Origin of the sequence: Thioalkalicoccus limnaeus, from assembly GCF_041197575.1 — a bacterium.
Taxonomy (GTDB): Bacteria; Pseudomonadota; Gammaproteobacteria; order Chromatiales; family Chromatiaceae; genus Thioalkalicoccus; species Thioalkalicoccus limnaeus.
This window is the reverse complement of the sequence record NZ_JBDKXB010000012.1, coordinates 1-100964: the sequence shown is the minus strand read 5'-3', so window position 1 is coordinate 100964 and position 100964 is coordinate 1. Positions and strand designations below refer to the sequence as shown.

The window sequence follows — 100964 nt, the reverse complement described above, 5'->3', positions numbered from 1 at the left end:
TCGTGTGGCGATTCCGCGGAAATTTGGCTCTGTTAAAGAAGTTTGCCTCTGTTACGTTTGGTGTGGGTCAGGGGCGCGCTAAGCCAGCGCCGTATCTCAATCTTGTTGCTGTGGCGCCGCGGGCGTCCGCTCGCTGGTGCGCGGTTGACGCGGCGCAGTGTGGACAAAGGGTGAATGAGCGGAGGCAAGCTGTGAGCAACTCGCTGCACCAGGATTATAAAGCTTCTCAACGCCTTAGCGAGTTGTTCACGGCTTGTCCCGCGGTCGCTCGCGACATTCACGCTTTGCCCACACGGAGTCCGCACTCCCACGATGCGCGGACGTTCAGGCCGACCACGTCGCGGCACGTCTGTCACAACGCGGCTCAGGCCCTGACGCCGAACCCACACCAAACGTAACAGAGCCTTAAGTTTACTGTGGGCACCCTCTAGTATGGCGTTGACAAAAAGCACTTAAATGATTGTCTTATGGGTTATAATCTTCGAACCCTTCGTTGACTTCGCTTGCGCGATTCTGGCTTTTACGTCAGAGGGTTGCGTGCATACCGCAGTCGGTTTTGTAAACACCCTCTCAAACCGGTGATCACCACCACCAGAAGTCTTCATCTTCCAGTAGCCTGCCGATACCCATAAGCTTTTCAGATTTTATGGTCGCTCTCAGGGCTTGATGTTCTGCGCTCGGAAACCTGATCGCCATCCCGTTGGTGATTCTGAGTGCTTCGTCTCCATAGTCGCCTTCTCGCAACAAGCCAAGGATCTGAAGGATGTCGTGCCCGTTCTTCAAAGGAAATCGCACGGCACCCGCACCGTCGCCAAATTCGAAAAGCTCCGTCTCCCCTTCCAGGAATGCCTCGGCGCTTGCGGGAAAGCCCTCTAGAAGGCTCTTTGCCATCTTCGCGGTTTTGCAGCCAAGAATCAGCTGCGGCCGCAGGAGTGGACCCGACAAGTCCTTTTCGCTGAGAGCGGTCAGAAGTTGCCCGAATTCCCAGAACGATGCGTCGATCTTCACCTTGTCGAGCCGGGGCGGCTGTTCGCCGCCGGTCGACGCGGCAGCGGCCTGCTCCGCCGGCCATTCGATGAAGGCGAAGATCCAGATCGCGATCACGTTGGCGAAGGGGACGATCAGGATCAGCGACCACCAGCGAGAGAACCCGGCCTTCATCGCGATCGGACCAAAAACGACGATCGGGATCAGCAGGACCGCTAGAATGACCAACGCGAGAAAAAGCGTCTCGCCCATTTAGCGGCCTCCATCGGTGCGGGCACCGAGTTTCCACGTCGACAACGACAAGATGACGCCGGTCGCCAGGATGCCGACGAAGGGGACAAAAATCGTCAGGCTGATCAAAGGATTGACGCCGGCGCGCCGACAGATCCGGTACACCGGATAGAGAAACAGGATCGCCAGGATCACGGCCTGGCCGAAGTATTCTTCGAGCGTCATCGATCACCTCCCCGGACACCATCGCCGGCATCGCGACAGCTTTGGTCACCATCGACCGCTCGCTCTGGGATCGACGGATCTACGTAAAGACTAGGCATCGAGTCTCCGACACATGAACACGGAATAACGCCAGCCAGATCGGCCAGCCGTCACTCTCAATGCTACTACAGAGACCCGAAGCGCGACACCGCGCGGCCAATCCGGCGTCCGATGCCACGGCGACGGCCTGCCGCCGAGCCCCTGTCGCTTTTGCCGGCCACGACGGGCTGGTAACCTTGCCTTGCAGCTCGCGCCCGCGCGCAATGAAACCCCTTCTCTCGGCGCCGTCAACGGATCCCAGATGTACGAACAAATCTCTCACGCCCTGCTGAACGATATCCTCGACGAATTCCACCCGGAGGTCAGCCGCGAGGATCTGCGCCATTTCTACACGCGGCTCGGCGCGAACTTCTACGCGATACACTCGCTGTTCAGCCAGCTCTACGGCCACCGCGACGATTTCAAGCAGCGGATGATCGAGCTCACCGAACGCCTGGCCCGGGCCTACATCCAGCGACCGGACGAACTCAAGCGGCTCGACATGGCCCGCGAGGAGGACCACAACTGGTTCCTGAGCCAGGAATGGGTCGGCATGGCCCTGTACTCGGACGGCTTCGCCGGCCATCTGCCGGGCCTGACCGAGCGGTTGCCGTATCTGACCGAGCTCGGCATCAATCTCGTGCACGTGATGCCGATCCTCAAATGCCCGCGCGGTGCCAGCGACGGCGGCTATGCGGTCAGCGATTTTCGCGACATCGACCCGCGCGCCGGGACCCTCGATGACCTGAACCAGTTGGCCGAGGCGATGCGCAAGCGCGGCATGTTGTTGACGCTCGATGTGGTCGTGAACCACACCTCGAACGAGCATCCCTGGGCCCAACAGGCACGGGATGGCGACAAGGTCTACCAGGACTACTACTACCTGTTCCCGAATCGCGACGTCCCTGACATGTTCGAGGAAACGATGCCGGAGATCTTCCCGGAGACCGCGCCCGGCAACTTCACCTGGGACGATGCGATGGAACGCTGGGTGATGACGGTCTTCAACAACTACCAGTGGGATCTCAACTACAGCAATCCGGCGGTGTTCATCGAGATGGTGGACATCATCCTGTTCTGGGCCAACCAAGGGGCCGACATCGTCCGCCTCGACGCGGTGGCCTTCCTGTGGAAGAAGATCGGGACCACCTGCCAGAACAACCGCGAGGCGCACCTGATCCTCCAGCTGATGAAGGACTGCTGCCAGGTCACGGCCCCTGGCGTCCTCTTCATCGCCGAGGCGATCGTCGCGCCGCTGGAGATCATCAAGTACTTCGGCGAGGACGCGGTGATCGCGAAGGAGTGCGAGATCGCCTACAACGCGACCTTCATGGCGCTACTGTGGGACGCCGTCGCGACCAAGAATGCCCGCCTGCTGACCCAGGGGCTCAAGAGCCTGCCGGCCAAGCTCGACCGGGCCACCTGGCTCAACTACGTGCGCTGCCATGACGACATCGGGCTGGGCTTCGACGACGCCGACATCCGCGCCTGCGATTACGAGCCCTATGCCCATCGGCGCTTCCTGGTCGACTGGTTCACCGGTGTCTTCGAGGGCTCACCGGCGCGCGGACGGCCTTTCGGGGTCAACCTGAAGAACGGCGACGCCCGGATCGCCGGGGCGCTGGCCTCGCTGGTCGGACTCGAGGTCGCAATGGCCAACGACGACGCCGAGGCAATCAGTGATGCGATCGAGACGATCCTGACATTGCACGGCATGATCCTCGCCTTCGGCGGCATCCCGCTGATCTGGTATGGCGACGAACTGGCGACGCTGAACGATCACACCTTCCTCGACGACAGCGACAAGGCCAGCGATACGCGCTGGATCCATCGTCCGCGGATCAACTGGGAGCGCGCCGAGCGGCGCCATCAGCGCGGCAGCATCGAGCAACGTGTGTTCGACGGACTCAAACGCCTGATCGCGGTGCGTAAAACCACGCCGGCCTTCGCTGACTTCAACAACCGCGACCTGATCGACGTCGATAATCCGCACCTGTTCGTGTTCCTGCGCACGCACCCGACCCTGGTCGGCGACTGGGTGCTCGTGGTCGCGAATTTCAACGACAACCCGCAGTACCTGGATCTCGAGAACATCGGCAACCGCGGGCTCTTCCGCCATGGGCAGGCCAAGGATCTGGTGACCGGCGAGTCACCGGCGCTGTTCAACGGCCGACTGGTCGTGCCCCCGTTTCGCTTCTATTGGCTGACCGACCAGCGGCCGGGAACCCACCTCTGACCCATAGGACCGATTCAGAAACAAGCGGCGCCACTCGGCCTCCGATGGCGGGATGCGCTGTGCTTTCCCGCCCTACGTCGCCTCGACCGAGGTCGGTCAGAACTGCCGCACCTTGATGTTCAGGGTCTGGATTCGATAGGCGATCTGGCGCGGTGTCATGTTCAACAACCGTGCGGCCTTCGCCTGCACCCAGCCGGCTTCCTCGAGGGCTGCGATGACCCGCTCGCGCTCATCGAGATCCGGATCGTCGAGCGCCGGCTTCGCGATCGTCGACGGTGGCACCGGTTGTTCCGGGAATCGACCCTCGTCGAGGCCGCTGACATGGATCACGTCACTGTCGATGACGCCGGTTTCGCTCATCACGGCGGCCCGTTCGAGACAGTTCTCGAGTTCCCGGACGTTGCCAGGCCAGTGATAGCGCATCAAGCCGCGCAGCGCATTGTCGGTGATCTCGAGATCCCGACGCTGCATCCGCGCGATCTTCGCGACCAGAAAACGGGCCAGATCGGGGATGTCTTCGAGCCGATCGCGCAAGGCCGGCATCCGGATCGGCATCACGTTAAGTCGATAGTAGAGATCCTCGCGAAAATCCCCGCGCCGGACCTCGGCTTCGAGATCGCGATTGGTCGCCGCGATCACCCGCACGTCGACCTTGAGCGTGCGATTACCGCCAACCCGCTCGAGCTCACCCTCCTGCAGCACCCGCAGCAGCTTGACCTGGAAGGCCGGCGAGATCTCGCCGATCTCGTCGAGGAACAGGGTGCCACCGTCGGCCTGCTCGAAACGCCCCTTGCGCTGCGCCACCGCACCGGTGAAGGCGCCCTTCTCGTGACCGAACAGCTCGGACTCCAGCAGGTTGTCCGGCAAGGCGGCGCAGTTGAGCTTGACGAACACCCCCCCGGCGCGCGGCGAGTTGTAGTGGATCGCGTTGGCGATCAACTCTTTGCCGGTGCCGGACTCGCCTCGTATCAACACGGTCGTGTTCCACTTCGCAACCTGACGGACCTGTTCGAAAACGGTGCGCATCGCCCCGGCGCGGCCGATGATGTTGTCGAACCCATGATCGCCCTTGACCTGCCGGCGCAGCTTGTCGCGCTCCTCGCGCAGGGCCTGCTGCTCGGCCGCGACCCGGTGCGCTAAACGCACCACCTGGCCGATCAGGTTGGCGACCATCTCGAGGAAGCGCGTGCGCTCATCGAGCAGGCCATCGACGCGCGGCGGCTGAGCCGCGCAAACGCCGACCGGCCCCTCGTCGCCAACGCGGATCGGAACGCCGATGAACGGCAGATCCGGATCGTAGAGGTTCAGTCGATCGAGGAACCGGGGTTCATCGCCGACCCGCGGCAGGACCCAGGGTTCGTTGCGCTCGAGGATCTGCCCGATCACGCCCTCGCCGGGTCGATACCGAACGGTCGTGAAGCTGTCGTCGTCGTCATCGTGCAACGCGCTGACCAGCAGATCACCGGATTCGGTGTCGACCAGCGTCACCATGCCGTGGCGCAGACAGCCGTGGTCATGCAGCACCTTCAAGACCTCGCGCAGGGTCTCGCGCGGATTGAGCGAGCGACTCAGCACGCTGCTGACCTCGAACAGGGCGGCCAACTGCGACTCCAGCAACGCTAGACGCGGCCGGCTGTCCGACATATCGAGTTGATTCGTCTCCGGAGTCATTGCCAAAGCCGTGTTGCGGTCAATCCTCGGCCACCGCCGTCAGATACAGCCGGATGCGGCAGCCCTCGTGATACTCGGGATCGATCTCGATCGACCCACCGTGTTGATTGACGATCTCCTGCGTCAGAGGTAGCCCCATGCCGGCCCGCCCCCGGCGGTGCCGCCAGCCGATGTAGAAGGGCTCGAAGACCGCGTAACGCTGCGCGGACGGGATCCCCGGGCCGTTGTCCTGGATCACGACCTCGACCGATCGGTCGACGACGCGCGTCGCGATCCGCAGCTCGCGGTGCGTCCGCCCGCTTTCATTCAGGGCCTGGATCGCATTGTCGATCAAATGCTTGAACATCGCGCGCAACTGGTCCTTGTGACCGCTGATCTCGGGCAGCACGTGCGCCGGCTGCCAATCGACGACGATCCCGGCCGCGAGCAGTTGATCGGTCTCGAGTTCCAAGACTTGCCGCAGCAAAGCATTGATATTGACCATCAGACCGGCCTCGCGCGGCTGCTCTGGCAAGGCCGCCTGCAGGGTCGCGAGGGCCTTGTGACCCGAGGCGCTGATCTGCTGAAACAAGCCGCTCAGGACCTGTGGATCCCCGCCGCCACCCTTGAGCATCTCGGCCGCCGCCTGGATCAGGTTCAACGGACCCTGCATTTGGTAGATGGCGGCGGCCAGGGCCTCGCGCATCGTGTGGCCGAGTTGCTGCTCGGCGAGCCGCGCCCGCAGGTTCTCCAAGTACGCACGTTCGATCTCCCGGCGCCGCGCCGTGATGTCGTTCGCGAGCAGCAGCAAGCGCCGCTCGCCCGCTGGTTCCTTGCCGAAGAAGGTGCGGCAACTGGGTTCGAGCTCGTGGGCCGGCTTGCCCGAGCACGCGAACCAGCGCGGCCCGCCGGAGCCGGCGACCTCCAAGCTGATCTCGACGTCTTTGAAGCCCCGTTCGGCGAGCGCCGCCTCGAGCGGATCGAAACCGGCCTGCTTGCGCAGCGCCGCGCGCAGGAGATCGATCGGCTCACGGTCGCCGAGCTCGCCGCGGAGCTTGCGATACTCCTGATTGTCGAGCAGCAACCGTCCCGCATCATCCAGCAGCACGACGACGACCGGCGCGGCATCGAGCACCGCCTCGACCCGCGCTTTCTGCTGACGCAGTGCCGCTTCGAGTTCGTGCACCCGGGTGACATCGCGGTGGATGCCGAGGAAATAGCAGATCGCCCCATCCTGATCGAGGACCGGCGAGATCGCGAGCTCCGCCAGATAGTCCCCACCGGCCTTGGTCCGGTTCACCAGGGTCCCGGTCCAGGTCTGTTTCTGCTTGATCGTCCGCCACAGCGCCTGGTAGACGCTTGCCGGTGTCGCGTTGCTCGACAGGATCGACTCGTTTTCGCCGATGACCTCGGCCCTGGCATAACCAGTCAACGCCTCGAAAGCCGCATTCGCATAGAGAATGATCGCCTGGGCGTTGGTGATCGAGATCGCCACCGGTGACTGCTCGACCGCCTCGAAGAACAGCCGCGGTGGCAACGGATCGGCCACCCCGTCCCCGGCCAGCGTCAAGGCCTCGATGACCTCCGGCGGCGTCCCAGGCGGCGGCGCGGCCAAGAAGCCAGCCAACGCGTTAGCAACCATCTGTTGCACAGGGTCCGACGAGCCTTTCGCGGTCATGATCCAGCTCCTGGTGATACGGGGGTAATCGGGGATCCGTAAATATATGCAATTTGTGCGCCTTTTGCAGGCAGCGCCTCGCCATCGTCGACGGCCAGGGCCCTCCGGTCGCGACGCGCGGATTCTTTCGAGATGATCGGTGCCGACACGCTGACTCATCGGTCCACGCTCGAGCACTACAAAGGTGCGCACCCCCGCGGCGACGGAGCCTAGCATGCCTCATCGAGAGGCACACCGCAGCCGCCCCGGTTGGCGAAAACCTTGAATGCCAACCGGACGCACCCAAACGCAATGGGCTGAGCCCACCGCATTCGGGCGGTGGGCCAGTCGCCACATTCGTCGAGGAGAGAGCAGATGACCGAACTGACCCAGGAACGATGCGATGCCTGCCGTGCCGACGCGCCGCGGGTGACCGGCGAGCAGCTCGAATCCCTGCGCCGGCAGATCCCGGCGTGGTCCGTCGAGACGCGTGACGGCATCGCGCAGCTGGAACGGCGTTTCGAGTTCCCGGACTTCGCCCAGGCCCTGGCCTTCACCAACAAGGTCGGCGCGCTGGCCGAAGCCGAAGGCCATCACCCCAAGCTCACCACCGAGTGGGGCGTCGTCGTCGTCACATGGTGGTCGCATAAGATCAGGGGGCTGCACCGCAACGATTTCGTGATGGCGGCCAAGACAGACGCCCTCTAGCCGACGAGGATCCGAGCGGATGGCCGGTGACTGGGCGCTCGACGTCGCGCCCCTCGCCGGTTGTCCTCAGGCGAGCCGCGCGATCAAACCGCGGCGCGTCGAACCTGGTCCCGCGACGAGCCGGTCACGAAGATGCGCGCCATGCCCGGCTCGAGGTCGAAGGAAAAAGGCATCGGCACCTGCGCTTGCGGGCACTCGGGCGAGACATCGCGCAGTGGCGACGGACCCTGGACATAGCGGGAAAGATCATCGTTGTAGAACCGCTGGCGATGGTGCGGATCCTTGTTGAGCACGATCAACGCTTGGCGATCGCCGCGCTGACAGGTCTTCCGCAGGAGCAGGATCGCGGGGTTCGCGTGCGCCAACGGCTGGGTCAGGCTCTCCTCTTGAAACACCTGGTATCGCGACTTGAGCTGGTTGACCCCGGTGATGAACCCGGTCAGATCGACGGCCGGCGCCTCCCAATGTGCCGGTGTCGTCTCGACCACATGCAGGCGGCGACGAAACCCGTACTCGAAACCGATCGGCATCAGGACGCCGCTGGAGAAGAGCGCGGCGAACAGGTAACGCTGCTTCATCGCAGCGACATTGCCGTTGGTCTCGTTGAACAGCCGCTCGGTATCGTGGCTCTCCGGAAACCCGATAGATGGGGCAACCTGACGCGTCAGCTCGTATTGCTCGAGCAGCCACGGGCTTTCGAAATCCCACCATTTGCCGCTGTTGAACACGGCATCGAAACCGGCCGCTGCGGTCTCGCGCGTCTGGTCCGGCGAACAGCCGAGGGTCTCGGCGACGAACACCAGGTCCGGATCGCGGTCTTTGAAGCGGCCGATCAGCTTGCGCCAGAACGGTGCCGGAATCTGATAGGCGGCATCGCAGCGAAAGCCAGTGAAGCCCAACCCGATCAGGTAATCGACGATCTCCGCCGTGTAGTGCCAGAGTCCATCGGCGTCGGCGCTGTTGTGATGGTCGAAGCGCGCCAGATCGGACCAGACCACCCGGCTACCATCGGCCTCGACACAATAGGGATGCGCGACGGCGCCGCCTTCGTACGCGAACCACGCGGGCCGCTGTTGCACCAAGGCCGAGTCATAGGCACAGTGATTGACGACGAGATCAACCATCAGCCGCAGGCCGAGCTGCCGGGCTTCGTCGGTCATCGCGCGCACCTGCGCTTCCGGCGATAGGCCCGAGGCGGGATCGATCAGCGCCTCATTGATCGCGAAATAATCGGCAATCGAATACAGGCTCCCGGAGCGTCCAGTGGTCTGGATCGGATTGACGAAGATCCAATCGAAGCCCATCGCGGCAGCGCGTTCGAGGTGTGGCGTCCACTGGACCACCGGGCCCGCGAGCAACGGAAACAGATTGTATATTTTCATTGTCATCTGTCGCGGATGAAGTCATAGATGTTCAAATAGTCCTGGCCTGGACGATTCCACGAATAATCCGAACGCATCGCGTTCTTCATCAGATCGCGAAAATGTTCCGGGTACTCGTAATAGCAGGCCAGCGCACGACCGAGGGCCGACTCCAAACCCGTGTAGTCGTAGTCTTGAAAGACATAGCCATTGCGTTCGTGCAAAGGGCGTGACGAATGGTCCTTGTCGAACACCGTATCGGCCAGGCCGCCCACCGCGCGCACGACCGGGATGGTGCCATAGCGAAGCGCGACCAGTTGCGTCAGTCCGCAGGGCTCGAAGCGGCTCGGCACCAACATCATGTCGGCACCGGCGTAGATCAGATGCGAGAGGTCCTCGTCGAAACCGATCTCGAGATGGCAGTCCGGGCTATCATTGAGCATCCGTTTCAAACCCCAGAAGTCGGCGTTGATGCGCGGGTCGGGACTGGAGCCGAGCAGCACGAACTGGCCACGGTTTTCGAGGGTATAGAAGATCGCATGACGGACCAATTCGAGGCCCTTTTGCGGGTCGAGGCGACCGATGAAGGCCACGATCGGCTTCTCGTTATCGGCCAACATCAATCGGTGGCGAAGCGCCCGCTTGTTGTCGTACTTTCCGTCGATTCGATCGACGCCGTATTGCACCGGTATCTGGCGATCGATCTCGGGATTCCACATGTCGTAATCGACACCATTGACCACGCCGCCATACTTCACATGATGCGTATGCAGCGTCGGTTCGAGACCGAAACCGTGCCCCTGATCCTTGACCTCGACAGCATAACGGGGCGAGACGGTGGTCACGAAGTTGGCATAGACGACACCGCCCTTGAGCAGGTTCAACGCGTTCGCATAGCGATTGTCACGCAGCCGATGGTAATCGAAGAAGTAGTCGGGGCGATGCAGCCCGCTGGCGCGCAACAGCTCCGCCCCGATCAGCCCCTGGTGGGCGAAATTATGGATGGTCAGACAGACGCGCGGATGCGTCATTCCTAGTGGCTGATAGAATTCGTAGAGGTAGACCGGCACCAAGGCGGTCTGCCAATCGTGACAATGGATGATGTCCGGATGTTTTCCGGCACGCCACAGGAACTCGATGGCCGCGCGCGAGAAGAAGGCATAGCGCAGCACATCGTCGGGGAACCCGTAGATGCTACCGCGACCGAAGAAATTGTCTTTTGAATGCGGCTCGATGAAGAAGCACTTGCGGTTATGAACGAAGCCGAAGAACACCGTGCAATGGATCGCCGCCTCATACCAGGGAACCCAAAGATCCCGATAGACCTCGTGGAGTTCGAAAATGTGGTCGTAGCGGAGATTGTCGTATTTCGGCAAGATGATCTCGACATGATTGCCACGAATCGCCAGTTCGCGACTCAAGCCGAACACGACGTCGGCCAGCCCGCCGACCTTGGCGATAGGCGCCATCTCCGGCGTGATCTGGACGATGAAGAGGCTCGGGCGTGCCGGATGATCTGGAACGGCCGGCATCGCCACCGCGAGATCGGGTTCGGCGGCCGGTTCCGGCGTCGCCGACGCCGTGAGGAGGCGCGCCGGCAAGCGGCCCGTTTCGGCCGCCTCGACCCAATCGGCGGGTGTTTCTGTCGGCTCCGCCCGCCGACCTGCCGGTCGCCGGTCCAGGCGCGCGCCTTCTGGGGCGACGAGTGCAGCGCCCGACAGGGGTCGCTCCGGGTCGCCGTTCGCGACATCGATGGCGACCGAGACGGGGCGCCGCGGAGCCTGGGTCGCGTCGCTCGGGACCGGTGCTGGGGCGAGACTCGGCCGGGCTGGACCAGTCTCCATTCGCGGATCCGCGGCCGGCTCTGGCGAGCGGCGCCCTTCGGGCTCGCTCGGCGTCACGGCGCGCTGGGCCGCCGCGGTATCGCGACTCGGCCGTGCCCGATCGGTCGCCACTTGCGGGGCCGAGGCCGGGTCTGTCCCGGATCGACCTGCGGATTCGATTGGCGACGCGCCAGATTGCGCAGCCAGGGCCTCGCGACCCGGTGCGGATCCCGAAGCAGCGGACGGTGTCACCGTGGTTCGTGGAGTCGGCGACCGATCATGCGCCGATGAAGCCCCGGGCTCGATCTCCTCGCGCGGGGACCGAGCCGACTGATCGACGACTTGCTTTTCGCTGGGCTTCTTGGCCATGAGTACTGTCCTGGACCGGGGTCATGATTCCGCCTGCCCTGGTCGGTTCTGCGTCCCGGACCCGGGTGGATCGAACACCTTCGGGCTGCCATGGTAAAGCAGTTCCGCGACGGGCGGGAGGGCACCGCCCAACATCGGCCACCCCATCGCCCGCTCGCAACCACCCGACACAGGAGCCCACACCGATGACCGACCCGACCAACCTCGTCCGACGCGATCAGGCCCATGCCTGGCATCCCTACACCGGAACCGCCGCCCCGGATCCCGTCTTTCCGGTCCGACGGGCCTCGGGGACCCTGATCGAGTTGGCCGACGGCCGCTTCCTGATCGATGGCATGGCCTCCTGGTGGTGCGCGATTCACGGTTACAACCATCCGGTGCTGAACCGAGCCATCGAAGATCAACTCGGTCGGATGGCCCATGTGATGTTCGGCGGCTTGACCCACGCCCCGGCCGTCGAACTCATCGAACACCTCGTGGCCCTGACGCCATCCCCGCTTCAGCGCGTCTTTCTCTGCGACTCCGGTTCCGTCTCGGTCGAGGTCGCTATCAAGATGGCGATCCAGTACTGGCGGGCGCGCGGGCGTCCCGAAAAGCACCGGCTGCTGGCGGTCCGCAACGGCTACCATGGCGACACCCTGGGTGCCATGTCGGTCTGCGACCCGGTCACCGGGATGCACGGGCTGTTTCGCGGGATCTTGCCGCAGCAGGTGTTCGCCCCGGCCCCCACCGCCCGCTTCGGCGAACCCGCGAGCGGCTCGGACATCGCGGCGCTCGCCGCGGTGTTGGACCAGCATCATCGGGAGCTGGCCGCGCTGATCCTCGAGCCGATCGTCCAGGGCGCCGGCGGAATGCGTTTCTACGCCGCGGATTACCTGCGCCAGGCGCGGGAACTCTGCGACCGACATGGAGTGCTGCTGATCGCCGATGAGATCGCAACCGGCTTCGGCCGCACCGGCCGACTATTCGCGTGCGAGCACGCCGGCATCGCGCCGGACATCATGACCCTGGGCAAGGCGCTGACCGGCGGTTACCTGACTCTTGCCGCCACGCTCGCGACGGCGGAGGTGGCCCAGGTCATCTCCGAGGGCGAGCCCGGCGTCTTGATGCACGGGCCGACCTTCATGGGCAACCCGCTCGCGTGCGCGGTCGCCAACGCCAGCATCGCGCTGCTCCTCGGCCAGGATTGGGCCGCCGAGGTTCGCCGCATCGAACGCGGGCTGGCCCATGGCCTCGCCCCGTGCCGAGAGCTGCCGGGCGTCGTCGATGTCCGCGTGCTCGGTGCGATCGGCGTCGTCGAGTTGGCGCATCCCGTCGTGCTGGGCCGAATCCAGCCCCGTTTCGTCGATCGCGGTGTCTGGGTGCGTCCCTTCGGTCGATTGGTCTATCTGATGCCGCCCTACGTCATCACCGATGAACAACTGGCGACCCTGTGCTCGGCCCTGGTCACTGTGGTCCGCGACGAGGTTGCCGGCGGGCGGGACGTCTCGAATCCGACCTGAACCGACAGCTCGGCGCCGTGGCATCGACACCAGCTCGATGTTACAGTTTGATGAATGCAAGGCGCGCGACCCGCGCGCGGACCAACACGGTCAGCCCAGCCTTTGCGGACCCGTTCGCTCGATCGAGCCTGCCCATGATGGGTCGCGCGGGCGGGCGCGCCTGCTCGTCAGCCAACCCCGGGGGTTCCACGCCAGGATTCGAGTACATGGCCAAGCTCCGTTACCTGCCGCTGCCAACGGCCCTCGTGATCCTGGCTTGGGCCCTGTGGCTCGACCCGAACCTGACGCAGATCGCCGCCGGTGTCGCGATCTTCCTGTTCGGCATGATGGCGCTCGAAAACGGCTTTCGCGCCTTCACCGGGGGAGCCCTCGAACGCTTCCTGCAATGGGCCACGAGCCGCCTGTGGAAGAGCCTGACCTTCGGCGTCTTGGCCACGACGCTGATGCAATCGAGCTCGCTGGTCACGGTGATCACGATCTCGTTCTTGAGCGCCGGACTGATCGGGCTGGCGCAGGGGATCGGCATCCTATTCGGGGCCAACCTCGGCACCACGACCGGGGCCTGGCTGATCGCCGGCGTCGGCGTCAAGGTCGACATCGCGGCCTATGCGATGCCGCTGTTGATCTTCGGGGTCCTGCTGGTCTTCCAGCGCTCCACGACGCTGAAGGGACTGGGCTACATCCTGGCCGGGGTCGGTTTTCTGTTCCTCGGCATCCACTACATGAAGATCGGCTTCGAGGCCTTTCGCGACACCATCGACCTCGCCGCCTATGCCGTTCCGGGCCTGCGCGGACTCCTGATCTTCACCGCGCTCGGCATCTTCGCGACCGTCGTCATGCAGTCGAGCCACGCGACGCTGGTCTTGACGATCACGGCGCTCGCGGCCGGCCAGATCACCTACGAAAACGCGCTCGCCCTGTCGATCGGGGCCAATGTCGGCACGACCATCACGGCCATCATCGGTGCCCTCGGGGCCAATATCGAAGGCCGGCGCCTGGCCGCGGCGCACCTGATCTTCAACCTCTTGACCGGTGTTGTCGCCCTGGTGTTCATCCACCAGTTCGTGATGATCGTCGAGGCCCTCGGCGATTGGCTCGGGATCGGTGCCGACGACTTCACGTTGAAGCTGGCCCTGTTCCACACGCTGTTCAACCTGACCGGCATCCTGCTGTTGCTGCCGTTCATCGGGAATCTCGTGACCCTGCTAGAGCAACGCCTGAAACCGCGCCCGCGCACGGTCAGCACCCCGCGCTTCATCAACGAGGGCCTGCTCCAGACACCCGAGGCCGGGCTCGAGGCGGTCCGCAAGGAGCTCGATCACCTGTTCCAGAACGTCTTCGACATCATGGCGTTGGTCCTCCACATCGAGCCGGCACGGCTGCGTCGCGGCCAGGGGCTCGAACAGGCCCAAGTCCCTCCCGAACGAACCCGCGTGATCGATGTCGACGACTACTACCAGCGTCGTGTCAAACCCCTGCATGGCGCCATCGTCGACTTCATTGCCCAGATCGAGACCCACGACAGCCAAACGGCGCAGGCGTTCCGGCTCCGCGCCGCGAGCCAGGACCTGATCGAAGCCCTCAAAGACATCAAGCACCTGCAAAAGAACCTGGTGCGCTTCATGGTGTCTACGAACCCACATCTGCAACGCGAATACCTCGCGTTGCGTGCGCGACTGATCCGGCTCTTGCACGAACTGCAACGGATCGCGCAGGGCGTCGAGGAGAATCCTGCTCTATCCTTCGATATACTGCGTGTCGAGACCGAGGAACAGGATATCGTCGCCAATGGCCAACTCGACCGCTTGATCCGTGAACGGCGGATCAACTCCGGGGTTGCCACCTCGTTGATGAACGACAGCGGCTACACCTACGATATCGCCAAGAATCTGATCAACATGGCCCGAGTCGTTTTTGCCCCCGCGGAACCGATCATGCGCGAGATCGACCACGACATTCACCTCGATGAACAAGAAATCCACGACGTCGTCGGCCAGCGCGAACAGGCTCGAACGCCTCCGGAAACAGCTCGGCAAACAGGCGAAACGCCTCGTTGAGGCGCTGCGGCTCCTGTCGGCGACGGATCGTCGCCATAAGGCGCGACGGGCACGACTGAAGGCCCTGCTCGCCGATATGAAGGACCAGGAAAAGACGATCCGCGAGCGCTTGGGCGAGATCCCCGACGAGACGGAGCGCACTCAGCTCGAGCGTCGCCTCCAGATACTGCGCCAGCAACGGAAGAAGGCCGTCACCATGTTCAAGGAGCGGCAAGACTCCGATCGATAGAAGACAAGGCTACCGCCGGAGCGGGGACGATCATACGCGCAGGATGCTGATACTGCGGGCAGCCGCCTTCATGCCCCTGTTTCGCGATCGACTCGACGGCGGGATCCCTCCCGCCGGGGATCGCGGCGACCCGCCTCCGATTACTTTCGGGACGATTGATACCGTCAGGAAAAACCAGGCCGCGTATGCCACCTTCAGGGCCGTGAACACGGAACCGCCTGCACGCGCATCGCATTGCTCTGCCCGCCCGGCTCAGGGGGAAGGGAAAAGGCTGGCCCTCCGATTCATTTTCCCTCGGCAGATTCCTGCCTCGAGTCGTTCGACCATTCCTCATGCGCGTAGCCGTACCTGGCCTTCGGGCTAAGCCCCTTGTACTTCCACATAGTCCATAGCTGGTCGGGCAGGCCGACACTCGGAGACTGAAATCCCAGGCCTTCGAGCAATCGCCGGCACCTCGAATTGGTTGTGAGACACTCCGAGATCAACTGGCTGAATCGCTGGTCCTCGAATCCATCATCGATATACCGGCGAAGCGCCGATTTCATAATGCCACGGCCCCAAAAATCAGGATGGATGTCGAAACCGACATAACACACCCTGCCAGGTGGCGCGTTGCCATGGCGGACTTCGCGGTCATAGAGGTACTCAGCGACATGGCCGACCGCTAACCCGTTGCACGTGACCAGAAAGTGTGTATGGCATAGGCCATCATGACGGTTGTCGCCGGTCATGTACCTGTCCAGCCAGTGGCAGAACAGTCTTGTGTCTGGATTGTTCCGGCGAACCAACGAGTGTCCGGCAACCTCCTTTATGAAGACCGAATCCTCGGGGGTCGCACGACGGTAGTCCACTATCATAGGTAGTTCCCCAATGCAGGGCCATTTGGTCGGCGCGGCGCGCAGACGCTTGTCGTCGCGCGGCGTCGAAACAGGAAGGCCGGGCACGGACCACGGTTTCTCGCTACCACGGGCCATCCTTGCCTACGAGCCGAGGCGACCTCCCCGGGGAGCCAGACGCCTAGCGGATCCATAAGGTCTCGGCGTTGACGGACTCATGGATACCCATCGCGCCGAACTTGCGCCCGTAGCCAGACCCTTTTCGATTCCGCAAAAAGGCGGCCGAGGATCGCTCCTGACGAGCCCGTTGACGATCGATGGATCGAACCCGGGGACCCCGTGGCCTACCCTGTTGCCGGCCCGTACTGTTTTGACGCCTGCCGTATCGAGGTCCCGTTCTGCAACGCCATGTCGACGTCGAACCGCTGATACCGGGCGCTCCGCGCGGACCAGTCCACGAGGCCGCGCATCCAGCGCTTGAGCACATCCGCATAGGATAGGTAAGCGGCTTCATGTCCAGCGAACTCGTCTCCGAGCAGGAGGGGAAGCTGCCGCTCGACGTCCAGAAAAGCATCCAGTTCGCCGTTGCACCGGCGCGCGACGGTGCGGACGGCGTCAGCCATGCTGAGCGAGTCGTCCTGCTGGAGTGTGAAGACGACGTTGCCGAGCCCTTGCCTGACATCGCGACAGAGACCCGCAAGGTCGTTGATCCATATGCTGTAGTTGACCGCCAACCGCTCCATCCGGCGGACGAAAGGATCGGCGAGAACGGGCGTCGGCGGTATCTGTTTGGCAACCGCCATCAAATCGAGGCAAGGGGCAACCCCTACAGTCATGTGCCGCACCTGTAGATAGAACGCCGTGTTGCTGTTGGCCGCCGTCGTCGGGCCGATCAGGCTCTCCCAATGCGTGCCCATCACATACTCGCGAAGGTGGTGCGCCATGCGCTCATACCAGGGCTGGAGAGATGGCTCGCAAAGCTGACGGACCTGCTGAAGAAAATCGTCGAAGGCCACGATGACGGGCGGGTCGCTCTCCGACGCCTCGCCTCCGGCCAACAGATCGAGGTGCCGCTCGCAGAGCCGTTTCCGATACGAGCGAATGTCCTGCTCCGGGGACAGGCTGATATCCATGACGTCGTCGAACACGAAGAACCAGGTCATGAGATGGGCAGCGGTGACCGCGGCCTCGACCGGCAAATCGTAATATTGATACGCCGAGATCAGGTCGAACCGCGTGTCACAGTACCTGTCGTAGGTGTCGCCGTTCGGCAGAATACCGAAGCCCCGCGCCCAAGCGCGGTGCTGTTCCAGGATCGCTTCGTGGTCCCGATGCAACCCGGCGACCAGGGGACAGCCTATCTCCGCGTCGAACGGCGGTTCGTCGTGCAGGCATCCGTATCGAAAGACGACCCTGGAACCGTCCAGTTGGATGAAATCATCCTTCGCCATCGCCCTATCGCACCTCGGTTCCAACTGCCCCGCTTCGGCGGGAGTGACGAACATGAGACGGCTCTCCCGCGCCGGACCCGTCGCAAGGCAGCCGACGGTCGATCGTCGGAAACGAAATCAGCGGTGTCATCCCACGCTTAGGTCTGGTCGAACTAACGGCCTGCCAGCACACGATCGAGCGCTGCACGCGCCCGGTTGCTCGGTACCGAGAAGCCGATGCCGACATTGCCTCCCGTCGGACCAATCAGCGCCGTGTTGATTCCGACGACCTCGCCGGCCAGATTGATCAGTGGTCCGCCCGAGTTCCCGGGATTGATCGATGCGTCGGTTTGAATCAATTCCCCCAGGCGATGGCCGCCGACCCCGGTGCGGCCGACGGCGCTGACGATGCCCGACGTGACGGTCTGCCCGAGTCCGAACGGATTCCCGATCGCGATGACGAAATCGCCAACCTCCAAATCATCGGAATCACCGAACCGCAATGTCACGCTCCTCACCGGCTCGATCTGCAGGACGGCGACGTCGGCTCCGGCATCGCCGCCGAGAAGGCGGGCTCGGTAGCTGCGCTGGTCGTTGAAGGTCACCGTGATCTCCTTTGCATCCTCGACCAGATGATGATTGGTCAAGACGAATCCGCGCGCGGAATCGACGACGACACCAGAGCCCACACTCTGTCGCCGTTCGGTGCGACGCCCATCTGGGACCGGAAGATCGAACTTTTCGATGAATCGACGGAAGTCCGGGTCGCGCAAGAATGGATGCTCGCGCATCGCGACCTCGGAAACCACGGAAATGTTGACGACCGCGGGCGTCACCTGGCGCAGCAAGGGTGCCAGGGATGGGTAACCGCCGCGCGCCTTGCGATACGGAAAGGCCGCTGCCTCGTTGCCGCCGACCAGACGCGCCGCCGGGAGGGCGGCCGGCGGCTCCCCGGTTGTTTCAGCGACCGGCATCGCACACCCCAATAGCGCCCATGGCAATAACCAGATCAAGAACATGGACCTTCGCCAATGGGTCGTTTGCATGGGGGCACCTCCAGGCGGTCAATCGCATCGTCGAGCAAGACAGAACCGCTCGAGGGTTTCGATCCGCGCCAAATCGTCGGCAACCTGGCGCCGCAAGCCATGATCGACCGGCTGATTGACGAGCAGCACAAAGGATGACCAAGCGTTCTCGCGCCGTATAACGCCAGCATAGGTGCTGACCCCCGTCAGGGTCCCGGTCTTCGCGCGGACGGCGCTGTTCCCGGGCTGGACCGGCATCAGGTCGACATAAGGCAGAAAGGCCGTGACGACATCTGCCAATTGGTGTGCGCTGAGCCGGTTGCCCCGCGACAGACCGGCACCATCCTCGATCGTGAAGTCGCGCCAGCCAAAACGGTTTCGTGCCCACTCGGTCATAGCCGCCTGCGAACGCGCCATGCCCAGGGATCCGCCCCGCGGGTCAGCGCCCAGCAGCAAGAACAACTGGTTCGCGATGAAGTTGTTCGAATACTCGAGCATCGGCACCAACACCCCCCGGAGGTCTCGGGAGTTATGGTGCGTCGCCACCGATCGCGCGCCGGACGGAACCGGACCGACACGCTGACCAGCCCCAACCAGGATGCCCTCGGCCGCTAGTTTGGCCGCCAGCAACTCGCCCGCGTAACGCAGGGCTCGATCAGGCTCCTGCAGATTGATGCGATGCGACCCGTCGCCGAGGCGTGCGCCGAGTTCGCGACCTAACGCCGTCAGGGGTGTCTGTGTTTCAGCGCTCTGGACCTGAGCCCCGGTCACCTGGAGGTGGATGGTGTTGAAATTGACAGCGAAGGCGCTGACCGGCGCATCGTATGGATTGGCGCTCCTCGAACGGCCGGGGATGCGGAGGTTGCGGTCGAACAGCGCGTCATCGATGCCGATGCCCGTGACCGACCGAACGCCGGCTCGCTTCAAAGCCGCCACGATCAGGTCGAGTTCCTCGGAGACCAGATACGGATCCCCCGAACCTTCGACCCACAGCCAGTCATCGGAACTGAGGTAGAAGCGGGTGGCGAAACGATGGTCCAATCCCCAGCGGTCGATGGCGGCGAGCGCCGTCAGCAGCTTCATCGTCGAGGCCGGGATCATGGGCCGATCGGCCCCGCGGGCGATCACCGGCGCCCCGGATTCGACGACCAGGAGGCTCGCGTGGGGCAGCCCCAAGACACGGTCGAGCGCCTGCCCAGCCGCGCAGGCGACATTGCCGATGAAGGATGCCACAAGGGACACCAACAGGATCCAGGCGCAAAACAAACGGTATCGTGCAGTCATAAACTTCTATCGCTATCGAACGACAGCTGTCCGGGCTCCACCCCCAGCGCCGATGGCGGCGACTGGCGGCAAGCCGAACGAGGGATCAGAGCAAGCACCGTTGGCACGGCCTGTGGCGCGAATCCCGGCAGGAGATCGCCTCGGACCACGGCCGCACCGCTATGCTCGCACGGTGCCTCCCGGTCGGCCGCTCGGCGGCCAATGAACGAAGCATAACCGAATGGGCGCGCCCACGGCACACCAGGCGCGACGATCCAACGGAACACCGCCGGGCCACCGCGGATACCCACCCCAGCGGATCGCGGCGCTCAGCGGCAACCGAGCTGGTCGCGGCGACCGGCACCCGGAAATCCCGGAGCGCAGGACAGCCAGTCGCTTGGTCGGCATCTGGCGCCCGGCGTCAAACCCAGGTCGCCAACAATGGCACCAGCACGGCCGTCAGCAGCGCATTCAGCCCCATCCCAATGCCCGCGAAGGCCCCCGCGATCTGGTTCACCTGAAAGGCACGAGCGGCGCCCAATCCGTGCGACGCGACACCGGCCGCGAATCCCCAGGCCGCCCAGTCGGTCACCTTGAGCCAGGCCAGCAACGGAGCCACGACGATGGCCCCGATGATACCGGTCGCGATCACCAAGGTTGCGGTCAAGGATGGCAAGCCACCGATCTCTTCGGCGATCCCCATCGCGATCGGGGTCGTCGCCGACTTGGGCGCCAACGACAACAGCGTCTCGTGGCTGGCCCCGAGGAGTTGGGCCACCACAACCGCCGACAGGATGGCCGTGATGGATCCAGCGAATAGCGCGATCGCCATCGGTATCAGTAACCGTCGGATCCGATGGCGGTTGCGATAGAGCGGCACGGCGAGCAGCACGGTCGCTGGACCCAACAGGAAATGCACGAATTGCGCGCCGTCGAAATAGGTCGCATAACTGGTGCCGGTCAGCGTGAGAAGACAGACCAGCAGCAGGATCGCGATGACGACCGAGTTGACCAGCGGCGTCCCCCCGCTGACCCTTTGCAACCCGTGTCCGATCGCGTAGGCCGCCAATGTCGCCGTCAGCCAGAAGAGCGGCTCCTGTTGCAGATAGACCCACAACAGATCCAGTTGCTCCCCATCGCTTGCCGCGTCGATCACGTTCCGGACTCCGTATCATGGAGCCGGAGCCATCGCATCGCACCGAGGAACACCAAGGCCGTCACGGCCAACGTCAGCGTCGTGGATACGACCAGGCTGATCAGGAGCGGCAGCCATTCGGTCTGAATGCGCGCGAGGTGCAGCATGACGCCAACCCCGGCCGGGACGAAGAGCAGCGACAGGTGGGACAGGATCCCGTCGGCGAGTCGCTCGAGCCGCGCCGGGATATCTCGCCTCAGCACGAGCAGGAGGAGCAACAGCATGGTTCCGAGGACCGGTCCGGGAAATGGGATCCCGGCGGCTCGCACGACAACCTCGCCAACGAGTTGACAGACGAGCAAGAGGAGCAAGATATGTAGCATCGGATCCGTTCCGACAGGAGGGACGGAGAGGTGCGACGGCCTGTCGAGTGACCCACGCGATTCGATCAGGCGCCACACCAGTGTGCCCTGGCATGACGTGCACCGGGTGAGCGCATGGTCTCACGGTTCTCCGCCAACAGGCACCCGTCCTGTCGGACGGTGCGCCGGCGTTGGATCAGGGCGCTGCCGCCACGGCCAGCCAGGGACGACGAATCACCAGCAAAGCCGCCACGATGACGCGACTCGAAGGCGACGAGCGGAAGCGCCGGGGACAGGAGTGCCCGGGAACGGCCAATCAGGCGGCCATGTCGGTCTTGGACGGCTCACGCAACAGGGGTTGCGACACCTGGTAGAGCCAGGCCAGCCCTGGATGGGGCTGCGCGGCCTTGTCCGCACCAGGCCCCGGGGACGAAACGGAAACCTGCTCGTACCACAAGGCACGAAACGAGGTTCTGAGCATCCACCGGGTGACCCGCAGATTGACCCGACACAACCATGACGGCCGTTCTGGCGGAACAACCGCGGGTCTCAGACCGAGCCGTTCGATCAACGCAGACCAAGAGGTCTGGCGAGCGGACCGCACGGGTTTGACCGAAGACGAGGCGACGACCGGCACTGATGCTCGGCCGCCCGGTCCCGCTTTTGGCACCAGGGATCGACCACCATCCCGTTGCAGCGGTGCCTCGACGATCCGCACAACCTGATCGTCCGTCAATCGGGACGTATCGAACAGGATCACAAGGGCATCGCAGGCCGGGTTGGCGCGCACGCGTTCGATGCCGTCTCGCGTTCGCAGATCGGCCAGCAGCGGCTCGTAACGACACCAATCCCGGCCCAAGTTGGCCACATGGAGCCGCAACCGGCCAGGTATTCGATGGCGAATCTCGATCATCCTCAAGAAGCGGCCTCGCCGACTGATGGCTTGCAGTGACCCAGATCATATTGCGAGACGTTATCGTTTTCAATACCCCGCGCGCCGCGGAACGATCGGAACGCATCGCACTGGCCGATACCGACCAATCCGAGTTGTGGCCACTCCGCCTGCACGTTCCGCCCTTTCGGGCGACGGGAAACGACATCGGCGTCGATTTGCGGTCGCTCAATCGTCCCCCTGTGAACGAAAGAGCTCCGGTTCGAGACAGTGGCGACGCAGCAGTTTGTAGAATTCCGTCCGGTTTCGACCAGCGAGGCGCGCGGCTTGACTGACGTTTCCTTCCGTGATCTGCAAGACATCCGTCAGGTATTCCCGCTCGAACTTGTCACGGGCATCGGCCAACGGCAAGATGCGGCTGAGATCCTGCCGCAACGCCCGTTGTACCAAACCCGCCGGGATGATCGGAGTCGTACACAAGGCGGCCGCCTGCTCGACGACGTTCTGCAGTTGCCGAACATTCCCCGGCCATGGGGCCGACACGAGCAGCTCCATCGCCTCGGGCGCGAACCCCTCGACCTGCCGTCCGTTGCGGGCATTGGCCTCGCCCAGAAACCGATTGGCCAACAGCGACACATCTTCGCGACGCTCGCGCAACGGCGGCAACTCCAGACGCACCACGTTGAGCCGGTAGTAGAGGTCCGGGCGAAATGTCTCGTCGACCATGGCCTGATCGAGATCTCGGTGGGTCGCGGAGATGATCCGGACATCGACCGACTGTGGTCGATTCGCCCCGACCGGGCGGACTTCCCTCTCCTGCAACACGCGCAGCAATTTGGCCTGAAATGGCAGGGGCATGTCGCCGATCTCGTCGAGAAACAGCGTACCGCCGTTGGCCTCTTCGAAGAGCCCCTTGCGGTTCTGTGCAGCGCCGGTGAAGGCACCCTTGCTGTGACCGAAGAGTTCCGATTCCAGCAGCGCTTCGGGAATCGCGCTGCAGTTGACAGCGATGAACAGGTTGCCGGCCCGGCGGCTCGCACGATGGACCGCCCGGGCCAACAATTCCTTACCCGTACCGCTCTCGCCGTGGATCAGGATGTTCGCATCGGTGCCCGCGGCCAGATAGGCTTGGCGAAGGGCCTCCTCCATTGCTGCACTGCGTGTCGTGATGGGCGCCCGCCAATCCTCGAGCTGGTCGGCAGCCGTGTCCCATCCGCCCCCGAGCCGACGCGCCCGTTCGATTGCGGACAACAGCTCCTGACCGTCGAATGGTTTGGTCAGGTAACCGAAGACACCCCGCTGGGTCGCCTCGACAGCATCGGGAATGGTCCCGTGAGCGGTCAAGATGATCACTGGAAGTCCAGGGAATTGCTGTTGAATCGAATCGAACAACGCCAGCCCATCGAGGCCATCCATCCGGAGATCCGTGATCACCAGACGTGGCTGAAACTGGGGTACAACAGCCAAGGCTTGTTCCCCGCTGCCAGCCGACTTGACCTGATACCCGGCGGCGCTCAAACGGATCGAGAGCAGCCGCAGGAGCGACGGGTCATCATCGACCAACAGGATTCGTGCACCGTCGTTCATAGGTCACTCACGTTCCGGAACCGGCATATCGAGGATCCGGTTTCGATCACGCAATTCCTGATCAATCGCCTTCAGTTCCTCCAGTTGCCGCGCGAGCTCGATACGCTGTTGCTCGAGTTCGCGCACGAGCTCGATACGCTGTTGCTCGAGTTCGCGCACGAGCTCGATACGCTGTTGCTCGGCCTCGCTCAGCTGTGTCTGAAGCCGCGCGATGGCCTGCAGTTGGTCCTCGACCAGGGCTGCCAGCAAGCGGTTGGCGGGTGAGACATCCGATCCCGTCAGGTACTGCCGCAATGCTCGCCGGGCCTGGTTGCGGTCGGCCTCCTGGCCGAGTAGAGCGAGAATCAGGCTCACCGGCAGCAGTGGAATCGGTTCCCGCTGCATCAAGCCCTTCGCCTCCTGGCGCAACGCATCCGGGCCCGCCTCATTGAGCACCGCCAGCTCGGAGAACAGGTGATCGAGAGACTCGGCCTCATGGATCCAGGCCGCGCCCCTCGGCGCCTTGGTCTGCACACATGACAACAAGCCGAGGCTAACTACCACGAGGGCAACGGCAACTGATCGCATCACGACTGAACTTTTCATGTTCAACGAGGCAAGCCCCTTTCAACACCGCCGGGACAGCGCTTGCGCTCCCGTCCTTTCGGCAGACGGAGCCGCAGACAGGCACCTTCGTCCGAATCGGCTACGTCCAAATGACCCCCGAGGGCATCGGCATAGCGGTAGGCGATATAAAGGCCGAGACCGGTGCCACCGTTTGGGCCCGAGGCCCGGTTCTTCCCCTGGAAAAAAGGTTCGAAAATGCGCTCGCGATCCTCGGGAGCTATGCCTGGCCCCTGATCTCGAACCTCTATGATGACCTGGTCTCCGTCGACCCTCGTCTCGATCCGAACCCAGCCACGCGGAATCGTGAACGAGACGGCATTTGACAGCAGGTTGTCCAACAAAGTTCTCAACTTATCCCGATCCGAACACAAGGTCACCTCGGCCCGGGTCACATCCAGCTTAACATCCTTGACCCGGGCCGCCAGTTCGTGCTGTTTCGCCAGGTCGGTGATCAGGTCATCGAGCGCCAGTGGTTCCATGGCAACGACCAGGCCGCCGTTATCGACCTGCCCTCCACGCAGCAAGCTCTCGATCATCTCCTGCAAGGATAGGCTATTGGCCTTGATGATTTCGGCGATCTCCTGTTGTTGCACGTCCAGTCGGCCGACGACGCCCGCGGTCAAGATTTCCGCCCCCTCGCGGATGCTCGTCAGCGGCGTCTTGAGCTCATGGGAGACATGCTGCAGAAAAAAAGTCCGTTGTTCATCGAGCTCGGCCAGGCGCATGCGCAACCTATCGAGATGACGACCGAGAACGGCCAGATCGTTCGGCCCCTTGACATCAATCGGCCGGTCGAAGCGACCGACACCGAGCGACTCGATCGCGTCCTTGAGTTGGCGCATTGGCTTGGCGATCAGGACACCAAGAAAGGCCGCCAAGATCAACGCCGCCGGGATCAGGGCTGCCGTCTGCCATAGAAGCTGCTCACGCACCTGTTCCCCATTCTCGCGCATCACCTCGATCTCGCGGGGTACGGCACGAACGCTGTCCATGAATAGGTTGCGCACTTGACGCGCGATCGACAGAAACCCCTGCAGGGCCTCATCAGGCGCCAGATCGCCCGAATGGACCCCTTCCCACGCGTTGAACACATGATGCGCATCGGATTCGAGGTGCGCGAGGGTCTCACCGCCAAGCCAGTTCCGGTCCAACCGGTCCATACGCCTCAAGATATCGAAAAACCGTTCTTTCTCGACCCGGTAAGATTCGAGCAACTCCGCATCACCCAAGACTTGGTACTGGCGCGCGTAACGTTCCAGGTTGGTCGCGTTTTCGGCTAGTTCGCGACTGAGCTGGATCGCCTGCGCCGCTTCCCGCACCGCGTGCTGCCCCTGAAAGGTCAACCGATCGACCGAGATCAGCGCCGTCATCAGCGCCAACAACAAAGGCATACTGGCGACGGCGAACCCGAACAGACTCAGCTGGGCCAACGACAGAAGGCGGTAAAACGAGAAACGGTTGGGCATGAGCGATCCTCGACTTGGAACAATGTGCGGCCGGCGCTCACGGCAAGGCCGATGGCCATTGCTGCCCGCCCCCGCCGCCGCGTCCCGGTTGACTTTCGGGCTTGCGACCCCGACCCTTGCGTCCTGATTGTCACTCGATCAGGGAGTGGCCCTATCCCGGAGGGGGAAGCATGACTGATTTCGCGGGCGCAACGAATGAAGACGTCCGGTTGATGATGCGTTCCATTATCCAACGCATCGCGACCGGCCCCGAACTGAGCAAGGATGTGTCGCTCGACGAGGCGCGGATCGGCATGGCGGCGATCCTGGCGAATGAGGTGGACCCGGTGCAGGCGGGCATCTTCCTGATCGCGCTGCGGATGAAGCGCGAGACCGACGATGAACTGAAGGGCATCCTCGATGCGGTGCGCGAGACCACATGCACTGTGGTCGCGGATGTCGACGAGGTGGTCGATATCGCCGACCCCTACGACGGCTACAATCGCTGTCTACCCGCCGCGCCCTTCCTGCCAGCGGTGCTGGCCGCTTGCGGCATCCCGACCTTGACCCATGGGTTGGACCGCGTCGGCCCCAAGTTCGGCATCACGCACCGGCACGTGCTCGCTGCGGCCGGCGTCGATGTCGACCTGTCCCCCGAAGAAGGGGCCGCCCGCCTCGCCAACCCCGAGCTCGGCTGGGCCTACCTGGATCAGCGCGCCGTCAATCCATCCCTCCATGCGCTGGTCGGCCTGCGCGCGACCATCGTCAAACGCCAGGCCGTCACGACGACCGAGGTGTTGGCCAAACCGATCCAAGGTCGGCACCGAACCCACCTGATCACCGGGTACGTGCACAAACCCTACCCGCGTATCTACGCCCTGCTCGCCCGCCACGCCGGGTTCGACTCCGCGCTGCTGGTCCGCGGCGTCGAGGGCGGCATCATCCCGTCGCTGCGCCAACCGGGCGTCTGTTTTGCGTACCAACAGAAGGGCGAAGAGCAAGCCTTCGACATCGACCCGGTCACGGTTGGCATCGACCAGTCGGTGCGCTCCGTGCCTTTGCCTGAGGATCTGCCGAAGGCCCCGCGCCCGGGTGATGAGATCGCGGTGGCGGTCGACGTGCCGGCCACCGCACGGGCCGCAGCCGCGGTCGGCTTGGCCGCGCTCGAGGGGCAACCGGGACCAACCTATGACAGCCTGGTCTTCGCCGGGTCTCTCGCCTTGTGGCACCTGGGTCGCGCCGACTCGCCGAGCGCTGGGGCCGGACAGATTCGCACCGTCCTCGACTCGGGCGCCGCAGCGCGCCGGATCCGTTAGGAGGCCCGAGATGGAAAAGCCCTTCGTTCCGGTCGCCTTCGTCGAAGAGATCCCGATCGGGCAGTTCCGCAAAGTCGACGTGGACGGGCGATCGGTCATCGTCGCCCGGACCGCCAACGGGGTCTTCGCGGTCGAGGATCTGTGCAGCCACGAGGATTACCCGCTCTCTTACGGTTGTCTCGATGGGGACCGAATCAAGTGTTCCCTGCATGGTAGTCGCTTCAATCTAGCGACCGGCGAGCCGCTCGAAGAACCGGCGACGGCGCCGATCGCGACCTACCGCATCGAGATCGCCGACGGGCGGATCTGGCTCGATCCGACCGTCCCCGACAAGCGGTCATGAGCCAATTTCGGCGAGGATGACGCGGCGATGGCGACGATGATCGACAGTGACCTGGGCGCGCTGACAGCCCCGATCCAGATCGAATGCCCCGACTGGTTCTCGTCCTTTCTGGCCGGCCGCTCGCACAGGTGCGTCGATGACAGCGATCGGATGCGCTTGGTACTGGACCTGACCGCCGAGCACCTGCGGGCGAGGACCGGCGGCCCGTTCGGGGCGGCCGTCTTTGCGGCCGTCGACGGGAGCCTGATCTCGGTCGGCGTCAACCTCGTCGAGGGATCTCGCTGCTCGATCGCGCACGCGGAGATGGTGGCGATCGGCAAGGCCCAACAGCGAGTCGGTCACCACGATCTCCGCGCGGCCGTGCCCGGCGGCTGCGTGCTGGTCAGCAGCGCCGAACCCTGCGCGATGTGCCTGGGCGCCCTGCCCTGGTCAGGCATCAACCGATTGGTCTGCGCTGCCCGCGATGCCGACGTGCGCGCGATCGGCTTCGACGAGGGTCACAAGCCGCCGGATTGGGTCGCCGGCTACGCGCGACGCGGCATCGCCGTGACGCGCGACCTGATGCGCACCGAGGCCGTCGCGCTGCTGCGCGCCTATGCCGCCGAAGGCGGCACCATCTACGGCCCCGCGTCCCCGACCCGACCGGCATAGGCTTCGGCCAGCCCCGTGCGCCAGGACGGTTCGGCATCGGCCTGTTTGAGTAGGCCCTTGTAATGCGCGATCGCTTCGCGATAACGGCCGCTTTCGAGGTCCTGCCGAGCAAGATCGGCCAGCGCCGTCGGCAAGAGCGTCGATCCAGCGCCCTTTCGCGGCACCGAACGCGGCTTGCGCTTTTTCTTCATTCGGATCTCTTTCGCGTTTCTTACGCAAAATCCAAGAGCAACACCCATCTAACGGTAGCTGCGCAGGTACCACCATTCGAACAGGTGTTTCAGCCAATGAAACAGGCGTAGCGAGGGCAGGACCAAATTGTGCTTCTCGGTGCGCCCGACCAGCATACCGCGATCGTACGCATCGACGATGCACAGAAGCTCGACCTTGAAGGTGTGGGTCGGCGCCCCGCCGCGGAGCTCGGCCATCAGGTTCAGGGCCGCCGCCTCGGCTTGGAGGTCGGCCATGTGCGCCTGTTTGGGCATCCATTCGGGGCCCGGGAAGCTACCGGAATCACCGGCGACATAGACACGCTCGAAGCCCGTTACGCGGCAATGGGCATCCGCCTGCACGAGCCCGCCCGGTGACCGCGGCAACGCCGTATTGTCGAACCACTGATTGCCGGTCAGACCAGGCATGAACAGGATCAGATCGGCCGGAAACTCACCGCCTTCGGTCATCACCTTGTCGGCGGTAAAACCCTTGAGCTTATGCCCCAGGTGCGTGGCGATGTCACGTCGGCGCATCTCGGCGAGCAGCTTGTCGACCGCCTTCGGCCCGAGTCGGTTGCCAGGGCGTTCGGCGGGCGTGAAGAAGACGAGCTCGAAGCGCTCGCGCCGGCCCTCGGCGCGGAGCTGACTATCGATGCCGAACAGGAATTCGAAGATGGGTCCGCCACGCATCGAGTTGGGTTCGTGCGGATTCCCGGCGAAACCCATCGCGATGGTGCCACCCTCCATCGCGCGCAGCCGATCGCGGATCTGTTCGGCGGCCGCGATATCGGCACAGGGGATGATCGCGTGCTCGATCCCGGGCAGCTTCCGGATGAAGCGCCCGCCCGTTCCAAGGATCAGGCCGTTGTTCGGCACATCGCCAGCGGTCGTTTCCAGGACGCGGCCACCGTCGCGCAGACCGATGGCCTCGGCCGCGATGTGTTCGACCCCCATCTTCTCGAAGAATGGCGTCAGATCCAACTTCAGGTCCTCGGCCGTGCGGCGCCCGGACGGCACCCAGATAAGCCCGGGGTAGTAGACGAATTCGGGCCGCGGACTGACGAGCTTCAGCGCCAGCCGACTGCCGACGATCCGGTGACTTGTCGAACGTAGCGTCTTGATAGCGGTCAATCCGGCAAAACCGGACCCGACGATCGTGATCGATGGCATAAGCGACTCCGAGGTCTGAAGCAGCCGGGTCAATCGGCCGCGTTGATCAGCGGGGCGAGTCCCGACCAAACATTGTCGAGGATTTGCGATTGGGCCTCGGCGGTCGGGTGCAAACCGTCCGGCTGCATCAGCTCCCAGCGTTCGGCGACCCCGGCCAACAGGAAAGGCACCAGCGGAACTTGCTCACGCTCGGCGACCTCGACGAACACGTCTTGAAAGCCCTGCGTATAGGCCGCACCGTAGTTGGGCGGAAGCCGGACGCCGACGAGCAGGACCTTGGCACCCGCCTCCCGTGAGCGCCGAACCAGTTCGCTCAGATTCGCCCGGATCACGTCGAACTGGAAGCCCCGCAGACCGTCGTTCGCGCCGAGCTGGATGATGACCAGGGCGGGACCTTCCCGCTCGAGCAACGATGGTAACCGGGTGACACCGCCGGCGGTCGTCTCGCCCGACACGCTGGCATTGACGACGCGGTATCGAGCATCCGTGTCCGCGAGCCGCTCGGCCAGACGCGCCACCCAACCCCGTTCCAGCGTCAGCCCGTAGCCGGCACTCAGGCTGTCGCCAAGTACGAGCAGAACCGGCGCCTCGTCGGCATGGGAGATCGCGGGCGTCGCAAGCAAAACAGTGACCAGGAGTAAACGGAGCATGTCAGAAGCACTCGGCCCGGTCGTATCGCGGGCCATTGGATTGGGCAAGGATGTTAACGGTCCGGGCGGACGCTTGACCATACTTGACGGCTGCGATCTGGCCGTACAAGCCGGTGAGGCGATCGCGATCCTCGGCGCGTCGGGTTCGGGCAAATCGACCCTGCTCGGGCTGCTCGCCGGCCTCGACACGGCCAGCGCCGGCCAGGTCTGGCTGTGTGGCCAGCGAATCGATGACCTCGATGAAGACGAGCGCGCCGCGCTGCGCAGCGGACGTGTCGGCTTCGTCTTCCAGAATTTTCAACTCTTGCCGACGCTCACGGCGCTCGAAAATGTGCTCCTGCCACTCGAACTCGGTGGCACGCAAGATGCGGACCGGGTCGCCGCCGAGGCGCTCGACCGCGTTGGACTCTCCGAACGCGCCCAACATTTCCCGCGTCAATTGTCCGGCGGCGAACAGCAGCGGGTCGCCATCGCACGGGCCTTCGCACCGCGGCCGGCGATCCTGTTCGCCGACGAACCCACCGGCAATCTCGACCTCGGGACCGGGGAGCACATCATCGATCTGCTGCTGGCCCTTCGTCACGATGCCGGCGCGGCACTGGTGCTGGTCACCCATGATAGCCTCCTGGCCGAGCGCTGTGATAGGCGTTTGATCATGCACGCCGGCCGCCTGGAGGCAGGATCATGAAGCTCTGGCGCATCGCGTTGCGGTTGTTGCGGCAGGATTGGCGCAGCGGCGAACTCCATCTGCTCGCCGCGGCGGTTGTACTGACGGTCGGGGCCATCACGGCCGTCGGGTTCTTCACGGACCGGGTCGCAGGGGCTATGGCCGGTCAAGGCGGCGAGCTGATCGCCGCCGATCTGGTCATCGAGACCCGCAGCCCAATCGAGCAAGGGCTGTTCGACAAGGCGCACGAGCTCGGGCTGACCGCAGCGAAGACCCTGGAGTTCTCGACGGTCATCATCGGCGACGAAGGTCCGCAGCTGATCCAACTGAAGGCCGTCGAATCGGCCTATCCGTTACGCGGCCAACTACGTGTCCGCGCGTCACTCGCGGCGCCGGAGCAGATCGCGTCGGCCGGACCACCGCCCGGCGAGGCCTGGGTCGAACCGCGGCTGCTGTATCTGCTGCGCGCGTCACCCGGCGACCTCGTCCAGTTGGGTGAGCTCGAGGTCCGCATCGGCAAGGTCCTCGCCCATGAGCCCGACCGCGGCGGGGGCATCTTCCAGCTGGCCCCGCGCGTCCTGATTTCCCTCGCCGACATCCCCGCGACCGGCCTCGTGACGCCGTTGAGTCGCGTCGAACATCGCCTGCTGATCGCCGGCGAACCCGATCGGGTCGACCGCTTCCGCGCCTGGGCAGTGGCTCACGGGCCGAACGGTGCCCGCTTCGTCGACGCACGCGACGCCCGGCCCGAGCTCGAGGGCGCGGTCGAGCGCGCCTCGAGCTTCCTGCACCTAGCGACGCTCGCGACGCTGCTCGTGGCCGGTGCCGCGATCGCACTGGCCAGCCGCCGGATGGTCGAGCGCCAAACCGATGCCGTTGCCGTCATGCGCTGCCTCGGCGCCCCACGCCACCTGCTGACGCGGCTGTTCGTGCTGCGGCTGGTCCTGTTCGGCTTGGCCGCGAGCCTCGTCGGCAGCCTGCTCGGCTACCTCGCCCAGTTTGGATTGGCGCAGGTACTCGCGGAGCTCTTCGCGACCGAATTGCCGCCGCCATCGCTCCGCCCGCTGGTCCTCGGGATCGGCACCGGCCTCATCGCCTTGCTCGGTTTCGGGCTGCCGCCGTTGCTCCAGCTCGCCCGCGTGCCGCCATTGCGCGTCCTGCGTCGCGACCTGGGTCCACCGCGATTATCCGCGGGCATCGCGGTAGCCGCCGCGGCGGCAGCGATGGTGTCGCTGATCTTCTGGCAGGCCGGCGACCCTCGTCTCGCCTGGCAGGTACTCGGCGGGGTCATCCTTACCCTCACGAGTCTGGCCCTGGCCGTCTGGGCGTTGGTCCGCGTCGCGCGCGCCCTGTCGTATCGCGCGACCGGGATATGGCGCTTGGGGCTCGCCGGGTTATCCCGCCGCCCGGTCGGCGCCTTGTTTCAAATCACCGGTTTCGGCCTCGGCATCCTGGCCCTGCTGTTGCTTGCGGTCGTACGCGTCGATCTGCTGAACACCTGGCAACAAGGCCTGCCAGATGATGCCCCGAACCGGTTCCTGGTCAATATCCAACCCGACCAGGTAGCGGCCATCGAGACCTTCTTCGCCGAGCGCGGCATCCGCGACTCGGGGCTCTTCCCGATGATCCGCGGACGCCTCGTCGCGATCGATGGCCAGCCGGTGGTGCCCGAGGAGTTCGCCGACCCGCGGGCCGAGCGACTGGCGACACGCGAGTTCAACCTGAGCCATGCCGAACGGTTGCAAGCCGACAACCGGATCCTGGCCGGCCAGTGGTGGACGGGGCCGGAGGCACCGCCGCAGTTTTCGCTCGAGCAGGGTCTCGCCGAGACCCTCGGGATTCGGCTCGGCGACGAACTGACCTTTGCCGTCGCGGGCCGCGAGCTCCGCGCGCCGGTAACGAGCCTGCGGGAGGTGCAATGGGATAGCTTCAACGTCAATTTCTTCGTGATCGCGCCACCGTCCTTGCTCGGCGACGAGCCCGGCACCTATGTCACCAGTTTCCACCTGTCCAGCGAGCGCGAGGGGTTGGTGCCGGAACTGGTGAGGCAGTTCCCGAGCGTGACCCTGATCGACGTCGATGCGCTGCTGAATCAGGTCCGTCAGATCATCGATCGAGGCGTTTTAGCGGTCGAGTACGTGTTTCTCTTCACGCTCGCCGCCGGCCTCCTGGTAATGTACGCGGGGATCCAGGCGAGCCTCGCGGATCGGCGCATCGAACATGGCATCCTGCGCACACTGGGCAGCGGCCGGCGCCAACTGCTGGGCAGCCTGGCCGTCGAATTCACGCTCGCCGGTCTCGTGGCCGGCTTGCTGGCCTCGATCGCCGCGGAACTGACCGGCTATCTGTTGGCGACCCGCGTGTTCGGCCTCGAGTTCGCGTTCAACCCCTGGCTGTGGACCGGTGGCGTGCTCGGCAGTGGTCTGCTGATCGGGCTGGCCGGCGTGTTGGCCACCTATCCGCTGCTGATCCGTCCACCCTTGCACACGCTGCGGCGCGCCGACTGAGGCGCAACCCGGGGGATCGATGGCTGTGCGGCTTCGACCGTCCGCGGGCTTCCTGATACCATTGGACGACAACGCACGGTCGAGCGGGGTGGGCACCGACCGACCCACGGCGGCAGCCAAGGGCCGCGGAATCCAGGTCGGCCGACCTGCCAAGATGCCCCGACACCGAACCCACGGAAAACAAGGACCATGTCTCTGATCAAGCCCTTTGCCGGCCTGCGCCCGGCACCGGGGCGGGCCACCGAGGTGGTCGCCCCACCCTACGATGTGATGAGCGCCGCCGAGGCCCGTGCGATGGTCGAAGGCCGTCCATGGAGTTTTCTGCACATCTCGCGTGCCGAGGTCGACCTGCCCGCGGATACCGACCCCTACGACGCTGCCGTCTACGACCAGGCCCGTGCGAATCTGGCCGCGATGCTCGAGGCCGGGGTCCTGGTCCGCGACCCGAGTCCCCGCTATTACGTCTACCGGTTGACGCTCGGTGGTCACCGGCAGACCGGACTCGTCGTGACGGCCTCGGTCGAGGCCTATCGAACCCATCGCATTCAACGCCATGAACTGACGAGACCCGTCAAGGAAGACGACCGGGTCCGTCAGATCGAGGCCCTGAACGCGCAGACGGGGCCGGTGTTCCTGGTCCATCCCGATGTGCCGGCGATCGATCGAGCGATCGAGGAAGCGAGCCGCGGCGCACCCGAGGTCGTGACCAAGGCCGGCGACGGCGTCGATCATGAACTCTGGTCCGTGACCGACCCCGACGCGATCGCGCGGCTGACCGCGGCCTTCGAGGCGCTGCCGGCCCTGTACATCGCGGACGGCCACCATCGGTGCGCGGCCGCCGCGCGGGTCTCGGCGGCCCGCCGCGGTCACGCCGTTTCGGCCAGCACGGGGGCATCGGCCGACTATTTCCTCGCGGTGACCTTCCCGGCCGCCGAGGTCCAGATCCTCGCCTACAACCGGGTCATCCGCGATTTGAACGGCCTCGAGCCCAACGCATTCCTCGATCGCCTCGCGGCGGCGTTCAGGGTCGCACGAAGCGCGGACCCCGTCGTCCCCGCGGGCCACGGGGAATTCGGCCTTTACCTGGATGGCCGCTGGTATCGGCTGACCATCGACCCGGCGGCCATCCCTCGCGAGGATCCGGTCGGCCGACTCGATGTCAGCCTGTTGCAGGAGCGGCTGATCGGCCCGATTCTCGGCATCACGGACCCGCGTCGGGACGAGCGCATCGACTTCGTTGGCGGCGTGCGGGGCCTCGACGGCCTGACCGAGCGGGTCGACAGCGGCGAGATGCGTCTCGCCTTGACGCTCTACCCCACCGCGATCGAGGACCTGATCGCGGTGGCCGAGGCCGGTGCCCTGATGCCGCCGAAGTCGACCTGGTTCGAGCCCAAGCTCGCCGACGGGCTGGTCAGCCATGTGTTGGATTGAAGGCACCGGATCGTAACGCGATCAGCCCGAACCCGAGGCCGCCTCGGTCGATCGTCGCCGAGCGATGGGTTTTCTCCAAGCGGATTGGAACCGATGGTGACGCATAGCAACCAACGCCCGCGGCACAACCCCGATGAGGAGTTGGCGATCCGGCACTGGCTCGACCAGCTCGGTCCTCATTATTCAGCGGAGGACCTGAAGACGATCGCCGGTGCCTGTGCGCTGCTCGTTCGCCACCGCGGCGACCAGATCCTGGACACCGGCGAGGGTCTGATCCACCACCTGCTCGCGACCGCCGACATCCTGGTCGAGCTGCGCCTCGATCACGAAACCCTCATCGGCGCGCTCCTGAACGGCTGCCTGACCCCACCCGAGCTGACCGAAGCCCAGATCAGCGAGCGCTTCGGGCCGACGATCGGCCGCATGGTCGGCGACCTGGCCCGGATCGATCAGATCGCCAACGCCGACGTGATGATCGCGGCGAAGGATCAGGCGCAGCACGAAGAGAACCTGCGGCGCCTGTTACTCGGTATCGCAAAGGATGTCCGAGTCGTCTTGATCGTGCTGGCCGAGCGCGTCCACCTGATGCGCAGCGTCAAGGCGCTGGACGAGCAACGGCGGCGCAAGATCGCACTGGATACCCAACGCATCTATGCCCCGCTCGCGAATCGGCTCGGTATCTGGCAGATCAAGTGGGAGCTCGAGGATCTGTCGTTCCGCTACCTGGAGCCGGTCGAATACCAACGGATCGCGAAGCTGCTCGGTGGCCGCCGTGCCGAACGCGAGGCCTATATCGCCAGCGTCATCGAAACCTTGCGCGCCAAGTTCGAGGAGGCGGGCCTGCGCGCCGAGATCACCGGGCGCCCCAAGCACATCTACAGCATCTGGCGCAAGATGAAGCGCAAGAACCTCGGCATCGAGCAGATCTTCGATCTGCGCGCGGTGCGGGTGCTGGTCGAGGATGTCGCCGCCTGCTATGCGGCGCTCGGCATCGTCCACGGTCTCTGGCGACACATCCCGAAGGAGTTCGACGACTACATCGCAACCCCGAAGGGCAATCTGTACCAATCGCTGCACACGGCCGTGATCGGTCCCGAGGACAAGCCGCTCGAGGTTCAGATCCGCTCGTTCGACATGCACCGGCATGCCGAGCTCGGTGTCGCCGCGCATTGGGCCTACAAGGAGAATCGCGGGCCGGATGCCGTCGTCCAGCGCCGCGTCGTTTGGATGCGCCAATGGCTGGAGCTGATGCACGAAGGCGAGGACGGTGGCGACTTCGTCGAGCGTTTCAAGGCCGAATTCGAACCGGTCCACGTCTATGTGCTCACGCCCCAGGCCAAGGTCATCGAGCTACCGAAGGGCGCAACCCCACTGGATTTCGCGTATGCGATCCACTCCGAGATCGGCCATCGTTGCCGCGGCGCACGTGTCAACGGACGCATCGTCCCCTTGACGCAGGCGTTGCAAAGCGGCGACACGGTCGAGATCCTGACCCACAAGCAGGCCGCGCCAAGCCGCGATTGGTTGAGCCCGCACCATGGCTACCTGAAGACCGCCAAGGCCCGCAACCGGGTGCGGCAATGGTTCAAGCAACTGGATTTCGACCAACACCTAGGCCAGGGACGCGCCGCCCTCGACAAGGAGCTGAGCCGGCTCGGCATCACCGAAAAGGCGCACCTCGATCAACTCGCTACGCGATTCAACCTGCAGACGGGCAATGACCTGCTGGCCGCGATCGGTCGAGGCGACCTGGCAGTCGGTCCGGTCGCCCGTCAGGTCGGCGAGCCGCGGACCGAGGAGCGGCGCGACACCGATAACCGGCCGGCCGTCGCGCCAAAGGCGCGCCCCCGATCGGCCGAAAGCCGGGCCGAGGTCATCGTCGAAGACGTCGATGATCTGTTGACGCAGATGGCGCATTGCTGCAAGCCGGTGCCGCACGACCCGATCGTCGGCTACGTGACCCGCGGCCGTGGCGTGACGATCCACCGACGCGATTGCCCGAACGTCCGCAACCTGCCCGCCGCCGAGGCCGAGCGCCTGATCCGCGTCCGCTGGGCCGACCAACCGGCCGGCGCCAGCTATCCGGTCGATATCCAGGTCCTGGCCGCCGATCGCAAGGGGCTCTTGCGCGATGTGTCCTCGGTCCTCTCGGACACCGATACCGATGTCTTGAGCGTCACGACCAGCACCGATCGCCGCCGCGACACGGCCAGCATGCGTTTCACGGTCGAGGTTCACGACAACGAACAGCTCGATGGGCTGCTCTTGAAACTTCGGCAGATCCCGGACATCCTCGATGTACGCCGGACCTACTGACCGACGCGCCGGGTCCGACCACGGACCGGCCCTGGCGCCCGCCGGGCCCCACCGGCCGGTCGCGCGACGGAACAGGCCGTCGGCCATCATGGCCGCCGGCGGATTCGTTCAATGCGGCAGCGGTGCGTAGCGAGTCCAGTCCTCGGGGTGCCAGCCCGCCTCGTCGCCATCGGCCGTCAGGATGCCGCACTTGTGGGCGAAGTAGCGGTGAAAGGCGAGACTCGGCGTCAATTCGGGGTGAAAGACGGTCGCCAGGATGACGTCGTCTTCGACTGCGGCATGATAGTCGTCGACCGCGAGCAGGGAGCGCACACCGGCGCCCAGATCGCTGATCTTCGGTGCGCGGATGTAGGTCAGTGGAATGGGGGTCGAGGCGACGGCCGGCACCATGGCCAGGGTATTGAAGCTATCCATCTGGCTGCCGAACGCGTTGCGCTGGATCGCGACATCGAGCAAGGCCAGGCAGGGTTCCCCGCCGACCACCCGTTGCGCGAGCAGGATGGCCCCGGCGCAGGTACCCCAGAGCTTCAAGCCGGCGTGATGGCGCGCGACGATGGTCCGGTCGAGGCCGGTGATCCGCAGCAAGCGGCCGAGGCAGGTGCTCTCGCCGCCGGGGATGATCAGACCGGACAGGCCATCGAGATCCGCCGCCTTCTTCACGCGACGGGCGGCGATCCCGAGCCGGTCCAGATGGTCGAGGTGCTCGACGACCCCGCCTTGCAAATCGAGAAGCCCGATCACGCTCACGGCCAGGCGGAGACTACCAGCCGCGCTGGGCCAAGCGCTCGGCCTCGGGGATCGTTGGGATCTCGATCCCGACCATGGGTTCGCCGATGTTCATCGAGACCTCGAGAAGCCTCTGCGGATCGTTGAAATAGGTCGTCGCCTGCACGATGGCGCGCGCGCGCCGCGCCGGGTCGCCGGACTTGAAGATACCGGATCCGACGAAGACGCCATCGCAGCCGAGCTGCATCATCAGCGCCGCATCGGCCGGGGTCGCGAGGCCGCCAGCGGCGAAGTTCACGACCGGCAGGCGCCCAGCCTCGCGCACGGCGAGCGCGACCTCGTAGGGGATGCCCTGATCACGACAGAACCCGGTCAGCTCCTCGAGGGCCATGTCGCGCACCTGGCGGATCTCGCGGTTCATGGTCCGCATGTGCCGCACCGCCTCGACGACATTGCCGGTACCGGCCTCGCCCTTGGTGCGGATCATCGCCGCCCCTTCGGCGATGCGCCGGCAAGCCTCGCCGAGATTGCGCGCGCCGCAGACGAACGGGATCGAGAAACGGCTCTTGTCGATATGACACTCCTCGTCGGCCGGCGTCAGGACCTCGCTTTCGTCGATGTAATCGATCTTCAGCGCCTCGAGCAGCTGGGCCTCGACGAAGTGACCGATCCGGGCCTTGGCCATGACCGGGATCGAGACCGCCTCCTTGATCTCCTTGATCATCGCAGGGTCCGACATCCGGGCCACCCCGCCCTCGCGCCGGATATCGGCCGGCACCCGTTCCAAAGCCATCACGGCGACGGCCCCGGCCTCCTCGGCGATACGGGCTTGCTCGGGCGTGGTGACGTCCATGATGACGCCGCCCTTCAGCATCTGGGCCAACTGGGCGTTGAGGGTGTAGCGTTCACTGGTCAAGGTGACTCTCCTGATCAAGACAATGCAATAGGTCGGCCAGCGCCCAGATCGGTAGCGAGAGGGATCTGGCGCGTTGCCGTTCGGCGATCGTGTTGTAGCCCCAGCCAGCCAACCGGTACTCGACCGCGCTCGGCAGCCTGGCGTTCAGGCAACGTTCGAGCGTCGCGAACCGGTCCTCGATGAAACAGACCCGTCGCCCCGGGTGACGTTCCACGAGCTCGGCCAGCACGGCCTCCTTCGGACGGCCGGCCTCGAGGCCATGGATGCATTCGGCGTGGAAAGGAACGGCACGCGCGCTCAACAAGACCTCGACGAAGCGCCGTTGCTTCGTCGTCACGATATAGCAGGTCGGCCCGCTCGCCCGCGACAGCCGCGCCACGAGTCGGCCGGCAAGACCGGGATAGAAGGGATTGGCGGCCACCCAACGATCCGGCGCCGCCGCCAACCAGCGATCACGGGTCGCCCCGAAGAGCTCCGTCAGACCTGCCGCGTCCATGCCAGCACGCGCGACGACCTCGGGGATCCGTTCGCTGAAGGTCGCCAACAGGTGCCGTGGATCCTCGCCATCACGCAACAGCCGCATCATCAGGATGGCTTCATAGCCGACCTCGACGATCGGTCGGGCGCGACGGAAGCCGGCCAGCAGGTCGGCCGGGGGCATGGTGCCGCGGATATCGCGCCAAATCGCCCCGGCGGCACGCCACCCCGTGATCGCCGTCTCCTCGACGCTGTCACAGATGACACCGTCGAAATCCAACGCCAGGATCGGCTCGGTCAAGGGCTTTGCGACACCTGAAAAAAGGCGCAAGCGTAGCGCGCCCACGGCCGGCCTTCAACCCCAAAGAGCCTCGCGCGGCTGGAGGCCGACTGCCCTCATCGCGAAACAGGGTCAGCGCCGCGCGACCGGCCGGGCACTCGCGCCCGGTCGTCAATCGACCCGCGGATCACCCCCGACGTCGAGGTCCACCCACAGCGGATCGTGATCGGACGAGCGCCACGGGCCGTGCGCCGGCCGGCGGCCCTGGTAACCGAGAAACGCCGGCTCGTCGGCATTGATGTGCCAGATCCCACCACGCAACACCTGCGCGGCCGTCTGATGGTCACCGAGCAGGTAATCCAGCTGGCCGGCCTCGCCGCGGAAGACGTAGGTGTAGCGCTGAGACGCTGGCCAATGGTCGGCGATCAAGTGTCGCAAATCCGCGGTTTCGAGGAACCTGATTGGAGCCTCGCCCGGATAGGCGTTCAGGTCGCCGGCGACCGTGATTGCATCCCCCGGCTTGCGTATGCTGGCGAGCCAAGCGACCAGGCGCTCAGCTTGCGCGGTCCGCAACCGATTCCAACAGCCCTGGCCCTGATCCAGGTCATCGCGCTCGGGACAGCCGGTCTTGGATTTGAAATGGACCGTCACGATGCCAAGCAACGGACCCTCGTCGGCCGCGCGGAACCATCCGAGCAGTGGTGGCCGACGGTGCACGGGATCCGCATCGGCCGCCGACCCGACCCAGGTCAACCGATCCGGGCGATACAGGAGGGCGACCTTGATCGCGTCGTCACCGGGATAGGGGTGCTCGAGCGCGCGGTACTGACGGCTCGACGGAAGCCCGGCGTTGAGTTGTGTCACCAGGTCCAGGAGCGCCGCGCGGCGGTTCTCGACCTCGCTGACGGCGATCAAATCCGCGTCGAGGCCATCGAACACAGCGGCCAACTTGCGCCGCTGACGAGCCAGTTCGGTGCGACTAGACGCCCCGCGCTGGCCGAGCGTGACGAAATAGTTCTCCAGGTTGACCGCCGCGAGACGGCGTGCCTGATCAGGCGGAGGCGGTGGCGGCGGACGCGGGTTCGCGGCGATGAAGCGCGGCGCTTCGGTCGGGTGAACACGATAGGCACCGAAGGCGTGGGTCAGGATACCGGTCAACCCGACGACCTGATCGCCGGTGCGGCGGGTCCCCTGGCCATCGAGGTAGGGAATCGGATCCGGATGCATCCGGTAACGGCCGTCATCGAGCCAGATGCGATGAGCCGAGCGATCCTCGGCGGGCTCGACGGCTCCCAGCCACGGACGGAACAGGCGTCCATGGGCGGACAGGGCAAGGGTGCCGTAGCGCGCGAGATCCTGGTTCCCGGTCACGGTCAACACCTGTGGAAACCGAACCTCGACATCCAGATGATCCACGAACCGCTTCGCATCGGCCGGCACAAATAGGTCGACCGGGTCGGGCAGCCCTACCCTGCCGCAATCACGGATGTCGGTGACCTGGCTGATCTGCCCTCGGCCGCGGAAACGCACGAAGCGCCCATCCACCTGGATTCGGTGACCGCGCCGCGGCACCGGTCCCGACCAGGACGGCGCATAAACGAACGAACCGACGGGCGGCGTCCCCTGCTGAATGAAGAAACCGCCGAGCCGCTCGCGACCGGCGAAGGCACCGGTGACGACAGCCTCGACGACGACGGCCTGGCCTTCGGCGATCAGGCCGGCCCGCAGATCGGCCAACGGGACCGTCCGCACCAGCGGACAGTCGGCCCGGGCCGGGACCGACAGCAGGACGCACACGAAGGCCGCGCCGATCACGCGCATGGCAGCGGTGGTCTGCATCGCTCGCCGGGTACCACGCATGGGTCCGCGTCTCCGATACGCTGAGAGTGGAGCGACCTATTGTGGACGACCCCAGCCCCTTGACCGGCTTCGCCCGTCACCGATCGCGAACCGGCTGCGCCCCGTTGGTCTCCGGACCTCTCTACCCTGGGCGAATCGGTACCACAGTGGCCAGGATCCGCGCCACCATGGCCCTAAGGGCCTCGTCGTCCGGTGCCGATTTCTGCATCAGCCAATCGTGCAGCATCTGATCGGGCTCGCGGAGCAAGCGTTCGAAGTCCGCCCGCGCCGCCGCATCGAGCCCCGCGTAACCCAGATCGAGAAAACGCTCGAACAGCAGATCGAGTTCCAGCATGCCGCGCCGGCATTGCCAGCGCAGGCGCTGGAGATCGCGATCGACGGCTCGGGTCGTATCCGTCACAGGCCCTTCTCGAGCATCAGTTCCTTGATGCGTCCGATCGCCCGGGTTGGATTCAGCCCCTTCGGGCACACATCGACGCAATTCATGATCGTGTGGCAGCGAAACAGCTTGTAGGGACCCTCTAGGGCATCGAGCCGCGCGTCGGTCGCTTGGTCGCGGCTGTCGGCAAGGAACCGCCAGGCTTGCAGCAGCGCGGCCGGTCCGTGGAACTTCTCCGGGTTCCACCAGAAGGACGGGCAGGCGGTCGAGCAGCAGGCGCACAGGATGCACTCGTAGAGTCCATCGAGGCGATCGCGCTCGGCCGGCGATTGCCGGATCTCGGCCTCCGGCAGCGGATCCTCGCGCACCAGGTAGGGCTTGACGTTCCGGTATTGCTCGTAGAACTGGCTCATGTCGACGACAAGATCACGGATCACCGGCCGCCCGGGCAGCGGCCGCACCTCGATCGGCTCCTTCAGATCGGCGACCGGCGTGATGCAGGCGAGCTGGTTTCGCCCGTTGACGTTCAGGCCGTCGGAGCCACAGACGCCCTCGCCGCACGAGTGGCGGAATGCGAAGCTCTCATCCTGCTTCTTGATCTCGAGCAAGGCCTCGCGCAGCATCATGCCCTGGGTCGCCTTGACCTCGAACGCCTGCATGTAAGGCCGCTGATCCTTGTCCGGGTTGTAGCGATAGACGCGCAGTTTCATAACCGATACCTGGGAAACCGACCCCGATCGCCCCGGCTCTGAGCGGCGGCCGACGAACCGGGAGCGGGGCCAAATGACGAACGCGACGAAGCGGAAGCCCGCTAATAGACCCGCTCCTTCGGCGGGAAACTGTCGACGGACAGCGGCTTGGTGCGCACGGGTTTCGAGTCCATGCGGTCGCCATCGCGGAAATACAGACTGTGCCGTAACCAGTTCTGGTCATCGCGCTCCGGATAATCCACACGCGAGTGGGCGCCGCGGCTCTCCTGGCGATACAAGGCCGAACGCAGCGTAGCCATGCCGACGTCGACCAGGTTGTCGAGCTCGAGCGCCTCGATGCGTGCCGTGTTGAAGGTCCGACTATGGTCGTGCAGGCGTGCCTGCTCGATGCGCTCGCGCAGCGCGGCGAGCTTCTCGACCCCCTCGGCCATGACCTCCTCGGTTCGGAAGACGCCGCAATGGTCCTCCATCAGCTTGCGCAGATCGGCCTTGACGACGTGAACCGGTTCGCCATCGCCTTGTCGCTGCCAGCGTTCGAGCCGAGCCATCGCCGGAGCGAGGATGCTGTCGGTGATCGGCCGGTGGTTCGGATTCTCCTTCAGATAGCGCAGGATATCGTGACCCGCGGCGCGCCCGAAGACCAGGATGTCGAGCAGTGAATTGCCACCGAGCCGGTTGGCGCCATGCACCGAGACGCACGCGCACTCGCCGGCGGCGTAGAGACCCGGGACCGGCTCCTCGGGGCCGTGCCGCACCGGCGCGACGACGCGAGCATGGCGATCGGTCGGGATCCCCCCCATCGCATAGTGGGCAGTCGGAAACACGGGTATCGGCTCGGCGGCCGGATCGATACCGACGAAGGTTCGACAAATGTCGCGGATCCCTGGCAGACGCCGAGCGACGATGTCCTGACCGAGATGATCGAGTTTCAGCAGCACATGGTCGCCCTGCTCGCCACAACCGCGGCCCTCGCGGACCTCGGTCGCGATGGCACGACTGACGACATCGCGGCTCGCGAGGTCCAGCGCCCGGGGCGCATAGCGCTCCATGAATCGCTCGCCGCGCGCATTGACCAGATAGCCGCCTTCGCCGCGCGCGCCCTCGGTGATCAACATGCCCTTGCCGGCGACCCCGGTCGGGTGGAATTGGAAGAACTCCATGTCCATCAGCGGCACGCCGACGCGCAGCGCCATCGCCATGCCGTCGCCGGTGTTGATGTAGGCATTGGTCGTCGTGCGATAGACCTGGCCGTAACCGCCAGTCGCGATCAGCGTCGTCTTCGACGCGATGATCAAGGGCTCGCCAGTCTCGATCTCCAGGACCAGGGCGCCGAGCACGCAGCCCTCGTCGTCGCGCAGCAGGTCGATCGCGAAGAACTCGTCGAAGAAGTGGGTGCGTGCCCGAAGGTTCTGCTGGTACAGCGCGTGCAGGATCGCGTGGCCGGTCCGGTCGGCCGCGGCGCAGGTGCGCGCCGCCTGGGCGCCGCCGAAATCCTGGCTCTGACCGCCGAAGGCGCGCTGGTAGATGCGCCCGTCGTCGAGCCGCGAGAAGGGCACGCCGGCGTGTTCGAGCTCGTAGACGGTCGGGATCGCCTCCCGACACATGTACTCGATCGCATCCTGGTCGCCGAGATAGTCGGACCCCTTGACGGTATCGAACATGTGCCAGTGCCAGTTGTCCGGCAGCACATTGGCGAGCGCGGCGTTGACGCCGCCCTGCGCGGCCACTGTGTGTGACCGGGTCGGGAACACCTTGGAGACGACGGCCACGCGCGCGTCGGCGCCGGCGAGGCGCAGCGCCGCATTGAGGCCGGCCCCGCCGGCACCGAGGATCAAGGCGTCGAAATGTCGTGTTGCGATTGGCATCGCCTCGTTACCCCTCCAGACCGGCCAGGATGATCGCCCTGACCGCCCACAACCCGGATGCAAGAAAAACCAGCGCGGTGAGCGACAGCAGCGCGACGCGCAGGCCGATTGGTTTCACGTAGTCCATCAGCACGTCGCGCAGGCCCACCCAGGCGTGGGCGAGAAGCACCGGGATGAACAGCAGCCAGCCGAGACTGACCAGCGGCTGGGCGACCCAGGCCCGCCAGGCCGCGTAATCGGCCGGTGCGGCGATCGCGAAGTGCAGGACCAGATAGGAACAGAAGAGACCCAGGTAGATGGCCGTGATCCGCTGCACGAGCCAAGCCTTGAGCCCCGAGGCCTGTCGGCTCATAGCGCAATCCCTCCGATGACGACCAGCGCCAGTGCCGCGGCGATGACGGTCCAGGCGCTCTGGCGGGCCGCAGCCCGTTCGAGACCTAACCCGAGATCGAGCACCAGGTGCCGGATGCCGGCGAGCAGATGATGGAACAGTGACCAGGCGAGCACGAACAGCACAAGGGTCGCGAACCAGTGGCCGAGCCAGTCAGCCACCAACGCGAAACCCTCCGGGCCGGACAGTGACAGGCCGAGCAGGCTGGCCGCGACGGGGATGGTCACGACCAGCAACAGGCCGCTGATCCGGTGCAGGATCGACGCGATACCGGTCGCCGGCAGCTTGATCCGGGTTAGTTCCAAGAAGACGGGTCGATTGGCACTCATCGCTGACTCGCTCGGTGGTCGTCCTGGCCGCTCGGCCCGGTTACCCCGCTGTTGCGACAGGGTCGGGTACGGGAGCAGGACCGGCTAGCGAAACGGTACAGGATAACAGCGGGCACTGCGGATTGATCCATTGGTTCTGTCAACTCTTTATCACGACACTTTGCCGTGAGCACAGGGCCGCGAGTCGTCAAGTAGACTGGGCGTTCTACGCCGCCTCACGGCGCTGGACGACGAGCCGAACGCCTCCTCGCGCGAACTGAAAGGCGGGCGCGGCACCATCAATCGACGGCCTCGGCGAGGATTTCGCGCAGAAAACGGAACAGTTTTCGGGGAGCATCCGGCCGCTCACGCTCGGTATCGCGCTGTGCGGCCCGCACCAGTTGCCGCAACCGCTGACGATCGGTCTGGGGGTGCAGGGTCAAGAATTCGCTGAGCGCCATGTCGCCCTCGCCGATCAGGCGCGCCCGCCAGTGCTCGACCTGATGATGTCGGGCCGCCGCCGCGCGCTCGTGCTCGGCCTTCTGTTCGACCAATGCCCGGACGGCCTCCTGCTCATCCCGCTCGAGCAGGTTCGCGATGCGTTTCCAGTGACGCCTGCGCGCGCGCAGATCCTTGATCCGGGCTGTCTCATCAAGCGCCTCCCAGGTCGCCTCGCTCAGTCCCAGACGCTCGAGTTCAGCGCGCGGCATCGCAGCCAGCCGCTCCGCCAACTGCTGCAATGCCAGGTGTTCTCGCTTGATCTGGCTCTTGCTCGGACCCTCTGGAATCGGATCCATATCCACTGTTCTTTCTCGGGTATCGATCGTATGTCCTCCGCGTGAGTAGGAAGCGCTCGGATGTCGCCGGGCGCCGCCCCGGAATCAGGACATCGACCTCGGCCGCCACGGCTCCGGCAACGGCCCAGATCTGCCCGAGCAGTGGCGTGACGAGTCAGGCGACTGATTCGGGCGGCGACGACCTGGTCAAGGACTCAGGGTATATCAGGCGCAGGGCGGTCTGGTAAAGGAGGAGCCGACGAACTACTCGGCTCCGGGGGGCGACGGCAGGTGCTCGACGACCAGTTGTGGCGTCCTTTGTCCCTGGTAGTCGTTGACGTCGAGACGGTAGGCGAGATGCGCTTCCGGGCCGATGTCGGCGATCCGATCGGCGAGCTGAAAGCCGATCGCGTCGATCGGCGAGCCACCGGGCGCGCGGACCCGCAGGCGCAGATGCTTCTCGCCGACGACGCGGCGCGCCAAAACCTCGAACGGACCGTCGAACAAGGGCTCGGGAAAACCCTTGCCCCATGGACCGGCGAAGCGCAGGCGTTCGGCGGTCGCGAGCGTCAGGCCTGCCCCGGGCAGCTCGCCGTCCGACAGCAGTTCGCGCACCGGCGCGGTCTCGCCGAGTTCGTGTCGGACCACATCGACGAAGGCCTCGCGGAAGCTCTCGAATCCGGCCCGCGGCAGACTCAAGCCCGCGGCCATCGCATGGCCACCGAAGCGTTCGATCAGGCCCGGGTGCGCGCGATCGACGGCGGCGATCAGATCACGGATGTGCAAGCCCTCGATCGACCGCGCCGAACCGCGCAGCGATCCGTCGCTGGCCTCGCCGAACGCGATGGCCGGTCGGTGATACCGCTCGCGCAGCCGCGCCGCGAGCAGGCCGGTGATGCCCTGGTGCCACCCGGGAGCGAACAGACACAGCGCTGGGGGCGGTTCGGTGCCATCCAGCGACAGGGTCGCGAGCAGATCCTCGGCCTGGTCCTTCATCTCGCCTTCGATCAGACGGCGCTCGCCATTGAGCCGATCCAGTTCGCGCGCCATCGCAAGCGCCTGGGCCGGATCCTCGGTCAGCAGGCACTCGACGCCGAGACTCATGTCCGTGAGCCGGCCCGCAGCATTGAGCCGCGGCGCCACGGCAAAGGCCAGGTCGCGCGCCGTGATCCGCGCCGCGTCGCGACCGGCCACCGCGAACAGCGCCCGCAATCCCGGCCGACCGCGGCCGGCGCGGATCCGCCGCAGGCCCTGTTCGACCAGGATCCGGTTGTTGCGATCGAGCGTCACGACATCGGCGACGGTGCCGAGCGCGACCAGGTCCAACCACTCGGCGAGATTCGGCTCCGGGCGAGCCGCGCCAAACCAGTTCGAGCCGCGCAGTCGTGCCCGCGTCGCCGCGAGGACATAAAAGACGACGCCGACCCCGGCGAGATGCTTGCTCGGGAAGGGGCAATCCGATCGGTTCGGGTTGACGACGGCCACCGCCTCCGGCATCGCCGGGCCGGGCAAGTGGTGATCGGTGATCAGCACGGCGATGCCGAGCGCGTTCGCGCGAGCGACGCCGGCATGGCTGGCCATCCCGTTGTCGACGGTCAGGATCAGATCGGGGCGCTCTCGCGCGGCAACCTCGACGACCGCCGGGCTCAGGCCGTAGCCGAAGGCGAACCGACTCGGGATCAGGTAACCGACCCGAGCCGCGCCGAGCGCACGCAGACCGAGCACCGCGAGCGCGCTCCCGGTGGCCCCATCGGCATCGTAATCGCCGACGACGAGGATCGACCCACCGCGCTGGATCAGGTCGGCGAGTCGCTCGGCCGCCGCGTCGATGCCGGCCAGGTCCGTGAACGGATGCAGCCCGGCCAGCGACAGGTCGGCCTCGGTTCCGCCCCGGACCCGATACAGCCGCTCACATAAGGCCTCGACCTCGCCAGGCAGTAGGCCACCCGGCGCGGCCCGACGCACGAGCCGTACTGGCGCACGCCCGCGCGTCGGATCGGGAGGGGACGGTAGGCCGTGATCCATGGGGCGCGCAGCATACCACCGCGGACCGCGCCGCGCGACGCGCCGGCGCCGGTCGGTCCGCGGTCCGCGGTCCGCGATCAGGCGGCCGCGGCCAGGGCTTGATCGAGGTCGAGCAGGATATCGTCGATGTGCTCCAAGCCGATCGACAGCCGCACCAGATCCTCGGAGACACCGGCCATTGCCAGCTCCTCGGGCGACAGCTGGCGGTGGGTCGTGGTGGCCGGGTGACAGGCCAGCGTCTTCGCATCGCCGATGTTGACCAGGCGAACCGCGAGTTCGAGCGCATCGATGAAGCGCGCGCCGGCCGCGCGACCACCCTGGATCCCGAAGCACAGGATCGCGCTGGCCCGCGCCCCGTCCATGTACTTCTGCACCAGTGGGTAGTCGGGGCTGTTTGGCAGCCCGGCGTACCGTACCCAGGCGACCCGCGGATGGCCCTTCAGGAACTCGGCGACCGCCAGCGCGTTGTCGCAGTGGCGATCCATGCGGACCGGCAGCGTCTCGATCCCCTGCAGGACCAGGAAGCTGTTGAAGGGCGAGATCGCGGCACCCATGTTGCGCAAGGGCACGACGCGGGCGCGGCCGATGTAGGCCGCCGGCCCGAGCGCCTCCGTATAGACGACCCCATGGTAAGACACGTCCGGTTCATTCAACATCGGGAACCGCTCGGCGTGCTGCGCCCACGGAAACCGGCCGGAATCGACCAGCGCCCCGCCGATCGTCGTACCATGACCGCCCATGTATTTGGTCAGCGCATGGACCACGATGTCGCCGCCGTGTTCGAATGGCCGGCACAGGTAGGGCGTCGGGACCGTGTTGTCGACGATCAGCGGCACCCCGTGGCTGTGGGCCATCTCGGCGATCGCCGCGAGGTCCGCGACATTGCCGGCCGGGTTGCCGATCGATTCGCAGAAGACCGCCTTGGTCTTCGCATCGATCTGGGCGGCCATGCCGGCGATGTCGTTCGGTGCCACGAACCGCACCTGGATCCCGAGCCGCGGCAAGGTGTGCGCGAACAGGTTGTAGGTGCCACCATAGAGCGTCGAGGTCGCGACGATGTTGTCGCCGGCCTGCGCGATCGTGAAGATCGCATAGGTGACCGCCGCCATGCCCGAGGCCAGGGCCAGACCCGCGACGCCGCCCTCCATCGCGGCGACGCGCTTCTCGAGCACATCGCTGGTCGGGTTCATGATCCGGGTGTAGATGTTGCCCGGGACCTTGAGGTCGAACAGGTCGGCCCCGTGCTGCGTGTCGTCGAACGCGTATGAGGTCGTCTGGTAGATGGGGGTCGCCACGGCCTTGGTCGTCGGGTCAGGCGCGTAGCCGGCATGGATGGCCAGGGTCTCGATCTTCATGTCGGTGGTATCCCGTCGTTATTGGTTTTCTCGAACGTCTTCGTGAGGGTTCCGCGCGACGGTCGGCGAGCGGGGCTTCGTCGCCGAACCGACGAAACGCCATCCAAGACGAAGCTCCGTTGAACACGCGTCGCGAGGAAGCCACCCGCGCACCGAGGAGGCAACCTTCGTCATCATTGTTCTGTTGCGGGCGCGATGGAGTTCAGGGACCGTGTGAGCCGGAGAGGCCTGAACGGTGCCTCATCTTAGCCCCAGCCGCGCACCACTGTCGATCGGCCGTGCGCGCGGCTCGCGTGCGGCCGGTCCCCCGCCTGCCTCATGCTTCGACGATGGCAATCCTCGCTAACCGTTCTGATAAGATCGCCGCACATCATCTTCACCCGGATCATGGCCGTCGCCATGCAGCTCTCCAATCCACTCGTCCAGTCCGCCTTGCTCGCCCTTGGCCTATTCCTTTCCCTGATCGTCGCCCAGTTCGCGGGCCGCGCCATCGGACGGTGGCGCGCCGGTGTGCGTGCTGGCGAGAAGAAGAGCGGTTCCTCCACAGCCGTCGATGGCGCCGTGTTCGCGCTCCTCGGATTGTTGCTGGCCTTCACCTTTACCGGCGCCGACGCACGCTTTCAGCATCGCCGCGACCTGGTGATCGAGCAGGTCAACGCCCTCGGAACGGCCTGGTTGCGGATAGACCTGCTCACTGCAGCGGACCAGCCACCGATCCGCGACCTGTTTCGGCGCTATGTCGATCAACTCCGCCGGGTCGCGGTACAAAGCTGGGATCCGCAAGCCTTGGCGCGAACCATCGAGGACACGGTCGAGTTGCAGGACGAGATCTGGGCCTTGGCCGTCGCCGCCGTGGAACGCGACGGGCGACCGCAAGTCGCGACCTTGTTGCTGCCGGCCTTGAACCAGAGCTTCGACCTGAGCAACAGCCGTCTTGCGGCGGCCCGGATCCATGTCCACCCGCAGGTCCTCTGGTTCCTGTTCGGTATCGCAATCCTCAGCGGTATCGTGGCCGGCCGCGCGCAGTCTGCGACCCCGCGACCGGATCTTTTCCACACGCTGATCTTCGCCGGTCTGATCTCGGCCACCCTCTATTTCATCCTGGATCTGGACTATCCGCGTCTGGGCTTCATCAGGCTCGACTCGGTCGATATCATGATGGATGAACTGCGAGCGAGCCTCGGCGAGGTGCCCGCGCCATCGGACCTGGGATCCTCGGCGAGCCCCTAACGCTTCTGGTTGGGGCCACCCGTAGCATGAAACCTCTCGACCAGGCACCGGTTAACTGGTTTGCGGCCGTGGATGACGCGTCAAACGAGCACCGGCGCTTCACGGGAGCCATGCGGATCTTCGCGCTACTGCTGCTGACCGGTGTGTCCGTCGTCCAGGCCCAGGATGATGGGCACACGCACACTCGCTCATCGGGGCGCGTCAAGGCACGACGCCGCCGATCGCAACGCAGCCGAACGATGCAGACAGCCTTCCTCCCTTGCTGCTCACGCCCCATCCTTCGTCCACTCGTCGGCCACCCTGGCGATCAGGCGGCAGATCGGCGCGCATCAGGGCCCCGGGGGCTGCTCTCGGTCGGTCGGTCCAGTCGGGACGGCATGCTCGCCCGCCATCGCGAGATAGGCCCGGTGCGCCTGGCGCAGTGTCGAAAAGCGCCGCGTGATCTTGATCCGGTCGAGCAGGCCCCGAGCGCGTAGCCATTCGTTGATCTCGGTGAAGCGCCCGGCGAAGACCAACTCGACACCGCGATCGGCCAATTCGGCCCGAAGGTCGGCGAGCGCGTCGACGCCGCTGATATCGAACTGCGTCAGCGGGATCATGTCGAGGACGAACCAACGCAGTCCGGCCCCCTCGCGGTCGACGGCGGCGAGGGCCTCGCGCTTGAAGTAGGCGGCGTTGAAGAACACCAAGGGGCCGTTGAAACGAAACAGGATCAGGCCCGGCGCGGTGCTGGCATCGGCATGGCGGCCGAGGGCATGAAACCCGGCACCGGAGACACTGCCAAGCACCTCGGCCGGCGGGCGGGCGGCCAAATGGATGAAACGCAGCAGCGCGAGCAGCACGGCGAACAGGATCGCCTGGATCGCACCGACCCAAACCACCCCGAGCGTCGCGACGATCGACAGCAGGAACTCCGACTTATCCATGATCCAGAAGCGTTTGAGCGAGCCGAGATCGAGCAGCGACAGGGCCGCCATGATCAGCACCGCCCCTAATGCCGCGACCGGCACGAATTGCAGCGGCCCAGTCAGGAACAGCAGCACCAACGCGACGCTCGCGGCCGCGAACAGCCCGGCGACGCGGGTTCGCCCACCGGCCGCATCGCTCATCGCGGTGCGCGAGTCGGCACCCGAGATCGCGAAGCCCTGCGAAAAGGCCGATGCGATGTTGGCCGCACCGAGCGCGGCGAATTCCCGGTCGACGTCCACGTCGTAGCGGTTCTTGGCGGCGAAGCTGCGCGCGGTCAGCATCGCGCTCGAGAAGCTGATCAGGGCGATACCGGCCGCCGCGGCCAGCAGCTCATCGAGGTGCGCGACGGCCAACTCGAGCGTTGACGCCGGAAGCCCCAGCGACGGCAAACCGGGCGGGACCGCGCCGAGCGTCGCGACACCGGCCTCGCCGAGCCCGAGCGCCGCGACGACGGCCCCGGCGACGACCATCGCCACCAGCGCCGCCGGCAGCTTGCGCGTGAATCGAGGCATCAAGAACAGGACCACGAAGGCCAGCGCCGCCACCGCCAGTGTCGGCCAGTGGGTCTGCGCGATCTTGGTCGCGACCTCGATCGCGACGGGCACGATGCCTTTGTCCTCGACATCGAAGCCGAACAGCTTACCGGCCTGGCCGAGCGCGATGCTGATCGCGATCCCGTTCAGGAAACCGACCAGGATCGGCCGCGACAGAAAATCCGCCAGTGCCCCGAGCCGCAAGAAGCTGGCCGCGATGCAGAGCAAGCCGGCGAACAGCGCAAGCAGCGCCGAAAGGGCGACATAGGCCCCAGCGTCGCCGGCGGCGATCGGCGCAACGGCCGCGGCGATCAGCGCGCAGGTCGCCGCATCCGGGCCGACGATCAACTGGCGGGAGGTCCCGAACAGCGCATAGGCGATCAGCGGCAGGATGCTCGAGTAGAGCCCGACGACCGGATCGAAACCAGCCAGTTGCGCATAGGCAACGCCGACCGGCAGGGCCACCGCGGCGACCGCCAGACCGGCGGTCAGATCGTGAGGCAGGTCGGCCCGGCGATAGCGGATCAGATCCGGCACCCCGGGGGCGAAGCGTCCGAGGCGATCGACGAATGACGAGGGATGAGGAGGCGGCATGGTGCGTACCCTTCGGCCGGTATCGAGGGTTGCAAAAGTCATCGCAGACGGCTCGCTGCGACACGCTGCAAGGACGTCCCTGTCAGCTCGACGGCGGGATCCCTCCCGCCGACGGTCGCCGCGACCCGCCTCCGATGACTTTCGGGACGATTGATATCAAGGCAACGGGGAGCTGTCATTCATCGACGCGATCATCCGCAGCAGAAGTCCGAAACGCGCCCCGTCGCGCACCGCCGGCCGATCCGCGACGCGGGCCTGTTCCGAGACGCAGTCTCGGTCGACGCACCGCGACCAACGAACCCCATGATCCCGACGCGGACCGCGGTCGGCACGGTCCAGGGGCTCGCGTGGGCGGTCATGGACCCTGTTCGTTCTCGAGCGCCTTGCTCGTGATCTCCCGATAAAGCCCGATCGCACGCATGTAGAGCGGTTGTAGGTCGGGGCGTTGATCGACGAAGCGTTTGATGTCCTCGGCGTCCCGCATCACGTTTTCGAGGTGCTCGATGTCGGCGCCGTCGAGCTTTTCGCCGCGGTCGACCTTCGCCTTGATGTCGAGCGCCCGTGGCAGACGGAACTTCTCGAACCGGTCGATGATGGCGGCGATGATGCCATCCTGATGCGAGGCTTGCGTCATGTCGTCCTCCAGCTGATGGGTCGAATGGATCTTGATCGAATGTCTCGGCCGCGCATCGCCCGTGGCCAAAAGCTCGCCGAGCCCGTGCCGGCCGCGGTCGGGCAGCAGCTCACGCGATGTGCGCCGACACGGCGACCGGTTGCAGGCCCCAGATCTCGTCGGCGTACTCGCGGATCGCGCGATCCGACGAGAAGCGGCCGCAGCGGGCCGTGTTCAGGATCGCCATGCGCGTCCAACGTTCCGGATCGCTCCAGGCGCTTGCGACCCGTTCCTGACACGCGACATAGGCGGCGTAATCGGCGAGGACCAGGAACGGATCCGAGTCGGTGAGGTTCTCGACCAGTGGCCGGAAGACTTCGCTGTCGCCGCTCGCGAAGTGACCGCTGCCGATCATGTCGAGGACCGCCCGGAGCTCGGCATGGCTGTCGAGCCAATCGGCCGATCGGTATCCTTGCCGCTGGAGCCGCGCCACCTCGTCGGCCGTGAGACCGAAGAGAAAGAAGTTCTCGTCGCCGACCTGCTCACGGATCTCGACATTGGCGCCATCGAGCGTTCCGATCGTCAGCGCGCCATTGAGCATGAACTTCATATTGCCGGTACCCGAGGCCTCCTTGCCGGCCGTCGAGATCTGTTCCGACAGGTCCGCGGCCGGATAGATCAGCTCGGCATTGCGGACGTTGAAATTGGGTACGAACGCGACCTTGAGTCGCTCATTGACCTCCGGGTCGGCATTGATCGTCCCGGCGACCGCGTTGATCAGCTTGATGATGCGCTTGGCCAGGAAATAACCGGGCGCGGCCTTGCCGCCGAAGATGAAGGCGCGCGGCGGGATCCCAAGGCCGGGGTCGGCCTTCAGCCGCCGGTAGAGGGTCAGGATGTGCAGCAGATTCAGGTGCTGGCGCTTGTACTCGTGGATACGCTTGACCTGGATGTCGAACAGCCAGTTCGGATCGAGCTCGACGCCCGTCTGGGTCGCAATATAGTCGGCCAAACGCCGCTTGTTGGCGTGCTTGATCGCGCGCCATTCACTCCGGAAGGCCGGGTCCTCGATATGGGCCTCGAGGCGACGCAACGCGGTGAGGTCGACCAGCCAATCTGTGCCGAGGGTCCGGTCGAGCAGCGCTCGCAGCCCGGGATTCGCGAGGGCCAGGAAGCGGCGTGGCGTGACGCCGTTGGTCTTGTTGCTGAAGCGTTCCGGCCAGAGTTCGTGGAAGTCTGCGAGCACGCTGTTCTCGAGCAGGTCGGTATGCAGGGCCGCGACCCCGTTGATGGCGTGGCTCCCGACACTGGCCAGGTGGGCCATGCGCACCTGTTTGTCGCCGACTTCGCCGATCAACGACATCCGTGCCACCCGCGCCTCGTCACCGGGAAACCGGGCACGCACCTGATCGAGGAAGCGGCGGTTGATCTCGAAGATGATCTCCAAGTGCCGCGGCAGACACTCGCGAAACAACGGCAGCGACCAAGTCTCGAGCGCCTCGGGGAGCAGGGTGTGATTCGTGTAGCCGAAGGCCGCGACCGTGATGGCCCAGGCCTGGTCCCAGTCGAGGTGGCGCTCGTCGATCAGCAGGCGCATCAGTTCCGCGACGCCGATCGATGGGTGGGTGTCGTTGAGCTGCACGGCATAGCGCTCGGCGAACCGCTCGACCGGCACCCCGGCCAGATCCAGTATCCTGAGCATGTCTTGCAGCGAACAGGAGACGAAGAAGTACTGCTGGGCCAGGCGCAGGCGTTTACCGATCGCCGGCTCGTCGTTCGGATAGAGCACCTTGGTGACTGTCTCGGAGCGGAGCTTCGCCTCCACGGCCTCGAAGTAATCGCCGGTGTTGAAGGCCTGGAAGTCGAACGACTCGACCGCCTCCGCGCTCCATAGCCGCAGGGTGTTGCAGGTGTCGACGCCGAACCCCTGGATCGGTGTGTCGTAAGCCAACCCCTTGACGACCCGGAACGGGACCCAGCGGACACGTTGAAGGCCGGCCTCGTCGGCATAGGTCTCGGTGTGGCCGCCCCAGTTGACCTCGTAACAAATGTCGGGCTTCGCGATCTCCCAGGGGTTGCCCGCGTGCAGCCATTTGTCGGTCCGCTCGATCTGCCAGCCGTCGCGGATCTGTTGCGCGAAGATGCCGAACTCGTAGCGGATGCCATAACCGACCGCAGGATAGGCCAGGGTCGCGAGCGAATCGAGATAACAGGCGGCCAGCCGGCCGAGGCCACCATTGCCCAGGCCCGGCTCCGGTTCGCAGTCGATGATGGTGTCCAGATCCTGTCCGAGAGCGGCGAGGGCGCCGCGCGCGGCCTCCTCCAGGCCGAGGTTCAGCAGGTTGTTGGCCAGGTGCGGCCCCAGCAGAAATTCGGCCGACAGATAGCAGGCGAGCTTGCGCTCCTGTTCGAAGTAGGTCTCCGTCGTGCGGATCCAGCGGTCCTGTAGTCGATCGCGCACGGCCAGCGCCAGTGCCCGATAATAGTGGGCCGGCGTCGCCAGGGCCGGCAGCTGCCCGATCGAATAGCGCAGGTGATCGACGATTCCTTGTTGCAGCGCTGCGGGGTCCAGTCCGACACGCACGGTGGCGCCGACCGCCGCAGCCCCTTGCGACGTCGTGGGTGTATTGGTCTTCATGATGGCCGGTCCTCTTGGCACGATGGGGAATCACCGATTCGCTGCTGGGTTTGGCTCTGAAGCCACCGGGCATGATGTTCGCGCACGATCGCGATCGCCTCGTCCGCACCCGTCACGCACCGGGGGATCGCCATATCCTCCGGGTTGGCCAGTTCGAAGCCTGGGCGCAGCATGTAGCGCGCGGCCCAGTCGACCAGCTCGCTCCACATCTTGCCGGTCAGGATCAGCGGCGTGTCCCGCAGATGCCGCACCTGCAGGAGTTGCCAGACCAGCATGGTTTCGAGCACGGTGCCGATCCCACCGGGCACCACGATATAGGCATCGGACAGCAACACGAAATGGTGCAGCCGCGTGAAGAAGGTCTGATGCTCGTAAGCCTCCTGCACGAAGGGGTTCACCTCCTGCTCGAACGGCAGATCGACCCGGATGCCGACGCTCTGGGCCCGTTCGCCGGCGGCGCTCGACCGGGCGCCCTCGTTGGCCGCCTGCATCAGGCCGGGGCCGCCGCCGGTCACGATATCGCAATCCAGGGCGGCCAACTCGGCCGCCAAGCGCTTCACCTCGTCGTAGACCCAATGACCCGGCTGGGTGCGCGCCGAGCCGAAGATGGTGACCCGGTAGCGCTCGCGCTTCGACGGGCGCAGTCGGGTCAGGTTGTTGACCAGGCTCCAGAGGCCGAAGAGGGTGTCGATCAGTATCCGCTTGACGCCCTCCTCATCGGCCAGGCTGACGGTTCGTGGATCGCGTGGCTCCGACATTGGGTGCCCTCGGGTTGATGTGGCTCACAGGGGCCAGGTCCAGTCGTCGACGTCGGGCTTGTCGATGCCGTGCTCGTAGGCGTACTGGCGGCACTCGATCTGCATGTCGCGTAGCCGCTCCTTGACGTGCGCGCCGGCCACCTGGAGCCGCGGTACCCGGTTGATGACGTCGATCGCGAGGCTGAAGCGGTCGATCTCGTTGCTGATCGCGAGCTCAAGCGGCGTGTTGATGTTGCCCTTTTCCTTGTAGCCGCGCACATGCAGGTTGTTGTGGTTGGTGCGGCGGTAGGCGAGCCGATGGATCAGCCAGGGATAGCCGTGGAAGTTGAAGATGATGGGCCTGTCCTTCGTGAAGAGGCTGTCGAAGTCCTGGTCGGAGAGGCCGTGCGGGTGCTCGCCGGCCGGCTGGAGCTTGAAGAGGTCGACGACATTGATGAAGCGGATTTTGATGTCCGGGAAGTGCTCGCGCAGCAGCGCGGTGGCGGCCAGGGCCTCCTTGGTCGGGATGTCGCCGCAGCCGGCCAGCACGGCATCGGGCTCCGCCCCCTGGTCGTTGCTCGCCCAGTCCCAGATGCCGATGCCCTTGGTGCAGTGCTTGATCGCCGCGTCCATGTCGAGATACTGGAGGTGGCTCTGCTTGTCGCAGACGATCACGTTGATGTCGTCGCGGCTCTGCAGGCAGTGGCTCACGGTCGAGAGGAGGCAGTTGACGTCCGGCGGCAGGTAGATGCGCGTGACCTCCGGGTTCTTGTTGACGACCACGTCGAGGAAGCCCGGGTCCTGGTGCGTGAAGCCGTTGTGGTCCTGGCGCCAGACCGTTGAGGTGATCAAGAGGTTGAGCGAGGAGATCCGCGCCCGCCAGGGGATCTCCTCGCAGATGGCGAGCCACTTGGCGTGCTGGTTGTACATCGAGTCGATGACGTGGACGAAGGCCTCGTAGGTCGCGAAGAACCCGTGCCGGCCGGTCAGCACATAGCCCTCGTACCAGCCTTCCAGCGTGTGCTCCGAGAGCATCTCCAGCACCCGGCCGTCCGGTGAGAGCTCGCCGCCGTCGGCATCCTCGGGCAGGTAGTCGCAGAGCCAGAGCTTCTTGCTGACCTCATAGACGGAATCCAGCTTGTTGGAGCTGTTCTCATCCGGGCCAAAGACGCGGAAGTTGTCCATGTTCTTGGCCATGACGTCGCGCAGCAGCGCGCCGGTCGGCTTGGTGTTGAACGCACGGAGCTTGCCGGGCTCGGGGACGGCCAGGGCATAGTCGCGGAAGTCGGGCATCCGCAGGTCGCGACGCAAGAGCCCGCCGTTGGCGTGGGGGCTTGCGCTCATCCGCAGCGGCCCCTGGGGGGCCAGGGCCTTGAGCTCGGGAATCAGCCGGCCGGTCGCATCGAACAGCTCCTCGGGTCGGTAGCTGCGCATCCAGTCCTCGAGCTGTTTCAAGTGCGCCGGGTTATTGTGCATCCCGGACAGAGGCACCTGATGGGCGCGCCAGAAGCCCTCGACCTTGTGGCCGTCGACCTCGGCCGGGCCGGTCCAGCCCTTGGGCGTGCGCAGCACGATCATCGGCCAATGGCAGCGGGTCGCCTGGCCGCTGGCGCGGGCCGCTTGCTGGAAGGCGCGGATCTCGGCAAGGCAGGCGTCGAGCGTCGCGGCCATGGCCTGGTGCATGGTTTCGGGGTCGTCGCCCTCGACTAAGTGCGGGGTCCAGCCATAGCCACGGAACAGGCTCGCCAGCTCCTCGTTGGGGATGCGCGAGAGGAGCGTGGGGTTGTTGATCTTGTAGCCGTTCAAATGCAGGATCGGCAGCACCGCGCCGTCGCGGATCGGATTCAAGAATTTGTTCGAGTGCCAGGAGGTCGCCAGCGGGCCGGTCTCGGCCTCGCCGTCGCCGACCGCCACCGCGACCAGCAGGTCCGGGTTATCGAAGGCCGCCCCGAAGGCATGCGAGATCGAGTAGCCCAACTCGCCGCCCTCGTGGATGGAGCCTGGGGTCTCCGGGGTGCAGTGCGAGCCGATCCCGCCGGGGAAGGAGAACTGCTTGAAGAAGCGGCGCAGCCCTTCCTCGTCTTCGCCCTTGTCCGGGTAAACCTCGGAGTAGGTCCCCTCCAGATAGACGGGCGCCAGCACGCCCGGTGCGCCATGCCCTGGCCCAGCCAGGAAGATCGCCTCCTGCTGATGTGCGGTGATGATCCGGTTCAGATGCACGTACATGAAGGAGAGCCCCGGGCTCGCCCCCCAGTGTCCAAGCAGGCGATGCTTCAAGTGCTCCTCGCGCAGGGGCTCCTCGAGCAGCGGGTTGTCGCGCAGATAGATCATGCCGACGGCGAGATAGCAGCAGGCACGCCAGTAGGCGTCGATCTTCGCGAGCTGTTCCGACGACAGGGGCGACGAGTGGACTGCATCCATCGGGTTTCTCCTCGGTAACGATTCAGTTTCGAGTTCTAGACGGCCACTGACCATGAAGCACAAGGCGTTGTAGCTGGCGATTGATTATTCCAATGCGGTTTCGCGGCATTTCCTGTCTGGCTGGCTTGCGTCGAGATGCAACGAGTCTTTAGGCCGATGGTCGAGGCTGAATCGGCCGGCGGATGGTCCCGGTGCCGCGCATCCGCGGGCTTGGGCGTGACGGCCAGCCAGGTCGGTGCGCGGCGAGAGGTGGCGCATCGGTGCACGCGTGGCGATCGCAATGCCAATCCTGGAGGCAAGAAGCCCGCCACGGGTGAAAAGGTCGAGCCGCTCGGCGCATTACGGTTGCCGTACGGTCTTCGAGGCGCCTGCGCGGGACCGGGAGGCCCTGTCATGCTCGGCGCGTAAGGTCTTGAGCAGGAAGTCTGCCGCACGGCGCCGTCGATGACTAGCGTCGCCCGAAACCCCATGGAGAGGATGTGTCGCGGCCTCCTTCGCCGACGGCCTTGCCGAGGGGCCGCGTCTGGCCGAACCGGCGGGCGTGCTCCGAAGCTTTAGAGTTTCTACGACGCCTCGGAGGCGACTCCGAGCCCCGATGTCGGTTAGGCTGCGCTAACCCGAAGAGCTTGGCTCCGAATGGGCGCGCTTGATGCCCAAGCGTTTCATGCGCGACTCCAGCGTCGTTGGCTTGATCGCCAGGCGCTCGGCCGCCCCGCCGGCACCACGGATCCGCCAGTGCGTCTGCTCCAGGACTCGAAGGATGTGAGCACGCTCGGTCGCCTCGAGACCGTCGGCGGGCACCTTGACGGCGGCGGACGCCACCGCGAGCGAGACCTTCAGGATCGGACCGCGCGCGAGGATCATCGCCCGTTCGATCACATTTCGCAGCTCGCGCACGTTCCCCGGCCACGAATAGGCCAGCAGCGCGGCCATCGAATCCTCAGCGATGCGCTCGATCGGCTTGCCCATCGCCTCGCTGAGCTCTTTGACGAATTCCCAGGCCAGCAGCGGAATGTCCTCGGACCGCTCGCGCAACGCCGGTACGGCCACCGGGAAGACATTCAACCGATAGTAGAGGTCTTTGCGGAAACTACCCGCCTCGACGGCGCGCTCCAGATCGCGATTGGTCGCCGAGATCAGCCGCACCTTGACGCGAATCGTGTGCGTGCCACCCACCCGCTCGAACGACCCGTCCTGCAGCACGCGCAGGAGCTTCGTCTGCAGATCCAGCGGCAATTCCCCGATCTCGTCGAGAAACAGCGTCGAGCCATCCGCGAGCTCGAACCGGCCCATCTGGCGTGCCAGCGCGCCGGTGTAGGCGCCCTTCTCCCGCCCGAACAACTCGGCCTCGATCAGCGACGCGGGCAGAGCAGCGCAATTGACCTTGATCATGGCCCGATGGCGGCAGTCGCTGAGGTCGTGGATCGCGTCGGCCAGTACCTCCTTGCCGGTGCCGGTCTCGCCGAGCAGCAGCACCGTCGAACGGGTCGGCGCGACCTGGGCGATCTCGCCCAGGATCTGGTTGAAGCGCGGCGAACGGCTCGTCAGCGCCGGAGCCGACCGCTTGTGGCAGGAATGGCGCAAATAGGCGTTCTCGGCCTCGAGCCGCTCCTTCAACTGCCGGATCTCGGTTAGCGCGGCGGTCAGCTCCCGATCGCGACGGCTGCGCACGAGGGTCTGGGCAAAGACCTCACCGACGATCTTGAGGCGCGTGACCAGCTCGCCCGGCAAGGGTCGCGTGTGATGGAACGCGGCAAAGGTGATCGCAGCGGCAACCCGGCCGCCAACGCGCAGCGGGATGCCGAGATTCGAGCGCAACCCCACCCGCTGGCAGTATTCGGCCTCGACCCTGGCCTGCGGCGGCAAGTCTTCCGGGATCCGTGGCAGCACGACGAGGCGGCCCGCGGCCAGCTCGCCAAGGTACCAGGGGAGATCCGGGGCCGGCCCGGTCGGCATGGCTTGACACCCGGCACGCACCGCGGAGCAGATGACCTCGATGGGCTCGCCCTGGCCGCGGATCTCGGCAAACGAGGCCCGGTGGAAGCCAAGATGCTCGATCAGTTGCGCCAGCGCACGTCCGATCTCGTCGACGACGCGCTCAGCGGGCAGATCGGCGAACAGCGCTGACAGGTTGCCGAGCAGTTGCTCGAAGGCCAGTCGTTCGGCAAACGCGGCGGCCAACTCATCCTGGCCGGAGGATACTGTTTTAGCCTCGCACCAGGCTCGGGCCATCGCGATGCTCTCCATGGGCATTCGGGAGTCCGTTGCGGAGGAACCGACCCGGAGGTTCGGACCCTGCTCCCGCTCGGTCCCCCGCTGGTCGGGTGGGCGATGGGAGGCTGCGGCGTCTGTTACCGGGATCAGGGTATCGACCTGGTCGAATGGTCGTCTGTCGCAACACCACGCAGATTGTCGATCAGGATGTGGACGCTGACCGAGAAGACCCAGAGGGGGAAGACCAATAGGATCCCCTCGAGGTGCCGTCCGCTGAACAGCAGCAACGCGGCCAGACCGTAACCGGCGAACGCCAGCCAGCGGGCGATGAACCCGGTCCGCAGGACCACGGTGCTGGTCACGATCATGAAGACGCCGGCCATCTTGATCGCGTAGACGTTCATGATCTCGTAGGTCATGGCGCGGGCGACCGTGAAGGACTCGGATCCGAGGAGCCGTTCCGGCTCCGCCGCATGGGCGATGATCAGTCCTCCGGCGACCGCCGCCGACAGGAAAAGCATAGCAAGGAACAGCACCGCGCTGCCGAGAAAAACCGTCGCCAGCAAGCGGTCCTCCCGCTCCCCGAGCCGGTCGCGCAGCACGCCGACGAACCAGAGGAAGGCGATGCCGGAGAATGGCACCAGGTTCAGCGCCAGCTTCACCAGATCCGCGCGCGTCTCGAGCCAAGCCCCGGCCTCCAACGGATCGGCCGGGACCGCATGGCGCAGCAGCACCAGGCTCGTGACCAACAGGACCGAGAAGAGGATCCCGGCGATCGCGGCGGCGCGCGGCGCGCGCCACCGCTCGCGGGTGCTGAGCGACAGCAGACCGGCCGAGCCCTGACCATCCAGACTCATCGCAGGTACCGCTCGGCGGCCACGACGAAATCCTCGCGTGCCGGCAGTTCGCCGGGGCGGATGATCAGCGGCAGCATCACGGCCCGCCGACCACGGGCATTGTGCAGTTCGGCGAGATCGATCGGACGGGCCGCCGGGTTCTGGTCATCGCGCTGGATATTCATCGCATCGAGCCACAGGCGCAGCGGCTCGGCCCAGAGCTGGCGAGCGGCCGTGTCGAGCAGATGAGCAACGATCTCGAGATGGTTCTGCAAGACATCCTGATCCGCACCCAGCGCGTCGAGCTGCGCGCTGATGCGATCCAGTTCGGCCATCAAGGCGACTGGATCCGCGGCCTGATCCTGACGTGGCTCGAGGGTCCAGCCCGACCGTTCCAGCGTCCGCTGTTTTTGCTTCAATAGGTCGCGCTGCCGCGCCAGGTCCGCCCTCTCGACGCGGGCCTCGGCGATCCGCGCCAAGGCCAAGGTCAGCAAATGGTCGAAGGCACGGCGTTTCAGGTAGCGGCGCGTCTGCGCCTCGTCGACCTGAGGTTCGAGCAACCGGTGCCCGGTGAAGCTGACGGCCACTTGCGGGACGTCGCGGCGCACCTGATCGCCGACCAGGTCGAGGCCGAGGATGTTGCGCTCGATGCGCTCGGCAAGCAACAGCGTCGTGACGGCCTCGCTGCCGCGGCCCTCGGGGCTCGCCAAGTAGCGTGCCAGTGTCGGGTCCTGCCCGAAGGCCTCGAGCATCGCGTCAGCGGACGCAAAGAGCGCGGCGAGCCGCGGCTCACGACTCACATCGGCCCGCGCGGCCGGGATCGCGGCTGGGATCGCGTCAACCAAGGCCACCACATGGTCGATGGCGTGAATCACCGGTTGGCGCAAGCGCCGGCGAAAACCGGGGAGGTGCCGCAGGCGCGCGTCGGTCCCATCGACAGCCCGCTCGATCGCCGTCTCGATCAGCGATTCCGGATAATGCCCCCGCGTTTCACCACGGCCGAAGATCGACTGGAAGAGCTTCACGGGGCACCTCGCACGAACCTGGACGTTCGCCAGGATTGACGACGAAAAGGGCCGCAACCTGCCTTGACCCCGTCTGTCTTGGGGCTGGGTGGCTCGATCGCAAGTCAGGGTATCGGAGGCACCCGCCGCCTGACGAGGTTCGAGTTCACCACCTCAAATAATCTGCGCCTTTTCCGTCGGGTTCGCAATAGCCCCGGCACGCCATCGTTCGGTCCGTGTCGAGCGTCCTCGGCCCGGATCTCGCCGCACCCTAACCTCGACGCCCAGCGACCATACCCGCACCGCCGGCGACTGGCACGACCCGCGGGCCAATGATCGGTGAACGCAGCCACATGACCGGCGGAGGTTCACGGCAACGCACGCGTGGGGTATGGAGGAACTCCGACATGTCGGAGGACGACTCGCAGCGCCAGTCGATCGAGACCGGCCCCCGTGGCCACACGGACGACGGGCGATTGGCCGGGGACACTGTCGCTTGCGACGCAAACAACCACCACAGCCCCCTGAATCCCTTCGCTTATGTCGGGGACCGACGCCACGCGATGAGATGTGTCGAAACCCGCGTCGGCGGAACCGCGACCCCGCTCGCGTTTCCTTCACTGACGGAGCGCACGAGCCACCAAGCCCAGCGGGTCCTTGGTCAGCTTATTGCATTTCCGTTTCTCGTGAAGGGCCTCGATGGATGATGCCGCGTGTCCCCCCTTGCACCAAGAAGGCCCCTCGGAGGTCCCATGCGACAACCTGTTGGTCGACTGAGGTTCGATCTCGCCCGAATGACCCTGCTGCTCTGCGGTCTGCTCATGCTTGTGCCGACCGCATCCGCCGACGTGCTCAAGGGCATACGTGCCCGCGGCATGCTGCACTGCGGCGTCAGCGAGGGGATTGCCGGCTTTTCCATGCCGGACGCCGCCGGGCGCTGGCAGGGCCTGGACGCGGATTTCTGCCGGGCGCTCGCGGCCGCGGTGTTGGAGGATCCGGAGAAGGTTCGCTTCGTACCGCTGCGCGCCGCCGCGCGCTTTCCGGCGTTGCAAGCCGGCAAGGTCGATGTGGTCGCACGCAATACCACCTGGACGCTGCACCGCGAGGCCATCATCGGGGTGCGGTTTCCGGCGGTGCTCTTCTATGACAGTCAGGGCTTCATGGTACCGGCCGCGTTGCCGGTGGCCAGCGCGGCGGAGCTCGCCGGTGCATCCATCTGTGTGGTGAAGGGCACTACCAGCGGCCGCAACCTGTCGCGCTGGGCCACGCGTCTCGGGATCGAGATCGAGCCGCTCGTGCTCGACTCGGTCAGCGCGGCCCGGGAGGCCTTCTTCGCCGGCCGCTGCGCGGCCTGGTCGTCCGATCGGGCCCAGCTCGCCAGCGTGCGCAGCAGCGCCCCCGGCGGGGCGAGCAACTGGCGCATCCTGCCTGACCAGATCTCCAAGGAGCCGGTGGGACCCGCGATCTGGGGCGGCGACGAGCGGTGGGCGATGATCGTGCGCTGGGTCCTGTTCGCGCTGATCCGCGCCGAGGAGGACGGGGTCACGCAGGCCAACCTGGATGAGCGGATCGCCGCCGGTGATACGGTGCAATTCTTTGCCACCGGCCAGGAGCATCAAAAGCTCCTCGGTGAGGCGATGGCCATGGTACCGGGCTGGTCGGTGCGCGCAGTCCGGGCCGTGGGCAATTACGGCGAGCTGTTCGAGCGACACCTCGCGCCGCACGGGATCGAGCGCGGCCTCAATCATCTGTGGACGCAGGGTGGACTCATGTATGCACCGCCCGTTGATTGAGAGCCCTTGTTCCGGGGATGGCCGGATCGATCCCCGGCCGCCGATGCACTGACCGACAGAGGTCGAAACCCCATGAGCGACATCGATATCCTTGTCACCATCGGCATCTTTGCCGCCGTGATCCTCTTGATCGCCTTCGACCGGCTCGACATGGCCGTGGCAGCCTTGCTCGGGGTCAGCGTGCTGATCGCGCTCGGCCTCCTCGATGGCGACGACCTGGATAGCATCATCGCTACGGCGGGCGGCCCCCTGTCGCTGTTGTTCGGCGGCATGGTGGTCGCGCGCGTGCTGGCGCGCACCGGGGTGTTCGATTGGGTGGGCGAGCGCTATCTGCACGCCACGGGCGGCAGTGGACGGCGCTTTCTGCTGCTGCTCGTGGTCCTGGTGGCGCCTTTGTGCGCCTTTCTGCCGAACGCGACGACGGTGATCCTGGTCGCGCCGATCATCGTCGCCGTCGCCCGGGCGCTGAAGGTGGACTTCGTCGGACCGCTGATCGTCACCGCGATCATCAGCAACTCGGCCGGGATGTTGACGCTGGTCGGGGACCCGGCGACCTTCCTGGTCGGCAGTGCCATCGGACTCAGCTTCGGCGACTATCTGCGGACGGTGAGCCTCGGCGGTTTGCTCGCCGTGCTCGTCGTGGTGCCGCTATTGCCGCGGCTGCTACCCGACGTGTGGGCCTCGCGGGTGCCGCTCGGTGCCGAAGCCCCGCACCCATCGACGATCACGCGGCCCGCGTTCGTCTACCTGTCCCTCGCGGTGCTGCTGATCATGATCACCTTGTTCTTGATCGGAGAGACCCTGCCGACGCGCATCGTTCCACCGGCGGTGGCCATCATCGGCGCGACGCTGGCGCTGCTGGTCGTCTACGGCGTTCGCGTGGAGCCCGTCGACAACGTGCTGCGCGACATCGACTGGAAGACCCTGATCTTCCTGGCCGCGATCTTTGCGCTGGTGCAGGCGTTCACCAAGACCGGTCTGTTGCAGGGCTTCTCGCTGCAACTCTACGACTGGTTCGGCACCGAACTGACGCTGGTGGCGCTGCTCTTGCTCGCCGGCATCGGCATGCTCTCGGCGCTGCTCGCGAACATCCCCGTCGTCGCGGCGGCACTGATCATGACCCAAGGTTATCTGGTTGCGGCCGAGGTGGTGCCGGAAGTGGCGATGGCGAGCGGCTTCACCGACTGGCCGGCGGCCACGCTGCCGGTCTTCGTCGCGATGATGTTCGGCGCGACACTGGGGGGCAACGCGACCGTGATCGGCGCCTCGGCCAACATCGTCGCCGCCGGGATCTGCGAGAAGGAGGGTCAGCGTGTGACCTTCATCCGCTTCGCCCGCTACGGCGTGCCGCTGATGCTGGTGCAACTGGCGGTCGGGGCGCTCTATGTGCTGGCCTTGTCGCTGGTGTTGGACTGAGAGGTTGCGAACGAAACCCGACCGACTCCAAACGCGCCCAGATGCTCACCGAAATCGCGTCATCGGCGGTTTCGCCTCGCAGCTCGTGATCCTGTTCGAGGATAGCGCCGCGTTCGCTCGCTTCGTCTCGCAGGGCCTGGATGCGACGGCGTCGGTCGACGCGATGGCCGGTGACGAGAAGGAGCAGCTAGCAATGCGTTTCGATGACGGCAAGGCCGTGTTCGTGCTGACCGGCAAAGGCTGGAAAATCGCGGCGAAGCTGACCGGCTCTCGCTACTGGCCGGATGACACGCTCAATTGACCGTAACCCTGGGTTCGCTCACGGCGCGGCGCCGGCCAGCGGGGTCAATCTCTTGCGCGGCGCGCGCCGGCCGCGTGTCCGTTGAGTCGAGCAAGCGACTGGCCGAACCGCGCCCTGCGACCCTTCTACCGACGGAGGTTTCGATGATGACCATGGCCACCGAACGCGAGAAAGAACGGATCAGGACCGTCGCCCGACTCCTGCATCAGGCCTGCCGGCCGATGCGCATCCTGAGCGCCATCGCCTGGGCGCCGGAGGTCAAGGAGACCTTTCTGGCCAAAGGGGGCCGGGAACTGCCGCAACCCAGCTACCCGATGTTCGATCCCGGCCCGACGGTCGAGGCCGTGCGCGAGGCGCGGCGGTACATCGTGCCGGTGACGACGATCGATACCTGGCTCGATCGCCAAGCGCAGGCGATCGAGCTCGGGGCGCGAATGCTGGCCGCGGTCGGCACCAATGCCTTCTTCGAATACGGCCGGCAGCTCTACGGCGAGCCAACCGCCCCATTGCGCTACATCCCGGTCACGCCGCAGGGTTTGGCGCAAACCGTGTTGGATACGATCGCGCAGCTCACCCACATCGAGATCCGAACGGAACCCTCGACCTACCACTCGGCCGAGAGCGTCGCCGAACGGCTCGCGGACGCGGTCCGCATCCACTTCGGCGACCAGGCCCCGACGATCGAGCTAGTCGACCGGCTGTCGGCGAATGCCCTGGCGACCTCGAAGAGTATCCGCGTTCGGCGCGGCGCGCGTTTCACGGATCGGGATTTCGTCCAACTGCTGCACCACGAAGCCTACATCCATGTCGCGACCTCGCTGAACGGCCGTGAGCAAAGCGAGTTGCCGATCCTCGCCGCCGGGCATCCTGGCACGACCCGGACCCAGGAGGGGCTGGCCGTCTTCGCCGAACTGATCAGCGGGACCATCGAGCTCGATCGACTCCGGCGCTTGGCCGATCGCGTCGTGGCCATCCAGATGGCCATCGACGGCGCCGACTTCATCGCGGTCTATCAATACTTTCTCGAGCGGACCTGGGATCCGGACCAATCCTTCGAGAGTGCCCGCCGCGTCTTTCGCGGTGGCGTCGTCACGGGTGGTGCGCCCTTCACGAAGGACGTCGTCTATCTGATGGGACTGATGCAAATCAACTACTTCGTGCGCGCCTGCTTCGCCGCTGGCCGCGCCGACTGTCTGAGCCTGCTGTTCTGCGGCAAGCTCGATCTGTTCGATATGCCGGCCTTGTGCGAGCTCTACGCCATGGAGCTCTGTCGTCCGCCCCGCTTCCTGCCGCCCTGGGTCAGCGATCCGCGTTATCTGCTCGGGGTGCTGACCTTCGCGACCTTCGCCAACAGCCACGATCTGTCACCGCTCGTCGCGGTCGCGAGCAAGCTACTCGACAGCGCGCCGCTGGTGCGGATGCCGACCCCGGAGCCGCCACCGACATGACCGCAAACCAGCCGGCGCCGTGGCGCCGGCCAGCCTTCCAGATCCCGGCCCGAGGCCCTGCCATTCGATGGACGCGGCATCGATGGCGGCCCGGGTCCGGGCCTCGCCCATCGTCCCGCGCTCGTGAACGACGAGGCGGCTCGGGCTCGAGTGGCTTCACAGGGGACGGCCTTTCAGCGAGAGCGTAGGGGCCACCTTCACTCCGTTCGTCGTGGGAGGGGTTCCACCCCACCGTCAAGAAGGTCATGGACGGGGGCCGTCTGGCCGAACCGCCCTTGCCGATAGGCGCGCCGCCCAACCCGCGATATGCTGGAACAAGGCCGCGTAGAGCTCGCAATAGGGATCCTTCTCGAACAGGCGGCCGCGGAGGCTGTAGGTGCGCACCGGGCAGCCGCCATGGCACAACGCGAGATACTCGCACTCGAGGCACTCCCCTTGCATGAGCCTCGCCGGTCGTTCGAGGAAACGCTCCCGCGCCCGGCTCCCGCGCAACAGATCGGACAGGCTGTCGCCGTCGAAAATGTTGCCGAAATGCTGCTCGGGATAGCTGGTCACCCAGCAGTCGCATTGACTGACGGTGCCGCGGGCGTCGACGCAGATGAGTTCGTCGGCGCAGTTCGGTCCCCAGATGCAGGGCAGCCTCGCCTCGCGGTGCAGGAAGTAATCGAGGAGCTGGTCGAAGGGTCCGATGCGCACCCGGTCGGCACTCTCGCCGCCGAGCCAGACATCGGCCAGTTCACAGTGAAAGCGCGTGAGCTCGGCCAGGTCGAGGCACAGATCCCGTTTGACGGCATTCGGCGCGCCGCCTGGAAAGGGCGTATTGATCTGGAAGTCGGTGATACCGAGCACCTCGACCAAGTGCCCGCAGAAGCGCGCGGCGCCGATCGCCAGCGTCGCCTGATTGGGCACCGCGATCGCCTTCACGTCGATGCCGGCCGCGCGAGCCATCTCGAGCTTGCGCGCGAAGAGCGCGTCATAGTGTTCGGGACCGCGGCCAGGGACCTTACGGTGTCGGTTCGGGTAGTCCACCGAGGTGCTGACGGTGCCGCCGAACATCTCGAAGATGATCGGATCCCACGTCGGACCGTAAGCCAGCAAGTTGGTCTGTAAACCATGGGCGACGCGCTTGCCACGCGCCGCGGCGGCGTCCTCGATGAACGCGAAGGCCCGTCGGTACCAGTCCGGTGGCAGCAGTAGCGCCTCCCCGCCCTGCCAATGAATCGTCAGTTCCTCGATCGAGTGGCCGTCCATATGATCGAGCAACTTACCGATGATGACCTGTAGCCCTTCTTGGCTGAGCTGGTCATGGGTGCGGTCCTCGAAGCAATAATCGCATGCCGCGTTACAGCGGCTCGTTGGGAGCAAGACCAGCGAGATGTGGCGGCCCTTCACAGCGGGGTGCCCCGTGGGACGGAAGGCGCGGCGGCAAGATCGCGGCGCAGTTCATCGGCCGCCCCATGGATCCCAGCGAGTACGGCCTTGACGCCGGCGCAGTCGTAATCGCGCCGTGGCCACTTGAAATAGCCCCGACAGGGAGCGAAGAATGGGCACCGCGCGCACTCCGTTCCGCCACGCCGCAGGCCGTCTCCCCAGCGTGCGACGAACTCGGCGGGCTCCGTATCGAACTCGGCCGCGGCCAGCCGACCGGGCCACCGCTCCCGACCCTGAGCGTCGATATGGCGCAGCCGCGCCGGGTCTTCCTCGTTCAGCGCCCACAGTGTCGCCGTGTCACCCTGGCACAACCCGAGCAGCAGGCTGTGGAACCATTCGACCGGCTGGGCGACGGTACTCTGGTGCAGATACGCCTCGAGCAGCGCGATCAAGGGATCGATCAACGAGGGTGGCGGCTGGCCGACGTGCAGTCTGACCGCGAACTGCAGCGACAGCGCCAGCTTCGCGGCCTTCTCGAAACCGGGTACGACCGGCAACGAGACCCGGACCGGATGCGTGTCGAGCAGCTTGACGCACCGATAGAGACGGGTGAAATCCCGCGCCGGTGCATCCAAGTGCAACTCGATCGGCAAGCCCTCGGCCCAATGGAGCAGGCCATCGATATCGTCCGGTAGGGCACAGAACTGCACATAGGCCAGGTTCCGGAGATCCTGCGGCCCGAGCTGGGCGATCAGGTCGTGCGGCTGCGCTGCGCGCACGATGACGCGATGACCGCGGTAGGTCGCCAGCTGCGTCAAGGGGAGATGGTAGACGAGGTCGCTCATCAAGCTACACAGACCCGTGATCGCGGTGACGGGAGCACAACCGAGCAAGCGGAGCCGATAGCCAGCCGCCGTGCTCGGCGACTGGTTCGGGGTCACACCGGGGCATCGAAGCCGGCTTCACCGCGGCAAACAAGGCCGGCATCGATTCAGCCGGCCGCCTGCGAACCGTCAGCGGGCGCCCTCGGGCGTGGGCCTGGCGTACCAGGCCCACTCGCTGCTCAGCGCGCGTTGATCCAACTGCCGCCCCAACCACCACCCGCGCGGTTGATCCAGCCGCCGCCACCGTTGATCCAACCGCCGCCGCCGCGCCGGTTGATCCACCCGGCCTGGGCCGTTGGGCCACCCAGCAGAGCGCCGCCGGTGACGGCACCGACAACGACCACCTGCGACCATTTGCCAAGACCGATTAGGAATCGCCGGCGGCTCTGCCGGGTCTGCTCGTCGGTCGCGCCCATCGTGTCCTCGCGCGGGGAATCGCGTCCGATCGGATTGTGCTCGTCACTCATCTCTCGACCCTCCGTCACTCTGATGCCGGCGGTGGCGCCAAGTCATCGCCTCCGGTCAACTGGGAGAAATGCATGGTGTGGAAGCGCCACGCGTCGCTTTGCTTGACCAGCACGGCGGACACGTTCGTCACGTATTCGCGCGTCTGTTCCTGGTGCCGATCGCGGAACTGGCAGACGGCCGTCAACCAGAGGACGCCATCGTGCGAGGCGCCTTCGCCCTCTCCACAGGTCACCTCCATCGTGTTGGGCTCGAAGTCATCCATGAACCGGGCATAGGCCCCTCTGACATCGGATTTGCCGACCCAGTGCTCGCCCGGGCCGGTGCCCATCAGCATGATGTCATCGGTGTCGACGTAGGTGCCGAGCACCCCGTCGAGATCGTGGGCGTCGAGCGCCTTGTATTGGGTCTGCCACAGGGCCCGGACCGCGTCCCGCAACGCCTGATCCGGCGGCTGGCCGAGCTCCGCCTGCACACCCAATGCGACCGTGCCGGCGGCCAATGCCACCGCAGCGATTCTCTTCATGGTTCCATCTCCTCTGCGACGAAAAACCCCGGACCCGCGAGCATTCGAGCAAGGCATCCGCCCGATGCGCGCGCGGTTGCCAAGACACTTGGGTCTCGCCAGCGCGGCCTGCTCCGATCCCTGCGCACCCAACCGCGTCGTTACTCGAGCCCAAGACCTGATGACAGCGGGCTTGGGGATCTCGGGGCGACGGACGTCGTGGAAACCCCGATATGTCGGAGCCGCCAACTGGGACCGGCGGCGCTTCCAATCGGACACGCTGTTGGTAGGTGACTGATCTGAAGCGATCTGATCGCAGGCAGCGGCGGAAAAGTCAGCCCAGCGCCGATTCCTTTACCCTTGCTCGTAACGCTGATCACGCATGCAGCGTGCCAGCGCTCTGGTCTCGAGTGGGCTATCGAGGCCCGGTCGGCTGACATCCCGTCGCCGCCCCCTGGATGCCCCGAAATATCGGAGTGGATCTTGGTGCCCAGGGTAATCTCGCGATCAGAAGAAACATAACTACTGGATTTTAAGATGATTGTTTGCGCCCCACCGCGTTGTCACGAAAACGTCATCATTGGCCTTGTATTTGCGTGTCACCAGGGTAGCGGGCAATGGATGCGCAAGCGTCTCGTTGCTGACCCTAACGGCCATTCCCGCAGGCCCGGCACCCTGAAGGATAAGAGGGGCTACGGAAGAGCATCGAAACTAACGGATCGAATCAGTCGTGTGTCGACTCACCCGCCACCTGGGCCTTTTCCGTGTGCATCCGTGTCCATCCGTGTGGATCCGTGGCTTGATTTTCACGCTAACAGAGGAGGCCTGATGATGAGCAAGAAATCCAAGAAGAACCTCGATGCCCAGAGGGATGAGGCCGATGCGATAGCCGACGCCACGGTCAAGATGAAGACCAAGGCCTACGAGAAGAAACTGCGCGCGCTGCATGTCGAGCTGGTCAAGCTACAACAATGGGTGCGACACAAAGGGCCCAAGGCATGCATCGTCTTCGAGGGCCGGGATGGGGCCGGCAAAGGAGGCACGATCAAGGCCATCACCGAACGGGTGAGCCCGCGTGTCTTCCGGGTGGTCGCATTGCCGGCACCGACGGAACGCGAGCGGTCCCAGATGTACGTGCAACGTTACATGCGGCATTTCCCGGCGGCCGGCGAGGTCGTCATCTTCGATCGCAGTTGGTACAACCGGGCCGGGGTCGAGCGGGTCATGGGTTTCTGCACCGAGCCGGAGGCCGAGCGCTTTCTGAGCCTGGCCCCGTTCGTCGAGAGGGCCATGGTCGACTCCGGGATCATCCTGATCAAGTATTGGCTCGAGGTCAGTCCGGAAGAGCAGACGCGGCGTCTGGAGGCACGCATCGAGGACGGGCGCAAGATCTGGAAACTCTCGCCGATGGACCTGGAATCCTATCGCCGTTGGTACGATTACTCGCGGGCACGCGACGCGATGTTCGCCGCGACCGATACCGACTTTGCGCCCTGGTTCGTCGTCCGATCCGACGACAAGAAGCGCGCAAGGCTCAATATCATCCAACACCTGCTGAGCCGCATTCCCTACGAGGACCTGCCACGGGAAAAGGTCGTGTTGCCGAAACGGCAGAAGGCCAGCGACTACCGTGATCCCGAGTATCCGTTCAGGTGGATTCCCGAGTCCTATTGATCTGGGTGCCGCGACCAAGCGCCCGGCCCCCGGGCCGAAGAACAGGCGTTCCCGCCGGATAGTCGATCCAGCCGGTGGGGCCCGCTGGCGGCAGGGTCGTCGGCTGGTCGGTCAAAGGCCGTGCCAATCGGGACCTGTCTGCGCTGGACCCTGGTGCGGCGGGCCGCTCGCCGTCTGCGGGCCGCGCGTCGAACCCGGGAACGCCCAGGTGACGGGGCCGGTCCGGACCAGGTCGCGCCCCGGCTTGCCGAGTGGTTTGCCGAAGCGCAGCATCTGTACCAGGTCCGAGCTGACCCGCGGGTTGGACGTGAAATAGGAATGCCCGAACAGATCGGTCCGTTCGCCCTCGTACGAGATCAGATCGACGCGATCCAATTTCGCGAAATAGTCCTGTGCCTTGGCCGAGATGTCCTCCGGTCTGAGTTGTCCCACTCGGCCGCGGCTGCGGAACAAGACCCTCGACACGAGCAGCGCGCGGTCCTCGGGCGAGGCGTAGATGGTCAAACGGCCGCCGAGGATTCGCGGCAGGCGCGCCTCCGGCCAGACCGTGACCAGATCCGGATCGGACAGCATGCCGGTGATTTGCTGGGCGGCGATGTCGACATCGATGTCGGGCGAGAACAGCACCAGGTGATCGATCTTGTACAGATGGACCGGCTCCTGTCCGGCCGCGATGGCCTCCAACGCCAGCTCGCGGACAGCACGAAGCATGACGGCGGTCCCACGGCTGTGGGCTAGCAACTGCAGCCGTTCCACTCCAGGCGTGGCCGCAACCATGCGCAGGCTCTTTTTCAGATGCTCGACGGCGTAGTCGGCGGATTCGGTCGTCGACGTGTAGGAGATCAGGAAATTGCCGGTCGACGAGGCCGGCCAGGTGAAGAAGGCGCACACCGGCTCACGACCGAGGAAATGGCAGAGCTCCGCGGCCGTGAAGGCGGCGCTGGCGAAGGTCTCGTTGAATCCATGCACATAGACCAGGACCTCCTTCTTCGGGGCCTTGGCCAGGCGGCGTTGGATCTCCGTTTGCAGCCGCTCGCGCGCCGCCGCATGCAGCACGAGTTCGTCGCGGTCGCGCAACAGTGCGCCATCGGCACGCCGCGTGATGCGGTAGGGCTCCTCGGGGAAGGCGCCGAGTTCCTGAACCGGTCCCAGGTCCAGATGGATCGGTTGCGTGCGCTGTGCCAGTTGACTCTGCTCGATCAGGGCGTCCCAGCCCAATCCCTGACCCATCCGCACCTTGGCCGAGCCAAAGGCGATGCGCCGGGCTCGTTCCTGACCGTATGGGAGCGGGCTCTCGGCGTCCGTCTCCACGGCTCGGTTCGTGATGAAGAGAAGATCGAGATCCGGCGTCGTCGCGATCGAATCGGCCCGCGCGATCAGAGGCTGGCCGTTCGGTGCCTGGTAGACGACGGGCGTCGGCATCAGCTCGCGGGGCTTGGTGGCGCAGCCAGCGATCAGCAGCACCGACAGCAGCAGGGCGGTCGTCAACGCGGGGCGAGGCATTGCAGAAAGTCCCTCGAACCGAATCGGCGGAACAATGTCCGCCGTTTGACCTGACCCAGATCGACCCCAGTGGGTCCGACCTACTCGATCCGGGCCGCGATGGCGCTGACGTAGGTGACGGTGACACTGTCGCCGACTGCTACGTCAACAAGTAGGTTACGGTCCTCGACGGTGACCGTGACCGCCTCCTCGGCGCCGCGGATACGAACCTCCGCCGTGCTCCGGTCGATGGCCTCGATGATGCCGGTGAGCTGGACGATCTCTTCGATGCGTCCCGCCGGACGCCGGGTCGCCTCGCGCTCGATGTCGCGGGTCACGACGGCGGACGGCCCGCCCGCGGCGTCCGTGCCCTTGCGCAGATCGATCGCAACGGCCTTCAGGTAGCTGATCGTCAGGGTGTCATTGATCCGGATCTCATCGAGGCGGCGCACCTCCTCGGGGACCTGAATGACCTCGAAGGCACCATCCGGCGTGCGGATCGCGAGTTGGCGCCGCTCCTGATTGACCACGACCACGCGCCCGGTGATCTGCCCGACCGCGGCGGTGGCGGTTGCCGGGGCCGTTCCTTCGGCTTGCGTGCCCGCGGGCAGCAGGAACGGGGCCAGCGCAAGGGTGCCAGCAAGGGTCAGGATGGCCATCTTCGACATGTCGTTCTCCAGGTTTGTCAGGTCACGAAAACCGGCAGCCACCGCGCGGCGCGCGGTTCAGATCAATAGCCGTAAGGCGCCTCGACGACGATGTAGGTGGTCGAGCCACCCGAGTATACCGGCTGGTACCAGATGCCGTCGCATTCGGAATAGCTGAAATCGTCAACAACGATGGTCGTCGGGGTGCAAGGCAGCCCGTAGTAGGCCGACGCCGAGATCACGGTCCCGATGGCGTAGGCACCAGCCACGACCGCGGCACCCGCCGCCACATAGCCCCAATTGTCCCAGTCATCGTCACCCCAGTCCTGCCAGTCGTCGCGCGCCTCATCACGAAAGTCCTGGCGATCATCCCGCGCCTCGTCGCGATGATCCTGCCGATCCTCGCGCTGATCGTAGCGATCGTCACCGCGCTCGGTGCGCTGGTCCTGGCGATCGCCACGGACATCCTGGCGGTCGTCGAAGCGATCCGTGCGCGTATCCTGGCGCATCGCGGTGCGGTCGGACATGCCGGCCTGTCGATCAGCGGCGCGAGCACCCCCATCGAAGCCACCGCCGCGGGCCGAAAAACTGCCGCCCGCGGCTGGACCCGCGCGCGAGAAACCCCCACCGCCCATGCCTCCACCGCCGAAGCCCCCACCGCCCCGGCCGCCGCCGCGCGCGTAGGCCTCGGCGGTCAGCGACACGATGAACAGGGCAGCGACACCAAGACTGACTGCCCGAAGCCAAAGCGAATGGGTCATGGCGTCTCTCCTTGCTCCGGCGCGCCCGACTGGGCCGCTCGGACCTGGGTCAGAAAGGCGATACGGGTCGCGTCCGCCGGGATCTCCAGCGAGAACGCCGACGCCGGCGGTTCCGGCGACGAGTCCCAGCATAGGAAATTGGCCCAGAATTGGGGCTGCCCCGCCTCTTGCTTGTAGGTCAGGATGATCCGTTGCGGAAAGGGATCGCCGGTCTCCGGCAACCAAACCTGGACGTCGACGGTGGCGCCGCGCGCGGCGATGTGCCGATGCGAAACGCCACCGATAAGGGTCGTCTCTACGATCTGCGCCTCGGTCAGGCGCCGTTCGAGCTCGGTCGGGAGCCCGGTCACGAACAGCATCGCGAGCGGCAATCGCATCCGCTGATCGCGGACGAAATGCGTGATCGCCGCATCGACGGTCCCCGGGATCGCGGAGGAGGCGTAGGTCTTGTCCGTCGCGTTCATCAGGGTCAAGGTGCCGTCGTCGAAGACCAGCACCGACCGCTCGCCGTCGCTCGTCTCCGCGTCGACCCGCAATTGGTCGGGGCGCATCAGCAGGATCGCGCGGCGCTCGGTGAACTCGATCTTCTGCCCCGATTCTTGGACCACGTCGTAGCCGGCGCGCAAGACGACGCTGACCCGTTCGAGCTCAGATAGGTGTCGGGCCATCCGCATCAGGTGATCCATCGCCTCGTCGTTCTGCGGCTGGTCCGCCGCCCATGGGGCGGCAACCGGCAAGGTGGCCAGGGTCAGGGCCGCGAGCCACAGGGCACCCACCCGACTCATTCCGAGGAAAGACATCATCAAGCACCTCTAAGAGATCCCGGTCACCGCTTGTCGTTCGACTCGCGATGGGCCGAGTAATGGCCAGGTCAGTCCGCGCATGACACCTTCAGGGCAGCGACGAGCCCCGGTCCAGGCGCGCCGCTTCGATCACCTCGATGCCGGCCCGTTCAGCGACCCGATCGAAGCGGATCGGCGGGGCCCGCACGGACAGCTCCATCGCGGCGACGAGCGTCTTGCACGCATCGGAGGCCAGGTGCCGGTCCAGTGCCGATTGCGACGCCCACTCTTCGATCAGCGTGATCGCGTTGGGGTCCTCGCTGTCGATATAGAGATGACAAGCGACACAACCCACCTCGACGCGGGTGGGTTCGAGCAGGGCGGCAAAGCTATCGAGGATATCGGCACGGCGATCGTCGGGGGCGAAGATGCTGAGCGAGAAGACGATCATCGAAAGTCGCCACAGATCAATTGGAACTTGCGCGGGGACAATGCAAGACGGCGGCCAATACGAGCACGTGAATGAATCCACAACGAGGGACATGAACCATCAAGGGGTTACTGCGAACCTTCAGCCTTGTGACCGGTAATGGTCAGGGCTCGCACTCCGACATGTTGGAGCTTCTACGATGACGCGGACGCGTGTTCGTGGCTCGTTGAACGAGCGTCGCGAAACGCGAGGGGATCGAGAAGCCGTCGGTGTGTGACCTGATCAGCGCGCCCGCGGCCGAACAAAGTGCGGCTGTCGCCATGGGTCATGCCTGGCCGCTGAGACAGCGGAGCATGACGGGGCCTCCCTGCCTCGCAGGGTCTTCTCGAGTTTCTCAAGGTATCCTAGGACTGGGCGTCGAGATACCGCCGAGCCCGCGGCGGGCCGGCACCGGCCGGAGGGTGCGGATCCCTTTTGACGCCGCGGGGACCGCCCCATCTCAGGGGCAGGGCACGGCAGTCGTGTCCGGTTCGGCACCCGGAAACCCTATGAGCTTTGGAGAGCACCCATGAATGTCAGCCTTATCGGCGGAACCGGTTTCGTTGGCAGCCACCTGATCGATCGCCTGGTCGAGGACGGCCATGTCCCGCACCTGCTCGTGCGACCCGGCAGTGAATCGAAGGTCACGCAGCCCGAGGCCTGCCGTCTGCACCCGGGCGACGTCACCGACCATCGCGCGCTCGACGCCTGCCTGGCCGAAGCGGACGCGGTCATCTACCTGATCGGTATCCTGCGTGAATTCCCGGCCCGGGGCATCAGCTTCGACGGGCTGCAATGGCGCGGTGTCGAACGTACGATCGCCGCGGCCCAACGGGCGGGCGTGACGCGCCTTCTGTTGATGAGTGCAAACGGTATCAAGGAAGGCGGGACGCCCTATCAGCATACCAAGTACCAAGCCGAGGAGGCCGTAAAGGCCTCCGGTCTCGACTGGACCATCTTCCGCCCGTCGGTGATCTTCGGCGACCCGCGCGGCCGGATGGAATTCTGCAGCCAGCTCAAGAAAGACATCATCGACAGCCCACTGCCGGCGCCCCTCTTCTTCGACGGCTGGCTGCCGACCGAGGCCGGTCGCTTCCGTCTGGCACCGATCAGCGTGCGGGATGTCGCCGCGGCCTTCTCGCGCGCGCTCGGCGATCCGGCCAGCCTCGGCGCAACCTATCCGCTCTGCGGTCCGCGGGCGGTCACCTGGCGGGAGATCCTGGCCACGATCGCCGAGGCCTCCGGCAAACGCAAGATGATGCTGCCGGCACCGGCAGCCGTGATCAAGGCCGTCGCGGGGCTCTTGGATCGCTGGCCCTGGTTCCCGATCACCCGCGACCAAATCACGATGTTGATGGAAGGCAACGTCTGCGACTCGACCGAGGCCTTCAAGCGCCTCGGCATCGTGCCGACGGCATTCGATGCCGCGGCACTCGACTACCTGCGCTGACCCAGGATGACCCGAATGAGTGACCAGACGGATCTTGCCCTTGGACATCCGGGCGCCGAGGTCGGCCGCTGCTGGTCGTGCGGCCGCGGCCTGACCAGCGCCGACTACGGGCGCGAGAACCGCTGTCTCGGCTGCGACCGAGACACCCGGGTATGCCGTAACTGCCGCCATTACGCACCCGGCCGCGCCAACGAGTGCTACGAACCGCGATCGGAGCGGATCCTTATCAAGGACCGCGCCAACTTCTGCGACTTCTTCGAACCGAATGCCGCCCCGGCCGGGATCAAGACCCCTGCCCAGGCGGCCCCGGACGCGCTGCGTCAGGCGGCCGAAGCCTTGTTCAAATCCTGATGGGCGACCTGCCTAGCCGTCTTTCCTGGCCTTCTTGTCATCGCCGGCTTGGGATCGTGTCGTGGCCTGGGTCGCACCGAGCAGGACCTTCTGAAACAGATCCCAAGAGGCCAAGCTGCTGTTGATGTAAGGTTGCAGCAGCTTGGCGGGGTCATAACCCTCGGCGCCACTGGCGATCCGTTCGCGCATGTCCTCGAGCAACTGGCGCTGAAAACCCTCGACATCCGGCAGACCGAAGAGCTTGCGCACCTCCTCGGGGGTGATATCCACATCGACCGTGACCTTCATGATGGCGCCTCCTCACCTCGTCTGTGGCCGTCACTGTCGCCGATGCCCACTGCCAACGCAAGCCCAAAACACCCGACGTAGCATCGCCGGTCAGTGGCGCGTCGAGCGAGCGGGTCCGTTCGCCGATTGCGGCTCGACCACGACCAAGCCGCGACTGACACGCCGACCGACGAGAACACAGGCCCGCTCGAAGGCCTGTTCGGCTTCCCGGGCCTGCCATTCCCACTCCCAAGGAGGCCCGCCGACTGGGGACTGCCAATGGCCCGTGATCAGCACACCGCCAAGGCGTATCTCGAGCGTCCAGTCATGCCACAGGTTTTCCTGGTCGGCCTCCTCGAAATACTCCTGCTCGACCAGGCGCACATAGTGCCCGGCGGCATCGTCCAGCGCGAGCTGGTTCGCCAGCACCAGGGTCTCGTCGATGCATGACTCCCATCCGGTATGCACCGCCGTCGCGGTTGCCATCAGGCTGTGGAAAAGTAACGCCGGCGTCAAGGTGAGCTGGAGCGGCCCATCCCAATCCGGTTCCGGCGGCGTCGAGTCATGGTTCATGCAGTGCCCTCGCTGAGACCTCATCGCGATGAGCCGCCAATCATGCGCGAGCCCGCGATCGGAGACAACCTGGATCCCGGTATACTCACCGACCATAGATCGCCGGACCAAGCCGCCGCGTCGGCATCGCGGAGCCAACGACCACCGGCGACGATCCGACCAGCGAAGGGGAATATCCGATGAAGGTTGCCGTCCTATCCGATGTCCAGGCCAACCAGCCGGCACTGGACGCCGCTGCCGACGAGATCCTGGCGTGGGGGCCGGATCTGGTCGTGATGGCCGGGGATCTGATCAACCGCGGCCCTAGCAGCCGCGCCTGCCTCGAGCGATTCGACGCGCTGCGCCAGACCTCTGGATGGCTACCGGTCAACGGCAACCACGAGGTCTGGGTGCTGCGCTGCGCGGAGCGACCGCCGACGTCGCCGATCGACGGTCAGATGCGACGCTTCGCGGACTGGACCTGCACGCAGATCACGCCGGTCCAGCATCTCCTCGCCAACTGGCCAGACCACCTATGCTTCGCCGGACCCGGACATCGGGCCTGGGTCCATGTGGCGCACGGGACGCTGCTTGGGAACCGCGACGGGATCTCAGCGAGCCTGCCGGACGCCGCGCTCGCCGAGCGCGTGCCGAGCGAATTGGCGGTCTTCGTCACGGCGCACACGCACAAACCGCTGATACGCCAGTTCGGCGGCACCCTGATCCTCAACGTCGGCTCGGTCGGGTCCCCGTTCGACGGCGATCCGCGGGGCAGTTATGGGCGACTCGAGTGGCGAGGCGGACGTTGGCACGCCGAGATTTGTCGCTTCGCCTACGATCGCGACCAGACCGATCGGGATTTCCACGAATCCGGGTTCTTGAGCGAAGGTGGCCCCCTGGTCCGGATCCTGTACGAGGAATGGCGGCGCGCGCAACTGCTGATGCCGACATGGGTCGAAGCCTATCGCGACGCCGTCCTGGCCGAGAAGATCGGCCTCGACGAAGCGGTCGACGCCTTTCTGGCACGGCTCGATTGAGGCCGCACTCGACGGTGCCGTGGCGACTCGCATCGGATCGCGGACGACGCGCCGTTCAACGCCAGCCGATCACATCATAGCCACGCTCACGGAGACACCGCTGGACGAAGTTGCGGTAAAGCGGCGGCGGTTCGGATGCGCGCACGACGCCGCGGGCCAGTCCACCGGCTCCACCCGCCGCGGCGCCGGCCACCGCGCGCTCCGCGGCGTCACCGCGCACGGCTCCCCAGGCACCGGCCGCGGCGCCACCGATAAGCGCCCCGCTGGCGGTCCCGCGGGCGATCTCGCCGCCTTGACCACCGGCCGTACCAAAGGCCCGGGCTTGACGCCGGCAATCGTGGATGTCGCGGCGCGCGGCCGCGTCACCGACCGACTGGTAATGCGCATTGGGATAGAGGACCGGTCGCGGCTCACTGGTCGCGCAACCGAACAGAGCGAGGACAACGAGCAGCGGAGCGGCCCGACGCACCGGCACCCGGCAGGTCGGACCGGAACCAGCCGGCCGCGCGAGCGGACACGGCCGGATCATCACCGATCGCTCAGTCCTTCTTGCCGCCATCCTTGCGCGGCCGCGTCTTGCCATAGCTGCCGCGGTTGATCTTGCCCCGACGCGTGCGACGATCGCCTTTCGCCATCAGACGTTCTCCAGATAGGTTGTGTTGTTGTCGAAACCCCGACGCCGCGACGGGCTCGCGGTGCTGGCGGGACCGGAGGAGACGCCGCAGATTGCGATGACGCCCACGGTGAAGGGTCCGCCGGCACGCTCGCCGAACGCGCCTTCGTGGACCTGGCCCATTATAGCCGCTCGAGTGCCGCGATCAGCGCCGCGACGAAGGCCCGATTCTCCTCCGGCTGGCCCACGGTCACCCGCAGACAATCGGCCAACTGCCGATGGCCGCCATCGAGATTCTTGACCAGGATCCCGGCCCCCTTCAATGCGGTGAACACCCGCGATGCCCGTCCAACCGGCAGCCGCAGCAGGATGAAGTTCGCATCGCTCGGGTACGGGTGCACGCCATCGATCGCCGCCAGCGCGCGGTACAGCACGGCCCGCTCTTCGCGGATCAGGCGGCTTTGATGGTCGAACAGGGCCCGATGATGCAGCGCGAAGGTGACGCTCGCTTGGGTCAGGACATTGATGTTGTAGGGCAACCGGGTCTTATCGATCTCGTCCAACAAGGCCGGCGGCCCGACGAGGTAACCAAGGCGCAGGCCAGCCAGCCCCATCTTGGATAGGGTCCGCATCACGAGCAGGTTCGGCCATTCGCCAAGACGCGACAGAAAGCTCGCATCGGTAAAGGGGGCATAGGCCTCGTCGATGACGACCAGGCCCGGTGCCGCGGCGATGATCCGCTCGATCGCGGCCACGTCGAAGAGATTGCCGGTCGGGTTGTTTGGATAGGCGATGAAGACCAGCGCCGGCTGCGTCTGCTCGAGCGCCGCGAGCACCGCCGGCAGATCGAGCGTGAAACCGGGCTCCCGGAGCGGCACCCCGACATAGTCTAGCCCGGCATAGAGACCGATCATCCGATACATGACGAAGCCGGGCTCGACGGACAGGATCGCCCGCCCGGGGGCAGCCACCGTCAGCGCCAGCATCTGGATCAGTTCGTCGGAACCGTTGCCGAGCAACAGGCCCTGCCCGGGCGGGACCCCCATGGCCTCGCGCAGCGCCTGCTGCAAGGCCGCCCCGCGCGGGTCCGGGTAACGGTTGACCGGGAGATCGCAGAGCACATCGAGCCACTCGCGGCGCAGCGCATCCGGCCACGGATAGGGGTTCTCCATCGCATCGAGCTTGATCAAGCCGGCCGCCGCCGGGACCTGATAGGCGCTCAGGCCGCGGATCTCCGGGCGCACCCAACGTTCGATCAGGTCAGACATCGGCTGGCCGCTCCACATCGGCCCCGGCCACCCCGCGGTACTCGGCGGACCGCGCATGGGCCGTCAGGCCTTCGCCACGGGCCAACACCGCGGCCGTCTGCCCGAGGGTCGCCGCTCCCTGCGGTGAGGCCATGATCAGGCTCGAACGTTTCTGAAAATCATAGACCCCGAGCGGCGACGAGAAGCGCGCGGTGCGCGAGGTCGGCAGCACATGGTTCGGGCCGGCACAGTAATCGCCGACCGCCTCCGCGGTATGGCGCCCCAGGAAGATGGCCCCGGCATGACGGATCCGCGCGGCCAGCGGCTGCGGATCGGCGACCGACAATTCCAGGTGTTCCGGCGCGACGCGGTTGGCCAAGGCCACGGCCTCGTCGAGATCGCGGACCAGGATCAAGGCCCCGCGCGCCTTCAGGGCCTTCGCGATGATCGCGTGACGCTCCATCGTCGGCAACAGGCGCTCGATGCTGGCCGCGACCCGATCCAGGTAATCCGGATCCCAGGCCACCAGGATCGCTTGCGCATCCTCATCGTGCTCAGCCTGCGAAAAGAGGTCCATTGCGATCCAGTCGGGATCCGTCTGCCCATCGCACAGGATCAGGATCTCGGATGGTCCGGCGATCATGTCGATACCGACACGGCCGAACACGGCCCGCTTTGCCGTCGCGACGAAGATGTTGCCGGGACCGACGATCTTGTCGACCGGTGGCACCAGCGCCGTACCATAGGCCAGCGCCGCGACGGCCTGGGCACCGCCGATCGCAAAGGCGCGGGTCACCCCAGCGATATGGGCCGCGGCCAGGACCAGCTCGTTGACATCGCCGCCTGGCGTCGGGACCACCATGATCAATTCCGGCACCCCGGCGACCTTGGCCGGGATCGCGTTCATCAGAACCGATGACGGATAGGCCGCCTTGCCGCCGGGCACATAGAGCCCGACCCGATCCAGCGGCGTCACCTGCTGGCCGAGCAGGGTGCCGTCCGGTTCCCGATAGCTCCAGCCGGCGAGCTTCTGATGCTCGGCGTAATCGCGGATCCGCCCGGCGGCCAGCGTCAAGGCCTGCCGCTGGCTCGCCGGAAGCCCCTGCCAAGCCTGCTCCAAGCGGGCCGACGGGATCTCGAGATCGGTCGCTTGCTCCGGTTCCCAACCATCGAAGCGGATGGTGTAGTCGAGCAGCGCCTGATCACCGCGATCGCGGACCGCGGCCAAAATCGTATCGACCGTATCCTGCACCTGCCGATCGGAGATCGACTCCCAGGACATCAGGGCCTCGAGCTGCCGGTCGAACCCCTCATCGCTGGCGGACAAACGCGAGATCTCTGCCATGATCGCTACTCCCCCGCCCCGGACCCGCGAGTCCCAGGCGCTCTGATAAACTGGATTGGTTTACGAAGGCCCGTCAGGTCGGTACCGGCTGCACCCGCTCGACAACGCGGCGCAGGGCCTCGAGCAACGCGGTGACGGACCGATGCTTGGTCTTCCAGGATGCCTTGTTGATGACCAGACGAGCACTGATGTTAGCGATCTGCTCGAGGGGCACCAACCCATTGGCCTTCAACGTGTTGCCGCTCTCGACCAGGTCGACGATCAGATCCGCGAGACCGACCAGCGGCGCCAGCTCCATCGAGCCGTAAAGCTTGATGATCTCGACCTGGCGCCCCTGGGCCGCGAAATGGCGCTCGGCGCTGCGCACGAACTTGGTCGCGATCCGCAGCCGCCCCGGCCCGTGGTCGGCGTTCGGAATCCCGGCCACCATCATCCGGCACCGGGCGATACCGAGATCCAGCGGCTCGTACAGGCCATCTCCGCCATGCTCCATCAGCACATCCTTGCCAACGACCCCCAGATCGGCCGCCCCATACTCGACATAAGTCGGCACATCGCTGGCCCGGATCAGCACCAGCTTGATACCCGGCCGATTCGTCGCGAGGATCAACTTGCGGCTGTGATGAGGGTCATCCAGCGCGTGAATTCCAATCTCGGCCAGCCGCGGCAGGACTTCGTCGAAGATGCGCCCTTTGGGCAACGCGATCGTCAAGGGTGCGTCGTTGAACATGGCGATCGGATCCCTCAGGCAGACACACGGTGAATGACGGCACCGAGCGCGGAGAGTTTCTCCTCGATGTTGTCGTAGCCACGATCGATATGATAAATGCGATCGACGAGGGTCTCGCCCTCGGCCACCAACCCAGCGAGCACCAGGCTCGCCGACGCGCGCAAGTCGGTCGCCATGACCGGTGCCGCAGTCAAGCGCTCCACGCCGCGACAGATCGCGACGCTGCCCTCGATCCGGATATCGGCACCCATCCGCTGCATCTCCAGCACATGCATGAAACGGTTCTCGAAGATGGTTTCGGTGATGGTCCCCACGCCTTCGGCGACGCTGTTCAAGGCGCAAAACTGCGCCTGCATGTCGGTCGGAAAGGCCGGATAGGGCGCGGTGTGCACATCGACGGCTTGCGGTCGGCACCCGCCCATGTCGAGCGTGATCCAGTCGTCTCCAGTCTGAATCAGAGCACCGGCCTCGCGCAACTTGGTCAAGACCGCATCGAGCAGATGCGGATTCGTGTCGCGGATCCGCACCCGGCCACCGGTGATCGCGGCGGCCACCAGATAGGTACCGGTCTCGATCCGGTCGGGCATCACGCGATAGTCGGCCCCGCCCAGTCGATCGACACCCTGGATCTGGATCGCGTCGGTACCAGCGCCCTCGATCCGTGCCCCCATCGCGACCAGGAAGCGAGCCAGATCCACGACCTCCGGTTCGCGAGCGGCATTTTCGATCAGGGTCTCGCCGTCGGCGAGGGCCGCCGCCATCATCAGATTCTCGGTACCGGTGACCGACACCAGATCCATGACGATGCGCGCCCCGCGTAACCGCTTGGCGCGGGCGCGGACATAGCCACCCTCGACGAGGATCTCGGCGCCCATCGCCCGCAGCCCCCGAATGTGCAGATTGACCGGGCGCGCGCCGATGGCACAGCCGCCAGGCAGCGACACATCGGCCTGACCGTGACGGGCCAGCAAGGGGCCCAGCACCAGGATCGACGCACGCATCGTCCGGACGAGCTCATAGGGTGCCGCGAAGACCTTGACCGGCCGCGCATCCACCCGAATCCGCATCCGGTCATCGACGGTCAACTCCACGCCCATGCGACCGAGCAGCTCCATCGTCGTCGTCACATCCTTGAGATGCGGCACATTGGCCAGCGTCACGGGGCCGTCGGCCAGCAGGGTCGCGGCCAGAATCGGCAAGGCCGCGTTCTTGGCCCCGGCCACGCGGACCTCGCCATCCAGGGTCCGACCACCGGTAATCAGCAGTTTATCCATCGCGCGTCGTCTAACCTAACTCTCGTGGTTTTCATGGCTCTCATGGCTGGGGCCACCCCACAGCATGAAACCGCTCGATCGGGGGCCGGTCATTCGGCTGGGTATTCGATGGGAAAAACTCATCGCCGGCTATCATCCTCGATCCCGAGCAAGGCCTCGAGGTGACTCAGGGCCGCAAGCCGCCGCAGCGAATCCGGAAGGTTGACGAACCTCAGGCGGCGGCCATCGCGCCGCGCATCCGCCATCCATTCCAACAACAAGGCCACCCCGGCACTGTTCGCGTGCTCGACACCGGCCAGATCGATCACCGGGTCTTTGGTCTCGGTGAACAGCCAATCGGGCAGTTTCACCAATGGCACGACACTGACGAAGTCGAGATCCCCTTCGACCCGCGCGACACCCGAGTCATCGCGCTTCACACAAGCCTGCCCCATCTCGTCACCTCGTTTCGGATCAGCGTCGTCGCCTATAAACCCGTTCGATCACCGTTTCGCGAGCCTGGCCGCGCCCTCGGCTCGTCGGCGGGTCACCGCCACGCCGCGAGGGGCATGAGTCAGTCGGCACCCTTGCCGCGCGATTGATTGGCCCAGATTGCCGGGCGCTGGCGACGCGCTAGTCGGATCGGTTGAACAAGAACTGACTGACCATCCTTTCCAACACCAACGCGGACTGCGTGTGCAGGATCTGATCGCCGTCGCGCAGCGGATCGGGACTGCCACCGGGATCCAGGCCGATATACTGTTCTCCCAGCAAGCCCGAGGTCAGGATGCTGGCAAAGGTGTCGTCGGGCAGGAAATCGAAACGGCGATCGATGGCCAGGGTGACGACGGCTTCGAACGTCGTCCGGTCGATCGCGATGGCCTCGACCCGCCCGACACGGACCCCGGCGACGCTGACCGGCGCACGCACCTTCAGGCTGCCGACGTTGTCGAATCGGGCCGTGACCCGATAGCCTTCGGTCGGCAGTGCCGCACCGAGATTGCTGACCTGCATCGCCAGGAAGAAGACCGCCAGCAACCCGGCGGCCATGAAGGCCCCGACCAGGATCTCGATCGTGCGCGTCGACGGCATCGGCTCACCCCCCGAACATCAGTGCGGTCAAAACGAAGTCGAGCCCGAGGACGGCGAGGGCCGAGTGCACGACGGTCCGGGTCGTCGCCCGGCTGACGCCCTCGGCCGTCGGTGTCGCGGCATAACCCTGGAACAGTGCGATCCAGGTCACGACGACACCGAAGACCAGGCTCTTGATCAGGCCGTTGACGATATCCTCGTGCAGGTCGATACGCGCCTGCATCTGGCTCCAGTAGGCCCCGCCATCGATCCCGAGTAAACCGACGCCGACCAGATACCCGCCGAGGACACCCACCGCACTGAACATCGCCGCCAACAAAGGCATCGACAGCAGACCACCGACGAAGCGCGGCGTCAGGATCCGCTTGATCGGATCGACGGCCATCATCTGCAGTGCCGACAGCTGATCGGTGGCCTTCATCAAGCCGATCTCCGCCGTCAGCGCGGACCCCGCGCGCCCCGCCACCAGCAAGGCCGTCACGACCGGGCCGAGTTCACGAACCAGCGAGGCAGCGACCATGATCCCAAGACTCTCGGCCGCACCGAATTGCGACAGCACGTAATAGCCCTGGAGCGCCAGCACCATGCCGACGAAGAGCCCCGAGACCACGACGATCAGGACCGATAGAACGCCAATCCGGTGGACCTCGACCACCAGCCGCCGCGGCCGCATCGCGAGATCCCGCATCCCGGACAGGATTCCAAAGAGCAGCCAATGCGCCTGGCCGAGACGCGCGAAGACCTCCAGACCCAGACGCCCCAACCGCGCCAGGTGATCGAGCACCCTGCTCATTCAGGCCAGGATATCATGCGCCAAATCCGGCGCTGGTACGTGGAAACGCGCCGGGCCATCCGGCAGGCCTTGCAAGAATTGGCGGGGCCACGCGGCGCGGCTCGCGCGCACCTGGTCGGCGGTCCCGGCCTCCATGACCCGGCCATTGGCGATCAGGTAGGCATAATCGGCGATGCGCAAGGTCTCCGCTACGTCATGAGACACGACGACACTGGTCATGCGGCTGGCATCATTCAGTTGACGAATCAGCGACATCAGTACCCCGAGGGAGATCGGATCCTGTCCCGAAAAAGGCTCGTCGTACAGGATCATCATCGGGTCGAGCGCCACGGCCCGAGCCAGGGCGACCCGCCGCGCCATGCCGCCCGATAGGGTCGCCGGCATCTGATCACAGGCACCGCGCAACCCTACGGCTTCGAGCTTCATCAGGACCAGCCTGCGAATCATCGACTCCGGCAGCCGAGTGTGCTCCCGCAACGGATAGGCGACGTTGTCGAAGACGCTGAGGTCCGTCAACAGTGCACCGGTCTGAAACAGCATGCCCATCCGCATCCGCAAACGGAACAGATCGCGACGTGTCAGTCGGTGGACCGGTTCGCCGTCGACCTCGATGGTTCCGGATTGCGGGCGTAGCTGACCCGTGATCAGGTTCAACAAGGTCGTTTTGCCGGTCCCACTGGGGCCCATCACGGCCGTTACCCGACCACGCGGGATATCGAGATCGACGCCGTCGAAGATCAGGTGCGATCCACGCGCGAACGTCAGGCCGCGAACCCGAACGAGCGGAGGCGGGGCATCCGGCCCGAGGATCCCGCCGTCGACCCCGCCACGTGCCGGGGCCGGAGCAGGGGCAATTACCGAGGGGCCGCCGCCATGCCGATTCCGTTGGCCCATGATCTCTCGATTGGACAGTCATTGACGCAAAAGACTTTCGAGTATCCCTTCCCCCCGGCAACTGGTCAAGTCGTTGAGGCCGGGGAGAGGTCGTCACCAAATCACCGATCCCCATTCATCCGCGCGGCTCAGCGGCTCCGATTCAGGCCCCGACCGAGGCGCGGTGGCCGCTGTCGCGATCAGCGCCGCGACGCACACGCAAGAGCCGAGTTCGGGCTCCGCGTCACCCGGTCGAGTTCTGGCATCGCGGCTTGCGTCGACCGCGGCCCTCTGAAAGAATCGCCGAGGCCAAGACTCGGTCTGTGGCGACTCGGTACGCAACCACGGACCGCGAACTCGTAATAGATGGCGACGCGACACCTCGACGAACCACGAGCCGACTTGACCGGAAACCTCCCTGACCCGGCCCGCCTTCGCGCGCTGGGACAAGCCGTGCTGCAGACGGAGGCAGACGCTGTGGGGGCGCTGGTCTCCCGGATCGACGCACGCTTCGAACGGGCGTGCGAACACATGCTCGCTTGCGCCGGCCGGATCGTCGTCCTCGGCATGGGCAAATCCGGCCACATTGCCGGCAAGATCGCTGCGACCCTGGCCAGCACCGGGACGCCGGCTTTCTTCGTGCACCCCGGCGAGGCCAGCCACGGCGACCTCGGCATGATCACCGGCAAGGATGTGGTGCTGGCCCTCTCGAACTCCGGCGAAACACCGGAGCTCTTGATGCTGGTCCCGATGATAAAACGGCTCGGGGTCCCCTTGATCAGCCTGACCGGCCACCCGCATTCGACGTTGGCGCGCGCCGCCGACGTCAACCTCGACGTCGCCGTGACGCGCGAAGCCTGCCCGCTCGGCCTCGCGCCGACCGCAAGCACGACCTGCGCGCTGGCGATGGGTGACGCGTTGGCCGTGGCCCTGCTCGAGACCCGCGGCTTCACGGCCGAAGATTTCGCCCGCTCGCATCCGGCCGGCGCATTGGGGCGCCGGCTGCTGCTGCGGGTGGCCGACATCATGCGTGAGGGTCCAGCCATCCCGCGCGTGACGCTCGGGACACTGCTCAAGGATACGCTGATCGAGATGACGCGAAAGGGCCTAGGCCTGAGCGCCATCACAGATACGGCTGGCCGGGTCGTCGGCATCTATACGGATGGGGATCTGCGCAGAACACTCGACCGTCCGATCGATATTCACATCACCCCGATCGAGGCGGTCATGACACCGGGCTGCGTGACCGCCCATCGCGACATGCTGGCCGCCGAGGCACTGCGTCTGATGGAAGACAGGAGGATCAACGGACTCCTGATCGTCGACCGGGATCAACTCCTGATCGGCGCCCTGAACATGCATGATATGCTCCGCGCCGGGGTGGTTTAGTCTGCCACGACCCGGTTTACCCCGCCCCCACTGTTTTCTTCCGCCGAATCCAACCGCCATGCGAGATATCCTCGAGCGCGCCCGACCGATCCGCTTAGCCCTGTTCGATGTGGATGGGGTTTTGACCGATGGCCGCCTCTATTTCAGTGACGACGGGTCGGAACTCAAGGCCTTTTTCTGTCGCGACGGCCATGGACTCGTGATGCTGCAACAGACGGGCGTCGCGGTCGGCGTCATCACCGGTCGCCGCTCCAAAGCCGTCGAGCGCCGCATGGCGGAACTCGGTATCGATCGCCTCTATCAAGGATGCCGTGACAAGCTGCCAACCTACGAACAGCTGCGAAAGGAACTGCAACTCGACGACCGTTGCATCGCCTACGTCGGCGATGACCTCGTCGATCTGCCGGTGATGCAACGGGTCGGGCTGGCCGTTGCGCCGGCCGACGCGGATAGGCGGGTCGTTGCGCAGGCCCATTGGCAGACACCATCCGCGGGGGGCCGGGGAGCGGCGCGCGAGGTCTGCGAGCTCATCATGGAAGCCCAGGGCACTCTCCCGCACTGATGGCCATGCCATGACGGGGAGCCGCCCGGCACCAGCGATGTTCGTCAACCGCCAACAGCTCACACTCGCATTGATCCTGGCGGGGCTCGGTACCGCCGCCTGGTGGTGGGGCCGGCCCGAGCGGGTCGAGGCGCCGCCGTCGGCGTCGGCCGAGCGCCGTCCGGATTACGTCGTCGAGGGCTTCCGGGCCACGCAGATGGACGATCTCGGACGGACCCAGCGTCATCTGCAGGCGCGCATCTTGCGGCATTTTCCCGGGGACGACAGCACGGAGCTCGACGCCCCCGAACTGACCTGGCTAGTCGATCAGGCCCCTCCGTGGCACGCCCAAGCCGCGGCCGGCCGGGTCGCGGCCGAGGGCAACGAGATCCAGCTCCACGGCAACGTCGTGCTGCATCGCGCGGCCAGCGCTACGACCCGCGCGATACGGATCGAGACCGATTCGTTACGCGTCGAACCCCAAAACGACTACGCCGAGACCGATGACCCGGTTCGACTCTACAGCGACCGTGATCAACTGACGTCGACCGGCGTCCGCCTCTGGTTCGGCGAGACACTCCGGATCGAATTTCCGAAGCGCACACAGGCCATCTTTCACATGGCCGATGAGGGGCGACCATGATTCAGCCCGGTCACGACCGCCGACACCTCGCTTGCGCGCTCTCGCTGCTGCTGGCGTCGTGGGTCGGATCCGCTGTGCCAAGCCCCGCTGGCGCCGACGACCCGATCCAGATCGAGGCCGACAGCGTGCAGTTCGACGACCAGCTCGCCCTCAGCCTCTACCAAGGCCAGGTCCTGGTCGAACAGGGTCGGCTGCGCATCGAGGCCGACCGAGTCGAAGTTCAGCATCGACCCGATCGCCGGCCGGAACGGATCACCGCTTGGGGGGACCCGGCGATCCTCGTCCAACGCGCCGAAGGCGACGCCCCGGAGCAGCGGGCCGAGGCGCGACAAATGACCTATGACGTCACCCGGGACGAGATCAGTTTGATCGACCGAGCCGTCCTCTACCAGGGTCAGGATCGCTTCAGCAGTGATCGGATCCTGTTCAATCGAGCAACCTCCCAGATCAAGGCCGGGACCAGCGCGAACGGGACGGAGCGCGTTCGCATCGAGATCACCCCCACACCATGACGACACTGCGGGCAACGAATCTCACCAAGCACTATCGCCATCGCCCGGTACTCCGAGGCGTCGATCTCGATGTCAACGACAGCGAAGTCGTGGGCCTCCTGGGGCCGAATGGCGCGGGCAAGACCACCTGTTTCTACCTGATCGTCGGCCTGATTGCGGCCAATACGGGCCGGATCACGCTCGACGGGCGGGATCTGACGCGGCTGCCGATGCACGCCCGCGCCCGCTGCGGCTTGAGTTACCTCGCGCAGGAACCCTCGGTCTTTCGCAAACTGAGCGTCGAGGAGAACCTGTTGGCGATCCTCGAGACACGCCGCGAGCTCGACCGCGCCGGACGGCGCACCCTCGGGACAGCCTTGCTCGAGGAACTCGGCATCGCCCATGTCGCTGGATCGCTGGCCCTGAGCCTGTCCGGCGGCGAACGCCGCCGCCTCGAGATCGCGCGTGCGCTGGCCGTCGAGCCACGGGTCATGTTACTCGACGAACCCTTCGCGGGGGTCGACCCGATCGCAGTCGGCGACATCAAGCAGATCGTGACCCATCTGCGCGAGCGCGGCATCGGCATCCTGATCACGGACCATAACGTGCGTGAGACGCTCGACATCTGCGACCGCGCTTACATCATCAACGACGGCCGGGTCATCGCCGAAGGGACACCCCAGGCCTTGCTCGAAAACGCCGAGGTCCGGGCCGTCTACCTCGGCGAGCACTTCACGCTATGACCCCGGGGCACTCGACACGAGCCGGGGCCGGCACCTCGAGTCATGCTACGATCAGGGTTGCATCGGCTAGAATGATCCAGATCGCATTGAATTGCGAACCATGTTACGGCAATCCGAGCAATGAAGCAGTCGATCCAACTTCGTCTCGGCCAGCATCTGGCCATGACCCCGCAGCTGCAGCATGCGATCAAGTTGCTGCAGTTGTCGACGTTGGATCTGCAGCGCGAGATCCAGGAGGTCCTGGAATCGAACCTGATGATCGAGGAGGGCGACGAGACCGAGGGTTCCCATGGCGCCGAGGAACAAGCAGGCGAACGCCCGGCGGAAGAGCGTGATGCCCTTCTCGAAACCCCGCCGCGGGATCTCGACCGCGAGGTCGATGGGCAACGCACCGACATCCCTGAGGACTTACCGGTCGACACCGAGTGGAGCGACCTTTACGACACCAGCTACCTGCCCGGCGCGACCCGCGACGAAGAGGGGCCGGATTGGCTCGCACAGCGCAGTCGCCCGCAAAGCCTGCACGACCACCTGATGTGGCAACTGAACCTGTCCCGCCTCGACCCGCTCGAGCAGGCGATCGCGACCGCCGTCATCGATGCGATCAATGACGACGGGTACTTGACGACCGATACCGCGGAGCTGAAGGCGACCCTCGGTGACCCCGACCTCGGGTTGGATGAGATCGAGGCCGTGATCCATCGCGTCCAGTCATTCGACCCTCCAGGCGTGGCCGCGCGCGACCTGCGCGAATGCCTCCTTCTGCAATTGCGACAACATCCGCAAGGGGATCCCGTGCGCGATGTCGCGCTCGCCATCTGCCGCGACCACTTCGCCACGCTGTCGCGACGCGATCTCGCCGGGATCCGCACCGCACTTGGCCTCGACGCCGACGAACTGGCACAGGCCATCACGATGATTCGTGCTCTGCAACCCCGCCCCGGGGCCTTGATCGCGGAAATCCAAACAGAGTACGTTATACCCGACGTCTTGGTGCGCAAACGCGACGGCGCCTGGTTGGTCGAGCTGAACCCGGACATCACGCCGCGGCTCAGGGTTAATGCGGACTATGCGAAGCTGATCCGCCGTGCCGATCAAAGTGCCGACAACCTGTGCTTGAAGAGCCACCTCCAAGAGGCACGCTGGTTCATCAAGAGCCTGGCGAGCCGCAATGAGACGGTGCTGCGCGTTGCCGCCAAGATCGTGGAGTTGCAAAGGGATTTTCTGGAACACGGAGAGGAGGCGATGAAGCCCATGGTCCTGCGCGACATCGCTGAGACCCTCGATCTGCACGAGTCGACGATTTCGCGCGTGACGACCCAGAAGTACATGCATACTCCACGAGGCACCTTCGAATTGAAGTTCTTCTTTTCCAGCCATGTGGGCACGGCTTCGGGAGGCGAATGTTCGTCGACCGCGATCCGCGCCCTGATCCGCAAGCTGGTCGCCGGTGAGCCGGCCAGCAAGCCCCTCAGCGACAGCCGGATCGCGACCGTGCTTGGGGATCAGGGCATCAATGTGGCCAGACGCACCGTGGCAAAGTACCGCGAGGCCTTGGGCATACCACCTTCGAACGAACGTAAACGTCTCACTTGAGAGGCGTTCAGAACACTAGGAGTACATCATGCAGATCAACCTGACGGGGCACCATGTCGACATCACCGAGGCACTCCGGGGCTATGTCGAGAACAAGTTCGAGCGTCTCGGGCGGCATTTCGACCACGTCATCAACATGCACGTCATCCTCAGCGTCGAGAAGCTCCGCCAACGCGCGGAGGCCACGATCTACGTCAATGGGGCCAACCTGTTCGCGGAGTCGGTCCATGAAGACATGTATGCCGCGATCGACGGGTTGATCGACAAGCTCGATCGCCAGGTCATTCGCCACAAGGAGAAGAAGAACAATCACCGCGGCGGCAACAGCCTCAAAGGATTAGACGAAGCCCCACCGACCGACGAGTAGGAAGCACCCCGGTCCGAGCGATAGGCAGACCAAACGCCCCGGACCGGGCGCCACTTCGTCCCGAGTGATTGGTCTCATGCGACTCGGTGCGATCGTCGCGACCGACGCGATGCTCACAGCGGCTGACGCCGTTGTGATGCAATACCCCACAATCACCGCGCTGGATGTGCGAAAATCTCCGCCCATTATCCTTGTCCAGTGCATTGGGATTCATGTGATCGATGTCTCCGTCTGAACTCATCGCCGAGCGCCGGATCGGCTGCCGTGTAGAGGTCACCAGCAAGAAGCGCTTGCTCGAGACCTTGAGCGAACTGTTGGCCAGCGCGAACCTGATCCTCACGCCGGAGATCGTCTTCGAACGCTTGATCGAACGAGAACGGCTCGGAAGCACCGGTCTCGGTCACGGTATCGCGCTGCCGCACGCACGCGTACCGGAGATCCGGGAACCGATCGGGGCCTTCGCCCAACTGGCGACGGGGATCGGATACGACGCCATCGACGAAACGCCAGTCGACCTGGCCTTCGCGCTACTGGTACCCGAGGCGGCCAATGAGATGCATCTGCAGCTTCTATCCCAGTTGGCCACGATGCTCAGCAATCCAGCTTTGCGGGTGAGCCTGCGCAACGCCGAGACAGCGGCCGAGGTACTCGGCCTCTTCAAGGACTGGGAACAGCGTACGACATAGTAGCTCACGGGACTCGGCCGGCGCCGCCGGAAGGGCCTGTCAAGGTACCATGAAACTGATCATCGTCAGCGGTCTGTCGGGCTCGGGCAAGAGCGTTGCGCTCCACACGCTGGAGGACCTCGGCTACTACTGCATCGACAACCTTCCGCTATTCCTGCTGACCGAGTTAGCCACCGTCATCGCGCAACTCGAGGACCCGGTCTACGATCAGACGGCCGTCGGCATCGACGCCCGCAACAAGCCCGAAAACCTCGCCACCCTCACACGTATCATCGACGAGGCGCGCGCGCTTGGGCTGGAGTGCCGTGTCGCCTTCCTCGACGCTCAGACGGACACCCTGATCACTCGCTTCAGCGAGACGCGACGCAAGCATCCACTGACCAACGCCGATCGCTCGCTGCGCGAGGCGATCGTGCTCGAACGGCAGTATCTGGAACCGATCCTCAGGGGCGCGACCTGGCATATCGACACCACGCACACGAATGTACACGAGCTGCGGGATCTGATTCGCGAGCAGGTGGCCGGAGAATCATCGCCCCGGACATCGATCCTCTTACAATCATTCGGTTACAAATACGGGGCACCTCACGACGTGGACTTCGTCTTCGACGTCCGCTGCCTGCCGAACCCCCATTGGGAGCCCGAACTGCGCCGCCTGACGGGGCTGAACCCGGCGGTCGCGGCCTTCCTTGACGGACACCCGGAGGTGACACGGATGCGCGACGACATCCTCGCCTTCTTCGACCGCTGGATCCCGGAATTCGAAACGGATGGGCGCAGCTATTTGACCATAGCGATCGGCTGCACCGGCGGGCAGCATCGGTCCGTCTACCTGGCCGAGGCCCTCCGTAATCACTTCGAGGCGGGCGGTCACAAGGTCATGGTCCGCCACCGGGAGCTGCCCTGATGAGCGCCGGCCTCTTGCTGGTCACCCACAATGGCATCGGTGCCGAGTTGCTCCGGGTGGCGACCGGGATGCTGGGTGGCTGTCCACTCCGCGCCGAAGCCCTGGCCGTCGGTCACGATGACGAGCGCGACGACATGCTTGCCACCGCACGGGCCATGGCGGCTCTTCTCGACGAGGGCGACGGCCTACTCGTCTTGACCGATCTCTACGGCTCGACGCCATCGAACATCGCCCATTCGCTCGGCGGTCAGCATCGGGTCCGCGTACTGAGCGGGGTCAATCTACCGATGCTGGTGCGGGCGCTGAACTACGCCCCTTTACCGTTGGATGAACTGGCTGCCAAGGCCTTGAGCGGCGCCCACGACGGGGTCATGCTGTGCCCGAACACGAACGACCGACACGACTCGCGCCGATGATCGAAACAGAGCTGGAGATCGTAAACAAGCTCGGTCTGCACGCGCGCGCAGCCGCCAGGTTCGTCACCTGCGCCAGCGCCTACACCAGCCAGATTCAGGTCAGCAAGGATGGACGCCGCGTCAACGGCAAGAGCATCATGGGGGTCATGATGTTGGCGGCCAGTCAAGGCAGCCGCGTGCGACTCGAGATCGACGGCGACGACGAGGCGGCGGCGTGCAAGGCGCTGACGCAACTGATTGCGGATCGCTTCGGAGAGGGCGAATGACGCTGGCTTGCCTCGGCATCGGCATCACGACGACGCGTGCCATCGCGATCGGCGAGGCCTTGGTCCTTGACCGCGAGCAGCGGCCCATCCTCTCCCGGCGGACGGTGTCCGAGGCCCATGTCGACGCGGAACTGGCGCGGCTGTCCAAAGCGGTCGCCGCCGCCCACCGAGCCATGAAGGACATTCGCCACCGGATTCCGCGGGGCATGGCGAGCGGGATCGCCGAGTTCATCGACACCCACCTGCTGATGCTCGAAGACGCGGCCCTTGTCGACGCCTGCCGGCAATCGATTCGCGAGCATTTCTACACCGCCGAATGGGCCTTGCAGTGCCAGCGGGACCGTCTCGTCGAGACCTTCGACTTGATGGACGACCCTTACCTGAAGACTCGCCGCGACGACATCGAACACGTCGTCCAGCAGATCCAGGGGTTCCTGCTCGATCCATCACCGCCCGAGTTTCCGGCGACCGGCGACCTCCGGGGCCGGGTCATCGTCGCGCGCGACCTGACGCCAGCCGAGGCGATCGACTTCCATTATCGCGGTGTCGCGGCCTTCGTCAGCGAATCAGGCGGACCCATGTCGCACATGGCGATCCTCGCTCGGAGCCTGAACATCCCCGCGGTCATCGGCGTGCCCTCTGCGACACGCTACCTGGTCTCCGGCGAGCTCCTGATCGTAGACGGGCAGACAGGCATGGTCCTCGCGGACATCGACGAAAGCACTTTGCGGCATTACCGCCACCACCAGCAGCTCCTCGCAACGCGCCATATCGAACGGCGCCGCCTGATCGGTGAACCAGCGGTCACGCGCGACGGCGTCGCCATCGAACTACAAGCGAACCTTGAACTGCCGGAGGACGTGGCCACCGCCCGCGCACTCGGGGCATCCGGCATCGGGCTTTACCGCACCGAATTCCTCTATATGAATCGGGAGGATCTGCCGGACGAGGAAGAACACCTGGCCGTCTACACCTCTGTGATTCGCGGCCTCGACGGCATCCCGATCACGATTCGCACATTGGATCTCGGCGCCGACAAGCAGGGCAGCGCGGCCTCGCGTGCGCCACCGACCGGCAATCCCGCCCTGGGCCTGCGCGCGATCCGCTTATGCCTCAAAGAGCCGGCCATCTTTCGGCCTCAGCTGCGCGCGATCCTGAGGGCTTCCGCCGTCGGCCCGGTTCGATTGATGCTGCCGATGATCACCTCGATGCACGAAGTCGAGACCATCCTTTTCATGATCGCTCAGACCAAGGACGAGCTGCAACGCGATGGGCTGGCCTTCGACCCCGAGATTCCGATCGGCGGCATGATCGAGATCCCCGCGGCGGCCTTGACCGCCGCCGCCATCGCAAAGCGACTGGATTTCCTATCGATCGGCACCAACGACCTGATCCAGTACACACTCGCCATCGACAGGCTCGACGACGCGGTGAGTTACTTGTATGACCCTGCGCACCCGGCCGTTCTGACGCTGATTCGCCAGGTCATCGACATCGGCAACAAAGGACTGACATCGGTCAGCATGTGTGGCGAGATGGCGGGCGACCCGCGCTTCACGCGATTGCTGCTGGGATTGGGTCTGCGAACCTTCAGCATGCAACCGGGGTCACTCCTCGAGATCAAGGAGATCGTCCGCGACAGCGACACTCGGCGTCTCGCCGAGCAGGCGACCGAGCTGTTCGACCGCATCGAGGACACCGATCCTCGGGCGTTGATCGAGCAGATGAATCACTAGCCCGACGGTCAGCACTGACCGTCAAGCGAAGCGCTTGGCTTCTCCGCAGGCCGACGACAAGGCAAGGCTGCGGAGACGACGACCCCCTTCCAAGGCAGCGCGATGGAAGGAGGTCATCTGTGCGTGATCTCAGCACGCGATAGCGACCGGCACAATGACAGACTGCGGCTACGGACGCCTCGACGATGCTGGAGATCAGGCGAGCTAGGCCGGGAGAACCCCGGGGCTTACGAAGTAAACGAAAGCCAAGGCTGCCCAGCAGGCCATCATCACCATCAAGCCGACTTGTTCGCTCATCTTTTCTGCTCCACCATTTAAGAACACACTAGCCATACCGACCGATATTTTTTACCCGCCGCGAGCGGCGGGACCTGTCGGCGTTCGGGCGCTGCGCTACGTCAGATGTAGCTGGGCGAACCGGGCAGAATGAAGAAAACGAAGGCCAAGGCACCCCACATGGCCAGCATGACTTTCAGCATCAGGTCTTCAGTGAGAGGCGGTAGATTCATCTCTTCTACTCCATACCGTTAACGAAGTTGACAAACAAACGTTGCTACAGGATATCCACCGAACGACGGAACGGCAGTGACCCCGCAGCCCCACACGCCCGCAATGCGGGCTTCTGTGATACGCTTCAGACACGAGGAATGCTCATTGCATCCGCCGCCACGTCGACTCAGCGTATCGACAATCCTTTGCATGCCTGGCACGTCAGGCTATCTATAGCTCGGAAAAGCACGCCCTTGACAATGCTGGGATAGGGTACCACCAAACGCATCAGGATGGTAGCCGAATGGCGCCATGGCCGAGCTTTTCCCCTCGAAATCAATTATTGAAAACAACGACCGTTCCCCGCTTGGCGTCGATCCCGAGGCCCAGCTCGGCAACACACCAGACCCAATACGACAACGCGCTAGGCGAATGACCGACAGCCGAGCGCTAACCGCCCTCCTCCGCCGCCACATCACTGATACCATAGCGCCTCAGCTTCACGTATAGACTCTGCCGACTCAATCCGAGCAATTCTGCCGCGGAGGCCCGGTTATCCCCGGTCAAATCAAGCGCCGCCTCGATACACAGGCGCTCGATCAAATCGGTCGACTCACGCACCAATTCTTTTAATGGAACACGCCCCACCAATTCGGTCAATTGCTCGACCGACCGAGGCAACTCGCGACCCTGTGCCGCCTCCGTGCTGACCCGACGTCCGACGTTACGAATAATGAAACCAAACACCGTACGTTCGGTGTTGCGCACCGCGACCGCCGAGATCTCGACCTCGGTCGTCGATCCGTATTCGCCACGCAGCAAGGTCGCAAACAATCGCACGGTGCCATGTTGGCGCAGGTTCGCCAAAAGCACATTCATGTCGACACCGGGCCGACCCAGCCAGTTATCGAGCGGCTGACCGCGTACCTGCTCTTCGCTGGCCAATTGGGCCAAATCCAAAAAAGCCGCATTCGCCGTCAGGATCCGACCATCCGCGCTGGTAACGACCAGGCCGTCCGGGGCCAACTCCATCACCTTGAGCGCCTTGCTCGCCGCATCCGAAACCGGCGCCGCGGCCCCGACGCCCGCCGGAACCAGACGAACGAGATACAGGGTCACGTTCTCCTGACGCAACAGTGCGGCGGAAACCGTGTACTCCGTGGCGCCATCGACCAAATGCGCCCGGACCTCTTCGGCCCGCCCTGCCGAACGCACTGCCGCCAGCAACCCTTGTACGGTCTGCGTGCCGCGCGGGTCGAAGCCAATCGGAAAGATCCGACCCAGCACGCCGCGCCCTCGCTCGCCAAGCAACTGCACGGCCACCGGATTCGCCTCGACGATCTTCTGCGTGCCGGCCTCGATGACCAACACGGCCTCGCTGGCGGTCTGAAACAACAGCCGATAACGGGTCTCCAACTGCCGCAACCGCCAATAGTCCCGCTCCAGCGCCTGCTGGGCTTCGACCAACTGCTGCTGCAATGCCTCGACCGGCTGCAGGTCGCGCCCGACGACCAAGACCCGCTTGCGGTCGGCCACCGCGACGGCGCAGTAGCGAACCGACACGGCTTCCCCGTGGCGTGTCGAGTAATAGACCTGCCGCCAACGCGACCCGCCCCGCGCGCCCACTTCCTCCAGCATCTCGGCCACGACAGGCCGACTCGCCGGTATCACGGTGTCCGCCCACGCCTGACCGACCCAATCCCCGTCCACCTCCTTTGCCAATTCGTCGCTGCCGAAGGCCACATCCTGCACCACCCCTTCCCTGTCCGTAACCAACGCAACATCGGAAGCCGCAGCGACCAGACGCCCTGTCGTAATGGCATCGATCCCCCCGAGCGTTTCCTTTGGCGCCTTGAAATGCTTCACGGAAACGAATCCCCATCGTTCGCGGCGGCAACCGTGCCGATAATTCTGCGATACACCCGATCACACTCTCTAACGCACCATGCACACGACCTCGAGACACTGTCCGCTGCCCGTGATCCGCTGCGCCCGACGCGCAGCCCACCGACCGCAACCCAATCTTCGGTCGTGACGGCCGACCCAAACCGTTTCGAACCGATGCCCTGGGGGCTTTCGGATTACCGCTAAGTTTAGATACTCTGCCCGCCGGGTTGTCAAGTACCATTTACGTTAAGCATGGTTGACAGATCCCACGGGCGGGTCTAGATTCCCTACTGAACAGTGATTTTAAACCGGATCCGGGTGTCCTCCGCGGCCGTAGCATGTCCCTATGGCCAGGTCGGGCGCCGCCCGATTTCGCGCTAAAGTCTTAATCT

The 100964-nt window shown here is 65.4% G+C and carries 95 protein-coding genes; 33 read left to right on the top strand and 62 right to left on the bottom strand.

Annotation, left to right across the window (positions count from 1 at the left end):
• Positions 1-582: 582 nt before the first annotated feature.
• Together ABC977_RS10760 and ABC977_RS10755 are read right to left on the bottom strand one after the other, a co-directional pair.
• Entirely contained in the window at positions 583-1239 is a 657-nt protein-coding gene (locus tag ABC977_RS10760) for a hypothetical protein (protein ID WP_369667265.1), read from the bottom strand.
• Positions 1240-1443, bottom strand: a complete 204-nt coding sequence (locus ABC977_RS10755) for a hypothetical protein (protein ID WP_369667264.1) — start codon at positions 1441-1443, stop codon at positions 1240-1242.
• Between the two features lie 340 nt (positions 1444-1783).
• Here ABC977_RS10755 and ABC977_RS10750 point away from each other — a divergent pair, with 340 nt between their 5' ends.
• Positions 1784-3757, top strand: coding sequence for an alpha-amylase family glycosyl hydrolase (locus ABC977_RS10750; protein WP_369667263.1), 1974 nt, complete (start codon positions 1784-1786; stop codon positions 3755-3757).
• A 96-nt stretch (positions 3758-3853) separates the two neighbouring features.
• Here the strand turns inward: ABC977_RS10750 and nifA are convergent, their stop codons facing one another.
• Positions 3854-5428 (bottom strand): nif-specific transcriptional activator NifA, encoded by a 1575-nt coding sequence (gene nifA / locus ABC977_RS10745; RefSeq protein WP_369667262.1) that lies wholly within the window; start codon positions 5426-5428, stop codon positions 3854-3856.
• Positions 5429-5447: 19 nt separating this feature from the next.
• Positions 5448-7085, bottom strand: coding sequence for a nitrogen fixation negative regulator NifL (nifL, locus tag ABC977_RS10740; RefSeq protein WP_369667261.1), 1638 nt, complete (start codon positions 7083-7085; stop codon positions 5448-5450).
• A gap of 354 nt (positions 7086-7439) precedes the next feature.
• Between nifL and ABC977_RS10735 the strand changes: the two genes are divergently transcribed.
• Positions 7440-7772, top strand: a complete 333-nt coding sequence (locus tag ABC977_RS10735; RefSeq protein ID WP_369667260.1) for a 4a-hydroxytetrahydrobiopterin dehydratase — start codon at positions 7440-7442, stop codon at positions 7770-7772.
• Between the two features lie 83 nt (positions 7773-7855).
• Here the strand turns inward: ABC977_RS10735 and ABC977_RS10730 are convergent, their stop codons facing one another.
• Both ABC977_RS10730 and ABC977_RS10725 read right to left on the bottom strand, forming a co-directional pair.
• The gene (locus ABC977_RS10730) at positions 7856-9154 is read right to left on the bottom strand and encodes an alpha-amylase family glycosyl hydrolase (protein ID WP_369667259.1); all 1299 of its coding nucleotides are present in this window, start codon (positions 9152-9154) and stop codon (positions 7856-7858) included.
• A 2-nt stretch (positions 9155-9156) separates the two neighbouring features.
• Complete coding sequence (locus ABC977_RS10725; protein ID WP_369667258.1) at positions 9157-10977, bottom strand: glycogen synthase GlgA; 1821 nt, start codon at positions 10975-10977, stop codon at positions 9157-9159.
• Between the two features lie 533 nt (positions 10978-11510).
• Between ABC977_RS10725 and bioA the strand changes: the two genes are divergently transcribed.
• From bioA to ABC977_RS10710, 3 genes are all read left to right on the top strand, one after another.
• The gene (bioA, locus tag ABC977_RS10720) at positions 11511-12827 is read left to right on the top strand and encodes an adenosylmethionine--8-amino-7-oxononanoate transaminase (protein ID WP_369667257.1); all 1317 of its coding nucleotides are present in this window, start codon (positions 11511-11513) and stop codon (positions 12825-12827) included.
• Positions 12828-13033: 206 nt separating this feature from the next.
• Positions 13034-14884, top strand: a complete 1851-nt coding sequence (locus tag ABC977_RS10715; protein ID WP_369667256.1) for a Na/Pi cotransporter family protein — start codon at positions 13034-13036, stop codon at positions 14882-14884.
• Positions 14793-15113, top strand: a complete 321-nt coding sequence (locus ABC977_RS10710) for a hypothetical protein (protein ID WP_369667267.1) — start codon at positions 14793-14795, stop codon at positions 15111-15113. The genes ABC977_RS10715 and ABC977_RS10710 overlap by 92 nt, the downstream gene beginning before the upstream one ends.
• Before the next feature lie 284 nt (positions 15114-15397).
• On the opposite strand, the gene ABC977_RS10705 is transcribed toward ABC977_RS10710, so the two are convergent.
• The 10 genes from ABC977_RS10705 to ABC977_RS10660 all read right to left on the bottom strand — a co-directional run bounded on the left by ABC977_RS10705 (position 15398) and on the right by ABC977_RS10660 (position 25715).
• Positions 15398-15970: a GNAT family N-acetyltransferase gene (locus ABC977_RS10705; RefSeq protein WP_369667255.1), complete on the bottom strand. Its 573-nt coding sequence runs from the start codon at positions 15968-15970 to the stop codon at positions 15398-15400.
• 323 nt (positions 15971-16293) lie between these two features.
• Positions 16294-17400, bottom strand: coding sequence for a terpene synthase family protein (locus tag ABC977_RS10700; protein WP_369667254.1), 1107 nt, complete (start codon positions 17398-17400; stop codon positions 16294-16296).
• A 152-nt stretch (positions 17401-17552) separates the two neighbouring features.
• Positions 17553-18425, bottom strand: coding sequence for a trypsin-like peptidase domain-containing protein (locus ABC977_RS10695; protein WP_369667253.1), 873 nt, complete (start codon positions 18423-18425; stop codon positions 17553-17555).
• Positions 18426-18443: 18 nt separating this feature from the next.
• Positions 18444-19688, bottom strand: a complete 1245-nt coding sequence (locus tag ABC977_RS10690) for a D-alanyl-D-alanine carboxypeptidase/D-alanyl-D-alanine-endopeptidase (protein WP_369667252.1) — start codon at positions 19686-19688, stop codon at positions 18444-18446.
• 400 nt (positions 19689-20088) lie between these two features.
• The gene (locus ABC977_RS10685) at positions 20089-20823 is read right to left on the bottom strand and encodes an LrgB family protein (protein WP_369667251.1); all 735 of its coding nucleotides are present in this window, start codon (positions 20821-20823) and stop codon (positions 20089-20091) included.
• Positions 20820-21185, bottom strand: coding sequence for a CidA/LrgA family protein (locus tag ABC977_RS10680; RefSeq protein WP_369667250.1), 366 nt, complete (start codon positions 21183-21185; stop codon positions 20820-20822). The genes ABC977_RS10685 and ABC977_RS10680 overlap by 4 nt, the downstream gene beginning before the upstream one ends.
• 295 nt (positions 21186-21480) lie before the next feature.
• Positions 21481-22077: an HMA2 domain-containing protein gene (locus ABC977_RS10675; protein WP_369667249.1), complete on the bottom strand. Its 597-nt coding sequence runs from the start codon at positions 22075-22077 to the stop codon at positions 21481-21483.
• Positions 22078-22284: 207 nt separating this feature from the next.
• Complete coding sequence (locus ABC977_RS10670) at positions 22285-23643, bottom strand: sigma 54-interacting transcriptional regulator (RefSeq protein WP_369667248.1); 1359 nt, start codon at positions 23641-23643, stop codon at positions 22285-22287.
• 3 nt (positions 23644-23646) lie between these two features.
• On the bottom strand, positions 23647-24213 hold the full coding sequence (locus ABC977_RS10665) for a hypothetical protein (RefSeq protein ID WP_369667247.1): 567 nt from the start codon (positions 24211-24213) through the stop codon (positions 23647-23649).
• Positions 24214-24230: 17 nt separating this feature from the next.
• Complete coding sequence (locus tag ABC977_RS10660; protein ID WP_369667246.1) at positions 24231-25715, bottom strand: HAMP domain-containing sensor histidine kinase; 1485 nt, start codon at positions 25713-25715, stop codon at positions 24231-24233.
• A 170-nt stretch (positions 25716-25885) separates the two neighbouring features.
• Between ABC977_RS10660 and ABC977_RS10655 the strand changes: the two genes are divergently transcribed.
• The 3 genes from ABC977_RS10655 to ABC977_RS10645 are packed head-to-tail and all read left to right on the top strand — an operon-like array spanning position 25886 to position 28004.
• Positions 25886-27010, top strand: a complete 1125-nt coding sequence (locus tag ABC977_RS10655) for an anthranilate phosphoribosyltransferase (RefSeq protein ID WP_369667245.1) — start codon at positions 25886-25888, stop codon at positions 27008-27010.
• A gap of 10 nt (positions 27011-27020) precedes the next feature.
• The gene (locus ABC977_RS10650) at positions 27021-27353 is read left to right on the top strand and encodes a Rieske (2Fe-2S) protein (RefSeq protein WP_369667244.1); all 333 of its coding nucleotides are present in this window, start codon (positions 27021-27023) and stop codon (positions 27351-27353) included.
• A 27-nt stretch (positions 27354-27380) separates the two neighbouring features.
• Complete coding sequence (locus ABC977_RS10645; RefSeq protein WP_369667243.1) at positions 27381-28004, top strand: nucleoside deaminase; 624 nt, start codon at positions 27381-27383, stop codon at positions 28002-28004.
• On the opposite strand, the gene ABC977_RS10640 is transcribed toward ABC977_RS10645, so the two are convergent.
• From ABC977_RS10640 to ABC977_RS10630, 3 genes are read right to left on the bottom strand one after another with little or no spacing between them, the layout of a single operon-like run.
• Positions 27971-28195, bottom strand: a complete 225-nt coding sequence (locus ABC977_RS10640; protein WP_369667242.1) for a hypothetical protein — start codon at positions 28193-28195, stop codon at positions 27971-27973. The genes ABC977_RS10645 and ABC977_RS10640 overlap by 34 nt on opposite strands.
• A 48-nt stretch (positions 28196-28243) precedes the next feature.
• Complete coding sequence (locus ABC977_RS10635; protein WP_369667241.1) at positions 28244-29386, bottom strand: NAD(P)/FAD-dependent oxidoreductase; 1143 nt, start codon at positions 29384-29386, stop codon at positions 28244-28246.
• 29 nt (positions 29387-29415) lie between these two features.
• Positions 29416-30036 carry an arylesterase gene (locus tag ABC977_RS10630; RefSeq protein ID WP_369667240.1) on the bottom strand — a complete coding sequence of 207 codons (621 nt, stop codon included), beginning with the start codon at positions 30034-30036 and terminating at the stop codon, positions 29416-29418.
• Here ABC977_RS10630 and ABC977_RS10625 point away from each other — a divergent pair.
• From ABC977_RS10625 to ABC977_RS10610, 4 genes are all read left to right on the top strand, one after another.
• Positions 30035-30724, top strand: a complete 690-nt coding sequence (locus ABC977_RS10625) for an ABC transporter ATP-binding protein (RefSeq protein WP_369667239.1) — start codon at positions 30035-30037, stop codon at positions 30722-30724. The two genes, ABC977_RS10630 and ABC977_RS10625, sit on opposite strands and share 2 nt — an antisense overlap.
• Positions 30721-33210: an ABC transporter permease gene (locus tag ABC977_RS10620; RefSeq protein ID WP_369667238.1), complete on the top strand. Its 2490-nt coding sequence runs from the start codon at positions 30721-30723 to the stop codon at positions 33208-33210. The genes ABC977_RS10625 and ABC977_RS10620 overlap by 4 nt, the downstream gene beginning before the upstream one ends.
• Positions 33211-33399: 189 nt before the next feature.
• On the top strand, positions 33400-34641 hold the full coding sequence (locus ABC977_RS10615) for a DUF1015 domain-containing protein (protein ID WP_369667237.1): 1242 nt from the start codon (positions 33400-33402) through the stop codon (positions 34639-34641).
• A 93-nt stretch (positions 34642-34734) separates the two neighbouring features.
• Positions 34735-36957, top strand: coding sequence for a RelA/SpoT family protein (locus tag ABC977_RS10610; protein WP_369667236.1), 2223 nt, complete (start codon positions 34735-34737; stop codon positions 36955-36957).
• Positions 36958-37065: 108 nt separating this feature from the next.
• Here the strand turns inward: ABC977_RS10610 and pdxT are convergent, their stop codons facing one another.
• The 12 genes from pdxT to ABC977_RS10550 form a co-directional block, all read right to left on the bottom strand.
• Entirely contained in the window at positions 37066-37698 is a 633-nt protein-coding gene (gene pdxT / locus ABC977_RS10605) for a pyridoxal 5'-phosphate synthase glutaminase subunit PdxT (protein WP_369667235.1), read from the bottom strand.
• A gap of 19 nt (positions 37699-37717) precedes the next feature.
• Positions 37718-38599 carry a pyridoxal 5'-phosphate synthase lyase subunit PdxS gene (gene pdxS / locus ABC977_RS10600; RefSeq protein ID WP_369667234.1) on the bottom strand — a complete coding sequence of 294 codons (882 nt, stop codon included), beginning with the start codon at positions 38597-38599 and terminating at the stop codon, positions 37718-37720.
• Positions 38589-39377, bottom strand: a complete 789-nt coding sequence (locus ABC977_RS10595) for an HAD family hydrolase (protein ID WP_369667233.1) — start codon at positions 39375-39377, stop codon at positions 38589-38591. Before ABC977_RS10595 ends, pdxS begins: the two co-directional genes overlap by 11 nt.
• Before the next feature lie 150 nt (positions 39378-39527).
• Positions 39528-41216, bottom strand: a complete 1689-nt coding sequence (locus ABC977_RS10590; RefSeq protein ID WP_369667232.1) for an ExeM/NucH family extracellular endonuclease — start codon at positions 41214-41216, stop codon at positions 39528-39530.
• 121 nt (positions 41217-41337) lie between these two features.
• Positions 41338-41616 (bottom strand): FAD assembly factor SdhE, encoded by a 279-nt coding sequence (locus ABC977_RS10585; RefSeq protein ID WP_369667231.1) that lies wholly within the window; start codon positions 41614-41616, stop codon positions 41338-41340.
• Positions 41613-42305 (bottom strand): succinate dehydrogenase iron-sulfur subunit, encoded by a 693-nt coding sequence (locus ABC977_RS10580; RefSeq protein WP_369667230.1) that lies wholly within the window; start codon positions 42303-42305, stop codon positions 41613-41615. The genes ABC977_RS10585 and ABC977_RS10580 overlap by 4 nt, the downstream gene beginning before the upstream one ends.
• Positions 42306-42406: 101 nt before the next feature.
• On the bottom strand, positions 42407-44170 hold the full coding sequence (sdhA, locus tag ABC977_RS10575; protein ID WP_369667229.1) for a succinate dehydrogenase flavoprotein subunit: 1764 nt from the start codon (positions 44168-44170) through the stop codon (positions 42407-42409).
• A 7-nt stretch (positions 44171-44177) separates the two neighbouring features.
• Positions 44178-44522 carry a succinate dehydrogenase, hydrophobic membrane anchor protein gene (gene sdhD / locus ABC977_RS10570; protein ID WP_369667228.1) on the bottom strand — a complete coding sequence of 115 codons (345 nt, stop codon included), beginning with the start codon at positions 44520-44522 and terminating at the stop codon, positions 44178-44180.
• Positions 44519-44890, bottom strand: a complete 372-nt coding sequence (gene sdhC, locus ABC977_RS10565) for a succinate dehydrogenase, cytochrome b556 subunit (RefSeq protein ID WP_369667227.1) — start codon at positions 44888-44890, stop codon at positions 44519-44521. Before sdhC ends, sdhD begins: the two co-directional genes overlap by 4 nt.
• A gap of 278 nt (positions 44891-45168) precedes the next feature.
• Complete coding sequence (gene yjgA, locus ABC977_RS10560) at positions 45169-45666, bottom strand: ribosome biogenesis factor YjgA (protein ID WP_369667226.1); 498 nt, start codon at positions 45664-45666, stop codon at positions 45169-45171.
• A 243-nt stretch (positions 45667-45909) separates the two neighbouring features.
• A complete protein-coding gene (gene recJ / locus ABC977_RS10555; RefSeq protein ID WP_369667225.1) occupies positions 45910-47670 on the bottom strand; it encodes a single-stranded-DNA-specific exonuclease RecJ in 1761 nt (586 codons plus the stop codon).
• A gap of 77 nt (positions 47671-47747) precedes the next feature.
• Entirely contained in the window at positions 47748-49025 is a 1278-nt protein-coding gene (locus ABC977_RS10550; protein WP_369667224.1) for an O-acetylhomoserine aminocarboxypropyltransferase/cysteine synthase family protein, read from the bottom strand.
• 399 nt (positions 49026-49424) lie between these two features.
• On the opposite strand from ABC977_RS10550, the gene ABC977_RS10545 reads away from it, so the two are divergent.
• Positions 49425-50255: a bestrophin-like domain gene (locus ABC977_RS10545; protein WP_369667223.1), complete on the top strand. Its 831-nt coding sequence runs from the start codon at positions 49425-49427 to the stop codon at positions 50253-50255.
• 329 nt (positions 50256-50584) lie between these two features.
• On the opposite strand, the gene ABC977_RS10540 is transcribed toward ABC977_RS10545, so the two are convergent.
• From ABC977_RS10540 to ABC977_RS10505, 8 genes are all read right to left on the bottom strand, one after another.
• Positions 50585-52393, bottom strand: a complete 1809-nt coding sequence (locus ABC977_RS10540) for a SulP family inorganic anion transporter (protein ID WP_369667222.1) — start codon at positions 52391-52393, stop codon at positions 50585-50587.
• A 313-nt stretch (positions 52394-52706) separates the two neighbouring features.
• On the bottom strand, positions 52707-52985 hold the full coding sequence (locus ABC977_RS10535; RefSeq protein ID WP_369667221.1) for a hypothetical protein: 279 nt from the start codon (positions 52983-52985) through the stop codon (positions 52707-52709).
• Between the two features lie 109 nt (positions 52986-53094).
• Positions 53095-55602: a glycogen/starch/alpha-glucan phosphorylase gene (locus ABC977_RS10530; protein WP_369667220.1), complete on the bottom strand. Its 2508-nt coding sequence runs from the start codon at positions 55600-55602 to the stop codon at positions 53095-53097.
• Positions 55599-56360 carry an LOG family protein gene (locus ABC977_RS10525; RefSeq protein ID WP_369667219.1) on the bottom strand — a complete coding sequence of 254 codons (762 nt, stop codon included), beginning with the start codon at positions 56358-56360 and terminating at the stop codon, positions 55599-55601. Before ABC977_RS10525 ends, ABC977_RS10530 begins: the two co-directional genes overlap by 4 nt.
• Before the next feature lie 24 nt (positions 56361-56384).
• Positions 56385-58760 (bottom strand): phosphoketolase family protein, encoded by a 2376-nt coding sequence (locus tag ABC977_RS10520; RefSeq protein WP_369667218.1) that lies wholly within the window; start codon positions 58758-58760, stop codon positions 56385-56387.
• 612 nt (positions 58761-59372) lie between these two features.
• Positions 59373-61013, bottom strand: a complete 1641-nt coding sequence (locus ABC977_RS10515) for a sigma 54-interacting transcriptional regulator (RefSeq protein ID WP_369667217.1) — start codon at positions 61011-61013, stop codon at positions 59373-59375.
• Positions 61014-61120: 107 nt separating this feature from the next.
• Positions 61121-61831, bottom strand: coding sequence for a hypothetical protein (locus ABC977_RS10510; protein ID WP_369667216.1), 711 nt, complete (start codon positions 61829-61831; stop codon positions 61121-61123).
• On the bottom strand, positions 61828-62835 hold the full coding sequence (locus ABC977_RS10505; RefSeq protein ID WP_369667215.1) for a hypothetical protein: 1008 nt from the start codon (positions 62833-62835) through the stop codon (positions 61828-61830). The genes ABC977_RS10510 and ABC977_RS10505 overlap by 4 nt, the downstream gene beginning before the upstream one ends.
• A gap of 773 nt (positions 62836-63608) precedes the next feature.
• On the opposite strand from ABC977_RS10505, the gene ABC977_RS10500 reads away from it, so the two are divergent.
• From ABC977_RS10500 to ABC977_RS10485, 4 genes are all read left to right on the top strand, one after another.
• A complete protein-coding gene (locus ABC977_RS10500; RefSeq protein ID WP_369667214.1) occupies positions 63609-64607 on the top strand; it encodes an amino acid ABC transporter substrate-binding protein in 999 nt (332 codons plus the stop codon).
• Between the two features lie 72 nt (positions 64608-64679).
• Entirely contained in the window at positions 64680-66023 is a 1344-nt protein-coding gene (locus tag ABC977_RS10495) for an ArsB/NhaD family transporter (protein ID WP_369667213.1), read from the top strand.
• 85 nt (positions 66024-66108) lie between these two features.
• Positions 66109-66324 carry a lipid-binding SYLF domain-containing protein gene (locus tag ABC977_RS10490; protein ID WP_369667212.1) on the top strand — a complete coding sequence of 72 codons (216 nt, stop codon included), beginning with the start codon at positions 66109-66111 and terminating at the stop codon, positions 66322-66324.
• A 143-nt stretch (positions 66325-66467) separates the two neighbouring features.
• Positions 66468-67772, top strand: coding sequence for a peptidase MATCAP family protein (locus tag ABC977_RS10485; protein ID WP_369667211.1), 1305 nt, complete (start codon positions 66468-66470; stop codon positions 67770-67772).
• A 243-nt stretch (positions 67773-68015) separates the two neighbouring features.
• On the opposite strand, the gene ABC977_RS10480 is transcribed toward ABC977_RS10485, so the two are convergent.
• The 4 genes from ABC977_RS10480 to ABC977_RS10465 all read right to left on the bottom strand — a co-directional run bounded on the left by ABC977_RS10480 (position 68016) and on the right by ABC977_RS10465 (position 71018).
• Entirely contained in the window at positions 68016-69164 is a 1149-nt protein-coding gene (locus ABC977_RS10480; protein WP_369667210.1) for a radical SAM protein, read from the bottom strand.
• Positions 69161-70084, bottom strand: a complete 924-nt coding sequence (locus tag ABC977_RS10475; RefSeq protein WP_369667209.1) for a hypothetical protein — start codon at positions 70082-70084, stop codon at positions 69161-69163. Before ABC977_RS10475 ends, ABC977_RS10480 begins: the two co-directional genes overlap by 4 nt.
• Positions 70085-70206: 122 nt before the next feature.
• Positions 70207-70494 (bottom strand): hypothetical protein, encoded by a 288-nt coding sequence (locus ABC977_RS10470; RefSeq protein WP_369667208.1) that lies wholly within the window; start codon positions 70492-70494, stop codon positions 70207-70209.
• A gap of 14 nt (positions 70495-70508) precedes the next feature.
• Positions 70509-71018 (bottom strand): YybH family protein, encoded by a 510-nt coding sequence (locus ABC977_RS10465; protein WP_369667207.1) that lies wholly within the window; start codon positions 71016-71018, stop codon positions 70509-70511.
• 885 nt (positions 71019-71903) lie between these two features.
• Between ABC977_RS10465 and ppk2 the strand changes: the two genes are divergently transcribed.
• Complete coding sequence (gene ppk2, locus ABC977_RS10460) at positions 71904-72671, top strand: polyphosphate kinase 2 (RefSeq protein ID WP_439849182.1); 768 nt, start codon at positions 71904-71906, stop codon at positions 72669-72671.
• Between the two features lie 111 nt (positions 72672-72782).
• On the opposite strand, the gene ABC977_RS10455 is transcribed toward ppk2, so the two are convergent.
• From ABC977_RS10455 to ABC977_RS10435, 5 genes are all read right to left on the bottom strand, one after another.
• Positions 72783-74174 carry an alpha/beta hydrolase gene (locus ABC977_RS10455; RefSeq protein ID WP_369667206.1) on the bottom strand — a complete coding sequence of 464 codons (1392 nt, stop codon included), beginning with the start codon at positions 74172-74174 and terminating at the stop codon, positions 72783-72785.
• 80 nt (positions 74175-74254) lie between these two features.
• Positions 74255-74821, bottom strand: a complete 567-nt coding sequence (locus ABC977_RS10450; RefSeq protein WP_369667205.1) for a riboflavin synthase family protein — start codon at positions 74819-74821, stop codon at positions 74255-74257.
• A gap of 62 nt (positions 74822-74883) precedes the next feature.
• Positions 74884-75561: a hypothetical protein gene (locus ABC977_RS10445; protein ID WP_369667204.1), complete on the bottom strand. Its 678-nt coding sequence runs from the start codon at positions 75559-75561 to the stop codon at positions 74884-74886.
• Positions 75558-76364, bottom strand: a complete 807-nt coding sequence (locus ABC977_RS10440; protein WP_369667203.1) for a DUF2092 domain-containing protein — start codon at positions 76362-76364, stop codon at positions 75558-75560. Before ABC977_RS10440 ends, ABC977_RS10445 begins: the two co-directional genes overlap by 4 nt.
• 88 nt (positions 76365-76452) lie before the next feature.
• The gene (locus ABC977_RS10435) at positions 76453-76794 is read right to left on the bottom strand and encodes a putative quinol monooxygenase (protein ID WP_369667202.1); all 342 of its coding nucleotides are present in this window, start codon (positions 76792-76794) and stop codon (positions 76453-76455) included.
• A gap of 547 nt (positions 76795-77341) precedes the next feature.
• On the opposite strand from ABC977_RS10435, the gene ABC977_RS10430 reads away from it, so the two are divergent.
• Complete coding sequence (locus ABC977_RS10430) at positions 77342-78262, top strand: NAD(P)H-binding protein (protein ID WP_369667201.1); 921 nt, start codon at positions 77342-77344, stop codon at positions 78260-78262.
• 15 nt (positions 78263-78277) lie between these two features.
• Entirely contained in the window at positions 78278-78613 is a 336-nt protein-coding gene (locus tag ABC977_RS10425; RefSeq protein WP_369667200.1) for a hypothetical protein, read from the top strand.
• Between the two features lie 12 nt (positions 78614-78625).
• Here ABC977_RS10425 and ABC977_RS10420 read toward each other — a convergent pair whose 3' ends face one another.
• Both ABC977_RS10420 and ABC977_RS10415 read right to left on the bottom strand, forming a co-directional pair.
• Complete coding sequence (locus tag ABC977_RS10420; protein ID WP_369667199.1) at positions 78626-78901, bottom strand: DUF6489 family protein; 276 nt, start codon at positions 78899-78901, stop codon at positions 78626-78628.
• Positions 78902-78991: 90 nt separating this feature from the next.
• Positions 78992-79453: a hypothetical protein gene (locus ABC977_RS10415; RefSeq protein ID WP_369667198.1), complete on the bottom strand. Its 462-nt coding sequence runs from the start codon at positions 79451-79453 to the stop codon at positions 78992-78994.
• Between the two features lie 179 nt (positions 79454-79632).
• Here ABC977_RS10415 and ABC977_RS10410 point away from each other — a divergent pair, with 179 nt between their 5' ends.
• A complete protein-coding gene (locus ABC977_RS10410) occupies positions 79633-80469 on the top strand; it encodes a metallophosphoesterase family protein (RefSeq protein ID WP_369667197.1) in 837 nt (278 codons plus the stop codon).
• 55 nt (positions 80470-80524) lie between these two features.
• Here ABC977_RS10410 and ABC977_RS10405 read toward each other — a convergent pair whose 3' ends face one another.
• The 11 genes from ABC977_RS10405 to ABC977_RS10355 form a co-directional block, all read right to left on the bottom strand.
• A complete protein-coding gene (locus tag ABC977_RS10405; protein WP_369667196.1) occupies positions 80525-81001 on the bottom strand; it encodes a hypothetical protein in 477 nt (158 codons plus the stop codon).
• 7 nt (positions 81002-81008) lie between these two features.
• Positions 81009-81104, bottom strand: a complete 96-nt coding sequence (locus ABC977_RS10400) for a 30S ribosomal protein THX (RefSeq protein ID WP_369667195.1) — start codon at positions 81102-81104, stop codon at positions 81009-81011.
• Positions 81104-81265, bottom strand: a complete 162-nt coding sequence (locus ABC977_RS10395; RefSeq protein ID WP_369667194.1) for a hypothetical protein — start codon at positions 81263-81265, stop codon at positions 81104-81106. The genes ABC977_RS10400 and ABC977_RS10395 overlap by 1 nt, the downstream gene beginning before the upstream one ends.
• Positions 81265-82350, bottom strand: coding sequence for a histidinol-phosphate transaminase (gene hisC / locus ABC977_RS10390; protein WP_369667193.1), 1086 nt, complete (start codon positions 82348-82350; stop codon positions 81265-81267). The genes ABC977_RS10395 and hisC overlap by 1 nt, the downstream gene beginning before the upstream one ends.
• Entirely contained in the window at positions 82343-83674 is a 1332-nt protein-coding gene (hisD, locus tag ABC977_RS10385; RefSeq protein ID WP_369667192.1) for a histidinol dehydrogenase, read from the bottom strand. Before hisD ends, hisC begins: the two co-directional genes overlap by 8 nt.
• 73 nt (positions 83675-83747) lie before the next feature.
• Entirely contained in the window at positions 83748-84404 is a 657-nt protein-coding gene (gene hisG, locus ABC977_RS10380) for an ATP phosphoribosyltransferase (RefSeq protein ID WP_369667191.1), read from the bottom strand.
• A gap of 14 nt (positions 84405-84418) precedes the next feature.
• A complete protein-coding gene (gene murA / locus ABC977_RS10375; protein WP_369667190.1) occupies positions 84419-85678 on the bottom strand; it encodes a UDP-N-acetylglucosamine 1-carboxyvinyltransferase in 1260 nt (419 codons plus the stop codon).
• A 119-nt stretch (positions 85679-85797) separates the two neighbouring features.
• The gene (locus ABC977_RS10370; RefSeq protein ID WP_369667189.1) at positions 85798-86112 is read right to left on the bottom strand and encodes an STAS domain-containing protein; all 315 of its coding nucleotides are present in this window, start codon (positions 86110-86112) and stop codon (positions 85798-85800) included.
• 178 nt (positions 86113-86290) lie between these two features.
• Positions 86291-86749 carry an outer membrane lipid asymmetry maintenance protein MlaD gene (gene mlaD / locus ABC977_RS10365; protein WP_369667188.1) on the bottom strand — a complete coding sequence of 153 codons (459 nt, stop codon included), beginning with the start codon at positions 86747-86749 and terminating at the stop codon, positions 86291-86293.
• A gap of 4 nt (positions 86750-86753) precedes the next feature.
• Positions 86754-87542, bottom strand: coding sequence for a lipid asymmetry maintenance ABC transporter permease subunit MlaE (gene mlaE, locus ABC977_RS10360; RefSeq protein WP_369667187.1), 789 nt, complete (start codon positions 87540-87542; stop codon positions 86754-86756).
• A complete protein-coding gene (locus ABC977_RS10355; protein WP_369667186.1) occupies positions 87543-88436 on the bottom strand; it encodes an ABC transporter ATP-binding protein in 894 nt (297 codons plus the stop codon). It lies immediately after the preceding gene.
• 345 nt (positions 88437-88781) lie between these two features.
• Between ABC977_RS10355 and ABC977_RS10350 the strand changes: the two genes are divergently transcribed.
• The 12 genes from ABC977_RS10350 to ptsP all read left to right on the top strand — a co-directional run bounded on the left by ABC977_RS10350 (position 88782) and on the right by ptsP (position 98196).
• The gene (locus tag ABC977_RS10350) at positions 88782-89804 is read left to right on the top strand and encodes a KpsF/GutQ family sugar-phosphate isomerase (protein WP_369667185.1); all 1023 of its coding nucleotides are present in this window, start codon (positions 88782-88784) and stop codon (positions 89802-89804) included.
• 58 nt (positions 89805-89862) lie between these two features.
• A complete protein-coding gene (locus tag ABC977_RS10345; RefSeq protein WP_369667184.1) occupies positions 89863-90366 on the top strand; it encodes a KdsC family phosphatase in 504 nt (167 codons plus the stop codon).
• Positions 90367-90376: 10 nt separating this feature from the next.
• The gene (gene lptC / locus ABC977_RS10340; protein ID WP_369667183.1) at positions 90377-90988 is read left to right on the top strand and encodes an LPS export ABC transporter periplasmic protein LptC; all 612 of its coding nucleotides are present in this window, start codon (positions 90377-90379) and stop codon (positions 90986-90988) included.
• The gene (gene lptA, locus ABC977_RS10335; RefSeq protein WP_369667182.1) at positions 90985-91500 is read left to right on the top strand and encodes a lipopolysaccharide transport periplasmic protein LptA; all 516 of its coding nucleotides are present in this window, start codon (positions 90985-90987) and stop codon (positions 91498-91500) included. Before lptC ends, lptA begins: the two co-directional genes overlap by 4 nt.
• Entirely contained in the window at positions 91497-92222 is a 726-nt protein-coding gene (gene lptB / locus ABC977_RS10330; RefSeq protein WP_369667181.1) for an LPS export ABC transporter ATP-binding protein, read from the top strand. The genes lptA and lptB overlap by 4 nt, the downstream gene beginning before the upstream one ends.
• Before the next feature lie 120 nt (positions 92223-92342).
• On the top strand, positions 92343-93818 hold the full coding sequence (locus ABC977_RS10325) for an RNA polymerase factor sigma-54 (RefSeq protein WP_369667180.1): 1476 nt from the start codon (positions 92343-92345) through the stop codon (positions 93816-93818).
• 28 nt (positions 93819-93846) lie between these two features.
• Positions 93847-94185 carry a ribosome hibernation-promoting factor, HPF/YfiA family gene (hpf, locus tag ABC977_RS10320; protein WP_369667179.1) on the top strand — a complete coding sequence of 113 codons (339 nt, stop codon included), beginning with the start codon at positions 93847-93849 and terminating at the stop codon, positions 94183-94185.
• Positions 94186-94406: 221 nt separating this feature from the next.
• On the top strand, positions 94407-94871 hold the full coding sequence (locus tag ABC977_RS10315) for a PTS sugar transporter subunit IIA (protein WP_369667178.1): 465 nt from the start codon (positions 94407-94409) through the stop codon (positions 94869-94871).
• Positions 94872-94920: 49 nt separating this feature from the next.
• Positions 94921-95778 (top strand): RNase adapter RapZ, encoded by an 858-nt coding sequence (gene rapZ, locus ABC977_RS10310; RefSeq protein ID WP_369667177.1) that lies wholly within the window; start codon positions 94921-94923, stop codon positions 95776-95778.
• A complete protein-coding gene (locus tag ABC977_RS10305) occupies positions 95778-96194 on the top strand; it encodes a PTS sugar transporter subunit IIA (protein ID WP_369667176.1) in 417 nt (138 codons plus the stop codon). The genes rapZ and ABC977_RS10305 overlap by 1 nt, the downstream gene beginning before the upstream one ends.
• Positions 96191-96460, top strand: a complete 270-nt coding sequence (locus ABC977_RS10300; protein WP_369667175.1) for an HPr family phosphocarrier protein — start codon at positions 96191-96193, stop codon at positions 96458-96460. Before ABC977_RS10305 ends, ABC977_RS10300 begins: the two co-directional genes overlap by 4 nt.
• Positions 96457-98196 carry a phosphoenolpyruvate--protein phosphotransferase gene (gene ptsP, locus ABC977_RS10295; RefSeq protein WP_369667174.1) on the top strand — a complete coding sequence of 580 codons (1740 nt, stop codon included), beginning with the start codon at positions 96457-96459 and terminating at the stop codon, positions 98194-98196. The genes ABC977_RS10300 and ptsP overlap by 4 nt, the downstream gene beginning before the upstream one ends.
• A gap of 939 nt (positions 98197-99135) precedes the next feature.
• Here the strand turns inward: ptsP and ppsR are convergent.
• Positions 99136-100551, bottom strand: a complete 1416-nt coding sequence (gene ppsR / locus ABC977_RS10290) for a transcriptional regulator PpsR (RefSeq protein ID WP_369667173.1) — start codon at positions 100549-100551, stop codon at positions 99136-99138.
• Between the last annotated feature and the right edge of the window lie 413 nt (positions 100552-100964).

Coding starts and splice junctions, on each gene's coding strand:
- ABC977_RS10370 (WP_369667189.1), bottom strand. CDS start 86,112: ATGGGGCAGGCTTGTGTGAAGCGCGATGACTCGGGTGTCGCGCGGGTC.
- ABC977_RS10615 (WP_369667237.1), top strand. CDS start 33,400: ATGTCTCTGATCAAGCCCTTTGCCGGCCTGCGCCCGGCACCGGGGCGG.
- ABC977_RS10680 (WP_369667250.1), bottom strand. CDS start 21,185: ATGCTACATATCTTGCTCCTCTTGCTCGTCTGTCAACTCGTTGGCGAG.
- ABC977_RS10755 (WP_369667264.1), bottom strand. CDS start 1,443: ATGACGCTCGAAGAATACTTCGGCCAGGCCGTGATCCTGGCGATCCTG.
- ABC977_RS10670 (WP_369667248.1), bottom strand. CDS start 23,643: ATGAACGACGGTGCACGAATCCTGTTGGTCGATGATGACCCGTCGCTC.
- ABC977_RS10485 (WP_369667211.1), top strand. CDS start 66,468: ATGATGACCATGGCCACCGAACGCGAGAAAGAACGGATCAGGACCGTC.
- ABC977_RS10650 (WP_369667244.1), top strand. CDS start 27,021: ATGGAAAAGCCCTTCGTTCCGGTCGCCTTCGTCGAAGAGATCCCGATC.
- ABC977_RS10545 (WP_369667223.1), top strand. CDS start 49,425: ATGCAGCTCTCCAATCCACTCGTCCAGTCCGCCTTGCTCGCCCTTGGC.
- ABC977_RS10690 (WP_369667252.1), bottom strand. CDS start 19,688: ATGACTGCACGATACCGTTTGTTTTGCGCCTGGATCCTGTTGGTGTCC.
- ABC977_RS10655 (WP_369667245.1), top strand. CDS start 25,886: ATGACTGATTTCGCGGGCGCAACGAATGAAGACGTCCGGTTGATGATG.
- ABC977_RS10430 (WP_369667201.1), top strand. CDS start 77,342: ATGAATGTCAGCCTTATCGGCGGAACCGGTTTCGTTGGCAGCCACCTG.
- sdhC (WP_369667227.1), bottom strand. CDS start 44,890: ATGAGTGCCAATCGACCCGTCTTCTTGGAACTAACCCGGATCAAGCTG.
- murA (WP_369667190.1), bottom strand. CDS start 85,678: ATGGATAAACTGCTGATTACCGGTGGTCGGACCCTGGATGGCGAGGTC.
- nifL (WP_369667261.1), bottom strand. CDS start 7,085: ATGACCGCGAAAGGCTCGTCGGACCCTGTGCAACAGATGGTTGCTAAC.
- ABC977_RS10730 (WP_369667259.1), bottom strand. CDS start 9,154: ATGAAAATATACAATCTGTTTCCGTTGCTCGCGGGCCCGGTGGTCCAG.
- ABC977_RS10515 (WP_369667217.1), bottom strand. CDS start 61,013: ATGCCCATGGAGAGCATCGCGATGGCCCGAGCCTGGTGCGAGGCTAAA.
- mlaE (WP_369667187.1), bottom strand. CDS start 87,542: ATGAGCAGGGTGCTCGATCACCTGGCGCGGTTGGGGCGTCTGGGTCTG.
- ABC977_RS10725 (WP_369667258.1), bottom strand. CDS start 10,977: ATGGAGACTGGTCCAGCCCGGCCGAGTCTCGCCCCAGCACCGGTCCCG.
- ABC977_RS10435 (WP_369667202.1), bottom strand. CDS start 76,794: ATGATCGTCTTCTCGCTCAGCATCTTCGCCCCCGACGATCGCCGTGCC.
- recJ (WP_369667225.1), bottom strand. CDS start 47,670: ATGGATCACGGCCTACCGTCCCCTCCCGATCCGACGCGCGGGCGTGCG.
- ABC977_RS10590 (WP_369667232.1), bottom strand. CDS start 41,216: ATGCGTGGTACCCGGCGAGCGATGCAGACCACCGCTGCCATGCGCGTG.
- ABC977_RS10525 (WP_369667219.1), bottom strand. CDS start 56,360: ATGTCGGAGCCACGCGATCCACGAACCGTCAGCCTGGCCGATGAGGAG.
- hpf (WP_369667179.1), top strand. CDS start 93,847: ATGCAGATCAACCTGACGGGGCACCATGTCGACATCACCGAGGCACTC.
- ABC977_RS10625 (WP_369667239.1), top strand. CDS start 30,035: ATGTCAGAAGCACTCGGCCCGGTCGTATCGCGGGCCATTGGATTGGGC.
- ABC977_RS10395 (WP_369667194.1), bottom strand. CDS start 81,265: ATGGGCCAGGTCCACGAAGGCGCGTTCGGCGAGCGTGCCGGCGGACCC.
- hisC (WP_369667193.1), bottom strand. CDS start 82,350: ATGTCTGACCTGATCGAACGTTGGGTGCGCCCGGAGATCCGCGGCCTG.
- ABC977_RS10440 (WP_369667203.1), bottom strand. CDS start 76,364: ATGATGTCTTTCCTCGGAATGAGTCGGGTGGGTGCCCTGTGGCTCGCG.
- lptB (WP_369667181.1), top strand. CDS start 91,497: ATGACGACACTGCGGGCAACGAATCTCACCAAGCACTATCGCCATCGC.
- lptC (WP_369667183.1), top strand. CDS start 90,377: ATGACGGGGAGCCGCCCGGCACCAGCGATGTTCGTCAACCGCCAACAG.
- ABC977_RS10580 (WP_369667230.1), bottom strand. CDS start 42,305: ATGAAACTGCGCGTCTATCGCTACAACCCGGACAAGGATCAGCGGCCT.
- ABC977_RS10520 (WP_369667218.1), bottom strand. CDS start 58,760: ATGGATGCAGTCCACTCGTCGCCCCTGTCGTCGGAACAGCTCGCGAAG.
- ABC977_RS10450 (WP_369667205.1), bottom strand. CDS start 74,821: ATGTCGAAGATGGCCATCCTGACCCTTGCTGGCACCCTTGCGCTGGCC.
- ABC977_RS10350 (WP_369667185.1), top strand. CDS start 88,782: ATGGCGACGCGACACCTCGACGAACCACGAGCCGACTTGACCGGAAAC.
- ABC977_RS10305 (WP_369667176.1), top strand. CDS start 95,778: ATGAGCGCCGGCCTCTTGCTGGTCACCCACAATGGCATCGGTGCCGAG.
- ABC977_RS10510 (WP_369667216.1), bottom strand. CDS start 61,831: ATGAGTCTGGATGGTCAGGGCTCGGCCGGTCTGCTGTCGCTCAGCACC.
- bioA (WP_369667257.1), top strand. CDS start 11,511: ATGACCGACCCGACCAACCTCGTCCGACGCGATCAGGCCCATGCCTGG.
- ppk2 (WP_439849182.1), top strand. CDS start 71,904: ATGAAGACCAAGGCCTACGAGAAGAAACTGCGCGCGCTGCATGTCGAG.
- ABC977_RS10315 (WP_369667178.1), top strand. CDS start 94,407: ATGTCTCCGTCTGAACTCATCGCCGAGCGCCGGATCGGCTGCCGTGTA.
- ABC977_RS10495 (WP_369667213.1), top strand. CDS start 64,680: ATGAGCGACATCGATATCCTTGTCACCATCGGCATCTTTGCCGCCGTG.
- ABC977_RS10415 (WP_369667198.1), bottom strand. CDS start 79,453: ATGAACCATGACTCGACGCCGCCGGAACCGGATTGGGATGGGCCGCTC.
- ABC977_RS10620 (WP_369667238.1), top strand. CDS start 30,721: ATGAAGCTCTGGCGCATCGCGTTGCGGTTGTTGCGGCAGGATTGGCGC.
- ABC977_RS10400 (WP_369667195.1), bottom strand. CDS start 81,104: ATGGCGAAAGGCGATCGTCGCACGCGTCGGGGCAAGATCAACCGCGGC.
- rapZ (WP_369667177.1), top strand. CDS start 94,921: ATGAAACTGATCATCGTCAGCGGTCTGTCGGGCTCGGGCAAGAGCGTT.
- ABC977_RS10715 (WP_369667256.1), top strand. CDS start 13,034: ATGGCCAAGCTCCGTTACCTGCCGCTGCCAACGGCCCTCGTGATCCTG.
- ABC977_RS10630 (WP_369667240.1), bottom strand. CDS start 30,036: ATGCTCCGTTTACTCCTGGTCACTGTTTTGCTTGCGACGCCCGCGATC.
- ABC977_RS10735 (WP_369667260.1), top strand. CDS start 7,440: ATGACCGAACTGACCCAGGAACGATGCGATGCCTGCCGTGCCGACGCG.
- ABC977_RS10500 (WP_369667214.1), top strand. CDS start 63,609: ATGACCCTGCTGCTCTGCGGTCTGCTCATGCTTGTGCCGACCGCATCC.
- ABC977_RS10445 (WP_369667204.1), bottom strand. CDS start 75,561: ATGACCCATTCGCTTTGGCTTCGGGCAGTCAGTCTTGGTGTCGCTGCC.
- ABC977_RS10760 (WP_369667265.1), bottom strand. CDS start 1,239: ATGGGCGAGACGCTTTTTCTCGCGTTGGTCATTCTAGCGGTCCTGCTG.
- ABC977_RS10540 (WP_369667222.1), bottom strand. CDS start 52,393: ATGACTTTTGCAACCCTCGATACCGGCCGAAGGGTACGCACCATGCCG.
- ABC977_RS10425 (WP_369667200.1), top strand. CDS start 78,278: ATGAGTGACCAGACGGATCTTGCCCTTGGACATCCGGGCGCCGAGGTC.
- ABC977_RS10675 (WP_369667249.1), bottom strand. CDS start 22,077: ATGATCGAGATTCGCCATCGAATACCTGGCCGGTTGCGGCTCCATGTG.
- ABC977_RS10700 (WP_369667254.1), bottom strand. CDS start 17,400: ATGGCGAAGGATGATTTCATCCAACTGGACGGTTCCAGGGTCGTCTTT.
- yjgA (WP_369667226.1), bottom strand. CDS start 45,666: ATGGATCCGATTCCAGAGGGTCCGAGCAAGAGCCAGATCAAGCGAGAA.
- ABC977_RS10345 (WP_369667184.1), top strand. CDS start 89,863: ATGCGAGATATCCTCGAGCGCGCCCGACCGATCCGCTTAGCCCTGTTC.
- ABC977_RS10705 (WP_369667255.1), bottom strand. CDS start 15,970: ATGATAGTGGACTACCGTCGTGCGACCCCCGAGGATTCGGTCTTCATA.
- ABC977_RS10535 (WP_369667221.1), bottom strand. CDS start 52,985: ATGACGCAAGCCTCGCATCAGGATGGCATCATCGCCGCCATCATCGAC.
- ABC977_RS10610 (WP_369667236.1), top strand. CDS start 34,735: ATGGTGACGCATAGCAACCAACGCCCGCGGCACAACCCCGATGAGGAG.
- ABC977_RS10550 (WP_369667224.1), bottom strand. CDS start 49,025: ATGAAGATCGAGACCCTGGCCATCCATGCCGGCTACGCGCCTGACCCG.
- ABC977_RS10750 (WP_369667263.1), top strand. CDS start 1,784: ATGTACGAACAAATCTCTCACGCCCTGCTGAACGATATCCTCGACGAA.
- ABC977_RS10465 (WP_369667207.1), bottom strand. CDS start 71,018: ATGAAGAGAATCGCTGCGGTGGCATTGGCCGCCGGCACGGTCGCATTG.
- mlaD (WP_369667188.1), bottom strand. CDS start 86,749: ATGCCGTCGACGCGCACGATCGAGATCCTGGTCGGGGCCTTCATGGCC.
- lptA (WP_369667182.1), top strand. CDS start 90,985: ATGATTCAGCCCGGTCACGACCGCCGACACCTCGCTTGCGCGCTCTCG.
- ABC977_RS10695 (WP_369667253.1), bottom strand. CDS start 18,425: ATGCAAACGACCCATTGGCGAAGGTCCATGTTCTTGATCTGGTTATTG.
- ABC977_RS10640 (WP_369667242.1), bottom strand. CDS start 28,195: ATGAAGAAAAAGCGCAAGCCGCGTTCGGTGCCGCGAAAGGGCGCTGGA.
- ABC977_RS10635 (WP_369667241.1), bottom strand. CDS start 29,386: ATGCCATCGATCACGATCGTCGGGTCCGGTTTTGCCGGATTGACCGCT.
- hisD (WP_369667192.1), bottom strand. CDS start 83,674: ATGGCAGAGATCTCGCGTTTGTCCGCCAGCGATGAGGGGTTCGACCGG.
- sdhA (WP_369667229.1), bottom strand. CDS start 44,170: ATGCCAATCGCAACACGACATTTCGACGCCTTGATCCTCGGTGCCGGC.
- ABC977_RS10410 (WP_369667197.1), top strand. CDS start 79,633: ATGAAGGTTGCCGTCCTATCCGATGTCCAGGCCAACCAGCCGGCACTG.
- ABC977_RS10710 (WP_369667267.1), top strand. CDS start 14,793: ATGAACAAGAAATCCACGACGTCGTCGGCCAGCGCGAACAGGCTCGAA.
- ABC977_RS10455 (WP_369667206.1), bottom strand. CDS start 74,174: ATGCCTCGCCCCGCGTTGACGACCGCCCTGCTGCTGTCGGTGCTGCTG.
- sdhD (WP_369667228.1), bottom strand. CDS start 44,522: ATGAGCCGACAGGCCTCGGGGCTCAAGGCTTGGCTCGTGCAGCGGATC.
- ABC977_RS10660 (WP_369667246.1), bottom strand. CDS start 25,715: ATGCCCAACCGTTTCTCGTTTTACCGCCTTCTGTCGTTGGCCCAGCTG.
- ABC977_RS10530 (WP_369667220.1), bottom strand. CDS start 55,602: ATGAAGACCAATACACCCACGACGTCGCAAGGGGCTGCGGCGGTCGGC.
- ABC977_RS10325 (WP_369667180.1), top strand. CDS start 92,343: ATGAAGCAGTCGATCCAACTTCGTCTCGGCCAGCATCTGGCCATGACC.
- ABC977_RS10645 (WP_369667243.1), top strand. CDS start 27,381: ATGGCGACGATGATCGACAGTGACCTGGGCGCGCTGACAGCCCCGATC.
- ABC977_RS10470 (WP_369667208.1), bottom strand. CDS start 70,494: ATGAGTGACGAGCACAATCCGATCGGACGCGATTCCCCGCGCGAGGAC.
- nifA (WP_369667262.1), bottom strand. CDS start 5,428: ATGACTCCGGAGACGAATCAACTCGATATGTCGGACAGCCGGCCGCGT.
- ABC977_RS10300 (WP_369667175.1), top strand. CDS start 96,191: ATGATCGAAACAGAGCTGGAGATCGTAAACAAGCTCGGTCTGCACGCG.
- ABC977_RS10420 (WP_369667199.1), bottom strand. CDS start 78,901: ATGAAGGTCACGGTCGATGTGGATATCACCCCCGAGGAGGTGCGCAAG.
- hisG (WP_369667191.1), bottom strand. CDS start 84,404: ATGTTCAACGACGCACCCTTGACGATCGCGTTGCCCAAAGGGCGCATC.
- ABC977_RS10355 (WP_369667186.1), bottom strand. CDS start 88,436: ATGGGCCAACGGAATCGGCATGGCGGCGGCCCCTCGGTAATTGCCCCT.
- ptsP (WP_369667174.1), top strand. CDS start 96,457: ATGACGCTGGCTTGCCTCGGCATCGGCATCACGACGACGCGTGCCATC.